At 60.2% G+C, this 115,343-nt stretch carries 96 protein-coding genes (2 of these 96 cut by a window edge); 31 read left to right on the top strand and 65 right to left on the bottom strand.

Features of this window, described 5'->3' with window-relative positions; all coding sequences use genetic code 11:
* From ASB65_RS24610 to ASB65_RS24575, 8 genes are all read right to left on the bottom strand, one after another.
* On the bottom strand, positions 1 to 840 hold the 5' portion of the coding sequence (locus tag ASB65_RS24610; protein ID WP_060725654.1) for a hypothetical protein. The gene continues 156 nt to the left of window position 1, outside the view; 840 of the gene's 996 nt are visible here — the first part of the coding sequence; it begins with the start codon at positions 838 to 840; its stop codon lies beyond the left edge, outside the window.
* Positions 841 to 999: 159 nt separating this feature from the next.
* Entirely contained in the window at positions 1,000 to 1,869 is an 870-nt protein-coding gene (locus ASB65_RS24605) for a sugar phosphate isomerase/epimerase family protein (protein ID WP_060725653.1), read from the bottom strand.
* A 65-nt stretch (positions 1,870 to 1,934) separates the two neighbouring features.
* Positions 1,935 to 2,600 carry a nucleoside triphosphate hydrolase gene (locus tag ASB65_RS24600; RefSeq protein ID WP_060725652.1) on the bottom strand — a complete coding sequence of 222 codons (666 nt, stop codon included), beginning with the start codon at positions 2,598 to 2,600 and terminating at the stop codon, positions 1,935 to 1,937.
* Positions 2,601 to 2,626: 26 nt separating this feature from the next.
* Positions 2,627 to 3,475, bottom strand: coding sequence for a sugar phosphate isomerase/epimerase family protein (locus ASB65_RS24595; protein ID WP_060725651.1), 849 nt, complete (start codon positions 3,473 to 3,475; stop codon positions 2,627 to 2,629).
* 1 nt (position 3,476) lies between these two features.
* Positions 3,477 to 4,472 (bottom strand): ABC transporter permease, encoded by a 996-nt coding sequence (locus tag ASB65_RS24590; protein ID WP_060725650.1) that lies wholly within the window; start codon positions 4,470 to 4,472, stop codon positions 3,477 to 3,479.
* Complete coding sequence (locus ASB65_RS24585) at positions 4,469 to 5,485, bottom strand: ABC transporter permease (RefSeq protein WP_060725649.1); 1,017 nt, start codon at positions 5,483 to 5,485, stop codon at positions 4,469 to 4,471. Before ASB65_RS24585 ends, ASB65_RS24590 begins: the two co-directional genes overlap by 4 nt.
* The gene (locus ASB65_RS24580; protein WP_060725715.1) at positions 5,478 to 6,968 is read right to left on the bottom strand and encodes a sugar ABC transporter ATP-binding protein; all 1,491 of its coding nucleotides are present in this window, start codon (positions 6,966 to 6,968) and stop codon (positions 5,478 to 5,480) included. The genes ASB65_RS24585 and ASB65_RS24580 overlap by 8 nt, the downstream gene beginning before the upstream one ends.
* A gap of 114 nt (positions 6,969 to 7,082) precedes the next feature.
* Positions 7,083 to 8,060: a substrate-binding domain-containing protein gene (locus tag ASB65_RS24575; RefSeq protein WP_060725714.1), complete on the bottom strand. Its 978-nt coding sequence runs from the start codon at positions 8,058 to 8,060 to the stop codon at positions 7,083 to 7,085.
* Positions 8,061 to 8,297: 237 nt separating this feature from the next.
* Here ASB65_RS24575 and ASB65_RS24570 point away from each other — a divergent pair, with 237 nt between their 5' ends.
* The 5 genes from ASB65_RS24570 (at position 8,298) to ASB65_RS24550 (ending at position 14,971) form a co-directional block, all read left to right on the top strand.
* Positions 8,298 to 9,377, top strand: a complete 1,080-nt coding sequence (locus ASB65_RS24570; protein WP_060725648.1) for a LacI family DNA-binding transcriptional regulator — start codon at positions 8,298 to 8,300, stop codon at positions 9,375 to 9,377.
* Between the two features lie 81 nt (positions 9,378 to 9,458).
* On the top strand, positions 9,459 to 9,785 hold the full coding sequence (locus ASB65_RS24565) for a tetratricopeptide repeat protein (protein ID WP_060725647.1): 327 nt from the start codon (positions 9,459 to 9,461) through the stop codon (positions 9,783 to 9,785).
* Positions 9,786 to 9,939: 154 nt separating this feature from the next.
* Positions 9,940 to 11,823 carry a sigma-54-dependent Fis family transcriptional regulator gene (locus ASB65_RS24560; protein ID WP_060725646.1) on the top strand — a complete coding sequence of 628 codons (1,884 nt, stop codon included), beginning with the start codon at positions 9,940 to 9,942 and terminating at the stop codon, positions 11,821 to 11,823.
* 158 nt (positions 11,824 to 11,981) lie between these two features.
* Positions 11,982 to 13,055 carry a 2,3-butanediol dehydrogenase gene (locus tag ASB65_RS24555; RefSeq protein ID WP_060725645.1) on the top strand — a complete coding sequence of 358 codons (1,074 nt, stop codon included), beginning with the start codon at positions 11,982 to 11,984 and terminating at the stop codon, positions 13,053 to 13,055.
* A gap of 113 nt (positions 13,056 to 13,168) precedes the next feature.
* A complete protein-coding gene (locus ASB65_RS24550) occupies positions 13,169 to 14,971 on the top strand; it encodes an NAD(P)/FAD-dependent oxidoreductase (RefSeq protein WP_060725713.1) in 1,803 nt (600 codons plus the stop codon).
* A gap of 45 nt (positions 14,972 to 15,016) precedes the next feature.
* Here ASB65_RS24550 and catB read toward each other — a convergent pair whose 3' ends face one another.
* Both catB and ASB65_RS24540 read right to left on the bottom strand, forming a co-directional pair.
* Entirely contained in the window at positions 15,017 to 15,652 is a 636-nt protein-coding gene (catB, locus tag ASB65_RS24545; RefSeq protein WP_060725644.1) for a type B chloramphenicol O-acetyltransferase, read from the bottom strand.
* Positions 15,653 to 15,981: 329 nt separating this feature from the next.
* Positions 15,982 to 18,771 carry a bifunctional aconitate hydratase 2/2-methylisocitrate dehydratase gene (locus tag ASB65_RS24540; protein ID WP_060725643.1) on the bottom strand — a complete coding sequence of 930 codons (2,790 nt, stop codon included), beginning with the start codon at positions 18,769 to 18,771 and terminating at the stop codon, positions 15,982 to 15,984.
* A 362-nt stretch (positions 18,772 to 19,133) separates the two neighbouring features.
* On the opposite strand from ASB65_RS24540, the gene ASB65_RS24535 reads away from it, so the two are divergent.
* Genes ASB65_RS24535 through ASB65_RS24520 form a run of 4 tightly spaced genes read left to right on the top strand, consistent with a single transcriptional unit; the run spans position 19,134 to position 23,729 of the window.
* Positions 19,134 to 19,631, top strand: coding sequence for a spore coat U domain-containing protein (locus ASB65_RS24535; protein ID WP_060725642.1), 498 nt, complete (start codon positions 19,134 to 19,136; stop codon positions 19,629 to 19,631).
* Positions 19,632 to 19,652: 21 nt separating this feature from the next.
* Positions 19,653 to 20,372: a molecular chaperone gene (locus tag ASB65_RS24530; protein ID WP_060725641.1), complete on the top strand. Its 720-nt coding sequence runs from the start codon at positions 19,653 to 19,655 to the stop codon at positions 20,370 to 20,372.
* Positions 20,344 to 22,782: a fimbria/pilus outer membrane usher protein gene (locus ASB65_RS24525; protein WP_060725640.1), complete on the top strand. Its 2,439-nt coding sequence runs from the start codon at positions 20,344 to 20,346 to the stop codon at positions 22,780 to 22,782. The genes ASB65_RS24530 and ASB65_RS24525 overlap by 29 nt, the downstream gene beginning before the upstream one ends.
* Positions 22,779 to 23,729 carry a spore coat U domain-containing protein gene (locus ASB65_RS24520; RefSeq protein ID WP_060725639.1) on the top strand — a complete coding sequence of 317 codons (951 nt, stop codon included), beginning with the start codon at positions 22,779 to 22,781 and terminating at the stop codon, positions 23,727 to 23,729. The genes ASB65_RS24525 and ASB65_RS24520 overlap by 4 nt, the downstream gene beginning before the upstream one ends.
* On the opposite strand, the gene ASB65_RS24515 is transcribed toward ASB65_RS24520, so the two are convergent.
* The 5 genes from ASB65_RS24515 to ASB65_RS24495 all read right to left on the bottom strand — a co-directional run bounded on the left by ASB65_RS24515 (position 23,723) and on the right by ASB65_RS24495 (position 30,106).
* Complete coding sequence (locus ASB65_RS24515; RefSeq protein ID WP_060725638.1) at positions 23,723 to 25,330, bottom strand: ABC-F family ATP-binding cassette domain-containing protein; 1,608 nt, start codon at positions 25,328 to 25,330, stop codon at positions 23,723 to 23,725. The two genes, ASB65_RS24520 and ASB65_RS24515, sit on opposite strands and share 7 nt — an antisense overlap.
* A gap of 179 nt (positions 25,331 to 25,509) precedes the next feature.
* Positions 25,510 to 27,330 carry an ABC transporter ATP-binding protein gene (locus ASB65_RS24510; protein ID WP_060725637.1) on the bottom strand — a complete coding sequence of 607 codons (1,821 nt, stop codon included), beginning with the start codon at positions 27,328 to 27,330 and terminating at the stop codon, positions 25,510 to 25,512.
* A 461-nt stretch (positions 27,331 to 27,791) separates the two neighbouring features.
* A complete protein-coding gene (locus tag ASB65_RS24505; RefSeq protein WP_060725636.1) occupies positions 27,792 to 28,781 on the bottom strand; it encodes a Bug family tripartite tricarboxylate transporter substrate binding protein in 990 nt (329 codons plus the stop codon).
* A gap of 116 nt (positions 28,782 to 28,897) precedes the next feature.
* Positions 28,898 to 29,593, bottom strand: coding sequence for a superoxide dismutase (locus tag ASB65_RS24500; RefSeq protein ID WP_060725635.1), 696 nt, complete (start codon positions 29,591 to 29,593; stop codon positions 28,898 to 28,900).
* 192 nt (positions 29,594 to 29,785) lie between these two features.
* Positions 29,786 to 30,106 (bottom strand): GCG_CRPN prefix-to-repeats domain-containing protein, encoded by a 321-nt coding sequence (locus ASB65_RS24495; protein WP_060725634.1) that lies wholly within the window; start codon positions 30,104 to 30,106, stop codon positions 29,786 to 29,788.
* 182 nt (positions 30,107 to 30,288) lie between these two features.
* On the opposite strand from ASB65_RS24495, the gene ASB65_RS24490 reads away from it, so the two are divergent.
* Positions 30,289 to 30,492 carry a CsbD family protein gene (locus tag ASB65_RS24490; RefSeq protein WP_003521659.1) on the top strand — a complete coding sequence of 68 codons (204 nt, stop codon included), beginning with the start codon at positions 30,289 to 30,291 and terminating at the stop codon, positions 30,490 to 30,492.
* A 48-nt stretch (positions 30,493 to 30,540) separates the two neighbouring features.
* Here the strand turns inward: ASB65_RS24490 and ASB65_RS24485 are convergent, their stop codons facing one another.
* Positions 30,541 to 30,723, bottom strand: a complete 183-nt coding sequence (locus ASB65_RS24485) for a hypothetical protein (RefSeq protein WP_003505704.1) — start codon at positions 30,721 to 30,723, stop codon at positions 30,541 to 30,543.
* A 273-nt stretch (positions 30,724 to 30,996) separates the two neighbouring features.
* Between ASB65_RS24485 and ASB65_RS24480 the strand changes: the two genes are divergently transcribed.
* From ASB65_RS24480 to ASB65_RS24455, 6 genes are read left to right on the top strand one after another with little or no spacing between them, the layout of a single operon-like run.
* Positions 30,997 to 32,148, top strand: coding sequence for an extracellular solute-binding protein (locus ASB65_RS24480; protein WP_060725633.1), 1,152 nt, complete (start codon positions 30,997 to 30,999; stop codon positions 32,146 to 32,148).
* The gene (locus ASB65_RS24475) at positions 32,145 to 33,029 is read left to right on the top strand and encodes an ABC transporter permease (protein WP_080868645.1); all 885 of its coding nucleotides are present in this window, start codon (positions 32,145 to 32,147) and stop codon (positions 33,027 to 33,029) included. Before ASB65_RS24480 ends, ASB65_RS24475 begins: the two co-directional genes overlap by 4 nt.
* Position 33,030: 1 nt before the next feature.
* Complete coding sequence (locus ASB65_RS24470; RefSeq protein ID WP_060725632.1) at positions 33,031 to 33,855, top strand: ABC transporter permease; 825 nt, start codon at positions 33,031 to 33,033, stop codon at positions 33,853 to 33,855.
* A gap of 9 nt (positions 33,856 to 33,864) precedes the next feature.
* A complete protein-coding gene (locus ASB65_RS24465) occupies positions 33,865 to 34,899 on the top strand; it encodes an ABC transporter ATP-binding protein (protein ID WP_060725631.1) in 1,035 nt (344 codons plus the stop codon).
* A 1-nt stretch (position 34,900) separates the two neighbouring features.
* Positions 34,901 to 35,737, top strand: a complete 837-nt coding sequence (locus tag ASB65_RS24460) for a glycerophosphodiester phosphodiesterase (protein WP_060725630.1) — start codon at positions 34,901 to 34,903, stop codon at positions 35,735 to 35,737.
* On the top strand, positions 35,734 to 36,543 hold the full coding sequence (locus ASB65_RS24455) for an inositol monophosphatase family protein (protein ID WP_060725629.1): 810 nt from the start codon (positions 35,734 to 35,736) through the stop codon (positions 36,541 to 36,543). Before ASB65_RS24460 ends, ASB65_RS24455 begins: the two co-directional genes overlap by 4 nt.
* 40 nt (positions 36,544 to 36,583) lie before the next feature.
* Here the strand turns inward: ASB65_RS24455 and ASB65_RS24450 are convergent, their stop codons facing one another.
* From ASB65_RS24450 to ASB65_RS24395, 12 genes are all read right to left on the bottom strand, one after another.
* A complete protein-coding gene (locus ASB65_RS24450) occupies positions 36,584 to 38,395 on the bottom strand; it encodes an ABC transporter ATP-binding protein (protein ID WP_060725628.1) in 1,812 nt (603 codons plus the stop codon).
* A gap of 4 nt (positions 38,396 to 38,399) precedes the next feature.
* Positions 38,400 to 40,184 (bottom strand): gamma-glutamyltransferase family protein, encoded by a 1,785-nt coding sequence (locus ASB65_RS24445; protein WP_060725627.1) that lies wholly within the window; start codon positions 40,182 to 40,184, stop codon positions 38,400 to 38,402.
* Positions 40,185 to 40,205: 21 nt separating this feature from the next.
* Positions 40,206 to 41,078, bottom strand: coding sequence for an ABC transporter permease (locus ASB65_RS24440; protein ID WP_060725626.1), 873 nt, complete (start codon positions 41,076 to 41,078; stop codon positions 40,206 to 40,208).
* Between the two features lie 11 nt (positions 41,079 to 41,089).
* On the bottom strand, positions 41,090 to 42,037 hold the full coding sequence (locus ASB65_RS24435) for an ABC transporter permease (RefSeq protein ID WP_003505689.1): 948 nt from the start codon (positions 42,035 to 42,037) through the stop codon (positions 41,090 to 41,092).
* Between the two features lie 66 nt (positions 42,038 to 42,103).
* A complete protein-coding gene (locus ASB65_RS24430; RefSeq protein WP_003505688.1) occupies positions 42,104 to 43,612 on the bottom strand; it encodes an ABC transporter substrate-binding protein in 1,509 nt (502 codons plus the stop codon).
* Between the two features lie 78 nt (positions 43,613 to 43,690).
* Positions 43,691 to 44,491: a FadR/GntR family transcriptional regulator gene (locus tag ASB65_RS24425; RefSeq protein WP_060725625.1), complete on the bottom strand. Its 801-nt coding sequence runs from the start codon at positions 44,489 to 44,491 to the stop codon at positions 43,691 to 43,693.
* Between the two features lie 137 nt (positions 44,492 to 44,628).
* The gene (locus tag ASB65_RS24420; protein ID WP_060725624.1) at positions 44,629 to 45,495 is read right to left on the bottom strand and encodes a galactose mutarotase; all 867 of its coding nucleotides are present in this window, start codon (positions 45,493 to 45,495) and stop codon (positions 44,629 to 44,631) included.
* Positions 45,482 to 46,669: a galactarate dehydratase gene (locus tag ASB65_RS24415; RefSeq protein ID WP_003505685.1), complete on the bottom strand. Its 1,188-nt coding sequence runs from the start codon at positions 46,667 to 46,669 to the stop codon at positions 45,482 to 45,484. The genes ASB65_RS24420 and ASB65_RS24415 overlap by 14 nt, the downstream gene beginning before the upstream one ends.
* A 43-nt stretch (positions 46,670 to 46,712) precedes the next feature.
* The gene (locus ASB65_RS24410; RefSeq protein ID WP_060725623.1) at positions 46,713 to 48,437 is read right to left on the bottom strand and encodes an ABC transporter ATP-binding protein; all 1,725 of its coding nucleotides are present in this window, start codon (positions 48,435 to 48,437) and stop codon (positions 46,713 to 46,715) included.
* A gap of 7 nt (positions 48,438 to 48,444) precedes the next feature.
* Entirely contained in the window at positions 48,445 to 49,569 is a 1,125-nt protein-coding gene (locus tag ASB65_RS24405; protein WP_060725622.1) for an ABC transporter permease, read from the bottom strand.
* Positions 49,570 to 49,578: 9 nt separating this feature from the next.
* Positions 49,579 to 50,565, bottom strand: coding sequence for an ABC transporter permease (locus ASB65_RS24400; protein WP_003505682.1), 987 nt, complete (start codon positions 50,563 to 50,565; stop codon positions 49,579 to 49,581).
* Positions 50,566 to 50,686: 121 nt separating this feature from the next.
* Positions 50,687 to 52,636 carry an ABC transporter substrate-binding protein gene (locus ASB65_RS24395; RefSeq protein ID WP_060725621.1) on the bottom strand — a complete coding sequence of 650 codons (1,950 nt, stop codon included), beginning with the start codon at positions 52,634 to 52,636 and terminating at the stop codon, positions 50,687 to 50,689.
* Positions 52,637 to 52,936: 300 nt separating this feature from the next.
* Between ASB65_RS24395 and ASB65_RS24390 the strand changes: the two genes are divergently transcribed.
* Genes ASB65_RS24390 through ASB65_RS24380 form a run of 3 tightly spaced genes read left to right on the top strand, consistent with a single transcriptional unit; the run spans position 52,937 to position 55,518 of the window.
* The gene (locus ASB65_RS24390; RefSeq protein ID WP_060725620.1) at positions 52,937 to 53,656 is read left to right on the top strand and encodes a FadR/GntR family transcriptional regulator; all 720 of its coding nucleotides are present in this window, start codon (positions 52,937 to 52,939) and stop codon (positions 53,654 to 53,656) included.
* Positions 53,657 to 53,710: 54 nt separating this feature from the next.
* The gene (locus ASB65_RS24385) at positions 53,711 to 54,592 is read left to right on the top strand and encodes an SMP-30/gluconolactonase/LRE family protein (RefSeq protein ID WP_060725619.1); all 882 of its coding nucleotides are present in this window, start codon (positions 53,711 to 53,713) and stop codon (positions 54,590 to 54,592) included.
* A gap of 29 nt (positions 54,593 to 54,621) precedes the next feature.
* Positions 54,622 to 55,518: a dihydrodipicolinate synthase family protein gene (locus tag ASB65_RS24380; RefSeq protein ID WP_060725618.1), complete on the top strand. Its 897-nt coding sequence runs from the start codon at positions 54,622 to 54,624 to the stop codon at positions 55,516 to 55,518.
* A 110-nt stretch (positions 55,519 to 55,628) separates the two neighbouring features.
* Here the strand turns inward: ASB65_RS24380 and ASB65_RS24375 are convergent, their stop codons facing one another.
* The 12 genes from ASB65_RS24375 to ASB65_RS24320 form a co-directional block, all read right to left on the bottom strand.
* Entirely contained in the window at positions 55,629 to 57,281 is a 1,653-nt protein-coding gene (locus ASB65_RS24375; RefSeq protein ID WP_060725617.1) for an OFA family MFS transporter, read from the bottom strand.
* Positions 57,282 to 57,396: 115 nt separating this feature from the next.
* The gene (locus ASB65_RS24370) at positions 57,397 to 57,741 is read right to left on the bottom strand and encodes a formate dehydrogenase subunit delta (protein WP_060725616.1); all 345 of its coding nucleotides are present in this window, start codon (positions 57,739 to 57,741) and stop codon (positions 57,397 to 57,399) included.
* 72 nt (positions 57,742 to 57,813) lie between these two features.
* Entirely contained in the window at positions 57,814 to 60,696 is a 2,883-nt protein-coding gene (gene fdhF / locus ASB65_RS24365; RefSeq protein WP_060725615.1) for a formate dehydrogenase subunit alpha, read from the bottom strand.
* Between the two features lie 4 nt (positions 60,697 to 60,700).
* Positions 60,701 to 62,257 carry a formate dehydrogenase beta subunit gene (locus tag ASB65_RS24360; protein WP_060725614.1) on the bottom strand — a complete coding sequence of 519 codons (1,557 nt, stop codon included), beginning with the start codon at positions 62,255 to 62,257 and terminating at the stop codon, positions 60,701 to 60,703.
* A complete protein-coding gene (locus ASB65_RS24355; RefSeq protein ID WP_060725613.1) occupies positions 62,254 to 62,733 on the bottom strand; it encodes a formate dehydrogenase subunit gamma in 480 nt (159 codons plus the stop codon). The genes ASB65_RS24360 and ASB65_RS24355 overlap by 4 nt, the downstream gene beginning before the upstream one ends.
* Positions 62,734 to 62,850: 117 nt before the next feature.
* Positions 62,851 to 63,774: a LysR family transcriptional regulator gene (locus ASB65_RS24350; protein ID WP_060725612.1), complete on the bottom strand. Its 924-nt coding sequence runs from the start codon at positions 63,772 to 63,774 to the stop codon at positions 62,851 to 62,853.
* A gap of 306 nt (positions 63,775 to 64,080) precedes the next feature.
* Positions 64,081 to 66,255 carry a putative bifunctional diguanylate cyclase/phosphodiesterase gene (locus ASB65_RS24345; RefSeq protein ID WP_060725611.1) on the bottom strand — a complete coding sequence of 725 codons (2,175 nt, stop codon included), beginning with the start codon at positions 66,253 to 66,255 and terminating at the stop codon, positions 64,081 to 64,083.
* A 227-nt stretch (positions 66,256 to 66,482) separates the two neighbouring features.
* Positions 66,483 to 67,418 carry a 2-hydroxyacid dehydrogenase gene (locus tag ASB65_RS24340; protein WP_060725610.1) on the bottom strand — a complete coding sequence of 312 codons (936 nt, stop codon included), beginning with the start codon at positions 67,416 to 67,418 and terminating at the stop codon, positions 66,483 to 66,485.
* 23 nt (positions 67,419 to 67,441) lie between these two features.
* Positions 67,442 to 68,173, bottom strand: coding sequence for an amino acid ABC transporter ATP-binding protein (locus tag ASB65_RS24335; protein ID WP_003521699.1), 732 nt, complete (start codon positions 68,171 to 68,173; stop codon positions 67,442 to 67,444).
* Entirely contained in the window at positions 68,154 to 68,813 is a 660-nt protein-coding gene (locus ASB65_RS24330; protein WP_020009852.1) for an amino acid ABC transporter permease, read from the bottom strand. Before ASB65_RS24330 ends, ASB65_RS24335 begins: the two co-directional genes overlap by 20 nt.
* Positions 68,813 to 69,514, bottom strand: a complete 702-nt coding sequence (locus ASB65_RS24325) for an amino acid ABC transporter permease (protein ID WP_060725609.1) — start codon at positions 69,512 to 69,514, stop codon at positions 68,813 to 68,815. The genes ASB65_RS24330 and ASB65_RS24325 overlap by 1 nt, the downstream gene beginning before the upstream one ends.
* A gap of 66 nt (positions 69,515 to 69,580) precedes the next feature.
* A complete protein-coding gene (locus tag ASB65_RS24320) occupies positions 69,581 to 70,384 on the bottom strand; it encodes a transporter substrate-binding domain-containing protein (RefSeq protein WP_060725608.1) in 804 nt (267 codons plus the stop codon).
* A gap of 294 nt (positions 70,385 to 70,678) precedes the next feature.
* On the opposite strand from ASB65_RS24320, the gene ASB65_RS24315 reads away from it, so the two are divergent.
* Together ASB65_RS24315 and ASB65_RS24310 are read left to right on the top strand one after the other, a co-directional pair.
* Entirely contained in the window at positions 70,679 to 70,999 is a 321-nt protein-coding gene (locus ASB65_RS24315) for a hypothetical protein (RefSeq protein WP_003505663.1), read from the top strand.
* A 157-nt stretch (positions 71,000 to 71,156) separates the two neighbouring features.
* The gene (locus tag ASB65_RS24310; protein ID WP_060725607.1) at positions 71,157 to 72,179 is read left to right on the top strand and encodes a LacI family DNA-binding transcriptional regulator; all 1,023 of its coding nucleotides are present in this window, start codon (positions 71,157 to 71,159) and stop codon (positions 72,177 to 72,179) included.
* Between the two features lie 147 nt (positions 72,180 to 72,326).
* On the opposite strand, the gene ASB65_RS24305 is transcribed toward ASB65_RS24310, so the two are convergent.
* The 7 genes from ASB65_RS24305 to ASB65_RS24275 form a co-directional block, all read right to left on the bottom strand.
* On the bottom strand, positions 72,327 to 73,355 hold the full coding sequence (locus tag ASB65_RS24305) for a trans-3-hydroxy-L-proline dehydratase (protein ID WP_060725606.1): 1,029 nt from the start codon (positions 73,353 to 73,355) through the stop codon (positions 72,327 to 72,329).
* A gap of 97 nt (positions 73,356 to 73,452) precedes the next feature.
* On the bottom strand, positions 73,453 to 75,162 hold the full coding sequence (locus tag ASB65_RS24300; protein ID WP_060725605.1) for an aconitase X: 1,710 nt from the start codon (positions 75,160 to 75,162) through the stop codon (positions 73,453 to 73,455).
* Positions 75,163 to 75,174: 12 nt separating this feature from the next.
* Positions 75,175 to 76,416 carry an NAD(P)/FAD-dependent oxidoreductase gene (locus ASB65_RS24295; protein ID WP_060725604.1) on the bottom strand — a complete coding sequence of 414 codons (1,242 nt, stop codon included), beginning with the start codon at positions 76,414 to 76,416 and terminating at the stop codon, positions 75,175 to 75,177.
* The gene (locus tag ASB65_RS24290) at positions 76,416 to 77,138 is read right to left on the bottom strand and encodes an amino acid ABC transporter ATP-binding protein (protein WP_060725603.1); all 723 of its coding nucleotides are present in this window, start codon (positions 77,136 to 77,138) and stop codon (positions 76,416 to 76,418) included. The genes ASB65_RS24295 and ASB65_RS24290 overlap by 1 nt, the downstream gene beginning before the upstream one ends.
* Positions 77,131 to 77,784, bottom strand: coding sequence for an amino acid ABC transporter permease (locus tag ASB65_RS24285; RefSeq protein ID WP_003521707.1), 654 nt, complete (start codon positions 77,782 to 77,784; stop codon positions 77,131 to 77,133). The genes ASB65_RS24290 and ASB65_RS24285 overlap by 8 nt, the downstream gene beginning before the upstream one ends.
* Positions 77,785 to 77,796: 12 nt before the next feature.
* On the bottom strand, positions 77,797 to 78,462 hold the full coding sequence (locus ASB65_RS24280; RefSeq protein WP_060725602.1) for an amino acid ABC transporter permease: 666 nt from the start codon (positions 78,460 to 78,462) through the stop codon (positions 77,797 to 77,799).
* 72 nt (positions 78,463 to 78,534) lie between these two features.
* Entirely contained in the window at positions 78,535 to 79,341 is an 807-nt protein-coding gene (locus ASB65_RS24275; protein ID WP_060725601.1) for a transporter substrate-binding domain-containing protein, read from the bottom strand.
* A 445-nt stretch (positions 79,342 to 79,786) separates the two neighbouring features.
* Between ASB65_RS24275 and ASB65_RS24270 the strand changes: the two genes are divergently transcribed.
* Positions 79,787 to 80,824 carry an Ldh family oxidoreductase gene (locus ASB65_RS24270; protein ID WP_060725600.1) on the top strand — a complete coding sequence of 346 codons (1,038 nt, stop codon included), beginning with the start codon at positions 79,787 to 79,789 and terminating at the stop codon, positions 80,822 to 80,824.
* Positions 80,825 to 81,111: 287 nt separating this feature from the next.
* On the opposite strand, the gene ASB65_RS24265 is transcribed toward ASB65_RS24270, so the two are convergent.
* The 3 genes from ASB65_RS24265 to ftsZ form a co-directional block, all read right to left on the bottom strand.
* Positions 81,112 to 82,077, bottom strand: coding sequence for a dihydrodipicolinate synthase family protein (locus ASB65_RS24265; RefSeq protein WP_060725599.1), 966 nt, complete (start codon positions 82,075 to 82,077; stop codon positions 81,112 to 81,114).
* A gap of 109 nt (positions 82,078 to 82,186) precedes the next feature.
* Positions 82,187 to 82,885: a GntR family transcriptional regulator gene (locus ASB65_RS24260; RefSeq protein WP_003505651.1), complete on the bottom strand. Its 699-nt coding sequence runs from the start codon at positions 82,883 to 82,885 to the stop codon at positions 82,187 to 82,189.
* Positions 82,886 to 83,169: 284 nt separating this feature from the next.
* A complete protein-coding gene (gene ftsZ, locus ASB65_RS24255; protein ID WP_060725598.1) occupies positions 83,170 to 84,132 on the bottom strand; it encodes a cell division protein FtsZ in 963 nt (320 codons plus the stop codon).
* A 478-nt stretch (positions 84,133 to 84,610) separates the two neighbouring features.
* Between ftsZ and ASB65_RS24250 the strand changes: the two genes are divergently transcribed.
* Positions 84,611 to 85,054: a response regulator gene (locus ASB65_RS24250; protein ID WP_060725597.1), complete on the top strand. Its 444-nt coding sequence runs from the start codon at positions 84,611 to 84,613 to the stop codon at positions 85,052 to 85,054.
* Positions 85,055 to 85,558: 504 nt separating this feature from the next.
* Here ASB65_RS24250 and ASB65_RS27800 read toward each other — a convergent pair.
* The 11 genes from ASB65_RS27800 to ASB65_RS24195 form a co-directional block, all read right to left on the bottom strand.
* On the bottom strand, positions 85,559 to 85,705 hold the full coding sequence (locus ASB65_RS27800) for a DUF1127 domain-containing protein (RefSeq protein ID WP_003505647.1): 147 nt from the start codon (positions 85,703 to 85,705) through the stop codon (positions 85,559 to 85,561).
* Between the two features lie 217 nt (positions 85,706 to 85,922).
* Positions 85,923 to 86,525 (bottom strand): hypothetical protein, encoded by a 603-nt coding sequence (locus ASB65_RS24240; RefSeq protein WP_060725595.1) that lies wholly within the window; start codon positions 86,523 to 86,525, stop codon positions 85,923 to 85,925.
* A 137-nt stretch (positions 86,526 to 86,662) separates the two neighbouring features.
* Complete coding sequence (locus ASB65_RS24235) at positions 86,663 to 87,781, bottom strand: ABC transporter permease (RefSeq protein WP_060725594.1); 1,119 nt, start codon at positions 87,779 to 87,781, stop codon at positions 86,663 to 86,665.
* The gene (gene rbbA / locus ASB65_RS24230) at positions 87,778 to 90,546 is read right to left on the bottom strand and encodes a ribosome-associated ATPase/putative transporter RbbA (protein WP_081088469.1); all 2,769 of its coding nucleotides are present in this window, start codon (positions 90,544 to 90,546) and stop codon (positions 87,778 to 87,780) included. Before rbbA ends, ASB65_RS24235 begins: the two co-directional genes overlap by 4 nt.
* A gap of 11 nt (positions 90,547 to 90,557) precedes the next feature.
* Positions 90,558 to 91,622, bottom strand: coding sequence for an HlyD family secretion protein (locus ASB65_RS24225; RefSeq protein ID WP_060725592.1), 1,065 nt, complete (start codon positions 91,620 to 91,622; stop codon positions 90,558 to 90,560).
* A gap of 443 nt (positions 91,623 to 92,065) precedes the next feature.
* Positions 92,066 to 93,439 (bottom strand): alpha-glucosidase/alpha-galactosidase, encoded by a 1,374-nt coding sequence (locus ASB65_RS24220; RefSeq protein ID WP_060725591.1) that lies wholly within the window; start codon positions 93,437 to 93,439, stop codon positions 92,066 to 92,068.
* 21 nt (positions 93,440 to 93,460) lie between these two features.
* The gene (locus tag ASB65_RS24215) at positions 93,461 to 95,128 is read right to left on the bottom strand and encodes an ABC transporter ATP-binding protein (protein WP_060725590.1); all 1,668 of its coding nucleotides are present in this window, start codon (positions 95,126 to 95,128) and stop codon (positions 93,461 to 93,463) included.
* A 12-nt stretch (positions 95,129 to 95,140) separates the two neighbouring features.
* Positions 95,141 to 96,277 (bottom strand): ABC transporter permease, encoded by a 1,137-nt coding sequence (locus ASB65_RS24210; protein ID WP_060725589.1) that lies wholly within the window; start codon positions 96,275 to 96,277, stop codon positions 95,141 to 95,143.
* Position 96,278: 1 nt separating this feature from the next.
* A complete protein-coding gene (locus ASB65_RS24205; RefSeq protein WP_060725588.1) occupies positions 96,279 to 97,286 on the bottom strand; it encodes an ABC transporter permease in 1,008 nt (335 codons plus the stop codon).
* Between the two features lie 144 nt (positions 97,287 to 97,430).
* Positions 97,431 to 99,518, bottom strand: a complete 2,088-nt coding sequence (locus ASB65_RS24200) for an ABC transporter substrate-binding protein (protein ID WP_060725587.1) — start codon at positions 99,516 to 99,518, stop codon at positions 97,431 to 97,433.
* A gap of 108 nt (positions 99,519 to 99,626) precedes the next feature.
* Entirely contained in the window at positions 99,627 to 101,093 is a 1,467-nt protein-coding gene (locus tag ASB65_RS24195; RefSeq protein ID WP_060725586.1) for an alpha-glucosidase/alpha-galactosidase, read from the bottom strand.
* 198 nt (positions 101,094 to 101,291) lie between these two features.
* Here ASB65_RS24195 and ASB65_RS24190 point away from each other — a divergent pair, with 198 nt between their 5' ends.
* Entirely contained in the window at positions 101,292 to 102,179 is an 888-nt protein-coding gene (locus ASB65_RS24190; RefSeq protein ID WP_060725585.1) for an AraC family transcriptional regulator, read from the top strand.
* Positions 102,180 to 102,256: 77 nt separating this feature from the next.
* Positions 102,257 to 102,718, top strand: coding sequence for a hypothetical protein (locus tag ASB65_RS24185; RefSeq protein ID WP_060725584.1), 462 nt, complete (start codon positions 102,257 to 102,259; stop codon positions 102,716 to 102,718).
* Positions 102,719 to 102,734: 16 nt separating this feature from the next.
* On the opposite strand, the gene ASB65_RS24180 is transcribed toward ASB65_RS24185, so the two are convergent.
* From ASB65_RS24180 to ASB65_RS24170, 3 genes are read right to left on the bottom strand one after another with little or no spacing between them, the layout of a single operon-like run.
* Positions 102,735 to 103,646 (bottom strand): DMT family transporter, encoded by a 912-nt coding sequence (locus ASB65_RS24180; protein WP_060725583.1) that lies wholly within the window; start codon positions 103,644 to 103,646, stop codon positions 102,735 to 102,737.
* Positions 103,643 to 106,045 (bottom strand): PIG-L family deacetylase, encoded by a 2,403-nt coding sequence (locus ASB65_RS24175; RefSeq protein WP_060725582.1) that lies wholly within the window; start codon positions 106,043 to 106,045, stop codon positions 103,643 to 103,645. The genes ASB65_RS24180 and ASB65_RS24175 overlap by 4 nt, the downstream gene beginning before the upstream one ends.
* A 19-nt stretch (positions 106,046 to 106,064) precedes the next feature.
* Entirely contained in the window at positions 106,065 to 107,291 is a 1,227-nt protein-coding gene (locus ASB65_RS24170; protein WP_060725581.1) for an ROK family transcriptional regulator, read from the bottom strand.
* A 242-nt stretch (positions 107,292 to 107,533) separates the two neighbouring features.
* On the opposite strand from ASB65_RS24170, the gene ASB65_RS24165 reads away from it, so the two are divergent.
* From ASB65_RS24165 to ASB65_RS24140, 6 genes are read left to right on the top strand one after another with little or no spacing between them, the layout of a single operon-like run.
* Positions 107,534 to 108,799: an extracellular solute-binding protein gene (locus ASB65_RS24165; RefSeq protein ID WP_060725580.1), complete on the top strand. Its 1,266-nt coding sequence runs from the start codon at positions 107,534 to 107,536 to the stop codon at positions 108,797 to 108,799.
* A gap of 17 nt (positions 108,800 to 108,816) precedes the next feature.
* Positions 108,817 to 109,758 carry a carbohydrate ABC transporter permease gene (locus tag ASB65_RS24160; protein WP_060725579.1) on the top strand — a complete coding sequence of 314 codons (942 nt, stop codon included), beginning with the start codon at positions 108,817 to 108,819 and terminating at the stop codon, positions 109,756 to 109,758.
* Positions 109,755 to 110,597, top strand: a complete 843-nt coding sequence (locus ASB65_RS24155; protein ID WP_060725578.1) for a carbohydrate ABC transporter permease — start codon at positions 109,755 to 109,757, stop codon at positions 110,595 to 110,597. Before ASB65_RS24160 ends, ASB65_RS24155 begins: the two co-directional genes overlap by 4 nt.
* 4 nt (positions 110,598 to 110,601) lie before the next feature.
* Entirely contained in the window at positions 110,602 to 112,116 is a 1,515-nt protein-coding gene (gene argH, locus ASB65_RS24150; RefSeq protein WP_060725577.1) for an argininosuccinate lyase, read from the top strand.
* Positions 112,116 to 113,156, top strand: coding sequence for an ABC transporter ATP-binding protein (locus ASB65_RS24145; RefSeq protein WP_060725576.1), 1,041 nt, complete (start codon positions 112,116 to 112,118; stop codon positions 113,154 to 113,156). The genes argH and ASB65_RS24145 overlap by 1 nt, the downstream gene beginning before the upstream one ends.
* Positions 113,153 to 114,046, top strand: coding sequence for a carbohydrate kinase family protein (locus ASB65_RS24140; RefSeq protein WP_060725575.1), 894 nt, complete (start codon positions 113,153 to 113,155; stop codon positions 114,044 to 114,046). Before ASB65_RS24145 ends, ASB65_RS24140 begins: the two co-directional genes overlap by 4 nt.
* Before the next feature lie 15 nt (positions 114,047 to 114,061).
* On the opposite strand, the gene betC is transcribed toward ASB65_RS24140, so the two are convergent.
* Positions 114,062 to 115,343, bottom strand: the 3' portion of a protein-coding gene (gene betC, locus ASB65_RS24135; RefSeq protein WP_060725574.1) for a choline-sulfatase. Its footprint extends 233 nt past the window's final position; 1,282 of the gene's 1,515 nt are visible here — the last part of the coding sequence; its start codon lies off the right edge, out of view — the gene reads right to left on this strand; the stop codon is at positions 114,062 to 114,064.

Here is a 115,343-nt window from a genome sequence, read left to right as displayed (position 1 = left end):
TCCGGCGGCATGGTGAAGCGTTCCGAGCGTTGCATCTTTTGACAGGACACCTCTGCTGATTTCGTGGAGTTTTTGGTTGCCATCAAGGGCAAGCGTTACTTCCGAAAGATCGAAACTGTCGATGTGAACGGTCTGCTCCTGCGGCGTGTCGAGAACCCATCTGTCTGAATCGACAAAGCCGTCGGTGTAGACATTACCGGTGGAGGCACGCAGGGACGTGCCTTGCGGCAGGCTGATACCGTCGACAACATTGCCATCGGCGAGAATGCATTTGCTGAAGGCGGAAATGCCGCCATCGGGCAAGAGATCGAACTCAACCGGCTGCGTCGCGTCGCAGCGCCAGCCGCTCTGGGTGGTCACTCCATTGCCGGTTATGCGCATGTTGCCAGGGGTAAAGCCGATCGTTTCGTAATTCTCATTGGTCTTTATCGCGATATAACGGGCGATCTCGATGGCATCGATATCAGCGATCCGCACCGGATGCGGAAACACGGCCCGGTTGAAGGCCTGCCTGCTATCGGCAATGGCCAGTTCAAGTTTCGTACCCTTGGGCATATCGATCCCGCCAAGGCGCGCCGGCTCGGAGAGTTCCGGCCGATAGCTTGCCGCTCTTTCCCTGTCGTAAGCACTCATCTGCAGATAAAAATCACCGAACCGAAAGAACGTGAAAAGCGCAACGGCGGTCACCAGCCCGTAAGGCAGGATCATCGGGCGCTTCCAGCGGCCGCTCACGTATCGGACGAACAGCAACAACGTCCAGACGACCCACACAAGGGTCGTGACGAGAAAGAAGGCAAGGAGAAGCAGCGCTTCGACGGAGGGCAATGCGACAGGGATCATGCAAACCAATGGTCCTGGGCGGATCGTTTTGATCCTGAAGAGACATCAGTGCTTTAGCCCACAAGCGGCTGTCATTTCAACTCGGCGATGGCGGACGGACATAGCGGTGGTTGTCCGGGCGACGGATGGCGGCCGCCCGGTCAACGCGCTTATGGCGTATCAGCCGCCAAGGACGAAACGGGAGAATGCCAGGGCATTGCGGGCGTCCTCGTCCATTTTCGCGACATCGGCGCCGCCGCTGAGATCGCGCCACACCTTGATGTCAGAGCCGATCGTACCGCCGGTCTTGACAAAGGGCTCCATGACAACGGCACCGGTGTAATTGATATCGCGAAGGGCCAGGCCAATTTCGTGCCAGGGCATCCTGCCCTTGCCCGGTACGCGGCGATTGCTCTCACCGGTGTGGAAATGACCGAGAAGCGGGCCGGCCGTGCGGATGGCTTCGCCAAAACTGTCTTCCTCGATATTCATGTGGAAGGTATCCAGCATGACCTTCACATTGTTCTTGCCGACATCCTTGACGAAGGCGACGCCTTCGGCCGCCGTGTTGAGCACATGATTTTCAAAGCGGTTGAGGACTTCGATGCAAAGGTTGATGCCGAGATCATTGGCGACATCGGCAATGCCATTGATGCCCTCGACGCCGCGCGCATAATCACCTGCCTTGTCGACCGGCTGCGAATAGTCGATCGGCCAATAGGAATGCAACGCGCCGCCGATTGTGTGGATATCGAGCTTGGCGACATTGGCGAGCGTCTGCTCAAAAAATGCCTTGCCGGCTGCGCGCACGGCAGCATCCTCGGACGACAGGTTTTTGGTTTTCGACGGGCCGATGCCGGCGGTGAGGATGATGCCGTTATCCTTCGCGCTCTGCCTGATCACGGCGAGCTCGGCATCGCTATATTCATTGATGTGGTGGGCGGCGACTTCGATGATATCGAAACCGAGCTTGGCGACCTTCTCGATATAGGGGCCGAACTTGGCGCTCCATTCATGTTCCCAGTAAGAATAATAGATGCCGTGTTTCATGGGGATCTCTTTCGCTTTCTGTTTCGCTGAATTTGAATTTGGGCGGGACAGCGGTTCAGCCGGCTTCAGGAAGTCGGCTTGCTTCCCGGATTTCCGATATGAAGATCCGGCTCTGTGTTCGCGGAAATGATGAACCGGCCGTTCGGAAGGTCGTTCTCTTCAACCTTGCGATTGATCTCGTCTTCACCGAGGCCAAAACTGCGCCAACGCTCTCTCAGCCGTGCACGCAGGTCGTCCTCATCGACATCGACAAAGACAGTCAGGTCAAAAATCTGTTTGAGACGGTCCCAGGGCGACTGGCTGGCAAGGAGATAATTGCCCTCACAGACGATGACATCGACGGATTGCGGGATGAGACGGCCGCCTGCGCGGGCAATTTCAATCGCGCGATCAAAGACTGGGACAGCGACGACATCGTCCTCATTGGCCTTCAGGCGCTCAAGCATGTGGCGCAAGCCGTGAGCATCGAAGGTATCGATTGCGCCCTTGAAGGGACGGCGCTTCATCTCTTCCAGCACGGCATCGTCATAATGAAAGCCATCCATCGGAAAGAGCGCTGCAGACACGCTTTCGCCTGCGTTCAAGACGTCAACCACATGCTCGGCAATGGTGGACTTTCCCGATCCGGGCGCACCGGCGATCGCAATCATCACACGCCGCCCATTGGCGCCGGCAAGACGCTTGAGGGTCAGGCCCGCAATTTCACGGGCGTTATCGTCAATAGTGTTCAAGGTGCTCGCCTCGATAATGGGTACTGTCAGAAAATCCGGTACTGGTTCGCCTTGTCGCGCAGGAATGCCAGGCCCTTGTCGAGAACCTCGTCAGCGCTGGGCGCAACCGGCCGCCAGGTCGAAATCGCGCCCGCCATGTCCTTCGGCATCGCGACAAAACTTTCGAGCGTCAGCACGCCCTTGAAACCGATGGCGGCGAGTGCGGAAAACACTTCGTCCCAGGCAACGTTGCCAAACCCCGGCGTGCCGCGGTCGCTTTCCGACATATGCATGTATTTCAGGTGGTTGCGGGCGGTGATGATGCCGTTTGCGATACCCTTTTCCTCCATGTTCATGTGGAAGGTATCGAGATGGATAAAGATGTTATCGGCACCGATACGTTCGACCACCGCCACCGCCTGTTCGGCGGAATTGAGCAGATGGTTCTCGTAGCGGTTCACGGTCTCGATGCCGAATTGCAGGCCGAGCGTTTTCGCGTGGCCGGCAGCCCGCGAAAGCGCCCTTGTCAGGTTGTCATATTCACCCTGTGTCGGGGGAAATCCGGTTCGCTCATTGGTGCCGCCATAGGTGACCCCCGTCAGCGCTTCCGCACCTATTTCTGCAGCCTTGTCGAGCGCGGCGTTCAGATGGTCGATTGCCGCGTCGGGACGTACAGACGCCCAGGCGGGCTCCGGCAGCACGAGCGAACAGACGGCGCGCAGACGGTACTTCTCCAGCAAACCGCGCGTGAATTTTGCATCGACGGAGAGGATATCGATGAGCGGAATCTCGATGAAATCCTGACCGTAATCCGCCGCAGCGGCAATGGACCGTCTGGCGTTTTCGTGGTCCCATTTCAGAGACCACATCATTGCGTGAACACCGAAGCCTTTCACGTCATACCTTCTTTCTGAGAGATGCGAAGTAACTTGAAAACAGGCCGCGCGCCGCCATGACGACAATCATCAGTACACCCCAGAGCGCCGTTGCCAGATGCTGGTTGGCGCCGAGAAGATTGAGGCCCGACGACACGAGTTGGAGAACGATGAGCGCGACGAAAACCGGCAGCACCCGACCGAAACCGCCGAACGGATTGATGCCGCCGAGGAATGCCGCCAGCACCGTGATCAGCAGATAGGATTCCCCGTGGCCGACACGGACGGAATTGAAACGGGCAAGCATGATGATGCCGGCAACCGCACACATCAGACCCGAGAGCGTGTAAACGAGAACCTGAATCTTGCGCGTATTGAGGCCGGAATAACGCGCGGCCTCGATGTTCGAGCCGATCATCAACAGGCCGAAGCCAAGCTTGGTGCGCGTCAGCAGCACATGCCAGAGCCCGACGCAGACGATGAAGATCAGAAGCGGGATCGGCAGACCGAGAAGCGTGCCGTGGCCAAGCGGCGCCATATAGGCGGGAAAACCCGAGACATCCCCACCACGAGTGAGAAACTCACCCAGCCCACGCAGGAAGATCATCATGGACAACGTCACAAGGATCGGATGGGCGCGGGTGTAAGCGATCGCCGCCCCCGTCATGGCACCGGCAGCCCCGCCGGTGACAAGTGCGGCAAGGCAGGCCAGCAAAAATGCGCTCGGTGGCGCATCCACCCCGCCATGGGCCTGCAGCACCCAGGCCGCAGCAAGACCTGACAGATTGGCGGCGAAGGTGACGGAAAGATTGATACCGCCCGTCAGAAGCGGCAGCAGCATCGCCAGTGTCAGCAGGCCAAGCTCCGGAAGCTGGAAGGCGACCGAACCGAATGTCCCGAGCGAAAGAAAATTGTTCGCCAGCGTTCCAAAGATGAGCATGACCGCGATGAAGGCAATGACCGGCCCGGCCATATCGGCACCGAAGATCGCGTTGAATTTCCTGACAAGGCTGCTCATCGCTGGGCGCTCCCCTTCTGTGCGGATGTCCGTAAGGCGCTCGGCAGAAGCTTGTCGAACCGGGTGGAAGAGAGCGTGATGGCGATGAGAATGATGGCACCGACGATCATCTTGAAGGCAAAGGGAGATACCCCCATCAGGTTGAGGCCGTTCTGGGTGATCGACACCATCAGCACCCCGAGCACGCAGCCGATGACCGAACCCTTGCCGCCGCCGAGCCGCGCGCCGCCAAGCACGGTTGCGGCGAGAACATCCAGCTCGCGACCATAAAGCGCGTTCGGCACCACCTCCTGCGCATAATGCGCCTGCATGAGCCCGGCAATGCCCGCCATCAGGCCGAGCCAGCCGAAAGAAATGTAATGCATGGCGCCGATATTGATGCCGAAGCGGCGAGCGCCTTCCGGATTGTCGCCGAAGGCATAAAGTTTGCGCCCGACGGTGGTGCGCGAAATCATGAACCAGGTGGCGACACAGCAGAGGATCATGACGACAACGGGCAGCGTCAGCTCGACCCAGGAACTATCAGGCATCTCACGCTCGTAAAACACCACGCGCGTCGACAGCCACTCCGGCAGGTCGTAGATCGACACGCCCTTGGTGAAGAACATCAACAGCCCGAAGAAGATGTTGAAGGTGGAGATGGTCGCGACGATGGAAATGATGTTGAGCCGCCAGACGAGGAAGGCATTGACGAAGCCGAGACCGAGGCCAACGGCCCCGGCAATGATGAAACCCTCCGCCCAGTTGCCGCCGCCGAGCGCATTAAGCGCCAGCACCGTCACATATTGGACGACGGAGGCCGCGACCGCGAAGGAGATGTCGATACCACCAGAGATCAGCACCACGAGCAGGCCGACCGCGAAGATGATGTTGACCGCCGAGACATTCAGCACATCGAAGGCATTGGAGATGGTGAGGAACCGGTCGGTCGCGAAGGACAGTCCCGTGCAGAGCAGCACCATGACCACAAGCAGGGTGAATTCGGTCGTATGTCCAAGGATGAGCCTACGCATAGATGGCGGACTCCAGTTCGGTAAGCGACAGGCGTCGCGGATCATAGGTGGCGTGGAACCGGCCTTCGACCATGTGGATGACCCTGTCGGTGTTGAAATAGACTTCCGGCGGCTCGTCAGAGATCACGATGATCGAGAGACCTTCTGCGGCGAGCTTGCGGACGATTTCGAAGATGCCGGCGCGGGCGCCGACATCGACACCCACGGTCGGCGCGTCGAGGATGAGGATTTTCGGCCCGATCGCCAGCCACTTGGCAATCGCCACACGCTGCTGGTTGCCGCCTGAAAGCGTGCGGATCGGATCTTCCGGCAATCCGATCCTGACGCCGAGCGCCGAAATCCAGCGGGAAACGACATCCGCCTTTTTCGACGGAGAGATCAGGCCGCCGCTCAGCAAGCGGTCGAGAGAGGCCGTGACGAGATTATCGGCAATGGACTGCGGCTGGTTCAGACCAAGCGAGAGCCGGTCCTCGGAAAGATAGGCGACGCCCGCCCGGATCGCATCGCGGTTGGAATGGAAATCCACCTTCTTTCCATCGATGAGAATTTCACCCGATTGCGCCCGATGCATGCCGAACAGGGTCAAGGCCAGTTCCGTACGGCCGGCTCCCAAGAGACCGGTTATGCCGAGCGTTTCTCCCCGCCGCAGATCGAACGAAACATCTTCAAATTCGCCGGCCCGGCTCAGCCCGCGCACCGAGAGAACAACAGGTTTGTCGTCGTGATCGGCGGCGATGACGGCGCTGTCGAAATTGCGGCCGGTCATCAGTTCGGTAACCCGTGACTGGGTCATGCCTTCAACGGGAAAGACGCCGACAAGCGATCCATCCCGCAGAACGGTGATGCGGTCTGAAATCTCCAGCACTTCCGCAAGGCGATGCGAGACGAAGACGACCGCCACACCCGAGGCAGAGAGGTTGCGGACGATGTCGATCAGATAATCGGTTTCGGACTGCGTGAGCGACGCGGTCGGTTCATCCATGAAAACGAGCCGCGCTTTCCCGACCAGCGCGCGCGCAATCGCCACGATCTGGCGCTGGGCGATGGGCAGCTCCTTGAGCGGCTTGTCGAGATCGATCTCGACGCCGAGCCGGGCCAGCGCCTTTTCGGCAGCCTGTTCGATGGCGCGCTTGTCGACCAGCCCGTATTTTCCGTTTACCGCGTACTGAAAGCCGATATTTTCAGCCACAGTCATTTCATCAAACAGCGCCAGATCCTGCCAGATCACCTGAATGCCAAGCGATTGCGCAAGCGTCGGGGTCATCGCGGTTATCGGCTTGCCGTCGAAATAGAGTTCGGCATCGCTTTCGGGCGTGTAAACGCCTGTTATGACCTTGATCAACGTGCTCTTGCCACAGCCGTTTTCGCCGGCAAGGCAATGCACTTCACCCGGATTGACCTCGAAAGAAACACCCTTCAGCGCGCGGACGCCGCCGAAGGTAACTTTGACATTTTTGAGGGACAGGAGCGGTTCTGCGCTCATGATAACGTAAATCTCCTTCCGCCGCGAAAACACTACGTGGCGCTCGGCATGTTTTTCCAGATGAGGCGTCGCGCGCGTATCGCACCCGCGCGACGCCCTTGGCCTTGGGGAGGATCAGAGGCCCATGGAAACGAGCTTGTCGATGCTTTCCCTGTCGATCTTCAAAAGCTGGTCGACGACGATGGTGTTACCTTCAGGATTGATGGTGCCGAGACCTTCGATATTGTCGCCGGCCTTCGGTGTCTCGCCCTTGGCGATACGGTCGGCGAGCGTGATGAAGACTTCACCGGCCTGTTTCGGGTTCCACATGAAGCCACCCGTCAGCGCGCCTGACTTGATCAGCTTTGCGCCCTGCCCTGGCGAGAACGGGCCGATGACGAAGACCTTACCATCCTTGCGCCGCTCTTCGACGGCGCGTCCGGCACCGATCGGCCCCTGCGAACCGAAGGCGAGGAAGCCCTTGAGATCGGCATTGGCCGACATCAGGTCAAGCGCCGTCGAGCGGCTCTTGTCGAGGTCTTCAGCGACACCGTAACGATCGCCGACCAGCTTCATGTCGGGATAATTGGCCTTGATATAGGCGATGGCGGCATCAGCCCAGGCGTTATGGAGCGGAACCGTGAGCGAACCGACGAAAACGGCATAGGAGCCCTTGCCACCCATCTTTTCCGCCAGAAGCTTGCCATGCGCTTCACCGAAGCCCTTGGCGGAGGCGAGCTCGAAATCCCAGTCGGCGCCGAGCTGCTTGGGCGATTCATGGGTGATGACCTTGATGCCGGCGGCCTGGGCTTTTTTCAGCACCGGCTCCAGCACTTTTGCATCATTGGGCACCACGCCGATGACATCGACCTTCTGGGCGATCAGGTCTTCAATGGCGCGGACCTGCAGGGCCGGGTCGGCGCTGGTCGGGCCGACCATGAAACCATCAACGCCGAGCTTCTTGCTCTGTTCCTTGATACCGGCCTCCATGGCGTTGAACCACGGAATGCCACCGATCTTGACCACGACGCCAACCTTCGGCCCTTCGGCAAAGGCGGCGGATGAGAGCAGTGCGAGCGACAGACCGACCGCTGCAGCAATAATTTTCTTCATGATGTTCCTCCTCAAAAAATCGGCAAACGAAACCCGCCGCAGCCATTTTTCATCTGGCGCGTTCAAAATTTCTCATCTCGCTTATTCGAGACTCTCCCTTGCCACTCCCACAGCAACCATCTTGCACAATCGATATTGCTAAATTGCACAATCGATGGTGCAATAACCATATCATGAAGCTCCCTTCCGTCAAGGGGACGCCTGCTCTAATAATCGGAATCAGTTGGGGAGATCACAGTGACGGGCATAAGTTCCAAGAAAGCCACCATTTATGACTTGTCTATATTGTCGGGCGCATCAGCCTCGACGGTGAGCGCCGTGTTGAACGGATCATGGCGCAAGCGACGGATTTCCGAGGAGACTGCCGACAAGATTCTCTCGCTTGCCAAGGCGCATCGCTATACCACCAACCTGCAGGCCCGCGGTTTGAGGAGCTCGAAATCCGGTCTCGTCGGGCTTCTGGTGCCGGTTTATGACAACCGGTTCTTTTCCTCTATGGCGCAAACCTTCGAGGGGCAGGCGCGCAAACGCGGCCTGTCGCCCATGGTCGTCTCCGGCCGGCGCGATCCCGAGGAAGAACGTCGCACCGTGGAGACCCTGATCGCCTATTCGATCGATGCGCTCTTCATTGCCGGTGTGACCGATCCCGACGGCGTGCACCAGGTCTGCGCCCGCGCGGCGCTGCCGCATGTCAACATCGATCTTCCCGGCAAGTTTGCGTCCTCGGTCATTTCCGACAACAGGCGCGGCGCGGAAATACTGACATCGGCAATCCTTGCCCATGCGGCAAAAGGCGGGCCTCTCGGTCCTGATGACGTCATCCTGTTCGGTGGTCACGACGACCACGCCAGCCGCGCCCGTATCGACGGCTTCCACGCTGCAAAGGCCGCCTATTTCGGGGCTGAGGGCGGAGACGATATCGAGATTACCGGCTATTCGCCCCGCATGACGGAACTGGCTTTCGAAGGTTTCTTCGAGCGCAGGGGCCGCCTGCCCCGCTGTTTCTTCGTCAACTCATCGATAAATTTCGAAGGGCTGCTTCGTTTCATGGGGCGTCATGACGGTGAGACCTTCGGCGACATCGTGGTCGGCTGCTTCGACTACGACCCGTTCGCATCGTTCCTTCCTTTCCCTGTCTATATGATCAAGCCCGATATCGCGCAGATGCTCGAAAAGGGTTTCGAACTGCTGGAAGAGAACCGGAGCGAACCCGAGGTCATCATTATCGAACCGCAGCTCATTCCCCCGCGAACCGCTCTGGAAGGCCCGCTCGACGATATATGGGACCCGGTCGCATTACGCCGCATGGGCAGATGAACGCGCGAAATACCGCTTGACCTCAACTGCGCTTGAGGTCGTACCGATTGCATGGTGCTTCACCATTGCAACGGGATAACGATGATAGAAAAACTCATGAAGGTGCTGGAAGACGGACGGGACAGTCCGCTGCTGCGCTTTTCAATCGCGAGGACTCTGGCGGCCGCAGGGCAATTCGAAGATGCTGCACATCATCTGCAGGAGGCTATCCGGCAGGACCCAGACTATTCGGCGGTCTGGGCCGAACTCGGCGAATGCCGCGCACGGTTGGGAGATGACGATGGCGCCATTGCGGCGTGGGTGGAAGGCATGTCGGTGGCCCTCAGGCGTGGCGACATTCAGGCCAAAAGGCAGATGGAGGTCCGGCTGCGACGTTTACGGTCACGCGCCCTGAAGGGCGTCAGGTGATGAGACGGGCATCACGGGCGCAACTCGGCCGCGTCGCTGCCAGCGCAATCGAGCCCATGCGCTAAAAAATCGCCGGAAGGTTAGCCAGATTTCATAAAACCGGCTATGATCGCCGGAAAAATCACGGGAGGCGGCTGTCGAGGGCCGGTGATTTATGGGTTTTTCTGATCACATCAAGGAAATCGAGCACGTCGGACAGGGCAGGAATACCGGCCGCGATGCGGTGGTGCTTGAATCCTGGCGACGTTGTCTCGATACCTATCAGCTTGATCCGGCCAAGGCCCGCGAAGCCGTCATCGTTTCCGAAACATGCCTGCGCGAGCATCGCCAGCGGGCTGAAGACCTCGTCCACATCGCCCGTTCCGGCCTGGAAAGGCTGTATCGGCAGGTGGCCGAGCAGAATTACGTTCTTCTTCTGTCGGATCAGCAGGGGGTGACGGTCGAGTTTCTGGGCGACCCGTCATTCAACAACAATCTGCGCAAGGCCGGGCTTTACCTGGGCTCTGAATGGTCGGAACCGCGCGCAGGCACTTGCGCCGTCGGCGCCTGCATCGCCACCGGCGACGCGCTGACGATCCACCAGACCGATCATTTTGATGTGACACATACGCCGCTTTCCTGCACCGCCGCCCCGATCTACGATACCCAGGGCGCACTCACCGCCGTACTCGATATTTCACTCCTGAGTTCCCCCATCCTCAAGACGAGCCAGAACATGGCGCGCCATCTGGTTTCATCGACCGTGCGAAGGATCGAACTGGCAAATCTGATGGCCAGCAGCCGTCATGATCTCGTGCTGCGCTTTGCGGGCGCGCCCGAATTTCTGGATGTCGACCCCGAAGCGGCCCTGTCCGTCGATAGCTCCGGCCGGATAACGGGCATGACGCACGCCGCCGCCCGCCTTCTCGCCGCATCGCGCGGGCTTGACTGGCGCATGCCGGAGCGCCTCCTCGGAGAGCGGGTGGAGGAGTTTTTCGAGGCCGGCTTTGACGAGCTCGCCTCCCTCACCCGGTCAAGCCTGCCGCAGGAGAGGCGCATCGTCGTGAAGGACGGCACGGTGCTTTATGCGCACGCGATCGAACCGCAGCAGCGCCGGTCGACCGTGCCGGTTGCCCATCCAAAATCCCAGCCGGTCATGGAAGAGATCGGCGGCGATGGGCCGGCGGTTCGAAACCTCAGGCGCAAGGTGGAAAAACTGGCGCCTGCGAAACTGCCGATCCTGCTGCAGGGCCAGACCGGAACCGGCAAGGAACATCTCGCCCGCATCATTCATGACGCCAGCGGCGTTTCCGGCCGCTTCGTCGCCGTCAATTGCGCCGCCATTCCCGAACAGCTGATCGAGAGCGAATTGTTCGGTTATCTGCCGGGAGCCTTCACGGGTGCGCTGGCGAAAGGACGCAAGGGGCTCGTGGAAGAGGCACAGGGTGGAACGCTTTTCCTCGACGAGATCGGCGACATGCCGTTTGCGGCACAAAGCCGCCTTTTGCGGGTGCTGGCTGAAGGCGAGGTTCTGCCCGTCGGTGGCTCCACCCCACAGAAGGTGGATTTCAGGGTGATTTCCGCATCGCACCGCCCGTTGAGCGACATGGTACGGACAGGTGATTTCCGCGAAGATCTCTACTACCGCCTGAATGCGGCCGTGCTGACCTTGCCGGCGCTTTGCGAGCGCGACGACTTCCCCTGGCTCCTCGATAGGCTTCTGAAAAAACATGGGCTGCCGGCTCGTCCTCTGACGTTCTCCAACGCAGCCCGGATGTTGATCCTTGGCCATTCCTGGCCCGGTAATATCCGCGAGCTGGACAATGCGATAGCCTTCGCCGCCGCCCTTTGCGATGACGGGGTGATTACGGCGGAAGACCTTCCCGATCATCTGGTCTCCGCAACGTCAGCCCCCATGATCGACAGTCGCGGTGCCGATCTTGGCGCGCTTCTGGCGGCCTGCAACGGCAATGTGTCGGAGGCCGCGCGCCGGCTCGGCATTGATCGCACGACGATGCACCGGCGAATGCGACGCCTCGGCATCGGAAAACCTCACTAACAGGTGAGGCATATGCCACGGCTGTTGCGCCACAGCTGTGGCGTCATACAAAACCGGCATTCTGGTAAAACCCCGCAATTTCAGGCTTTCAGCACGGCAAACCGTGCTGGCACAGGCATTGCACCTTCTCCGGCATCAGGAGCCATCGAGGAGAAAACATGCGCGCGCTCAGATTTCATGCAGCCAGGGACCTGCGGATCGAAGACATTCCCGAGCCGAAACGGCCGGGGCCGGGACAGGTTCTCGTCCGCAACCGGTTCGTCGGCATCTGCGGCACCGATCTGCATGAATATAGTTACGGTCCGATCTTCATCCCCACCGAACCGCACCCTTTTACCGGCGCCCATGGCCCGCAAATTCTCGGTCACGAATTCGGCGGTGTCGTGGAGGCCATCGGCGAAGGCGTCACCTCGGTCGGCGTCGGTGATCGTGTCTCGATCCAGCCGCTCATCATGCCGCGATCCGGTGACTATTTCGCCGACCGTGGCCTCTTTCATCTCAGCACGCAGCTGGCGCTGGTCGGTCTCAGCTGGGAAGGCGGCGGCATGGCGCAGGCAGCACTCGTCAACGAATATAACGTCCAGAAGATTCCCGACGAGATGAGCGATGAAGAGGCCGCACTCGTGGAACCCTCGGCCGTTGCCGTTTATGCCTGCGATCGCGGTGGCGTCACCGCCGGCAACAGCGTTCTGGTCACGGGCGCCGGCCCGATCGGCATGCTCACGCTTCTGGCCGCGCGTGCGGCCGGCGCTGCCCAGCTCTTCGTGTCCGATCTCAATGATGCCCGCCTTGAGCTTGCCCGCAGCATCGTCCCCGACGTCATCACTATCAACCCGAAGCGCGACAATGTCGGTGATGTCGTGCGCGCGGCAACGGAAGGCAAGGTCGGCTGCGATGTCGCCATTGAATGCGTAGGCAATGAACATGCGCTCAAGGCTTGCGTCGATGCGGTGCGCAAACAGGGCGTCGTCGTACAGACCGGCCTGCATCCGCATGAAAACCCGATCGACTGGTTCCAGGTGACATTCCGCGACCTGGAGATCAAGGGCTCATGGGCCTATCCGACCCATTATTGGCCCCGCGTCATCCGGCTCATCGCCTCCGGCCTGCTGCCGGCGACGAAGATCGTTACCAAGCGGATCACGCTCGATACGGCCGTGTCTGAGGGCTTCGATGCCCTGCTCGATCCCGCCGGCACCCATCTGAAGATCCTGATCAATCTTTCGAAATAGGCTTTCCGCCTCCGCATGCCGGGAAGAGGAGCCCGGTATGCGGGAGCCGTTGGCTTTCGGGGCGGCGACTTCGCCGCTCCACCATCAGACTAAGCACCATGGAGGAGATGAATATGCTTGATGTCAGTCCCGCCACCAAAATCGACACGGTTCTCTCCAAGCTCGGCAATGCGCTGGAAAATGGAGACATAGACGCCGCCGTCAACCTGTTTCAGGCCGATTGTTACTGGCGCGACCTCGTGACCTTCACCTGGAACCTGAAGACACTGGAAGGCCATGAGCAGATCCGCGACATGCTGACGAGCCAGCTTTCCGCCATCAAACCCTCGGGCTTGGTGCAGGATGCGAAGGAGCAGGCTTCGGAAGGCGATGGCGTCACCGAAGGCTGGTTCGAGTTCGAGACCGGTGTCGCCCGCGGTTACGGCCACATCCGCCTGAAGGACGGGCTGATCTGGACCCTGCTCACCACCATGAGCGAACTGAAGGGCCATGAGGAACCGAAGGGTATCCGCCGACCGATGGGCGCGGAGCACGGCCACGACCGCAACCGCCGGACCTGGAAGGAAAAACGCGAGGCCGAAGCCGCCGAACTCGGCTATTCGGAGCAGCCCTATGTCGTCATCATCGGTGGCGGACAGGGCGGCATTGCACTTGGCGCGCGTCTTCGCCAGCTTGGTGTGCCGGCGATCATCATCGAAAAGAATGAGCGGCCCGGCGACAGCTGGCGCAAGCGCTACAAGTCGCTCTGCCTGCATGACCCCGTCTGGTACGATCACCTGCCCTACATTCCCTTCCCGGAAAACTGGCCCGTCTTCACGCCGAAGGACAAGGTGGGTGACTGGCTGGAAATGTACACCAAGGTCATGGAGCTGAATTATTGGGGCTCCACCACCTGTAAGTCGGCACAATATGACGAGGTGACGGGTGAGTGGACCGTGATTGTCGACCGCGCCGGCAAGGAGGTCGTACTGCGGCCGGAACAGCTGGTGCTGGCGACCGGCATGTCGGGCAAGGCGAATATCCCGAAATTCCCTGGACAGGATGTCTTCAAGGGCGAGCAGCAGCATTCCTCGCAGCATCCGGGTCCGGACGCCTATGCCGGCAGAAAGGTCGTGGTGATCGGCTCCAACAACTCGGCGCATGATATCTGCGCAGCGCTCTGGGAGGCCGGCGCCGACGTTACCATGCTGCAGCGGTCCTCCACCCATATCGTCAAATCCGACTCGCTGATGGATATCGGTCTCGGCGACCTCTATTCCGAGCGGGCGGTGGCAAACGGCATGACCACGCGCAAGGCCGATCTCATCTTCGCCTCCCTGCCCTACAGGATCATGCACGAGTTTCAGGTTCCGGTTTACGACCGCATTCGCGAACAGGACGCCGATTTTTATGCGGCACTGGAGAAAGCGGGCTTCATGCTCGATTTCGGTGACGACGAGTCCGGCCTCTTCATGAAATATCTGCGGCGCGGATCGGGTTATTACATCGATGTCGGGGCCTGCGACCTCGTGATCGACGGCTCGATCAAGCTCAAATCCGGTGTCGACGTCTCGCACCTGACGGAGAATGCCGTGGTGCTGAAGGATGACACGAAACTGCCTGCCGATCTGGTGGTCTATGCGACCGGCTATGGTTCGATGAATGGCTGGGCGGCCGATCTCATTTCACGTGAGGTGGCGGACAAGGTGGGCAAATGCTGGGGCCTCGGTTCCGACACCACCAAGGATCCCGGCCCATGGGAAGGCGAACAGCGCAACATGTGGAAGCCGACACAACAGCAGGCGCTGTGGTTCCACGGCGGCAACCTGCATCAATCGCGGCACTATTCGCAATATCTGTCGCTGCAGCTGAAGGCGAGACAGGCGGGCCTGAAAACACCCGTTTACGGCCTTCAGAAGCCACATCATCTGTCCTGACCCGGAGGGAGTTCCGGCCCGTCTCGATGAGGCGGGCCGGGCATTTTACGACTGGGACTTATCGGATTGCCAGAACCGGTAAAGCTCCGCGACATCGCCGCTGGTCATGAGCGGCATTGCCGCCTTCAGCTGCTCCGCCGGCCAATCCCACCATTTCATCTCGAGCAGCAGGGCGATGCTGTCATCATCGAACCGCTTGCGGATCGTCTTTGCGGGATTGCCGCCGACGATGGCATAGGGTTCGACATTCTTCGTCACCAGCGCCCGCGTTCCGATCACCGCGCCATCACCAACCGTGATGCCGGGCATGACGATCGCTTCCGAGCCTATCCAGACATCGTTGCCGATGACGGTATCGCCCGCCGGCAGATAACCATTCCCGGCATTCTCGAATTCCGGCACCTCGGGCATGAAGAAAAACGGGAAGGTGCTGATCCACTCGTTGCGATGGCCCTGATTGCCCGCCATGATGAAGGCGGCACCTGAACCGATCGAGCAGAAGCTTCCGATCACCAGCCTGTCCGCGCCTTCATCCGACAACAGATAACGGGCGCAATCCTCAAAGCTGTGGCCGTGATAATAACCGGAATAATAGCTGTATTTCCCGACCACGAGGTTCGGGTTCTTGACCTGCTTGTCAAGCGTGATGCCCCGGAACGGGCTTTCGAAGTAATTTTCCATTGGAGTAATCTCACTGCATATCTTCGCATTCGCTTGCCTCAAGGCAAGCAGACACCGGGCGCCAAGCCTGTCGGCTTTTCGCTCGATGCTCCTCACGCAACGGCGGGAGCTAGATGCAGGTGATACTCGAGGCTCTTATCATGCAGTCTGGTTACCGCAAAAATCGGCGAAGGCCAAGCCGTGACATGTTTGAAGCCTGCAATGGCCGAAATCCCGGCGGCACATAAAGCAACAGCGGGGATTTGTCCCCGCTGCTGTCGTTGGTTCGGCATTTTCACTGCATCGCCGGCGCGGGCGTCCTTGGCCCGCACACCGCAATGGTCTCGGCCTCAGTAGTGGACCGACTGGGAATCGATCGGCGTTACCTTCGGCGGGGCGAACTTCGTCAGGTCGATCCCTTCGACGGCAGAACGATACTCCTCGATGCTCGGCGTGCGGCCGAGGATGGCCGAGAGCACGACAACCGGAGTGGAGGCCAGCAGCGATTCACCCTTCTTTTCGGCGCTGTCTTCAACAACACGGCCCTGGAAGAGACGAGTGGACGTTGCCAGAACCGTATCGCCCTTTGCCGCCTTTTCCTGATTGCCCATGCAAAGGTTGCAGCCCGGACGCTCGAGATACAGGATGTTTTCGTATTCGGTGCGGTTGGACGTCTTCGGATTGACGTCATCGAACTCGAAGCCGGAATATTTCTGCAGGATTTCCCAATCCCCTTCCGCCTTCAGCTCATCAATGATGTTGTAGGTCGGCGCGGCGACGACGAGCGGCGCCTTGAACTCGACCTTGCCTTCGGTCTTTTCGATGTTCCGCAGCATCTGCGCGACGATCTTCACGTCACCCTTATGCACCATGCACGAGCCTACGAAGCCGAGATCGACTTTCTTGGCCGCACCGTAATAGGATACCGGGCGAATTGTGTCGTGCGTGTAGCGTCTGGAGACATCGTTGTTGTTGACGTCAGGGTCGGCGATCATCGGTTCGTTGATGACATCGAGATCCACGACGACTTCCGCGAAATATTTCGCGTTGGCGTCCGGTTTCAGAGCTGACTTTTCACCTGAACGGATTTCCGCAATGCGTTGATCTGCCTTGTCAATCAGGCCCTTCAGCGTCTGCGCGGCATTGTCCATGCCCTTGTCGATCATGATCTGGATGCGCGACTTGGCGATTTCCAGCGACTCGATCAGCGTCTCGTCTTCGGAAATGCAGATCGACGCCTTGGCCTTCATTTCGGCCGTCCAGTCGGTGAAGGTGAAGGCCTGGTCTGCCAGAAGCGTGCCAATGTGGACTTCGATGATACGGCCCTGGAAGACGTTGTCGCCGTGCTGCTGGAGCATCTGCGCCTGCGTGGCGTGCACCACGTCGCGGAAGTCCATATAGGGCTGCATCGTACCCTTGAAGGTGACCTTGACCGACTGCGGGACCGGCATGGTCGCCTCGCCCGTTGCCAGCGCCAGTGCGACGGTGCCGGAGTCAGCGCCGAAGGCGACGCCCTTGGACATGCGGGTGTGGCTGTCGCCGCCGATGATGATGGCCCAGTCGTCCACGGTGATGTCGTTCAGCACCTTGTGGATCACGTCCGTCATCGAATGATAGACGCCCTTCGGGTCGCGCGCGGTGATGACGCCGAAATTATGCATGAAGGACATGAGTTTCGGAATATTTGCCTGCGCCTTCTTGTCCCAGACGGAGGCGGTATGGCAGCCCGACTGATAGGCGCCATCCACCAGCGGCGAAATGACGGTGGCCGCCATCGCTTCCAGTTCCTGCGCGGTCATCAGACCAGTCGTATCCTGCGAGCCGACGATATTGACCTTGACGCGAACGTCGGAGCCGGCATGCAGCACCTTGCCGGGGGTTACACCGACGGCATTGCGGTTGAAAATCTTCTCGACGGCGGTCAGGCCCTGTCCTTCGATGGAGATTTCCTTGTTGGGCGCGAACACAGGTGTCGCATCGACGCCGAGCGTTTCAGCGGCGAATGTCTGGAGCTTCTTGCCGAAGACGATGGCGTAGGAGCTGCCGGCCTTCATGAACTCCATCTTCTGGGGGGTGAAGGAAGATGCGAGATCGACAAGCTCGGTGCCGTTTTCATCCCGCAGCTTGCGGTTCTTGGCGTCGATCTTGAGGACCGTGCCGGTTTCGACCGAATATTTCTGCTCGAGGATCGGATTACCGTCATTGTTGAGGATCGGCTTGCCGTCTTCGCCGAGCTTCTTCACCCAGTTCTTGAGGTTGATGCCGATCCCGCCAGTCACGTCGACAGTGGTGGCGAAAATCGGCGAAATGCCGTTGGTGCCGGCGACGATGGGGGCGTAGTTGACAAAGGGCACATAGGGGCTGGCCTGCTTGCCGGTCCACAGCGCCACGTTGTTGACGCCGGACATGCGCGACGAACCGACGCCCATCGTGCCCTTTTCGGCAATCATCATCACCCGCTTGTCCGGATGCTGCTGCTGCAGCGCGACGATTTCCGCCTGCGCTGCCGGCGAGATCATACACTGGCCGTGCAGCTGGCGGTCCGAGCGCGAATGCGCCTGGTTGCCGGGAGACAGAAGGTCGGTAGAAATATCGCCTTCGGCGGCGATGAAGGTGACGATCTTGATCTCGTCTTCAACGTCGGGAAGCTTGGTGAAGAATTCGGCCTTGGCGTAGCTTTCCAGCACGGCCTTGGCGATGGCACTGCCTGCCTTGTAGGCGTCGCGCAGGCGGAACATGTCGGCATCGTAAAGAAAGACCTGCGTCTTCAGCACTTCGCCGGCTTGGGCGGCAATCGCAGCGTTGTTACCGAGCGCGATATCGAGCAGCACCCTGATCGACGGGCCGCCCTTCATGTGCGACAGCAGTTCCAGCGCGAAGGAAGGTGTGATTTCCGGCACGATCGCTTCGCCGAGAATGATCTGCTTGAGGAAGTCAGCCTTAACGCCAGCGGCGCTCGTGGTGCCCGGCAGGGTGTTGTAGATGAAGAATTTCAGGGCATCGGCGCGGTGCTCGCTGCCGGCATCCTTGATCAGTTCGATAATCTCGGCCGTCAGTGCACCGTCGTCAATCGGCTTGGGCGCGAGACCCTGTGGTTCTCTGCTTTTGATTTCAGCCAGGTAATCCAAGTAAAGGTTCATCGCAATCCCAACGTCAAGATGTCTATGGAGCCGGTACAGAACGCCACTGAACGGTACTGTTAATCGGCCCGGGTTTCTATTGTTTCGAGTACGCCAACCGGGGCCGGCTGACAAGATGTCGCATTCCAGTAAAGAACTCGTAGACGGCATTTAGCGTCGATCCTGCGACAGGGATCACGTCGCGCCACTACACCTTTGATTGTGGCATGCCCTGCATTTCAGCCAGTAGTTTTTCAGATGATCGCATTAAGGATTTATTAACCAAATCAGTACGAGTATTAGATTATTCTAATTACCCGTTATTGGCGTAATTCCATGTTGCGCACCGAAAAATAAGCAGCGCAACAGCTTGGGGAGGCAGCATGAAGTTTGCAGCATCAGGCTATCTATTATCATTTGCGGCACTGGTTCTCGCACCGCCATCTGGTATCGCGCAGGTCGCCTCGACGAATTTCACGGTGCAGATCACCATTCAGGCGGCATGCCAGATCAATTCCGCCGGCAATCTCAATTTTGGCACCAATGGCGTAATCGGCAGCAATATCGATGCGACCAGCGATGTTATCGTGCAATGCACGGCAAGCACGCCCTTCAGCCTGGGCCTCAGCGCCGGCGCGGGCTCGGGGGCGACGGTCGCCAACCGTCTGATGACATCGCCCGCCGGCGCGACCATTTCCTACTCGCTTTATACGACTGCGGCACATAGCACGGTGTGGGGGAACACCGTGGGAACGGACCGGCAAACGGGAACGGGAACCGGGGCACCGCAGACCTTCACTGTCTATGGGCGCGTACCTGCCCAGACGACACCCGCGGTCGGCGTCTACACCGATACGGTGACGGCCACGCTCAACTACTGATCGCCATAGGGAGGATCGCGCATGCGTCTTTTTACCTTAGCGGCTGCGTTTTTTGCCGGTTTGAGTGTTTCACCGTCACAGGCTGCCTCGCTACGGGTCGCACCCGTTCTTCTGGATCTTAAAGCGCCCACGGCGGCCTCCAGCCTTCGCATCTGGAACGATGCGAAAACCCCGATCAACGTGCAGGTGCGTATATTCCGCTGGACCCAGCAGAACGGGCAGGACGTCTATACGGCGGCGCGGGCTGGCGCCGCCAGCCCGCCGATGACGCAGCTGAAGGGAGGCGCGGAAAACCTTATCCGCATCGTCCGGCTTTCCAAGGCGCCCCTGCGGGCCGAAGAGAGTTACCGCGTCATCGTCGATGAGTTGCCGCCGGCGGGAAGACCACAATCCGGCACGGTCAACCTTGTGGTGCGCCACTCCATCCCCGTTTTCTTCTCGCCCGCTTCCACAGGTGATGCGGAACCGACCTGGAAGATAACGCCGCAGGGCAATGGCTACAGGGTCTCGGTGTCCAATACGGGCGAGAGGCGGATAAGGATCGCCAACCTGATGCTTTCCGGCGGCAACGGTCAGGCGATTGCCCGGCAGCAGGGGCTGGTGGGGTATGTGCTTGGCAAATCCGCCGCAAGCTTTGTGGTTCCGGCAAAAGGCGGCAAAAAAGGCGGCGGCACGCTGAAGATTTCGGCAGACAGCGAAGGCGGCCCCGTCAATGCGACGGCGCGCGTCTCGGGCGGCTGACCTTGCCGTTTTGACGATTGCCGCTCTGACGGTCATTTCATCGGGCAGTTTCTCCGTGGCGCAGGATATACCCCCTGCGGCGCAACCAGCCTCTTTTGCCGCAAAAGAAGCGGGACAGTTTCAGCTCGAAGTCTACATCAACGATGTCTCGACAGAACTGATCGCCACATTTCGTCAAAACGACGCCGGATCGTTTCTCATCGAGCCGGAGCAGCTGAACAATATCGGGATATCTCCGGTTGAAAGCGCAGTCGGCGATGATGGCTGGATCGACATTTCCCGACTGCCAGACGTGGTGGCGCGTTACGATGAAGGCACCCAGTCCATGCATTTCACCCTGCCGATGGCGGCGCGGGCAAACAGGGTGATCGACGCCTCCGGCAAGAATGCGCCGCAAGAGGATGACGAAACGCAGGAAAAGGCCGCGAGCGATTTTGGAGGTGTGGTGAATTACACGATCTATGGTTCCTCCGGCGGCAACAAATGGTCTGACATCGCCGATTTCAACGGTGTCTCGGCTCTCCTGGAAAGCAGGGTCTTCGGTCCGCTCGGCGTGCTGTCCTCGTCACAGGTTCTGAGCACATCGCGCCTGTCGGAGTTCGACACCCAGCGCCTCGATACCACCTGGAGCTATTCGGACGAGGAAACACTGACGAGCTACCGGGCCGGCGATCTCATCACCGGCGGGCTGAGCTGGACACGCCCGACGCGGCTGGGCGGCCTGCAGATCCGCCGCAATTTCGACCTGCGGCCGGATATCGTTACCATGCCGATGCCGGAATTTGCCGGTTCGGCAGCCGTGCCCTCCACCGTCGATGTCTATGTCAACAATATCCGCCGCCTGTCGCAGGATGTTCCCGAAGGCCCCTTCTCCATCACCAATCTTCCCGTCATCAGCGGCGCGGGCAATGCGAGGCTGGTGGTGCGGGATGCGCTGGGCCGCGAAACCGTATCCGAAACGCCGTTTTATGCTTCACCGGACCTGCTCGCGAAAGGCCTCGTCGATTTCTCGGGGGAGCTCGGTTTTGCCCGGCGCAATTACGGAACCTCTTCTTTCGATTACGACGAAAAACTGCTCGGATCGGCGACGGTGCGTTACGGCCTGTCGGACCACCTGACGCTCGAGGGCCATGCGGAAGGCGGCGAGGATTTTTACAATATCGGCCTTGGCGGCGTCTTCACACTTGGGGCCCATGGGCTGGCGGCGCTTTCCGGCGCGTCGAGCCGTTTTGGCGAGGAAAGCGGCTACCAGCTCTCCGCAAGCGTCGAAGCCGAATTGCTCGGGTTAAAATTTCACGCCCGGTCGCAACGGGCATTCGGCGACTATCACGACATGGCGTCGGTCTCCGCCGACAGCTCGACACTCAGGACGATATCCGGTCTGCTGAGCGCGCGGCCACCGCGTGCCGTGGATCAGATTTCCGTTTCCACACAGCTTGCTTTCGATGAAACGAGCCTGAACTTTTCCTATACGCAGGTGGAAACCTTCGATGAGAGGAAATCCCGGCTGCTCGGCCTCTCCGCCATGCGGCCGTTCGGCGAGAACGGCAATATCTTCATCACCGCCTATAAGGATCTTGAGGACAGCCAATCCTACGGCGTCTTCGCGGGCCTGTCCTGGTCATTCGGCGGCGGCGTCTCCGGCTCAGCCGGCATGTCCTCGGATGCGGATGGATATTCGCTGACGGCCGAGGTCGGAAAATCCGAAGAGCAGGCCGAGGGAAGTTATGGCTGGCGCCTGCGCGGCTCGACAGGTGGCAATGATATCGCATCCGTTTCCGGCAGTTACCGCGGCAGCGCCGCACGCGTTTCGGCCGGCGTCGACCAATTCAACCGCACGACACAGGCCTATGCGCAGATCGAAGGATCGATAGCGCTCGCCGGCGGCGATGTCTTTGTCGGCAACCGCATCGATGATGCTTTCGCCGTGGTGGATGCGGGCGCACCCGGTGTCGATATCCTGCTGGAAAACCGGCCCATCGGCCAGACGAACCGCCGCGGCAAGATATTGCTTCCGAACCTGCGTTCCTATGACGTCAACAACATCACGCTCGACCCCAGCAATCTCCCGGTCGACGCCCGCATCGACCGCACGAAACAGACCGTGACACCAACGGAGCGGGCGGGAGCAGTGGTCAATTTCAAGGTGGAAACCGAGGGTCAGGTGGCGCTGGTGACGCTGAAAGACGAGAGCGGCCAATTCATCGAAACCGGATCAACAGGCAAAATCGACGGCAAGCGCGATTTCATCGTCGGTTATGACGGGCAGGCCTATCTCGACAATATCAGCGACACGCATCGCCTCCGCATCATGCAGCCGACGAAAGGCGAGTGCGAGGCGCAGATCACCGTCCCTTCTGCCGGCGAGACGCGCGCAACTCTCGAAACCCTATGCAGGAGCATCCAATGAAGGTCCTGACCCGCGCCGGCCTTGTCATCGCCGCGTTCCTCTCCGCTTCACCGGTTCTGGCGCAAAGCTGCACCTTTAGCATGTCGGATATGAATTTCGGCTTCGTCAATCTCGCAGGCGGCAGCGCCGCGGACACGACGGCAACATTGTCAGTCACCTGTTCCAACCCGTTGTCGCTGGCGCTTTCCATCCGCATCTGCCCCAACATCAATGCCGGAAGCGGCGGGCAGTCGGGCGGTATCCGCCGGATGCTTCAGGGCAGCAACATCCTCAATTACCAGCTTTACCAGAACGCGGCGCGCACGACTTCCTGGGGATCGGTCACGCAGCCGGCGCTCGGATCCCCTCCGCCGATCGATATGGCGCTACCGCTCCTGATCAACACCACAAGCCGCACGGTCTATGGCAGGGTCAACGCCGGCCAGGCCTCGGCGGCGCGCGGCCTTTATCTCTCCAGCTTTGCCGGCGCAGAGACCAGTTTCACCTATACAAGCTATACCCTGTTCGCACCGAGCTGCTCCTCCGTGAACCAGAACCCCACGCAGGTGCCGTTCAACGTAACGGCTGCGGTTGCTCCGACCTGCATCATTTCGGCCGAAAACATCAATTTCGGCAGCCACGGCGTGCTCAACACGGCAGTCGATGCGACAGGCGCAATCAATCTGACCTGCACCACCAGTCTGAACTACAGCGTGGCGCTCAATGGCGGGCTGAGCAACAGCCCCCCGGCCGCACGCCAGATGGTGCAGGCGGCCGGATCGATAACCTACGGTCTCTACCGCGACGTGAACCGCACGAATGTCTGGGGAAGTGCCGCCGGGCAGATAGCCACCGGCACCGGCACCGGCAGCCTGCAGACATTGACCGTCTACGGCCGCGTACCGGCGCAGAACACGCCGGCGCCGGGAAACTACTCTGATACGGTTGTTGTGACGGTGAACTACTGAGGGCCCGAACGCACCTCCGACTTTCCAAGTTCCAGCCGCCGATCGATGCCGATGCCGGCGAGGAACGCCTCATCATGGCTGACGACCAGCAAGGCGCCGTCATAGGCCCGAAGGCCAGCCTCCACGGCGGCGATGGAATCGATATCGAGATGGTTCGTCGGCTCATCAAGGATCAGCAATTGTGGAGGCTGCGGGCCTCCCAGAACACAGGCAAGACCTGCCCTGAGCATCTGCCCGCCCGAGAGTATTGCAACGATCTGCAGAGCGGCATCGGCACGAAACATGAAGCGCGCAAGCGCGGAGCGGCAGGCATTTTCCCCGGCCTGCGGGTTGAGTCTAAGGAAGTTGTCGCGGATGGACAGGTTCGCATCGAGCAGGCTGACCTGCTGGTCGAGAAACACGGACTTCACCCCGACATGCATCGTCCCTTCGAATGGCGGTAAATCCCCCGTGATCACCGAAAGCAGCGTCGTTTTTCCCGATCCGTTCGGACCGGTCACGGCAACGCGTTGCGGCCCGGTGATCTCGAAGGACAGGTCGCGAAGCACGGGTTGGTCGGCCCGATACCCCGCCGTCAGGTTCTGCAGGCTGAGCGCGGTTTTTGTCGCGTGCAGCCCGCTGGGCGGCAATGTGACACTGACGCCCTGCAGGATTTCGATCCGCTCACGCGCCGTCTTCAGGTCTTCCGTCGCCTCGGCCGTCAGGCGGCTGGCCAGATTGGCGTTGTCGCCGCTCGTCTTTTCAGCACGCCTTTTCATCGCGCCGACAAGGATGCGGGGCATGTCGCCCCTCGCCGCTTTTGCGGCACCCCTGCCGTCACGGCGGGCCTTGCGCTCCAGCGCCTCCTGTGACCGGCGCCTGACCTCGGACAGACGTTTTTCCGCCGTCGCGAAATCCTGTTCGGCAGCGGCCAGCTCCAGCGCTTTTTGTGCGCGGTAGTGGCTCCAGTTGCCGCCGTAACGGGTTGCCCCGAGCGTGGTCATTTCGACGATGGCATCGAGGGTTTCGAGAAGTTCCCGATCATGGCTGACGACGATCGCTCCCCCACGCCACGCCGCCAGAAAATCGGCGACGAAAATGCGCCCCTCCCGGTCGAGATTATTTGTGGGTTCGTCGAGGATCAGGAAATCGGGGGCGGCGTGGATTTGTGCCGCAAGTGCGGCCCGCGTGCGCTGCCCGCCGGACAGCGCCGAAAGCGGTGTGGAGGGTAAGGCGTCCAGCCCGACCTGCGCCAGCGCCTCGGCAATTTTGTCCTCCAGCATCCAGTCGATATCTTCAAGCTCTTCGAGAGTGGCCGTTCCCGCCTGCGCACGGGCAAGGACCTCAAGCGCATCGCGCGCGCCAAACAGGTCGGCGATGGTCTCGTCGGACGCCACCTGCACGCTCTGGCGCAGAAGATTGACGCTGCCCGAGATGGAAACCGTGCCCGCGGATGGCGACCGTTCCCCCGCAATCAGTTTCAGAAGCGTCGTCTTGCCGACGCCGTTGCGCCCGACAAGGCCGGTGCGTTCCGGTCCGAAACGAAGATTGATGTTGGAAAAGAGCGGATGACCGTCAGGTGTTGACCACGAGAGGTCCGAGAGAGTGATGGAATGCGGCATGGATATGGGTTCCCCTGATGACAAGGCGTTGCGGCTTTGTGATCGGGTTGAAATCCATGGTTCACCGTCCTGTTGGTGTTGCGCAGAACACGCCCTTACGCCAAAAAAGCGGCGTGTTCGTGGCGCGGGTTCAGTGTTCGGGAAGGGAACGCCGGGGGAAACCCCGGCGTTTCGTTTTTTCAGGCCACCAGGCCCTTGGTCAGCTCCAGCGCCTGTCGTTCGAACAGCCGGCGATAGATGCCGTCATGGAGGCGGATCAGCGCCGGGTGGTCTCCCTCTTCGACAATCTTGCCCTTGTCGAAGACCAGCAGCCGGTCCAGCGCCCTGACCGTGGAAAGCCGGTGCGCGATGACCAGCGTGGTGCGGCCGACCATCAGCCGTTCCATTGCCTGCTGGATCTGCACTTCGCTTTCACTGTCGAGACTGGAAGTCGCCTCGTCCAGTATCAGCACCGGCGCATCCGCGAGGAAAGCACGGGCAATGGCCACACGCTGACGCTCGCCGCCGGACAGCTTGACACCACGCTCGCCCACCATCGTCTCATAACCCTTGGGAAGGGACATGATGAAATCATGGGCGCTCGCCTGTTTCGCCGCCTGCTCGATCTGACGCCGCGTGGCGTCCGGCCGGCCATAGGCGATGTTTTCCGCCAGCGTGCGGTGGAACAGGATGGGCTCCTGCTGCACGATGGCGATCTGGCCGCGCAGGCTCGATTGCGTGATCCCGGCGATATTCTGGCCGTCGATGCGGATCGCGCCCGACTTGACGTCGTAAAGCCGCTGTATGAGCTTGACGAAGGTTGTCTTGCCCGAACCGGAATGGCCAACCAGGCCCACACGTTCACCCGCCTTGATGGTGACCGAAAAGTCATCGTAAAGCGGTGTGGTATGCGCGCCATACTGGAAGGTGACGTGATCGAAGACGATCTCGCCCTTTCCGATCTTGATCGGTCCGGCGTCCGGCCTGTCTTCGATGCCGAGCGGCATCTTGTCCAGCAGCACCAGCTCTTCCATGTCGTTGACGGCACGTTGCAGGTTGCGGATATCCTGCCCCACATCGCGCAGGTAACCCTGCAGCACGAAGAACATCGCCAGCACGAAGGTGATGTCGCCCGGTGTCGCCAGCCCCTGTCGCCACATGATGAGGCCGGTGCCGAGAATGCCGGCCTGCATGGAGACCATCATGAAGCTCTGGATCGTGCCGTTCAGCGTGCCGCGCTTCCATGTCCTGCGCGTGCGGTTGTCCCACTTCACCAGCACATGGCCCAGCCGCGTTTCTTCGCGGGTCTCGGCGCCGAAGGCCTTGACCACCGAATTGCAGCTGATGGCATCCGCCAGCGCGCCGCCAAGCCGGGTATCCCAGGCATTGGCGAGCCTTGCCGCCGGCGAGACATAACCCATCGAAAGCCCCACCGTGACGCCGACATAGATCAGAGAGCCGAGACCGACGATCAGGCCCATGACCGGCCAGTAGCTGCCGAGCACGATGGTCGCGCCTACCAGCATGACGATGGAAGGCAAAAGCGCGACGAGCAGCAGGTCATTAAGCGAATCCAGCGCCCACATGCCACGTGTGATCTTGCGCACCGTGGAACCGGCAAAGCTGTTGGCATGCCAGTCGGTGGAGAAACGCTGGACCTTGTGGAAGCCGTTATGGGTGACATCCGCCATGGTCTTCAGGGTGAGCCTGATGATGCCATTGAAGATGAACCAGCGCAGCACCACGCTCACCAGCCCAAGCGACACAACGATTACGAAGGCGCGCAACGCCCCATCGCCCCCATCGCCCCCATCGCCCCCATTGCCAGCGCCGTTACCGCCGGCAATGGCATCGACGATCTGGCCGGAAAAGACCGGCACCATCACTTCGGCCAGCGTGCTGGCAATCACCAGCACGATGATGAAACCCACCAGCGCCGGCCGATTGCGCCAATGGTTGAAAACAAAGCCGAGCACATTGCGATATGCATCAGCGCGGAAATCGAGCTTCTTGCGTGACATTTAAACCAGCCCGGCGCGACGGATTCGGCAACCGGTCCTCAAAATGGAAGTTGGATGGCACAGCCCGGGCGGGAGACAAAATGATCCCGTCAGATCAATCGGGCTATGAAGGAAAACAGAACCGCATGTCGGGCGCGCTCAGGGCGGGCCGCGAATGAATATGACCTAGTGGCGGGCCATTCCCTGCGGGAGGGATTTGATGAATACTGGTGTCATGCAACGCCTCCCTTTGTTCGATCTGACGCGGTATTGAGATTTGTAACTCAGCAGTTCGAGCTTGCCAAGCGGGTTTTTACAACCGGCTGGTGAGTGATGCGGAAACGCCACACCGGCTGGATGCGACGATATAAATCGTGGCCGATGCGACTGACGCGCCGGCCACGATTTTATCAGTTCGTTACTTCCGCCCGCAACCGGCAGGATGCACGGCGGAAAATCGGAATGGTATCTGCCGTTGCCGGTCAGTCCATCTGCACATTCGCGTCCTTGACCACAGGTCCCCACTTGGCGATCTCAGCCGCAACGTGGGTTTTCAGCTCATCCGGCGAAGAGGCGACGATCTTGGCGCTGAAATCCGCCATGCGTGCGGCAACCGCCGGATCGGCAAGCGCCTTCTTGGCGGCGGCGTTCAGCTTGTCGACCACCTCGGCCGACGTGCCGGCGGGCGCAAAGAGCGCATTCCAGGTATAGGTCTCATAACCGGGCACCGTCTCGGCGATGGTCGGCAGATCCGGGAAGGACGAGGCGCGTTCCTTGGTCGTGACGCCGAGCGCCCGCAACGTGCCGGATTTTATATGTCCGGATGAAGAGGGCAGATTGTCGAACATGATGGAAATCTGGTTGCCGAGCAGATCGTTGAGCGCCGGGCCCGCGCCCTTATAGGGAACATGCTGCATGCTGACACCGGCCATGCTCTTGAACAGCTCGCCGGAAAGATGCAGCGGGGTGCCGTTGCCGGAAGAAGCATAGGCATGTTTGTCCGGCTCGGCCTTCAGCAGGGCAATAAGCTCCGCGACACTGTTGACGTTGAGCTTCGGATTGACGACCAGCACATTCGGCACCACCACGAGCAGCGAGACCGGCGTGAAATCCTTTTCCGGATCATAAGGCTTGGTCTTGAGAATGAGCGGGTTGAGGGCGTGGGTGGCAACCGTGCCCATCAGGATCGTGTATCCGTCGGGTTCGGCGCGGGCCACGCGGTCCGCACCAAGGTTGCCACCGGCGCCGGCGACATTTTCAACGACGATCTGCTGGCCGAGTTCATCACCCATCTTCTGCGCGATAACACGCGCGACCACATCGGTAGAGCCGCCCGCCGCGAAAGGAACGACCAGAGTAATCGTTCGCTCGGGGAAGCCTTGCGCACTCGCAGTCGTTCCCAGCATGCCCAAAGAAACCGCCGCGGCGGCAAGTTTCAGCACTGTGCGCCGTTTTGAAGACCGGTAAATCATAAACCCTCCTGTAACATGGCCTCCTCGCCATGGGGCGCATAGTAGCTCAAATGCACCTCAGGGCAACCCGCCGGGGAGCGGACGCTCCCGGCGGGTTTCAGGGGAAAGAGGGTTCGTTACGCTTTCAGGCGCTCCTCTACGACCCGCCAGTTGACAAGCTTGTCGAGCACGGCGCGGATATGTTCGGCCTTGCGGTTCTCATAATCCACGTAATAGGCGTGCTCCCATATATCGATTCCGAGGTAGGCCGGGCGGCCGACAGCAACGGGGTTCTTGCCGTCCTCATATCCGATCAGCGCGAGCTTGTTGCCGTCGTCACGCGTCAGCCACACCCAGCCGGTGCCGAAGACCGTATCGGAGACATCGACCGCTCGTTTGATGAAACCGTCATAGTCACCGAAGGTCTCGTTTACCGAAGCGGCAAGATCACCCGTCGGCCGGTTCGGTCCGCCCGGGACGAATTGGTCCCAATAGGCGACATGGTTCCAGGCCTGCGCGGCATTGTTGAAGATTTTGACATCAGCCGCCTCTTTTGATTTGGCGGACCGCGTGACGATATCAACCAGTTCCATGTCGGCATAAGGCGTGCCGGCGGCGAGCGTATTCAGCTTGTCGTAATAGGCCTTGTGGTGTTTTCCATAATGCAGACCCACGGTCTTCGCCGAGATGACCGGCGCGAGATCGGCTTCGGCAAAGGGAAGCCTGGGCTGCGTCAGGGGCAGTGCGGCGCGCGCGACATGCGGGCGGGGAAAGATTGCAGCGGCAGCAGTTGCTGCGCCGGCGGTGAGAACGGTGCGTCTGTTGATGTCCATCATATCCTCCTTATGAACGGTGATATGGGACTAACCCCAAACTACGGCCCGGGTTTCCTCACGTTGAATGCAATTCTGTCGCAGGTCATGGAGATGAGAGGCGGCGGCGCTGTATTCACGCCCTGCCGGGGCGGGATGGACTGACCGCCCCATATGAGAAAGGCCCTCCCGGCTGGAGAGGGCCTTGCCCGATCAGTATCGATAGTAGTCTCGGCGGTCGCGATAGTCTCTGCGGTCGCGCCACTCACGCCATTCACGCCTCGCCTGACGCTCGCGCCACTCACGACGGGCTTCCCAGCGGTCGCGCCGGTCCCAGCCGCGCTCATAGCGGGGCGGGCCATTCGGACGGCAATAGCCGCGGGGTGACAGGGGAAAGCCGCGTCCGCAGGCATAATCCACCGTTTGAATGTGGGATGCCGAGGGTGCAGACGGTTGGCCGACTGGCATGGCATTGGCACCGGTGCCGAACAGGGCGCCGAAAATCAGTCCGGCGGTTAAAATCATCTTGCGCATCTTATTTCCCTCCTTGTGGGATGGGGGGATTTAGCGCCCTGCCGGGTGAACTGTGGCTGAATGAATCGTGATCTTTTCGTGGCAGCAGGCCACAGTTGCGCCGAACATTCCGGCCGCCGCGCGGAACCCTGCGGAGGCTCGGACATTTACCAGTGCAAGCCAAACAAAATGGGAGAGCACCGATGGATTGGAATCGCGTTGAAGGCAACTGGAAGCAGATGAAGGGCAAGATCAAGGAGCAGTGGGGTAAACTCACCGACGACGATCTTGACGTCATCAACGGCAAACGCGAGCAGCTCGAAGGCAAGATCCAGGAGCGCTACGGTTACGAAAAGGACCGCACCAGGAAAGATATCGACGACTGGTATGGACGCCAGACCTGGTAAGACGAGACCCCGCTTCGGCGGGGTTTTTCTTTGCGCGGGATTTCCCGGTCAGCTGGCCACGGCCAGAACAGCAGCGATGACGATCAGCAGCGGCCCCATCCATCTGAAATGACGAACAACCGGCGGCTGACTAGCCGTGTTTTTTGACAGCGGCAGATAACCAAAGCCGACACATGTCATCCACAGGCCGGCGCAAAACATGATGAATTCGTCAATATAGGCTGCGATCATCGCTCCCCTCCCTCCTAATTATCGCGGTCATCCTATCTGCCCGGAAACCGCTTTGGTAGAGCCCCCTGCGCCTTCGGATCACCCGTGGGCACAGAGGGCGGCAAGACCGGCCGGCATCAACCGTCACGAAAGCGTTATGGAAAGACATTAGAACCGCCGCCGGTCCGTTCAAAAAATGCACGGCTGTGCAACTGATGGCCAGAGCCTTTCCCGTCCATCTCTCAAGCCTCAGCGCTCAGAGTTCCACTCGCGCCGAAAACATCGGAGACATAGATGAAACGCCGCACCTTTATGATGTCCGCCGCAGGCGCCGCCGCCGGCCTCGCCCTTGCACCGCGCATGAGCTTCGCTGCTCCGGGCACGATCGACTGGTACACCAGTTCGGATACGAATATCCTCGATTTCTGGTCCAATACGATCAAGCCCGCTTTTGAAGCCGCCAATCCCGGCCTGAAGCTCAACCTCGTCGATGCCGGCGACAGCGCCGGCATCATGGCCATCGGCGAGCGCGCCATCGCCGCAAAGCAGACGGGCACCGATCCGCAGGCCGATTATTTCGAAACGGCCGATCCGCTGCTTCCCACCGGCGCCATCGATGCCGGCATCTACGTGAACATGGCGAAAGCCGGCCTGTCCAATTATTCGCGCGTCAACCCGCTTGCCATCCGCAGCGAATACAGCCTGCCCTATCGCGGCAGCCAGGTTCTGCTCGCCTATGACGCCAGCAACCTCAAGCCGGCGGATGCACCGAAGACCTGGGATGAACTCGTCAAGTGGATCAAGGCAAATCCCGGCCAGTTCGTTTATAACCGTCCCGACAAGGGCGGCTCCGGCGGCAACTTCGTCCGCCGCGCCATCCATCAGGCGAACGGTCTCGATCCCAAGGCCTTCACGGTTGACAATTACACCCAGGAAGCCGGTGACAAGGCTCTGGGCAAGGCATGGGCGCTGCTGAGTGATATCGCCCCGTCGCTCTATGACAAGGGCGCATACTCCTCCGGCAACACGCAGTCGCTGCAGCTTCTTTCCCAAGGCGTCGTCACCATGACCCCCGTCTGGTCCGATCAGGTGCTGAAGGCCATCGATCAGGGCGTTCTGCCGAAGGAAACCGGCCTCGTCCAGCTTCAGGATCTGGCGCTCTGCGGTGATTTCTCGCGCGCCGTGGTGCTTGCCAACGGCGCCAATCGTGATGCTGCCCTGAAGCTTGCCAATTTTGTGTTGTCCGAAGAAGTTCAGGGGGCGATCCTCAACGAGCTGGGCGGCTTCCCCGGCGTTTCCTGGGACCATGTGTCGGCCGACCTGCGCAAGCGTTTCGCCGACATCATTCCGCAGACCATTCCGACCTTCCCGGCCGGTAAATGGGAAACCGCCATCAATGATGGCTGGTATCGCAACGTCGCTCCCAACGTTAACCGCAAGTCGTGACCGAGTTCGCAGAGGGAGCGGTTCGCCCGCTCATTGACAATACAGCAGGCAGGAGGCCCATCGGCCTCCTGCTCGTCGCCATTCCCGTGTTCCTGATGATCTGGCTCGTCATCTGGCCTGCCATCAACGCCATCGGCCGCACCGTGTGGCGCACCGGAACCGATGGTGAAACGAGTTTCGACCTTTCAAGCTACGGCTTCTTCTTCTCAGACCGCTACAGCCTCGACAATCTTGCCGTGACATTGTGGACGACGATGGTCTGCGCCGTCCTCCTGCTGGTCATCTGCCTGCCGATCGCGCTTTACCTTCGCTTTTCGCAAGGTCGTCTTTCGGCTTATGTGCAGGCGCTTGCCATCTTTCCGATGTTCGTGCCCTCCATCATCCTCGCCTTCGCCTTCATCCGCGTTCTGGGCCCCAACGGCATGGTGGACATCTTGCTCAATGCGGTCGACCTGCCGAAAATCCGCACGCCCTATCTCACGCCCTGGGGGCCGGTCATCGGTCTTGTCTGGGACAATATTCCGCTGACGGTTCTCATCCTGCTCGCGGGCCTCGGCAGCGTCGCCAACCAGTCGGTGGAGGCGGCGCGGGATGTCGGCGCAAACGCGCTGCAGGTCTTCTGGCACATCATCCTGCCGCGCATTTCCAATTCCATTCTCGTGGCGCTTTCCTTTTCGGTGCTGGGCATTTTTTCTTCCTTCACCCTGCCCTATCTCCTGGGCCCGGCCTCTCCGGAAATGCTCGGCCCTTTCATGCAGCGCACGCTGCGCGAAGTGCAGGACCCCATCGGCGCCATGACCCAGGCCGTCATCGCTTTCGGTTTCTGCATCGCTTTCGGCCTGTTCTACGTGCGTTCGGTCGCGCGCAACCAGGGGAAATGACATGACGACGCTGACGCGGGCCCGCACCCGCTTGGACTGGCCCGGCATCTTTTTTGCAACCCTTCTCACTATCGCCATCGTCGGGCCTCTGTTTGTGGTGGGCACCTTGGCATTCACCGAGGTCTGGCGATTTCCCAACGTCATTCCCCAGCAGTTCGGTTTCCGTTTCTGGGGCCAGACGCTCGGCCGCGCCGACGTGTGGAACGCGCTGATGCTGAGCCTGCGGCTGACGACGGTGGTGACATTGCTTTCGGCGCTGATCTGCCTTCCCGCCGCCTATGCCTTTGCGCGCATGAGCTTTCCCGGTCGCAACCTGCTGTTCTTCTCCTTCCTGGCCGGCCACGCCTTCCCGAAATTCGGGCTTCTGGTAGCGATTGCCGCCATTTTCCTGCAGCTTAACCTCATCGGCACCTTCTGGGGCGTTGTTCTCATCCAGCTCGTCGGCACGCTGATGTTCATGATCTGGATTCCCGTGGCGGCCTTCCAGGCCGTCGACCGACGCATGGAAGAGGCGGCCCGTGATGTCGGCGCCAGTCCGCTCCGGGTCTTCTGGTCGATTACCCTGCCGCAGGCGGGACCGACCATCGCCGCCGCCGTTTTGCTCAGCTTCGTTGGCACTTTTTATGAGACCGAAGGCGCATGGCTCATCGGTGCGCCGGGCATCCGCACGATGCCGGTGCTGATGATCAGCTATATCAACAACCAGATGGTCATCCAGTACGGCGCGGTTCTGTCCGTCCTGCTCTGGGTGCCGTCCTTCATTGCCCTCATGTTCGCCCGCCGCGTCATCGGTGGCGGTGCATTCGCCCGCGGTTTCGGCGGTTAGGAAATCATCATGTCCGTACTTCACATCCGCGAGATCTCGAAAACCTATACCGGCGGCACCAAGGCAGTCGACAGTTTCTCGCTCGATGTCGCCGATGGCGAGCTCGTTTGCCTTCTCGGGCCTTCCGGTTCGGGCAAATCGACGCTGCTGCGCATGGTCGGCGGTTTCGAGCAGCCGACGGGCGGGCAGATTACCATCGATGGCGAAGATGTGACCCACCTGCCACCGGAGCGGCGGCCGACCGGCATGGTGTTCCAGAGCCACGCGCTCTGGAGCCACATGAACGTCTTCAAAAACCTCGCTTTCGGCCTCAAGCTGCGCCACATGCCGGCTGCCGTGATCAAAGAGAAAGTAGAGGCCGTGCTCGAGCTCGTCGGGCTTTCCGGTTATGGCGAGCGCGCCACCAGCCAGCTCTCCGGTGGCCAGCAGCAGCGCGTGGCGCTTGCCCGCTCGCTGGTTATCGAACCGAAAATCCTGCTGCTCGACGAACCCTTCGCCAGCCTCGATCAGCATCTGCGCGAGCGGTTGCGGGAGGAAGTGCGTGATATCCAGCAGCGTCTCGGCATCACCACGCTGTTCGTCACCCACGGGCAGGACGAGGCCCTTTCCATGGCCGACCGCATCGTCGTGATGGCAAATGGCAAGACCGAACAGATCGACCGGCCGAATATCATCTACCGCGAACCGCAGACCCCTTTCGTCGCCGGCTTCATCGGCACCATGAACCTGATAGAGGGCGCGGTCTCAGACGGAAACTTCATGCACGCGGATTTCACCCTTCCGCTTCCCGTCTCCGATGGTCCGGCCATTCTCGCCGTCCGCCCGGAAGCCATCGATCTGACGATTTCCGAAACGCCGGAAGCGCACGTACACCGGGTGACGGATTATGGCACCCACGGCCTTGTCGACCTTGATCTCGCCGATGGTACAAGGATCAAATCCATGGTCGCCCATCTGGATATGTTCCGGGCGGGACAGGGCGTACAAATTTCACCCCGTGCAGTCACGGCCTATCGCGACAACCGCCCAATCTATCGGAGCTGACATGAACCAGCCGATCCTTATCGAACGCGACGGCCACAGGACCTGGCTCAAATGGCATCGCGCCCGCCGAAACGCTAGCGATCCGGTCTTTACCGGCGAACGCATCATCGAGGCGATGCGCCTTGGTGCGAGCATCGAGGTCGATCTGGTCATTCATGCCGATCACGGCTGCGCCGTTTTGCATGACCGGACGCTGGAACGGGAAACCACCGGCACCGGCCGAGTGCGCGACACATCCGCCGCTGCGCTGCGTCAGCTTCACCTGCGCGACAATGGCGGCCAGCCAATCGCTTCGAAGGTGATGTTGCTCGAAGACCTCTGCGCCATGCTCGCCCACGAGACCGTGCATCCCGACGCCCTGTTGCAGCTCGATTTCAAGGAGGACCTGCAGGCGCTGACCCCGCAGGTGGTCGCCGGTTTCGGAGCAAGCGTTTCGCCCATAGCAAGCTCGGTGATCCTGTCCGGCGGCGATTTCGACGCCATCGCCATGCTGGTCGGCTCGGCGCCGGGACTTCGCACCGGATATGACCCCTGCCTTCGCGGCACGCTTGCTCAACTGAAGGCAAGCGGAAACTATCTGCGTTTCATCGAAGACGCTCTCGCCACCGCGCCCGATGCCGGGATGATCTATCTCGACTACGCGATCGTACTTGCTGCCGAGGATGCCGGTGTCGATATCATCGCCCCCATCCACGCCGCCGGCCGCAGGGTCGACGCCTGGACAATCAACAGCGTCACGCCGCAATCCATCGAACAGGTCGAGCGCCTCTTGCGGCTTAAGGTGGACCAGATCACCACCGATGATCCGGAAGGGCTCACCGAGGTTTTCAGCCGATGACAGTCAATTACAGCACCATCCTCGATCATATGGTCGCCACCGCCCGCGAAGCCGGCGCATTGACGCTCGAACATTTCAGGCGCTTCCGCGACATCGAGATCGGCGTCAAGGGACCGGGGGATTTCGTTTCCGATGCGGACCGGGATTCAGAGACACTGATCCGTGAGCGCCTGCTCGGACAATATCCTTGGGGACTGACCGGCGAGGAATTCGCGCCTGTCGAAGGGGCGGATCAGGATCATCGCTGGCTGGTCGATCCCATCGATGGCACCACCAATTTCCTCTTCGGCCAGCACTATACCATCACCATTGCGCTTCGCCGCGGCAATGAAACGATCTGCGGGCTGGTCTATAATCCCGTTTCCGACGAGATGTTCGCCACGATCAAGGGAGACGGCGCCTATCTCAATGGCCAGCGCCTGCGGGTCAATGCCAGCACCGATGTCGCGCTCATGTGCGTCGGCACCGGCCTGCCCACGCCCAATCTCCAGCTTTATCCCGGTGCCTATCAGCGCCTCGACGCCATTCGCGCGCCCATCGGCGCGGTTCGTGTTGTCGGCAGCGCCGCCAATTCCTGCGCTTATGTCGCCTGCGGAAGGCTCACGGGCTATTACGAGGAGACGGGATTCGTCGACACGGCAGCCGGCATTCTTCTTGTTCAGGAGGCCGGCGGCATTGTGACCGACTGGTGGGGTCGCGGACCGGAGTTCTATGAGAAGACCGGAACGCTGATCGTCGCCAATGCCGCGACCCATGCCTATCTCACGGAGCATCTGCGCGGCGTTTCGCCCAAAAACCCCTCATAACCGTTTCCTCTTCGAAACATTTCGGGCGGCCGTAATCGTCTCAGGCTACCTGCACCATGTGGCCGGGCGATACGGTCCTGTAGTTTCGCGTCGGTGTTTCATATCCCATTGCCCGTATCGGGCTCTTCAGCTCGTCATTGGATATGCCGCGCCTTATCCCGCGTCTTGCCGGGTCCGGCACCGGAACGGCCGCCATCAGCTTTTTCGTATAGGCATGTTGCGGATTGTCGAAGACGGCGGCGCGCGGCCCGATCTCGACGATCTCGCCGAGATACATCACCGCGACACGATGGCTGACGCGTTCCACCACCGCCATGTCGTGGCTGATGAACAGGAAGGCGAGGTTGAGGCTCTGCTGCAGGTCGAGCAGCAGGTTGCAGACCTGCGCCTTGATAGACACATCGAGCGCCGAGACGCTTTCATCGGCAACGATGACCTTCGGATCGAGGGCCAGTGCCCGGGCAATCGCGATGCGCTGGCGCTGACCACCCGAAAATTCGTGCGGGTAACGGTTGGCCATATCGGCGGACAGGCCGACCTTTTCGAGAAGATCGGCAGTCTTTTCCTTGGCCTGCTTGGCGCTGCCCAGCCTGTGCTTGATGAAGGGCTCGGAAATTGCCGTGCCCACCGTCATGCGCGGATTGAGCGACGAGAACGGGTCCTGAAAGATCATCTGCACCGATTTGCGCATGTTGCGCAGGCCGACGTTATCGAGGCGCATCACATCGTAACCGTCGAGCGACACATCGCCGGACGACGGCTCAACAAGACGCATGATCGAACGGCCGGTGGGGGATTTTCCGCAACCGGATTCACCCACCAGCGACAGCGTTTCTCCTTGAAACAGATCGAAGGAAACGTTCTCGACGGCGTGAACCGCACCCGTCTGGCGCGCCAGCAGGCCGGAGCGGATGGGAAAGCGCGTCACAAGGTTCTTGACCGACAGAACCGGCGTCTTGCCGCTTGCAACCGTCTCGGCCACCTCCTCCGGCTCGGTCGAAAGGCCGGTTTTCATGTCGAGAACCGGAAAACGCGTCGGCCATTGCCGGTTACGCATCGAACCAAGCTTCGGCACCGCCGAAAGCAGCGCCCGCGTATACGGATGTTTGCCGCGCCGGAATATGTCCTCCGTCGGCCCGGTCTCGACTTCATCGCCGCGATACATCACGATCGTGCGGTCAGCGATTTCGGCCACCACACCCATGTCATGGGTGATGAAGAGCACCGACATGCCCTCCTCTTCCTGCAGCAGCTTGATGAGATCGAGGATCTGGCCCTGAATGGTAACGTCGAGCGCTGTCGTCGGCTCGTCGGCGATCAGCAGTTTCGGCCGCGAGGCGAGCGCCATGGCAATCATCACACGCTGGCGCATGCCGCCCGAAAACTGATGCGGATATTCGTCAAAACGACCGGAGGCGTTGGGAATGCGGACCTTTTCCAGAAGCCGCACCGTCTCCGCCCGCGCCTCCTGCTTCGAAAGTCCCTTGTGGCGGATGAGGACTTCGGAAATCTGGCGGCCGATGGTGAAGATCGGATTGAGCGAGGTCATCGGCTCCTGAAAGATCATCGAGATATCGTTGCCGCGCACGCCACGCATCTCCTTTTCGGAAAGCACCAGCAGATTGCGCCCGTTGAGCAGGACTTCCCCTTCTATCCGGCTGGAGGCTGGGGCAAGCAGGCGCATCAGTGATAGCGACGTCACGGATTTACCGGAGCCGGATTCGCCGACAATCGCGACGGTTTCACCGGGCGCGACATCGAAGGACACATTGCGCACCACGCTTTTCCAGGCGCCATCGACGAGGAAGGAGGTGGTCAGGTTCCGGACGGAGAGGACAGGTTTTATCTCCATGGTCTTACCGCCCTACCGCATAGGCCTGCATCAGCCGCGGCGTTGCGGCGGCGCGCAAGAGGCCGTCCGCATCCCGCCGCGCGGCGGTGAGCCTCCCGACGGACCATGCATCGGCAACCGTGACACGGTGTCCGCGACGACGAAGCTCCTGTAAGGTCGCTTCACCCACGGTGCTTTCCACGGTGATTTCCCCCGGCGAGCTGGTGCGCGGATAAAACGAGCCCGGAAAATGCGCGGTGTGGAACAGCGGCATATCTATCGCGGCCTGCAGGTTCTTGCCGTGATGGGCATACCGCAGGAAGAAGGGTAGTTGCCACTGGTCCTGCTGGTCGCCGCCCGGCGTACCGAAGACCATGGCGGGGCGTCCCTGATGCAGCGCAAGCGAGGGCGTCAGCGTCGTGCGCGGGCGCTTGCCCGGCGCAAGTGAGGTCGGCAGTCCTTCTTTCAGCCAGAACATCTGGGCGCGGGAATTGAGCGCGAAACCGAGACCCGGCACGATGGGCGAGGATTGCAGCCAACCGCCCGAAGGCGTGGTGGAAACCATGTTGCCCCAGCGGTCGATGACGTCGATATGCACCGTGTCACCGCGCTTTTCCGTCAGATGCGACATGGTCGGCTCGTAGACGGTGCCGGTGCCGCTCATTTCGGCTAGCATCGCCATGGTGGCATCCACCTGCTTTTCGTAACCCGGCACGGTGCCCGGACGCAGCTCCAGCGACGCCTCGCTGCCGATCAGCGCGCGGCGTCCGGCATTGTAACCTTCGGAGAGAAGATATTCAGTCGGTATCTGGCCGAATTCAGGGTCGCCGTAATAGACCTCGCGATCGGCATAAGCGAGCTTCATGGCTTCGACGATGGTGTGGATAAAATCGGGACCGGACGGCTCCATGGCCGCAATATCGAAGCCCTTCAGCAGCGCAAGCGATTGCAAGAGAACCGGACCCTGCCCCCAGGCGGGCGTCTTGGCAATCGTCCAGTCTTGATAGTCGAACGTCTGCGGCGCTTCGACGGTCGCGCTCCAGTCCGCCATATCCTGCGCCGTCAGCACGCCCTTGTGCCTTGCGCCGCTGGCATCCATCACCTCTGCGGTCTTTACGTAACTGTCGATGGCTTCCGCCACGAAACCCCGATAGAACGCATCGCGCGCCGCCTCGATCTGGTTTTCGCGGCCGGAGCGCGCTTCGGCTTCAGTGACGATCCGCTGATAGGTGGCGGCGAGAACCGGGTTGCGGAAATTGGCGTGAGGCTCGGGTGCCGCGCCGCCCGGCAGCCATGTCTCATGGGATGTCGGCCATTCCTTCTCGAAGAAATCGGCCAGCCCCTTGATGGTGGCGGAGACACGCGGCAACGTCGGATGCCCGTGCTCGGCATAATAGATTGCGGGTTCCAGCACTTCGCGCACGCTCATCGTGCCATAGTCGCGCAGCATCAGCATCCAGCCGTCGAAGGCGCCGGGTATGACGGTTGCGAGCAGCCCGTCGCCGGGGATCAGCTTCAGGCCTTCCGAAGTGTAGTGTTCAATCGTGGCGCCACTCGGGGCCGGGCCCTGTGCGCCGATGACTTCCACCTTGTCCTTCTGCTTGGAATAAAACACCGCGGGCATATCTCCGCCCGGGCCGCACAAATGCGGCTCGACAATCTGCAGGACGAAACCGGTGGCCACGGCGGCATCAAAAGCATTGCCGCCCTTTTCGAGGATCGCCATGCCAACGGCCGATGCGATCCAGTGCGTCGAGGTGACAACGCCGAAGGTGCCAAGGATTTCAGGGCGTGTGGTGAATTCATTCATTCCGATATTCCTTGTAAAAAATCATGCTTCGCGCGGATCGAGCGCGTCGCGCAGGCCGTCGCCGAGAAGATTGAAACCGATGACGACGAGGAAGATGGCGATGCCGGGCCACATCGTCATCCACGGCGCCTGGCTCAGGAAATTCTTCGCGGTATTCAGCATCGAACCCCAGGATGGGGCCGGCGCCTGCTGGCCAAGGCCGAGGAAGGAAAGGCTCGCCTCCGCGATGATGGCGGTCGCCACCGTCAGCGTCGCCTGCACGATGATGGGGGCAAAGACATTCGGCAGGATGTAACGCGTCATGATGTCGATGTGGTTGAGGCCGATGGACCTCGCGCCCTCGACATAGTCCTCCATCTTGACTGCCAGCACCTGCCCGCGCGTCAACCGCACGAAGATCGGCATGGCGGAAAGGCCGATGGCGATCATCGCATTGGTAAGGCTCGGGCCGAGAAAGGCGGCGAGCGCGATTGCCATGATCAGGAAGGGCATGGCGAGCAGCGCTTCGGTGATGCGGGAGATGACCACGTCCACCCAGCCGCCGAAATAACCTGAAATCAGGCCAAAGGGCACGCCGATCACCACCGCGATCATCACCGAGACGACGCCGGCCATCAGCGAGGCGCGGGCGCCATAGATCATGCGGGAAAGGATGTCTCGGCCGAGATCGTCGGTGCCGAGCCAGTGGGCCGCCGACGGCGCCTTGCGGATGGCCGACCAGCTGGTCGCAACCGGGTCCGCGATCGGCAGGATCGGCGCGGCGATGGCAAGCACGGCAAAGAACAGCACGATAATCATGCCGACAAGCGCCGATTTGTTGCGCTTCATTTTTTTCCAGGCGCGGCTTTCCTGCCGTGTCGCCGGTACGGAGAGGTTTTGATCGAGAACGGTCATGATATCAGGCCTCAGATCGTCGCCCTGAGGCGGGGGTTAAGCAGGACATAGGCAATGTCGGCCAGCAGGTTCATGAGGATGAAACCGACGGCGGTGCATAAAACGATGCCCTGCACGACGGCATAGTCACGGGTGAAAACCGCATCGACCGTCATCTTGCCGAAGCCGGGAATGGTGAATATCTGCTCCGTCAGAACCGCACCGGCCAGCAACTCCCCGAAGAGCAGCGCCAGCAGTGTGATGACGGGAAGAAGCGCATTGCGGAAACTGTGCGACAGGATGATCTCGCGCGGCGAAAGTCCCTTGGCGCGGGCGGTGCGGATATAGTCCGAACTCAAGACCGCAACCATCGCAGACCTCGTGTGCCGCATCAGCGTTGCCGCAAGCGCATTGCCCAGCACGAAGGCGGGCATGATCATCGTTTCGATGGAACGGACAGGGTCCACGAAGATCGATTCATAACCGGATGCCGGCAACCAGCCGAGTTTTACCGAGACCAGCAGGATCAGCATGATGCCGAGCCAGAAATTCGGGATCGACAGGCCGGAAAGCGCAACGATATTGGCGGTGTAGTCGATCCAGGTATTCTTCTTGACGGCGGCCAGAATGCCGATGGGGATGCCGATGACCATGGCGAAGAACATCGCCATGACAGCCAGCTGAATGGTGACCGGCAGCTTCTGGCCGATCAGTTCCAGCACCGGCTGGTTGGACCGCAGCGAAATACCGAAATCGCCGGTCACCACGCCGCCCAGCCAGTTGATATATTGCAGCGGCACGGGATCGTTGAGGCGATATTTTTCCCGCAGGAATTCGATCGTCGCGGGATCGCGCTCCTCGCCCGCCATGGCGAGAACCGGATCGCCCGGCAGCAGTTTCTGCAGCGAGAAAACGAAGATGGAAATGATGAGAAGCGTCGGGATCGCGACCAGCAGTCGCTTGCCGATATAAACAGGCATGGCATTGCCCCCGTTTGTGTCCGGTCTGGGGGCCGCACGGCAAGCCGTGCGGCCTATGCGAAACGGTCAGTCCTTGGAAACGCCGAGAAGGCGGATCATACCGTCAGGCGACGGCGCCCAGCCCTTGACCTTGTTGGAAATGGCATAGGCATAGGGCTGGTGGCCGAGATAGATGATCGGCATGTCGTCGTTGAGGATGACGCTTGCGGCATCATATTTTTCCTTGCGGACCGCATCTTCGGTCGAGGCGCGGGCCTCGTTCAGCAGCTTGTCGACCTCGGGATTGCAATATTTCACATCGTTGATGCCGCCCTTGCAGGTGACGAACTGATGCAGGTTGCCATCGGGATCGATACGTCCCGACCAGTCTGAACGGCTGAGCTGGTAATTGCCGGCGGTCTGCTCGGACAGGAGTGTGGCAAATTCGGTTGCCTTCAGGGTGACGTTGAAGCCGGCCTCGGCCGCCATGGACTGGATGACCTGCATCATCTGCGTCTGCGTGGTGTTGTTGGCGTGCTGAAGCTCGACATCGAGCGTCTCGTAACCCGCCTCCTTCATCAGCTGCTTGGCCTTGTCGATATCGCGCGGCGGCACCGGCAGGTTCTGGTTGAACCAGGGGCTCGTCGGCGGGAAAGCCTGATTGCCGCCCTTTGACGTCCCTTCGAAGACGATCTGGCCGATCGCCTCGCGGTCGATCGCATAGGAGAATGCCTGGCGCAGGCGCTTGTCCTTGCCGAGCGGATTGTCCGCACGCGCGCCATTGTTCATGTTGACATACATGGCCATGTAACCCGGTCCGATGACATCGGCATAGGTCAGTTTGGGGTCGTTCCTGACGGATTCCGCATCGGAGGCCGAGATACGCTCGGCGATATCGAGGTCGCCTGCGCGAAGGTTCGCGAGCTTCACGGTGGTGTCGGGGATCGGCAGATAGACGATCTTATCAACGAGGATCTTGTCCTTGTCCCAATAATCCGCGAACTTCTCCAGCACGATGCGATCCTGCTGGATGCGCTCGACGAATTTGAACGGCCCGGCGCAGACCGGCTTGGAGCCGAAATTCGCACCCAGTTCCTTGGCCGCTTTCGGCGCGACGATCATGCCGGCGCGGTCGGAAAGCTGCGCGAGCAGGGTGACATCGGGCGTCTTCAGCGTGAACTTGACTTCGAGCGGCCCGGTGGCCTCAACCTTCTCGACCGATGAAAGCTCGCTCTTGCGGCGGGATTCCGGCAGCGTCATGTTGCGCTCGATGGTGGCCACGACGGCCGCCGCGTCCAGTGTTTCACCGTCGTGGAACTTGACACCATCGCGGATTTTCATCGTCAGCACCTTGCCGCCTTCGGACCAGGCCCATTCGGTGGCGAGCTGGGGCACGATCTTCATGTCCTGCGAGATATCCACCAGCTTGTCGCACATGGCGGTGTAGACGATGCGGCCGACGAAGGTGCGCGACTGTGCGGGATCGAGCACATCAGCATCGTCATTCAGGCCGATGCGCAACTCGGAGGATAACGCCGGCGTGGTCAGGAATGCGCTCGCCAACAGCGCAGCAGTCAATGTCTGGATTTTCTTCATGTTCGTTCCTCTGGTCTGGTTATTTTGACTTTTTGTCATTGGCCGCCCCTGACGGGGCGACAGTTTTCATCCGTGGCCTTAAGAAGCCTCGGTCAGCGAATTATCGGCGCCGGCCGTATTGCCCTCCCCGGATCCCTCCTCCAGAAAGCCGAGCGAGGTGGCACGGATCAGCCTTTCCTGATGCATGAGAAGATGCTGGCGCATCGCTTCACCGGCGCGCGCCGGATCGCGATCGGCGATGGCGTCGACAATGGCCATGTGCTGTTCGAAAGACGCCCTGACATTTGTTCCGCTGCGTCGGGCGAGCTCCCGTATCGACTGCCAGGCATCATCCTGGCGGACACGATTGATGACATCGAAAATCGAGAGAAACAGCTTGTTGCCGGCACTCTGGGCGATCTGGCGATGGAGCGAGCCATCCCACAATTCCTTGGCATCTGCATCCGTGCTCTGGCCGGTCTTTTCCACCAGCGCCCGCATGCGCTCCACCTCGGCGGGTTTGGCGCGCATGGCCGCTAGCTGCGCCAGCTGCGGCTCGATGCGCAGGCGCACCTCCATGATTTCCATGAAATCCGTACCGGCGACCAATTCCGTGACCTGGGCGGACCAATCATCAGGTTTTTCACCCACAAAGGTTCCGGCCCCCTGCCGCCGCCAGATGAGGCCTTCGGCTTCCAGAACCTCCAGCGCGCGGCGGATCGACCGACGGCCGACGTTAAAAGTCTCCGCAAAGGCCCGTTCCGTCGGCAGACGACCATCCCTGACGAGATGATTCGCCTGAATATATTCACGCAACCGCGCCAGCGCGTAGTTGGAATTGTCGTTAGGGCCTGCTGCCACACCGCACCATTTGCTTGAACCAATCCTGTATTGGTTCATTTGGTGAGAAATTTTCGCCGACGTCAAGCGCATTTTTGAGCGACAATTTCTGACGCTCAAAATATGGGCATGTGGCGTTTTTTTGACTGTGGAGATAGGACGCAGGGGCATGGCGTTCTCGCGCGCGCCCTGCCCCCTCAAGGCCCGACGGAAAGCCGGATGCGCCCCGATAGATGTTTGCCGGGTGCCACGATCCTGACGCCCAGCGCTTCCCGCTGCGCCTCCGGCAAGCCGAGCGCTCCGGCGGCCATGGAAACGGGCTCGAGGCAAAGATAGCTGTCCATGCGGTGGACAGCCAGATGACCGAAAAAGGGATCGGCCTCGATCAGCAGTGAAAACCCGTCAAACTGGACATGCGCATTAGACCAGCCGGTATAGTGCTCCGTGTATCCCGTCGCTGCGGGAATGACGGTCGTCTGGCGAAGTACGGCTGCCTGGCCGGTCGGCACATTCTGCGGGTCCAGCGGATATTCCAGCCTCGCATCCGTGCGCGCTTCGCAGCCAAATCCGGCAACCAGATAGGGATGCCAGCCCAGCGCCATCGGCGCGGGTACGTCCGCCAGATTGGTGATCGACAGGTCCACGGTGAGGCCGGCGTCTTCGAGCAGAAAAGACTGTTCAGCGCGAAAGGAAAACGGCCATTCCCCGTCAGCCTCATAGTGGAGTACCAGCCCCGCCCGATCCGAAGCCAGACCGGAAATCTTCCAGGCTCGCCGGTGCGCAGGCCCATGCATGGCATCAGGCGCAAGGGCCGGATGGGGAGAAAGCTCATGGCGGATGCCCGCATGAACGAACGAACTCCCATAGAGCCTATTGTGGTAAGGAAACAGCGGATAGGCGCCGGCGCGCGGCCAGTTGAACGGCTGGAAATCCTCCCCGGTTGCTGGCGCCAGAATATCACCGTAGTCCGCGTGGTGCAGATAGGTCATCCTGCCGCCCCATGCGGGACGCAGGCGGGCAGAGAGCCGCCCGCAGGCAATCGCGATCGTTTCAGGCAAAGGCATAGGAGCCGTCAGGCCGTTTCGGCACCCGTCTCTGCCAGTGAATGTAACCGTCTTCCTGCATGGCTTTTTCATCCATCTCCACCCCCCAGCCGGGACGATCCGGCCTCAGTTCCAGATATCCGTCCTTCGGCAGATAGGGGTCGACGACATAGCGGGTTTCATCCTCGCGTTTTTCAAGATCGGTGCCACCATAGACATAACATTGGCCTTTCGGCAGCCGGTATTCGAGAATACGGAAATTCTGCTGGGCGGCTGAGAAGTGCACATTGACGGCGGTGGCAAGCGGCCCCATCGGGTTATGCGGCGCAATGCTGACGAAATGGGCTTCCGCAAGCGTGGCGATGCGGCGCATTTCGGAAATGCCGCCGACGACGCAGATGTCAGGCTGAATGATGTCTGCGCCCTTTACTTGAAGAAGACGCAGGAACTCATTGCGATTATAGAGACTTTCTCCTGTTGCCAGCGTGCAGTTCAGCCCCTGTTTCAGGTCTCCCCACATCTCGATGTTTTCGGGACGCAAAGGCTCTTCGAAAAACAGCGGATCGTAAGGGGCAAGCGCATTGCCAAGCTGGCGGGCGGCGGCGGGTTCAAAAATCTTGGCATGGGCATCGAAGGCGATGTCGTAGTCAGACCGCACGGTCTCGCGAAGCGAGCGGAAATAGTCGGCCGAACTGCGCACCACCTCACCCCAGCGGTGGGCATGGATATCCACGCGCCACGGGCTGAGCTTGAAGGCCGTGAAGCCCCAGCCCTCGTTGAGGCGGTCGAACTCTTCCTTTGCCGCCGGCGCATCCGGTGCCGTGTAGACGCCGGCATAGACCTTGATGCGGTCGCGCACTTCGCCGCCAAGCAGCTTGTAAACCGGCACGCCCGCTGCCTTGGCGGCAAGGTCCCACAGGCAATGATCAAGCGCAGATATTGCTGACAGACCGAGCGCGCCGGGCGGAAAACGGTTCTGCTGGAGAAGGAGATTGTAGAGATATTCGACCCGCGTCGGGTCCTGTCCGGCGAGGAAGCCATAGAGGTAATCCAGCACCGGCGGCAAGGCGAGATCGGGGCCGTGATTGTAACATTCGCCCCAGCCGGTCAAACCGTCATCCGTATCGAGAGCGACGATGACGCGGGGGCGGTCCTTGTCGCGGGTGACGAATACCCGCATGCGATCGATTTTCATGCTTAGTCTTCCTCATGAATTGCAACGCGCAACGGGCGCAACACTATCGGGCGGCGATCCCGTTTTTGATCTTGGGCGGTTCGACGTAGCGGAACCTGCGGGTGCGGTCCCGGTCCCGCGGGTCCGGGCGCGGAATGGCGGAAAGAAGCGCCTGCGTATAGGGATGGTCGGGCGCGTTGCAGACCTTTTCGGCGTCTCCCACTTCGACAAGCTTGCCGCGATACATCACCCCGACACGGTCGCACATGTATCTGATAACGCCGATGTCATGGCTGATGAAGATATAGGCGAGACCAAGCTCGTCCTGCAGGCGCATCAGCAGATCCAGCACCTGGAACCGCACCGAAACATCAAGCGCTGACGTCGCCTCATCCGCAACGATGATGCGGGGTTTCAGCGTGATGGCGCGGGCAATCCCGATGCGCTGGCGCTGTCCGCCGGAAAAGGCGTGCGGGTAACGTTCGCGCCCGGCCGGATCGAGACCCACCTGCTCCATCAGGGCGCAGACGCGTTCATCCAGTTCCTTGCCCCTGGCAATGCCGTTGACCAGCAACGGCTCGCCGATGACCTGCGCCACCGTCATGCGCGGATTGAGCGAGCCGAAAGGGTCCTGGAAAACCATACGCAATTCACGCCGCGCGGCTTTCAGTTCGGCACCTTCGATTTTGGCCAAGTCGACCACCGTGCCATCCGCCCGGCGATAACGCATCTCGCCGCCGGTCGGATCGTAAAGACGCATGATGGAGCGGCCCATCGTTGTCTTGCCGGAGCCGCTTTCGCCGACGATGCCAAGCGTCTCGCCCGGCAGAAGCTTGATCGACACGCCATCCAGCGCCTTCATTTCACCGAAGTGCATGGAAAGGTCGTTCACTTCGAGCACCGGCGCAGCCGTGAGATCGAGCGGAGGCCGCGCAAGCCGGATTTCCGCCTTCTGCTCCAGCTTCAGCACGGAGCCGATCAGCATGCGGGTATAGGGGTCCTGCGGGCTGTGGAATATCTGCTCGACGGCGCCATATTCCTTGGCGACACCATGATGCATGACCAGCACGTCATCGGCGATCTGCGCCACCACGCCCATGTCATGGGTGATGAACAACACCGCCATGCCATGCGCCTTTTGCAGCCGCGATATCAGGTCGAGTATTTCGGCCTGTGTGGTGACGTCAAGCGCCGTCGTTGGTTCGTCGGCGATCAACAGTTGCGGTTTGCAGGCCAGCGCCATGGCGATCATCGCACGCTGGCGCATGCCACCCGAATATTGGAAAGCGTAACGATCCAGCGCCTTTTCGGGATTGGGAATTTCCACCTGCCGCAGCAGCTCGATGGCCTCGGCCCGCGCCTGTGCCTTGCTCATTTTCAGATGCAGACGCAGGACCTCGGTGATCTGATCACCCACCGTATGCACGGGTGAAAGCGACGACATCGGCTCCTGAAAAATCATCGCGATATCAGCGCCGCGCACCGAGCGGATGGCCCGGCTGCGCGGATCAAGCTTTGCCAGATCCAAAGAGGTGCCATCGGCGCGGTTGAGGATGATCGACCCGGACGCAATGCGGCCGGGGGTGTCGATGATCTGCAGGATCGAGCGGGCGGTGACGGATTTGCCGGAGCCGCTTTCGCCGACGACGCAGAGGGTCTTGCCGGGATCGATGGAAAAAGACAGATCGTTGACCGCCCGGAAGACGCCGTTTCGGACCGGAAATTCGGTTACGAGATTGCGGACTTCGAGCAGCGGCCTGGCGGGCTTCATGGAGAGAATGTCGCTCATCAGGACCTCACTTATTATAGGGATCGGCTGCATCGCGCAGGCCGTCACCGAGCAGATTGAGCGCCATGACGGCAATGACAACAGCGACGCCCGGCAGGAACAGCCACGGCGCGGTTGCAATCGAACGGATATTCTGCGCCTCGCGAAGCAGCACGCCCCAGGAAATCGTCGGCGGCTGGAGACCGAGACCGAGGAATGAGAGCGAGGTTTCCGCAAGGATCATCGCCGGAACCGCAAGCGTGACCGAGGCGATGATATGGCTCGAAAAACTCGGCAGCATATGGCGAAAGATGATGCGCCCTTCCGGCACGCCATCCAGCCGCGCCGCGGCCACGAATTCTTCGGTTCGGAGCGACAGGAACCGGCCGCGCACGACGCGGGCAAGCTGCGCCCAGCCGGTCAGGGACAGGATGATGGTGATCATCATGTATTGAAGCGTGGCAGGCCAGCCCTGCGGCAGGGCGGCGGCCAGCGCCAGCCAGATGGGAATGGTGGGCAGCGACAGCACGAAATCGATCACGCGCTGCATGACGAAATCGATGCGGCCGCCATAATAACCGGAGATACCGCCCAGGACGACGCCGAGCAGCAGCGAGAAAAACACGCCGACGAGACCGATCGACAGGGAAACCTGCGCACCCTGCACCACGCGGCTAAAGACATCGCGTCCGAGGCGGTCCGCGCCGAACAGGAAAAGCGGGCGCGTCTTGTCGGTGGAAGCCAGCAGGTGGATATTCGTGTTGAACAGGCCGAATACGGAATATTCGTAACCCCTGCCAAAAAGCTGGATCGGTATTTTCTTGGCCGTATCTTCCACGAACACGGCAGCCAGCGTTTCGGGGTTACGGGTCAGCTTCAGCGGATAATAATGCATCCCGAGCGAGAAACCCTCGGTCGTATCGACGAAATGGACGCGCTGCGGCGGATGGAAGGTGGCGCGGGCGTTCTGCAGCACCGGATCGTTGATGGCGAAGAAGCCGGGCACCAGCGCAACGATATACATGGCAATGGTGATGAACAGGGCGGCCATGGCCAGCTTGTGGCGCTTGAATGCCCACCAGATGAGCTGCCACTGCGAGGCGACGGCGGCGCGGTCCTGCCGGGCATTGGTGGTAATGGTGATATCGCTCATGGCGCCCTCCTATTCGAGACGGATGCGCGGATCGACCAGCGCAAGCAGGATGTCGCTGATAAGCGATCCGATCAGCGTCAGCGCGCAGATCAGAAGCACGAAAGCGCCGGCGAGATACATGTCCTGCGCCATCAGCGACTGCAGAAGCAGGGGTGCGGCCGTCGGCAGATTGAGCACGATGGCGACCACCACGGAGCCCGAAATAAGGTTTGGCAAAAGCCATGCGATGGTGGAAATGAACGGGTTGAGCGCAATTCTGAGCGGATATTTCGTCAGCAGCTTGAACTCGGACAAACCTTTCGCCCGCGCCGTGGTCACATAGGGTTTGGGCAATTCGTCCAGCATGTTGGCGCGCATGACGCGGATGAGGCTTGCGGTGGAAGACACGGCAAGAATGGCGACCGGCAGCCAGATATGAGCCATAAGGTCAACCATCTTGGCGATGCTCCAGGAGGCCGTTTCATATTCAGCTGAAAACAGCCCGCCGACATCGGCCCCGAACTCCACCGCAGCCACATACATCAGCACCAGCGCCAGCAGGAACGAGGGTATGGAAAGGCCGAAGAAGGAAAAGGCGGTGAAGAGATAATCGCCGATCGAATATTTGCGCACGGCGGAGAAGACGCCGATCGGAAGTGCGATGGCCCAGGTGGCGAGAAGGCTTGCGATGGCCAGAACCAGCGTCAGCGCCATACGCTCCCAGATAAGGCCCGAAACCGGCTGCTGCCATTCGAACGAGATGCCGAAATCGCCACGGCTGATGATGCCCCATATCCATTTCAGATATTGCACGATCATGGGATCGTCGAGGCCGAAACGTTCACGCAGCTGCGCCGCGGTATTGTGGTCGATGACCTCGTTGGAGGCAGCCAGTGTGGCGATATAGGTCGTCACATAGTCACCGGGCGGCAGCTGGATCAGGACAAAGGCAAGGAAACTGACGGCAAACAGGGACGGTATCATCCACAGCAGGCGTTTTACGATAAAAAGCAGCATGTCGCTCTCGCAATCACATTGTGCCATACGCACCGCCTTCCACTAAGGAAACGGTATGCGCGTGGTCGAAACAACCTGAGAGGCGTCGCCGCGTTACGGCAGCGACGCCCATGTGGTGGTATCAGCTTGTGAAGGTGAACTGTTGCGGCAGCGCCGGGCCGGGGTTGGGCCATGTCCAGCTGTCGGGTTCCGTTTCCGGCACATTGCGCAGATTATTGCGGATGATGCCGAAACCACCAACGGCAAGGCAGAGGCCGATCGTCTCGAACTCTTCCGCCGCGATATCGAAGATTTCCTTCATCTTCTCGCCGCGTTTGGCAAGGTCGGCCGTCGAGCGGGCCTCGTCAAACAGCTTGAAGCGCTTCTTCTGGCTTTCCGGCGGCTCTTCGCCCTTCTGGCCATTCGAGGTGTACCAGAGCGCCCACGGAATGGCGTAACGCGAACCCTGCGGGTGGAATGCGAAGAAATCGCGCGGATCAAGCATCGGGTCGAGACCGCCGGGGCCGGGCCAGACGGCAGCATCATGGGCGTTGTCATCGCCGCGTGTATAATAGAGCGCGCGTTCGATGGTGTTGACCTTGATGTCGACACCGATCTGCGCCCATTGCGCCTTCACCAGTTCCAGCGCATCGACCAGATCGGGATAGAGCGTCGGGATGACGTCGATCGAGAAGAAGACGGGCTGGCCATCAGGCCGCAACCGCGTGCCGTTGCCGTTCTTCTTGTCGTAACCGGCCTTGTCGAGAAGATCATTCGCCTTGTCGGCATCATATTCGGTGAACTGGCGCGCCAGCTTTTCATTATACCAGGGGTGTGTCGGGCGTGGTCCGGCCTGATACCCCTCGCTCTGGCTGAAATAGACGATGTCGATGATTTCCTGCCGGTTGAGCGCGATCGACAGCGCCTGACGGAAGGACTTGTCCGCGAACATCTTGCGCATTGCCGGGTCTTTATGGGTGATGTTCAGGTAGATCTGGCATTGCTGCGCGGCAGACGGCACCAGAGTGAGCAGGCGATAATCGCCTTTTTTCATGTTCTGAGACAGGGTCGGCTTGTTGGCGAGAACGCTGATATGGCGCTCCTGAATATCGATCTTGCCGGAAATGACGTTCAGCATCAGCGATTCGACATCCTGCGAAATGCCGAAATTGATTTCATCGATATAGGGCAGCTGGTTGCCTTCGGTATCGACCTGCCAGAAGTAAGGGTTGCGGGTCATGACCACCCGTGTCGCACCGCCGGAATAGGGTTCCTTCACCACCCACGGATCAAGGGTCGGCTTGTCGACATTCGACCAGCGGGACGGAATTTCGATATCGCCGCACTTCGCCCGGAACAGTTCCGTCCAGCTGGAGACACCCGCAGCCTTCACATCGGCATCGAGCGCCGTGTTGTATTTAGGCAGGAACTTGCTGCAATAATGCTTGGGAAACAGCGTCGGATGCTGGCCGAGCGGCGTGGCGAGGTTTTCGAGATAAAGCGCATTCGGCGCTGCGAATTTGAACTTTACCGTGAAATCATCGACTTTTTCGACATCGACCGCCTTGCCCGCAACGGAGAGCTGCGCCGGCGTGGCGCTGTAAAGCTCCTTGTTCTTGATGCAGTCCTCGATGGCGAACACCACGTCATCTGCGGTGAAGGGATGACCATCCGACCATTTTGCGCCCTCCAGCAAATGGAAGGTGAATTGCGAAGCATCGTCGTTGACTTCCCACTTCACCGCAAGGTTCGGCAGAACCTCGGTGAAGTCCATATTCCAGCGAACCAGCCCCTGATTGCCGACCATGCGCAGGATGCCGTTATGGTCCGACGAACCGCGCAGGCCACGGCGCAACGTGCCGCCATAGGAGCCGATTTTCTCGTGCGGTGTCACCACCATCGGATTTTTCGGCAGACGTTCGGCCAAGGGCGGCAATTTACCGTCCTTTACCAGCGCCTCCAGTTGCGGCGCCTGCTTGCCGGCAGCAGCCCGCGCCGAGGTCCCGATGACGGAAAGGGCGGCCACGCCGCCAAGCCCCGCCATAAAGGTTCGGCGCGTTACGCCCAGTGAAAATGCTTCGCCATCGCGCATCGACAATCCTCCCAAAAAATCACCGGCAGCGAAACGGTTCTCACCGTGCCGCAACAGCCCTCCCGGCCAGCCAGCATACCGATCCTCCATCGGCAGGGCAGACCATATGGGCGTTTTCAGATGATTACAAGTATTGACAGCTTTTTACATATTTTTTATTCGTAGATAGGTTTTCAGGATCAGGCTTGAAGAAAAAATCGGCACGACAGCCCCCTCGCTCACAAAAACCCCGGTATTTCTGTTGCGATTGAAATGCAGGAAACCCATTAACTTCAGCGATTTGCAACGGAAGGGCTGCTGATGGACAATCAAACCGCATCTGCTGCCGCTCGAGGCGAGACTCGGCTGAGCGACATCATCTATGAAAAAATCATCGGCATGATTTCGGACGGGCGGTTTCCCGTGAACGAACGGCTGCCATCGGAACAGAATCTGGCGTCGTTGTTCGGCGCATCCCGGCCGGTCGTGCGCGAAGCCCTGGAGCGGCTGCGGAACGATGGCCTCATCGTCTCCCAGAAAGGGTCAGGCTCCTATGTGCGCCAGCAGCCGGATTCGTCCGTGTTGCAACAGGTGCCTGGCGGCTCGCTTGCAGACGTGCAGCGGTTTTTCGAATTCCGGTCCGGTCTTGAATCTTCGGCGGCCGAACTTGCGGCACGCAACTGGCAGGCCGCCGACAAAACCCGCATCGAGCAGGCCATTGCGGCGCTGGAACAATGTCTGGAACGCAACGATCTCGGTGCGGAGGAAGACTTTGCCCTGCACGAAGCCATTGCGAAGGCGAGCCATAACCAGTTCCACATCACGGTGCGGATCTGGTTCAAGCCGCATTTCGCGATCGGCCAGTCGGTGACACGCAGCCTCAGCCTCAAGCGGACGCCGCAACATGTGCGCGAGGTGCAGAACGAGCATACGGCAATCGTGGAAGCGATCTTTGCGCGCCAGGAGCAGGCTGCGCATGACGCGATGAAAGACCACATCCTGAAGGCGCGCGCCCGCATGTTTCAGGGCGTCGGCGGCTAGAAGCGTTTCCGCAATTCGAAGGACGAGGCCCTATGGGGCAATGGAGAATAATCAGTGAGCCAGCCGCGCATCATAGAGCCGAAACTCCGCTCCCTTATCGATACGCCGTTGAAGGTTGGAGAATCACCGGCATGGGACGAGCGGACGGGCAATCTTTGGTTCGTCGATATTCTCGCCCCCGCCATTTTCTGCCTGCATCCGGGCGGAAAACTCGACAGATATGATATGCCCGCCCAGGTGGGATGTCTCGGTCTTTGCGACAATGGCCTGATCGTGGCGGGCCTGAAGACCGGCGTGCACCTTCTCGATCCCGTAAGCGGAAAACTTGAACTTCTGTGTGACCCGGACGAAGGGCGACCTGACAGCCGCCTCAACGACGGAAAGGTCGGCCCCGACGGCCATTTCTGGGTGGGGACCCGCGACGAGGCTGCGATACAGACAGGCAATGCGCGCCTCTATCGCGTCGCGCCGGATGGCGGCGTCGAACACATCATCGATGGCGACATGTTCACCTCAAACGGGCTCGCCTGGAGCCCGGATGGCAGACGCATGTATCATTCCGACAGCAGCGGGCTGATGTATCAGGCGTTCGATTTCGATGTCGCGACGGGCAGGCTCGGTCCGGCCGAACGTCTTCACGATTTCGCACCGGACGAAGGCAGGCCCGATGGCGCGGCGACCGATGGCGAAGGCTGTTACTGGAGCGCCGGCGTTCAGGCCGGACGTCTCAACCGTTTTTCACCGGATGGCGAACTGTTCGAGATCTACAGGCTGCCGTTCAAAGGGCCGACCATGCCGTGTTTCGGCGGTCCGGACCTCAAGACGATCTATCTCACAAGTCTCGTCACCGAGACGGACGGAATTGCCACGCCGGGCACGCTTGTTGCCTTTGATGCGCCTGTCGCGGGGGCAGCCGTACACAAGTTTTCCATCTGAAGACGCTTTCATCTTGAGGAAACCAGTTGATGACGACATTTGATTTTCGCCAGGCTCTGCACGGCATCTCCGGCGTTCCCGTAACAGCCTATGAGGCGGGCGGGGAAGTCGATATTGGTGTCACGACAGAGGTCTACGCCCGCGTTGCAAGGGCGGGCATCCACAACATCGTTGCAGCCGGCAATACCGGCGAATTCTACGCTCTCACACCGGCCGAGATTCTCAGGGTCTACGAAGCCGCGATAAAAGGTGTTGATGGCAAAGCTCCGGTCACGGCGGCGATTGGACGCTCGCAGCGCGAGGCTCTCGCCATGGCGCGCCAGGCAAGGGAGATGGGCGCATCCGCCGTCATGTCCCATCAACCGGTCGACCCCTTTGCGGCACCGCAATCCCAGATCGACTATTTTCTCGGCCTGGCTGACGGCAGCGAGCTGCCGCTGGTGGCCTATGTCCGTGCCGACGGTTTTTCGGTCGATGACATGGTGAGGCTTGCCAGCCATCCGAATGTTGCAGGCATCAAGTTCGCAACGACCGACATCATGCTTCTGTCGCGCGCGATTGCCGCTTCCGATCCGAAGGGCGCGCTCTATGTCTGCGGCCTCGCGGAAAGCTGGGCGCCCGCCTTTTCGGCTGTCGGCGCACGCGGCTTCACATCCGGCCTCGTCAACGTGGCTCCGCAATTCTCACTGCAGGTTCATGAAGCCCTGACGTCAGGCGATTTTTCGGCGGCACGGAAGGTCGTTGAAAAGATCGAACTCTTCGAGCGGCTGCGGACGCGCTATCGCAACGGCGCAAACGTGACGGTGGTGAAGGAAGCCATGGAAATCCTTGGCCTCAGGGTTGGCCCGGTTCGAGCGCCGGGACTTGCCCGTCTGGACGAACAGGATCGTAAGACGCTTGAAGGGCTGCTCGCCAGCTGGCGTTGACAGACCAGTTACCGGCAAGCCGCATTTTGTTTATGTAACATGCCGGCCATCGGCCGGCATGTTCGTTCCGGGTGGCGCACCGTTCCTGCGCCACCGAAGGTGATGAACGTTCAGCCGAACAGAGCCAGACTGCTCTTCACGGTCACCCACACGCCCCAGAGAAGCGGAATGCCGACCGCAATCCAGGCCAGTGCCGCCTTGGTGTCCAGCCCGCCGCGTCCGATGCCGAAGGAGCCCGTGGGGCCTGCATTGGCCGCCGCCGTCTTTGCCTGCAGCGCCGCGACCTCCGCGTCCGGCATGAACCCCTTGTCCGAAAGCGGCCGCACGAAAGCATTGGCCACAAGGCCGATCGCCAGCATGCCCGCCAGGATATACATGGTGCTGGTGTAGAGCGCCGGCCCAGGTGCAACGCCCGCCGCGATCTGCGCTTCGCGGATATAGTTGACAACGACCGGACCGGCAATGCCGGCAGTCGCCCAGGCCGTCAGCAGGCGGCCGTGGATTGCGCCGACGAACTGCGTGCCGAAGATATCGGCGAGAAAAGCGGGAATGGTCGCAAAACCACCGCCATACATGGACAGGATGATACCGAAGGCCAGAACGAACAGCGCCTTGTTACCCATCGTCGCCAGCGTCGGCGCCAGCGCATAAAGAATGATGCCGAGAATGAAGAAGCAGAAATAAGTGTTCTTGCGGCCGATCTTGTCGGACATCGACGCCCAGAAGAAACGGCCGCCGATGTTGAACAGCGAAAGCAGGCCGGTGAAACCGGCAGCAATTGCCGCAATCTGCGCCTTCTGCCCGGCATCAAGATCCGCAAAACCCACACCGGGCGGGCCGATCAGCGAACCGGCGAAGATTTCCTGCAGCATGGGCGAGGCCATGCCGATAACGCCGAGGCCCGCCGATACATTGAGGCACAGCACCGCCCAGATAAGCCAGAACTGCGGCGTCTTGTGCGCATCGCGCAGATGCACATGGCGATGGGTTATCATGGCGCTCTTGGCGGAAGGCGCCGTCCAGCCTTCCGGACGCCAGCCCGATGGCGGAATGCGGTAACCGAAGGCGCCCGCCATCATGAAGACGAAATAGATCAGGGCCATCACGACGAAGGTCTGCCAGACGCCGACCGAAACATCCGTCTTGAAGCTGTTCATCAGAAGATTGGCGAGCGGCGCGCCGATCATCGCCCCACCGCCGAAGCCCATGATGGCCATGCCAGTCGCCATGCCGCGACGGTCCGGGAACCATTTGATTAGCGTCGATACCGGCGAAATATAGCCAAGGCCGAGCCCGACGCCGCCGATGACACCAGCGCCCAGCCACATCAGCCATAGCTGATGGGTCATGACGCCGACAGCCGCCACCAGAATGCCACCGCACCAGCAGCAGGCGGAAACGAAGCCGGCCTTGCGCGGCCCCACTCTTTCCAGCCAGCCGCCCCAAATGGCCGCCGAGCAGCCGAGAAGCACGAAGAACAGCGTATAGATCCAGCCGAGGTCGGCCACGCGCCAGTTGCACTCGGTGGTGAACAGCGCGCCCAGAAGGGTAAGGCTGGAACAGCTGGGGTCCGTCGCCGGCAGCGCCTTCGACAGCGGCAGCCAGAACACGCTGAAGCCATAGGCCATGCCGATGCATAGATGAATGGCAAGGGCCGCCGGGGGGCCCAGCCAGCGATTGAAACCAGGTCTTGCGTTTATTCGTTCGCGGTCCAAAACCCCGGCCGGCCCCGCCTCTCCCGCCGTTGCATCTGCTACTGCCATTGACATTACCTCCCTCGTGAATGTCTGGACATCTCAAGTTCACCCCGCCAGGCGAACATCGATATCACCGGACGTCCTCCTGTCCGGCGAAAAGTCTGATTTCCGGTCGTGCCGCTCACGCCCCCGTGTTTTCAGGTATGCTTGGTTCCGAAAGGGACTCGCCCGCAATTGGTCCTTTCCCGCCCGGCGCGCCCTTCGCATCATAGCCGAGACCAACCGCATCGGCTGCCGGATCACCGGGCCGCTTGATCTCCTTCGACGCCGCAAGCACAAGCGGCAGAAAATCACCGGCCCCGGCATCCACCATCTCGAAGAACCGGCGCCGCATGCGCGGCTCCCAGAACTTGTTGATGTGCGTGGCAACACCGTCGATGCGAATATCTTCCGGCTGCGACAGAAAGAATGTCGCGATCTGGTTCGCCATTCTCACCAGTTTTTCATCGGTGTGGTTGAGCAACATGACCTATTCCCCCGCGCCGACCGTCAGCCGACGCCTCTGTGTGTGACAAGGCCGGGCGCACCCGGCCCCTCCTTATTCCGCCGCTTCGAGCTTGCCGGCGATGCGCCGTGCACGGCGGCCAAGCGCATCATATTCCTCCTGCCATTCCGTCGGCCCGTTGGAGGGCGACACCTGCACGGCGGTCACCTTGTATTCGGGACAGTTGGTCGCCCAGTCGGAGAAGTCGGTGGTGATGACGTTTGCCTGTGTGCCGGGGTGGTGGAAGGTCGTATAGACCACACCCGGCGCCACACGGTCGGTGATCAGCGCTCTCAGCGTCGTGTCTCCAGACCGGCTGACGAGCTTGATCCAGTCGCCATCCTTCACGCCGCGCTGTTCGGCATCATGCGGATGGATTTCGAGACGATCCTCCTCATGCCAGACGACGTTTTCGGTGCGCCGTGTCTGCGCGCCGACATTGTATTGCGACAGGATGCGGCCGGTGGTGAGGAGCAGCGGGAAACGCGGCCCCGTGCGTTCGTCCGTCGCCACGTATTCCGTGCGGATGAATTTGCCCTTGCCGCGCACGAAACCGTCCACATGCATGATCGGCGAACCCTCGGGGAATTTCTCGTTGCAGGGCCACTGCACCGAGCCTTTCTCTTCCAGATAAGCGTAGGAAACACTGGCGAAGCTCGGCGTCGTCGCGGCGATCTCATCCATGATCTCGGACGGATGGGCGTAATTCCACGCAAGACCCATGGCCTGCGCCAGCTTCTGCGTTACTTCCCAGTCGGCATAACCGTTCTTCGGCGACATGACCTTGCGCACGCGGTTGATGCGGCGCTCGGCATTGGTGAAGGTGCCGTCCTTTTCAAGGAAGGTGGAACCCGGCAGGAAGACATGGGCATAATTCGCCGTCTCGTTCAGGAAGAGATCGTGCACCACGACACATTCCATGGCTGCGAGACCGGCGGACACATGTTTCGTATCCGGGTCGGATTGCAGAATGTCCTCGCCCTGAATGTAGATGCCCTTGAAGCTGCCATCCACGGCCGCATCGAGCATATTGGGGATACGCAACCCCGGCTCGTTGTTGAGCTTCACACCCCAGAGTTTTTCGAAGACGTCACGCGTCGCATCGTCGGAGATATGGCGGTAACCCGGAAGCTCGTGCGGGAAAGACCCCATGTCGCAGGAGCCCTGAACATTGTTCTGACCGCGCAGCGGATTAACCCCCACACCGGGGCGGCCGATATTGCCGGTCGCCATGGCGAGGTTGGCGATCGCCATGACAGTGGTTGATCCCTGGCTGTGTTCGGTAACACCGAGGCCATAATAAATAGCACCATTGCCGCCCTTGGCATAAAGACGGGCGGCGCCGCGCAACTCTTCCGCCGGCACGCCGGTGAAACTTTCGGTTTCTTCCGGGCTGTGCTGGGGTTCTGCAACAAAGGCGGCCCAGTCCTCGAATTCCGACCAGTCGCAGCGCTCGCGGATGAAGGCCTCGTTGAACAGCCCTTCCGTGACGATGACATGTGCAAGCGAGGTCAGCACCGCGACGTTGGTTCCGGGCTTCAGCGGCAGGTGGAAGGACGCCTCCACATGCGGCGTGCGGACGAGATCGATGCGGCGCGGATCGATGACGATCAGTTTCGCGCCCTGACGCAGCCGCTTCTTCAGCCGCGAGCCGAAAACCGGGTGGCCATCCGTCGGATTGGCGCCGATGACAAGCACCACATCGGACTGCTCGACGCTGTCGAAATTCTGCGTGCCGGCGGAGGTGCCGAAAGCCTGCCCGAGACCATAACCCGTCGGCGAATGGCAGACGCGGGCGCAGGTATCGACGTTGTTGTTACCAAAGCCGGCGCGGATGAGTTTCTGGACGAGGAAGGTTTCTTCATTCGTGCAGCGGGACGAGGTAATGCCGCCGATGGATTCCCGGCCATATTGCCCCTGAATGCACCGGAACTCCGAGGCAACGTGAGAGAAGGCCTCCTCCCACGTGACTTCCCGCCATGGATCGCTGATCTTTTCACGGATCATCGGGTTGAGAATGCGATCCCTGTGGGTGGCATAACCATAAGCAAAGCGACCCTTGACGCAGGAATGGCCGCGATTGGCCTGCCCGTCCTTCCACGGCACCATGCGGACCAGCTCTTCACCGCGCATTTCCGCCTTGAAGGAGCAGCCCACACCGCAATAGGCGCAGGTCGTGACCATCGAATGTTCCGGCTGGCCAATCGCGATCACCGATTTTTCGGTGAGCGTCGCCGTCGGACAAGCCTGCACGCAGGCGCCGCAGGAAACACAGTCGGAGTCGAGGAACGCTTCATGCGCGCCGGGCGACACCCGGCTCTCAAAGCCGCGCCCTTCGATCGTCAGTGCGAAGGTGCCCTGCACTTCCTCGCAGGCGCGCACGCAACGGGAACAGACGATGCATTTGGAAGGATCATAGGTGAAATAGGGATTGCTTTCGTCCTTCGGCATCCAGCGGGCATTGAGATCGCCATCACCGCCGCGGGCCTTGACGTGGTTGTCGCCTTCATAACCGTAACGCACATCGCGCAGGCCAACGGCACCCGCCATATCCTGCAGCTCGCAGTCGCCATTGGCGGCGCAGGTCAGACAGTCGAGCGGATGATCGGAGATATAAAGCTCCATCACACCCTTGCGGATCTGCTTCAGCCGCTCCGTCTGCGTGTGCACGACGAGACCGGCAGCGACCGGCGTGGTGCAGGAGGCGGGGGTGCCATTGCGGCCCTCCACCTCGATAAGACAGAGACGGCAGGAGCCGAAGGCATCCACCATATCGGTGGCGCAGAGCTTGGGAACAGCGATGCCCGCTTCGCGCGAGGCGCGCATGATCGACGTTCCGGCCGGGACGGTTACCTGACGTCCGTCGATGGTGAGCGTCACCATGTCAGTCGCGAGGGATTTGGGGGTTCCATAGTCGAATTCTGTCACAAGGGCCATGGTCTTACTCCGCCGCTTCAACACGTGGGATGGGGGCAAAATCAGCAGGGAAATGCCGGAGCGCACTCATGACGGGATAGGGCGTGAAGCCGCCGAGCGCGCAGAGTGAACCGAATTTCATGGTTTCGCAGAGGTCTTCGAGGAGTGCGGTGTTTTTCTCCCGCTCGATGCCGAGCGCGATCTTGTCCACCGTCTCGACGCCGCGCGTCGAGCCGATGCGGCAGGGCGTGCACTTGCCGCAGCTTTCGACGGCACAGAACTCAAGCGCAAACCGCGCCTGATGGAGCATGTCGGCCGTGTCATCGAAAACCACGATACCCGCATGGCCGATCAGGCCACCGGCAGCGGTAAAGGCCTCATAGTCGAAGGTCGTGTCGAATAAGGAAACCGGGAAATAGGCCCCGAGCGGACCACCCACCTGCACCGCCTTGACGGGGCGGCCGGTGATCGTGCCGCCGCCGATATCATTGACGAGCCGTCCGAGCGGCAGGCCGAAGGCGGTCTCGTAAAGCCCGCCATGTTTGATGTTTCCGGCAAGCTGGATCGGGATGGTGCCATGCGAACGGCCGATGCCAAAATCGCGATAAAACGCCGCGCCGCGATCCATGATGACTGGAATGGAGGCGAGCGAAATCACATTGTTGACGACGGTGGGCTTGCCGAACAGGCCCTGCAGGGCGGGCAGTGGCGGCTTGGCGCGCACCGTGCCGCGTTTGCCTTCAAGACTGTTCAGAAGCGAGGTTTCCTCGCCGCAGACATAGGCGCCCGCGCCCATGCGTACTTCCATATCGAAGGCGCGGCCGGAGCCGAGCACGGACGGGCCAAGAATGCCTTCGCGCCGGGCGATCTCGATCGCCTGTTCCATGACCTTGATAGCGTAAGGATATTCCGAACGCGTATAGATGAAGCCCTTCGTCGCGCCGACGGCAAGGCCGGCAATCGCCATGCCTTCGATCAGCACGAAGGGATCGCCTTCCATGATCATGCGGTCGGCGAAGGTGCCGCTATCGCCCTCGTCCGCATTGCAGACGATGTATTTCTGGTCCGCGACCGCATCCGCAACGGTCTTCCATTTGATACCCGTCGGGAAACCCGCGCCACCACGTCCGCGCAGGCCGCTCTCGGTCACCTGGGCAACAATGTCCAGCGGTGCCATGGCGACGGCTTTTTCAAGGCCTTTCATGCCCTGATAGGCGCGATAGTCCTCAAGCGACAGCGGATCGGTGACCCCACAACGCGCAAATGTGAGACGCGTCTGGCTTTTCAGGAAGGGGATATCCTTTGTCGGCCCGAGACAGAGACGATGCTCGCCGCCGGTGAGAAACCCTGCATCGAAGAGCGAAGTAACGTCGCTCGCTTTGACCGGCCCGTAGGCAATACGGCCATGCTCGGTGCGCACTTCCACCAGCACCTCAAGCCAGAGCATGCCGCGGGAACCGTTGCGGACAATATGCACATCGAGATTGCGGCTGGTCGCCTCGCGGCTGATCGCTTCGGCCACGCGGTTTGCGCCGACGGCCAGCGCGGCGGAATCGCCGGGAATAAAAACGGTGACACTCATCGGCGCGCCTCCGCCAGAATGTCGCCAAGACAGTCCTCGTCAAGGCGGGCATGGACTTCGCCGTCCAGCATCAGGGCGGGCGCCTGCGCACAGAGCCCGAGGCAGAAGACCGGTTCCAGCGTGACGGAGCCGTCAGCGGCGGTTTCGTGCCAGTCAAGGCCGAGCCGGGTCTTGATGGTGTCCGCAATAGGCTCGCCACCCATCGACTGGCAGGCCTCGGCGCGACAGAGCTTTAAGACATGTCGGCCGGAAGGATGATCGCGAAAATCGGGATAGAAGGTTATGACGCCATGGACTTCCGCGCGTGAGATGTTCAACGCGGATGCGATGATCTGTTTGGCGCTTTCCGGGATGTAGCCGAATTCTTCCTGCACAGCGTGCAGAATGGGCAGCAGCGGCCCCTCCAGGTGGAGATGTTCTTCAATCACGACGGAAACACGGGCCGCCTCATCTGCGGCAACCGCTCTGATATTCATAAGCCAGTCCTCCCAAACCGACGGGGGCAAGGAATGATGAGCGGGATATGGTGAAATCCCTTCGCAGCCCCTGCATCGTTTGGAAGAATGTCGAGATCGGCGGGATCAGGTCAATAATCAGTTTCCGTCAGTTGATAGGAAATTCCTATCAAACGCCTTTTCTGCAGCCCGCTGACGGGCCTCGTGAAGCAGCGCGGAAACAAGCGGCGTGTGTGGCTCGCGGTGTGTAGCAATCAGCCCCACGAGATGCTCCGCGTCCGGTTCGGTGATCGGAATGATTTTTATCTGTTTCGGGAAACCAAATGATTCCGCAAGGTTACGCGGCATTATTGAAGCCCATTGTCCGGTTCGTATATGAGAAAACAGTACGATCATGGAGTTGGATTCGAGCGTCGGCTTTGCCTCCACGCCTGCCTCGGCCATATGCTTGTTGATGATGCGACGGTTCTGCATATCCGAAGTCAATAGGCATAGCCTAAGACCGGAAACCTGCTTCCAGGTAACGCATTCCTGATCGGCGAGCGGCGTTCCGCCTGCCGTGATGAGGTGATATCGCTCCGAATAAAGCGGCACCGTGGTCACTCGGCCAAGTGGTTCGTTGTCGAGATAGCTGATTCCCGCATCGATCTCGAGGTTTTCGATCTGGCTCAACACCTGAAGCGAGGTGCGCGACGTGACTGAAAAGGTCACATCAGGATGACGCGCCTGGAAGGACTCCGTCAATCGCGGCACCATCGCAAGCGCCGTCGGAATGACGGCAAGCCGGATGTGGCCCGCCAGACCCTTGCGGGCTGCGCGCATTTCCTCACGCATGGTGCGCGTATCGCCAACGATGCGGCGCGCCCATTCGAGGACACGCTGGCCTTCCGGTGTCAGCCCCTGAAAACGCGCCGCGCGCACCACCAGAACGACACCCAGTTGGTCCTCCAGCTGCCGGATCGCGGCCGAGAGACTTGGTTGGGAAACGCCGCACTCCTCCGCGGCACGGCCGAAATGCTCTGTTCGTGCCAATGCAATGAAAAATTCCAGCTTGTCGATCATGCGTCCTCCCGCGTGACTCGCGACCATGCGGATGGTGCGAGCAGAAGAACACTAAAGCGAGGCGGGGAAGCCCGCAAATGGATGCGGATATTTTCCTGCAAACCGTGCGCTGACGACAAGACCGAATTCCCTCAAGCGGGGACAGCCATAACGTCAGTCTGCTTTGAACTGCGGTAATCCACCATCCAGCGAGCTGGACTCAACGATGGAAACCGTATTCCGGACGACGGGGCGGCAAAACGTCTGCCCGGCCTCTCCGGGAAAGCCACGTCTGGCCGATCTGAAACAATCGGCCGCCGGGGCAGCCTATTTGCTGTCTTCGGGCAAGCCGGTGGGGAATATCGTCTTCTTCGCCAGCATGTCTTCAATCACCTCTGCGGGCACCGGCCGGCTGAAATAATAACCCTGGCCATAGGGGCAACCGGCATCACGCAGAAATGTCGCCTGTTCGCCGGCTTCCACACCTTCGGCAATGACATCGATGCCCAGAGACCCGGCAAGCTGGATCATGATCGAGACGATGGCGCTGTCCTTGGTCTTTTCGGGCAGGTGGGTGAGAAACGAGCGGTCTATCTTCATGCAGGACAGCGGAAAGGTCTTCAGCATGCCAAGACAGGAATAACCGATCCCGAAATCATCCAACGCCAGGCTGACGCCCATCTGTTTGATGGCCCGCATGATCCGGACCGATGTTTCGACATCCTGAATGATGAGCGTCTCGGTGATTTCGATTTCCAGGAGCGATGGCGCAAGGCCGGTTTCCTTCAGCACCGACCTGATCTGCTGCACCAGCCCGCCCTGAAACTGCCGCGGCGAGATATTGACCGCCATCTTGACGGGCAAGAGGCCGGCGGCCGCCCATGCCTGCGCCTGACGACAGGCCTTCCTGAGAATGCTTTCTCCGAGTTCCACGATCAGCCCGGTTTCTTCCGCAAGCGCGATGAATTCCGCAGGGCCAAGCAAACCTTCCGTGGGGTGCTGCCAGCGCACCAGCGCCTCCACGCCGCTGATTGCGCCACTGACAAGATCGACCTGCGGCTGGAAGTGCAGCACGAACTCGTCTCTCTTGACGGCCTTGCGCAATTCCTCGATGCGGGTGAACTTCTTCCTCAGATCATCCGCCATATTGGGGGTGAAGGTGGCAATGCTGTCGCGCCCGTTATGTTTGGCTTCATACATGGCAAGATCGGCGGCCGCGACGATTTCCGCCGTGGTTTCCCCATGCTCCGGGAAAAAGGCCATGCCGATGCTGCATGTGACCTTGATATCGTAATTACCAATGCGCAATGGCTGCGAGACCGCGGCACGGATGCGCTGCAGCCGGGCTTCGACATCGTTCCTGCCTTCTTCAAGAATGACGACGAACTCATCCCCGCCTACCCGGAGAACGAGATCGTTTTTCCGGAGGCTTTTCGCAATGCGCTCGGCGGTTTTCGACAAAAGCGTATCGCCGATGCTGTGGCCGAGCGTATCGTTGATCTGCTTGAAATTGTCGAGATCGAGGAAGCCGATGCCGACCCGTCGGTGCGTCTTTGCCGCCGCGGCCAAAATTTCAGGCAATCTCGTATCGAGGAAACGACGGTTTGGCAGCCGGGTCAGCATGTCGTGATCAGCCAGAAAGGCGATATGTTCCGCCGCCCTTTTGCGGTCAATCGCCAGGCCCGCCATACGTGCCGCAGCGCCGATAAACTCCAGCAGCGCCGCCTCCGGCTTGCGGCTGGCCAGCATGCACCAGACGAAACCGTGCGCCTTGCCTTCGCTGGCGGGAATATCGAAACTGAAGGCAATGTGTTCTGCCGGATGGGTGAGGCACTCAGGATCACTGACGCTGGAAACAAGAGCGGCCAGCCCCTCCTCCTGCGCAAGTGCGGGCGAGGCATAAACGGAAGGCTCCCCAGCTGCCGCATCGAACACCCGCACGGCGCAGGCCAGTCCGGTTGCGAGATTTTCGATAGCCTTGACGAATTCTTCGAGAAAATCCTCGATACGCGCGGCGGCGACAATCATCTCAAGAATATACGCCTGCGCCTGAAGCAGTCTCTCCGAAGCCTTTTTCTGGGTTATATCCCGCGAGGCGCCGACCACGCCGATGATGTTGCCGGCCTTGTCCTTCAGCGGCACGCGCGACATCATGAGCCAGCGGTCGATATCACCGCGCATGGCGCGTTCCTCGTAACCGAGATCCGGTTCGCCGGTGCGCATGACCCGCGCCTCGGTATCGGGAATGCCGGCACGCCGCGCCGCTTCACCGTTAATATCGTAATCGGTGAGCCCGATCAGTTGCTCGACCGTGTCAAAGCCGTTTTCGGTGACGATGGCCCGATTGGCGAAAAGGAAGCGTCCTTCCAGATCCTTGGCATAGATAAAATCCGGTACGTGGTCGATCATCGCTTCCAGAAGCGCGTGCCGGTCGGAGGGATTGACATTCTCGCTCATGGCAGGAGTGGCAGATGGCGTGACACCGCGCTTTTTTCGCGACATCCGGTTCTGCTCGGCTGTCTTCGGGCCTTTGGAACGCACCTCTCCGCCTCATTACTTTGCAAGGAAGCAGAATAGTAGGATTATACGTGTTATATAAATATGAACGACGGGAGGAGATTGCCGGGAAACCCGCCCTTTGCAACTGGCTCCATAAAGCCGCGCCTGCCTGAATGAAAACGGCGCAGCAGAAGCTGCGCCGTCAGACCAAAGGGGCAATTCGTCGTCCGTCACACCACCGGTGTCGGCAGCTCTTTGCCGGCAAAATGCGCATCGAGATTGGCGAGAACAAGATCGGCCATGGCGCGTCGTGTCTGGTGCGTGCCGCTGCCGACATGCGGGGCGAGTGTGACGTTGTCAAAGGCGAAAAGCGCTTCCGGCACCCGCGGCTCATCCTCGAAGACATCCAGCGCCGCGCCACCGATCGCGCCCTTCGAAAGCGCTTCGACCAGCGCCTTCTCATCCACGAGCGAACCGCGCGCCACATTGACGAGCACGCCCTGCGGTCCAAGCGACTTCAGCACATCCGCATTGACGATATGGCGCGTTTCGGCGGTGGCGGCGGCGGCGATGATCAATACGTCGCAATTGGCGGCCAGCGCTTCGATGCTGTCATAATAGTCATAGGCAACATCGCGGCGGCTTCGCGCGGTGTAGGAAATGTGCGCATCAAAGCCTTCGAGCCGCTTCGCGATCGCCTGGCCGATACGGCCAAGGCCGAAAATGCCGTAACGGCGGCCGGCGACGCGCGTGGAAAGCCCCATATCGCCCTTCAGCCATTGCCCCGTGCGAACGTGCTGATCCGCCTGCGGCAGCTTGCGCGCCTGCGCCAGAACGAGGCCAAGCGCGAGGTCGGCAACATCGGCCGTCAGCACGTCAGGCGTATTGGAGACGCGGAAGCCACGCCGTTTCGCTTCTGCCAGATCGACCTTGTCGAAACCAACGCCGTTGATGGCGACGATTTCAAGATTGGGAAGCGCCGCGCCGATATCCGTCGGCAAGCCGATGTGGCCACCGGTGACGACGCCGCGGATCGCGCCGCCCTTTTCAGCAAGGAACGCCGCCTTGTCTGCGGCTTCGAACAGGCGATGCACGGTGAAGCGCTCGGCAAGTTCCTGTTCCAGTGCCGGGATCAGCGGGCACAGTTGCACGATTTCAGTGGTCATGGAGTTTCCTTTGCGCCGGTGAATTACTTCACATCGGCCTTGACGAATTGCCGGAGTTCCGGCGTTTGCGGATTGGCGAACAATTCAGAAGAACGGCCCTGCTCCCAGATCTTGCCTTTGTGCATGAAGATGGTTTCGGTCGCCACGCGGCGCGCAAAGGCCATTTCATGGGTGACGAGGATCATCGTCATGCCGTCTTTCGCGAGGTTTTCCATCACGGTCAGCACTTCCTCGGTCAGCTCGGGGTCGAGCGCCGAGGTCACCTCGTCGAACAGCATCACCTTCGGCCGCATGGCGAGCGAGCGGGCAATCGCCACACGCTGCTGCTGGCCGCCGGAAAGCTGGTCGGGATAGGAATCAAACTTCTCCGACAGGCCGACGAGCTGCAGGACCTCGCGGGCAATATCCTTCGTTTCGGATTTCGCCACATCCTTGACGATGCGAGGGGCCAGCATGATGTTTTCGCCGACGGTCAGATGCGGGAAGAGATTGTAGCTCTGGAACACGATGCCGACATCGGTGCGCAGCTTGCGCAGCGCCTTGGCATCTTCTCCGATAGCGTGACCTGCAATTTCAATACGACCGGAATTGATCTTCTCCAGCCCGTTCATGCAGCGCAGCAACGTGCTCTTGCCCGAGCCGGAGCGGCCGATGAGGGCGAAGACTTCACCACGGCCGACCGTCAGCGACACGCCTTTCAGGACTTCCAGAGCGCCAAAGCTCTTGTGAACGTTTTCAACGATTACTTCCGGCATGAAGCCTCCTTTCCAGCCAACGCGACAGCTGGGACAACGGGTAGCAGACGATGAAATAAAGCACGGCCACCGCGACGAAGACGCGGAACGGCTGGAACGTGGCATTGTTGATGAGCTGCCCCGCTCTCGCCAGTTCGACGAAACCGATGATCGATGCGATGGACGTATTCTTGACGACCTGAACGGCAAAACCGACGGTCGGCGGCAGGGAAATGCGGATCGCCTGCGGCAGGATGACGTAGCGATATTGCTGGGCGCGGGTGAGCGCCAGCGATTCCGATGCTTCCCACTGCTGCTTCGGCACCGCCTGGATGCAGCCGCGCCAGATTTCGGCGAGATAACCTGACGTATAGATTGTCATTGATGCGCCGGCGGCGATCAACGGCGGCAGTTCCAGTCCGGCAAGGCTGAGGCCGTAATAGGACAGGAACAGGATCATCAGCACCGGAATACCCTGGATCACCTGAATATAGGTGCCGGCGGCAATGCGCAGCGCCTTGAAATTCGAGGTGCGGGCCAGCGCCACGAAGAAACCGACGAGGCCGCCGCCGATGAGCGCAATGATCGTCAGAAGCACGGTCCATTGCAGGGCGGTCAGCAGGAAGCCGAACTCGTTCCAGCCAAAAGTTCGAAGAGTCATCACTGCACCTCCGGCATGGCGGTCATCGTCTTGCGGGCCACGCGGCGGCCGAACAGCCACATGCCGACAAGGGCAAGGATGAGCCGCAGGCTGAGCGCCAGCGCAAGATAGATGAGCGTGACGACGATATAGACCTCGAAGGAGCGATAGGTCTGCGATTCCACGAAGGCTGCGGCGGCCGCAAGCTCATGGGTGGAAATGGCCGAGCATATGCTCGATGCCAGCATCATCAGCACAAACTGGCTGCAAAGTGAGGGATAGACCTTGGCGATGGCAGGCACGATGATGACGTGACGGTAGATCTGGTATTTTGTGAAGCCCAGAGCCTCGCCCGCCTCGATCTGCGACTTGTGCACCGCCTCGATGCCGGCGCGGATGATTTCCGTCGAATAGGCAGCAAGATTGATCGTCATGCCGATCAGCGCTGCCGTATCCGCCCCGACGCGAAAGCCGAGACCGGGCAAACCGAAATAGACGATGAAAAGCTGCACCAGAAACGGCGTGTTGCGGATCACCTCCACATAACCGTCCACGATGATACGGACGATGCCGCCATTGATGGAGCGCAGCGAGGCTAGAAGAATTCCGAAAGCGCAGCCGAGCACGATGGAGAGGACCGACAGCTTGATCGTCAGCCATATGCCGTTCAGAATCTCGTTCTGATATTGGGCAAGCGCGCCGAATTGAAATGTATAGGACATGCGTCACTCCGTTGACATTTCCCGGCCCGCCGGAATGTTCCCCGGCGGGCACGTTGAAAGGCTCAATCAGAAGCTTGGCAATTGCGGCAGCGGACGGCCGGTCCACTTCACCGAGATACGGTCGAGATCGCCCGACATCTTCATGAGATAGATGGAGGTGTTCAGCCACTGGCGCAGCTCGAAATCCTCAATCTTGGTCGCCATGGAATTGCCCTGCTGGAAGAAGGTGAAACCGACCTGCAGACCGGCTTCCGGACGCTGCTTGATGATCGCTTCGCCAACCGTGGACGGCAGGGCCACAGCATCTACCTGACCGGCAAGCAGAGCCTGGGCGCTGGTGGAATCGTCTTCGTAGACGACGATTTCAAGACCTTCGACATTGGCCTTGCGCAGCGCGGTTTCCTGCGAGGAACCGCGATTGACCGAAACGCGCTTCCCTTTCAGGCTCTCCAGATTTTCGAACTTCTGGTCCTTGCCGGAAATGATGTCCATGTTGAACGCGCTGTAGGGCTGCGTGAACATGACGGTCTTGGCGCGTTCGCCGGTCGGCGCAAGCGTCGCGACAAGGAAATCGACCTTGCCGGTCTGAAGTGCCGGGATACGCGCCGGCGGTGTCAGCGGCACCAGTTCCACCGGCAGCGACAGGTAAGAGCCGATCAGATTGGCGACATCAACGTCATAACCGGAAGGATTGCCCTTCTCGTCCACCATGCCCATCGGCGGTGCACCGGTGAGAACGCCGATCTTGACCTTGCCACGCGCCGTGATCTCGCTGAGCGAGACGGCATGGGCGGACGTGGTGGCAGCAAGCGAAGCTGCGACAACACCGACTGCAACGGTCATGTTCTTCAAAAATCTGGATATGCTCATGGTTTCTCCTCCAACCCTATAGTGGCTGCCCAAAGTGGAACAGCGGCCTTGCGCAAACCGGAAAATGTTCTCGATAACATTTTAACGCGATTGACTAAAAACTCCTCCCAAGAAACCGCGAAAGCACAAAACCAGATGAATTCCCTATGAAATTCAACAATTTCGGCTGGTTATCGATTTTCCTCTGCTCGACACCGTTTCACGTTCTTGGCAGGACCAATAATGCATGTTATCGGTATCATTGCAAGTCCGATCTACAGAACTGTTTCGGTCGGCAATCATTCGGGAGGAAACATGTACACACGCTCGGCAATTTTCGAAGGCAGGATTCACCCCGGTCGGGAGGAGGAGTTTTTCCGCATCGTGGAGGAGAAATTGCTGCCGGTCTGGAAGCGTATGCCGAACGCGCAGGCCGTGCGGGTGATGCGCACGGAGCGCACCGACCCGGATGCGGCCTCGATCATTATGGTACAGGAAATCGACTATCCGTCGATGGAGGCGGTGGAGGAAGCACTGGTTTCTCCCGTCCGGCTGGAAGGCCGCGTGCTGACGGATGAGATGATGAGCATGTGCGACGGCCGCTTTTACCATCTGGTCTATAGCCGCGTCGCATAAATCCGGTGCACGCCGCACCGATTTGCAATCATGCGGCGTGCTTTCCCTTGATATCTTCGTGTATGTCTTGTCCTGAACCGGTTCGAATTTAGGGAGACATGCTTTGGTGGAGCGCACGCCCTTGGCCGCAGCGTTAGTCACGTCAAAAAAAGCTACCATGAGCGACGTCTCGAAACTCGCGGGCGTCTCCAAGATGACCGTCTCGCGGGTGCTGGCCGATCCTGCGCTGGTGTCTGAAGAGACACGCCAGAAGGTGATGAAGGCCATCGAGAAGCTCGGTTATGTGCCGGATCGAATCGCCGGATCGCTTTCCTCCCGCCGTACCAATTTCATCACCGCCATCCTGCCGACGCTCACCAACTCCAACTTCGCCGATAGCGCTCAAGGGCTCGCCAACGCACTTCGCGCCGCCGATTATCAATTGCTGATCGGTTATACGATGTATGATCTGCAGGAAGAGGAGCGCGTCATCCGCACCATGATGGAGCGCCGCCCCGATGCCATCGTGGTCGCCGGCACGGTGCATACCAAGATGGCGAGCGAAGTGCTGATGCGCGCCGGCATCCCGATCGTGGAAATCTGGGATGTTCCCGAACACCCGATCGACCACGCGGTCGGTTTTTCCAACTATGAAGTGGGAAGAACTGCCGCCAAACACCTGATATCGCTCGGATTTAAAAGAATAGGCGCACTCGGTTCCCGGGCCGATGGCGATGTGAAGGACTGGCGCGGCGAAAGCCGTCTTCTTGGCTTTGGTGCAGCGCTGCGTGAAGCCGGCATTGCCGACGACCTCATCATTCGCGAAGGCAGCGCCCCCGTCTCTTACGATCACGGGGCAAAAACACTCGGCTCGTTGCTGGTGAAGGAACCCGATATTGAGGCAATCTTTGCCGTCTCCGACATCTCCGCCGTCGGCGCGCTGATGGAATGTCACCGTCGTGGCATTCATGTGCCCGAACAGATTTCCATCCTCGGCTTTGGTGATTTCGACATCGGCAGGCAATGTTATCCGGCGATTTCCACGATCAGGGTCGACGCCCAGATGATCGGCCGCAAGGCCGGCGAATTACTGCTCTCGATATTGGAGGCAGAAAAGGACGCTGTCATTCCCGAGAGTGCGCGGGTGGATGTCGGGTTCGAGCTGATCGTGCGGGAGACGACGAAGCGGGCGGGCGGCTAATCCACTCCCTTCCCTCACTCCTGTGCTTGTCACAGGAATCCAGCCGACACACGTCTGCGCGGCGAAAGGGACTTTTCAGCCCAAGGACTTGGGCTGACTGGATCCCTGTGACAAGCACAGGGATGAGGGAAGCGCGGTGTATCGCGCTTACCGCGCGCCCCAGGTATCCGTCAGCCGATACCCCTCCGGCCATGGATCGGAGGGATCAAGCATGTGCTGATGGATGCCGGTAATCCAGCCGCGGCCGGAAATTTCCGGCAGGATGGCCGGACGGTCGCCAACCGTTGTCGTTCCGAGAATGCGTCCGGTGAAGGTGGAGCCGATCAGCGATACCGCCGTCAGCGTTTCGCCTTCCTTCATTTCGCCGCGCGCATGCAGCACCGCCATGCGGGCCGAAAGCGCCGTGCCGGTCGGCGAACGATCCACCTTGCCCGGCTGGATGGCGACGGCAGCACCAGCCCGCAGACCCTCCGCCGTGCGCTCCACCTTGCCCGCGAACAGGCAGAATGAAAAATGCCGCCAGTCCGGATTTTCGGGATGGTCGAAGCCCAAAGCCTTGTTGGCGGCATTGGTGATGCGCACGCCGAGGCGGGCAATGTCATGCGCCTCTTCCGGCTTCAGACTGAAACCCATAGCCTCGGCATCGACGATGACGAAACTGTCGCCGCCATAAGCCGTGTCAACCTTGAGCTTACCCAGGCCTTCGACTTCAAGTTCGGCATCGAGTTTCGCGGCGAAACTCGGCAGGTTCTGCACGAAAATACGCTCGGCCTTGCCGTTGCGGCATTCGGCGCGCACCTTTACCAGCCCGCCGGGAGCTTCCAGAAGCATATGGGTTTCCGGCTCCTGCATCGGCACGATGCCGCCATCCAGAAGCACGGTGGAGACGCAGATGGAGTTGGAGCCGGACATGGGCGGCGTGTCTTCCGGCTCCATGATGATGAAGGCGGCGTCCGCGTCAGGATGTTTCGGCGGCACCAGCAGGTTGACGTGGCGGAACACGCCGCCGCGCGGCTCGTTGAGCACAAAATTGCGCAGGGTCTTATCGCGAGCGATGAAACGGCTCTGTTCCCAGATCGTTTCACCCGGTGGCGGCTTTACGCCGCCGACGATCACATCCCCCACCTCGCCTTCCGCATGGGCGGAGATGACGTGAACGGTCTTGATACTGCGCATTGAATTCTCCTCAAGAGCATTTCCAGTAAAAGTGCGTAGCGGTTTTACGTCCGGAAAATGCGGAAAACGAAAGATCGAGCGCGCGTCTGAACGCGCTCTAGGAAAGCCAGGCGGGAAGACGGGAATCAGCTCGGCCGGTCAGCGCGCTTTCAACGCAATCGGCAAGGCTGCCGAAGCGCACCGCGCGGCCGCTGAGGCCGGGCCCGTAATGGGCGTATTTGCCGGAATTGGTCATCAGGGCGCGTGTCTTCGTTGGGAAGACCGGCTCGGAAATGGAGCACCAGCAGAGATCAGGCAGCACCTGCACGCCGCTGCCATGCAGGCTTTGCAGCGTGCCGTCCTGCCCGGCCGCATCGATGACCTGCTGACCGGCAGTGACGATGACGGCGACATCCGCATGGCGTCTGCGGCCGGCAAATTCAGCCGCAAGCGCGTGGCACTCCTCCAGCGAGGCATGCGGACTGCCGATGGCGACAAGCTGCACCTCTTCCGGTCCTTCGTTGAGAAGCGACCAGCCGGCGGCCATATCGGCAAGCGAGATGGTGACGGCGTCAGCCGTGTCAAACGGGGTCAACCCGGCTTCCGGCGTTACGCCCTCGATATGCAACATGGGTGCTGCGGAGGTAGTGCCAAAAGCAGCGCAGAGCGCCTTCAAATCATCCCGAGACGGCTTTGCAGAGCCGAGGCCGCGCAGCAGCGGAATACAATCCGGCGCAGCCTTACCGGCGAGATAACCGACAAGCGGCCAGAAGGCGTCGTTGATGCCCTCAGGCAAAGCCACATCGACAATGCGCTGCGGACGACGGTTTTCTTCGAGATAGACGCCCGAAAGCGGCGCCCTGCCCGTCAGCGCAATGCAGAGATCGAGAAAGTCAGGATGTTTGGCAGTGCGCGCGCCGAGCACCGTATTGGCGAAGATCACCGCGTTCGATTCCGCCCAGGCGATCGATTCGCCGGCACTCGGCGCGCTATCGAGCAGGTAAGGCGAACAGGTGAAAGTGGGCCGACAGCCCATGCGCACATAGGCATCCGCCAGTCTCGCGGCCGGATCGCCGAAATCATCAGGCACGCCCTGCGCCCGCCAGTGCGCCTTGTCCACCGAAATGGCGTTCATGGTCGTCGGCACCCGCACCCTGCCGCCCATATCAGCCATCTTTTCCGCGAAGGTGAGGTTGGCGGGGCTGGCATAGATGCAGCCGTCAATGTGACCCTGCGTGATATCGATGAGCGCAGACGCCCCCTGCTGGGCCGCCATGGCGACGATGATGCGCATGGCCTGACGCACGGCAATGCCATCCCGACCCTCGAGCATCGCCCGGTCCTCATCATTACGGTCGAGATGGGCAATCGCCGGCGGCGCGATGGCAAGCGACAGGCCATCGGCCTCGATGCTGTTTCCATCAATGCGGGCATGGGTGGCCCGGGAAAAGCGGGTGAAATTTTCGGCGTCGAGGCGGATGACCGGCAGCGCCCGGTCGAACATTTCCGCCGCCACAAGTGCGCCCAGCGTCAGCACATCTTCCGCTTCGCAGAAAACCAGTGCGGACGGCGCGCGGCCGGTGAGGATGAGATCGAGCAACACGCCCGACCCCGTGCACGAACCGCGGCTGGTCGGCATGAACAGCACGCCGCCGGTGAGACAGATGCCGTGCAGCGGGTGATGCACATCGATCACCCTGCCGGTGGCGGGATCGACACCACCCCAGAAACTCAACGCTTCTGTCGTGGCGATCACGGGGCCTTCGGCCGCACCGGCCAGGATGCTGCGGGCTTCAGGAACGGCTGTTGGCGAAACGGCAGAAGACATTGGAAATCTCCGTCAGAAACGTTGCGGCGAAAATGCCCTTGTATCGAGGGCGGGTTTTTGCCCCGTCAGAAGATCGGCGACGATGCGGGCCGTGCCCGCCGATTGCGTCAGCCCCAGATGCCCGTGGCCGAAAGCATAAACCACCCGCGCAGTGTGCCGTGCTTCGCCCATGGCCGGCAGGCTGTCCGGCCGGGGCGGCCGGAAACCCATCCACTGCTTGCCGCCCTCGGTTTTCAGGCCCGGCAGGAATGCTTTCGCCTTGGCCAGAAGCGCCTCGGAACGGGCGAAATTGGCCGGAAGCTCAAGCCCGCCCAGCTCGACCGCACCGCCGACGCGGATGCCGGAAGAAAGCCGCGTGACGACGAAACCATGGCCGCCGAAGGTCACCTGCGTGCGCAGATCGAAAGCCCCGGACGGCAATGTGGTATTATACCCCCGTTCCGTTTCCAGCGGAATTTTTTCCCCGAGTGAACGGGCGATGCGATGCGAAAAGGCGCCCGCCGCCAGCACCACTTTGGCGGCGTTGCGGGTACGACCGTCATGGCTCACCACCTCGACACCATCTTCAAGCGGCCTGAGCGACGCGATATCGAGGCGTTCGATGCGCCCGCCAATGGCGCGGAAATGTTCGGCCAGCGCCAGCGTGTAGAGCTTCGGGTCGGCGATGGAATACCATCCCGGCGTGAACGTGCCGCAGGTGAAACGCGACGCGATGCCGGGCTGTATCTCGGCCATCTGTTCGGCATTGAGATGCCGGAACTCGATACCGTGGCGCTCACGTGCCTTCCAGCCGGGAAGCGAACTTTCGAACTCCGCATCGCTTTCATAGACCTGGAGGTTGCCCTCCTTGCGCAGCATGGCTGTTGTCTCGGTCTTTTTCAGGAATGGCTCCAGCTCGACCTTCGACAGATCCATCAGCGCCGTCTGGGCGGCGGTGGAATGTTCCACCTTCGATGCCGCACAGGCCCGCCAGAACCGGAACATCCACGGCGCGATCTTCAGCGCATAGGAAGGCGGCACGCTGAGCGGACCAAGCGGATCAAGTAGCCATTTCGGTGCTTTCCAGAGAATGCCGGGCGATGCGAGCGGCAGAATATCGGTGAAGGCGAAAGCGCCGGCATTGCCGGCCGAGGCGCCCGCTGCCGGTCCTTCGCGGTCGATGACCGTGACCGAAAGACCGCGGCCCTGCGCCGCGATTGCCGCCGAGAGGCCGACGACGCCGGCCCCGATGACGATGACATCATGTGCAGGCATTACCGCACGCTCGCCAGGAACTTCTGGGTTTCAGCATGCTGCGGTGCGCCGAACAGCTGGTCCGGTGTGCCGATTTCCGCCATCACGCCCTGATGGAAGAAGGCGACGCGGTTCGAGACATCGCGGGCGAAGGCCATTTCGTGGGTGACGCAGATCATCGTCATGCCTTCATCCGCCAGCATCTTCAGCGTATCGAGCACCTCGCCCACCAGCATCGGGTCGAGCGCAGAGGTGACCTCGTCGAACAGCATATATTCCGGAGACATGGCAAGCGCGCGGGCAATCGCCATACGCTGCTGCTGGCCGCCGGACATGCGGTTCGGATAGACCTTCAGCTTTTCGGCAAGGCCGACATGGGTCAATTGCTTGACGGCGATTTCCTCAGCCTTCTCCTTGGAAATACCGAGCACTTTGCGCGGCGCCAGCATGACGTTTTCAAGCGCGGTCAGATGCGGAAAGGCGTTCCATTGCTGGAAGACGATGCCAACCTTGCGGCGCAGCTTGTTGAGGTCGGTCGACTTGGCGTGCACCTCGGTGCCGTCGATGACGATCTTGCCGCTGTCGATCGGCTCGAGGCCGTTGATGCAGGTGAGCAGCGTCGACTTGCCGGAACCGGAGCCGCCGATGATGGTGACGACCTCGCCCTTGTTGACGGTAAGGTTGATCCCTTTCAGAACCTCCAGCGGGCCGAAGGATTTGCGGACGTTTTCGATCTCAATCATTGGGGGACCACCGTCTTTCGAGATACCCGCCGAAACGGGCGATGGGGAAACTGATAAGGAAGTAAATGGCGCCGCAGATCATCAGGATGGTCAGCGGTTCCTGCAGGCGGGTGACGAGGATCTGCGAGGCACGCAGAAGCTCGATGAGGCCGAGCCACAGCACCAGCGCCGAATCCTTCATGACGCCGAGCGTCAGGCCGATCCAGGAGGGCAGCGACACGCGGGTGGCAAGCGGCAGCACGATGTAGCGCATGTCCTGCGACCACGTCATGCCGAGCGACCGGCAGGCGCGCCGCGTATTCGACGGCACCGCACCGATGCCGCCGCGCACGATCTCGGTGCAATAAGCCGCCGTATAAAGCGACAGCACCACGCAGGAGGTGGTGAATGGCGGCCAGCCGAGCTTGGCGATCGACTGGAAGGCATTGCCGAGCACCAGCTGGATGAGCAGCGGCACGGAACGGAAAATATCCAGGATGAAGGTCAGCGGCAGCGACCAATAGGGGCCGAACTGGAAGCGGATGACGCCGAAGATGATCCCCATGATAGTGCCTGCCGTGACGGCGACGGCGGTGACGGCAAGCGTCATGCCGGCACCCTTGGCCAGGAAGGCGAGATCACTCCAAGTGAGAGCGGTTTCAAACATGGCTCACCTCTCTCAATAACGGAACAGACGCGCAGCCAGCAATCGGGCGGCAAGCGTGACGATCTTGGCGATCACGTAATAGATGACCGCGGCGAGCGCGAAGAATTCGAAGGTGCGGAACGAACGGGCGTTCAAGGCCTGCGTGACACCGGCGAGATCCGTATTCATGCCGACGGTGACACCGAGCGAGGTCATGAGGATTGCCCAGACCATCTGGTTGGTGGCAGGCAGAAACGCAACGCGCAGCATCTGCGGCATGATGATCAGACGGAAGGTCTGCATCGACGTCATGCCGAGCGAACGGCCGGAACGGGTCTGCGTATCGGGAATGGCTTTCAGCGCGCCACGGAAATTCTCCGCGAGATAACCGGCATTGTTGAAGGCGATACCGACCAGAAGCGCCGTATAGGGGCTCAGATGAATGCCGAAATTGCCAAGGCCGAAATGGGCCATGTAAATCTGGAACAGCGCCGGCGTGTTGCGGGCGACTTCCACCCAGACGGAGGCGAAAGAGCCAAGGATGCGGTTGCCGGAGAGCCGGAACAGCGTCAGCGCGATGGCGAAGGTCAGACCGATCACCATCGACAGAATGGCGATCTGCAGCGTCACCACCGCACCGTCCAGAAGCTGCGGCAGAGCCTTCAGCGCCTGATTCCAGTGGAATGTATAGTTGAACATTAAGTGTCCCGCCTTTTCAGAAACGATCAACGGCGCGATCATTTCGACCGCGCCGTTTACGAAAAGTCCTGATCAGCGATAAACGCCGTTGACGGTGAGCGAAGGCACTTCGCCGCCAACCCATTTTTCGTAGAGTTCGGCGTAACGGCCGGTGCGAACCTGCTGGTTGATGAAGAGGTTCAGGTAGTTGATGAGGCCGTATTCATCGCGGTTGGTGAAGAGCGCGACATAGTCGATGTCGTAAGGCGCCTTGCCGACCACGGAGATGCCGGCGAACTTGCCGCCCTTCACGTTGGACTGGGCAACCGTCGAGGTGGAAACGGTGGCGTCGATCTGGCCCTGGCTGAGTGCGAGGAACACGTCTGCCTGCGTCTGGTACGGGCGGAATTCACCGGTGCCCCACTCCTTGACCGACTTTTCGAGCGCGATGGCTTCGAAGGTGCCGGCGGTTGCGCCAACGGTCTTGCCCTTCATGTCTTCGAAAGACTTGATGCCCGACTTGTCGTTGGCGGTAACGGCCATTTCGAAGGCGAAGTAAGGCACGGTCATGCCGACTGTCTTGGCACGCTCCAGCGTATCGGAGGTGGACGCAACGCCGACATCGACGCGGCCGGACATCAGCGCCGGAATACGCTCGGGGAACGGCGTTTCGACAATTTCAGCCGTGACGCCGAGCGCCTTGGCGAGATCGTTGCAATAATCGACGTCGAAACCAACAGGATTGTTGGCGTCATCACGCGCGCCCATCGGCGGGAAGTCGAGCACAACGGCGCAACGCAGCGTGCCGGACGAAATAATGTCGTCAAGCTTGTCGGCCTTGGCCGGGGTGATAGCGGAGGTGGCGGCCAGCAGGCCGGCGAAAATGACCGATTTTTTCATTCTTGATTTGCTCCCAGAATTGGTCTGCCCTTGAAGGCGCGGTCACTATTTCCCCAAGAAAGCGATAAATCAACATAAAAATACAATGAGTATACAAAAAGAATTTTGTGCGTGTGCGAACTGATGAGGTTCAATGGATTAGTTTCGAAAGCTGGCGCGAGGAGCCGACAAGGTGAGCGGAAACATCAAAGGCCCCTCATCCCTGTGCTTGTCACTGGGATCCAGCCAGCCCAAGTCTTTGGGCTGAATAGAGTCTTTGCGACGCGCAGACGCGCGTCTGCTGGATTCCTGTGACAAGCACAGGAATGAGGGCCTAAGGAATCTTTGAGTCCGATAAAGTGGATTTCCGCCCTGACACAGCCGCACCGAAAAGACACGTTGCATTACCCCCGCCATTGTATACTTTATGTATTCAAAATGTGCGAGCCGATATCGGAGGATTATGATGAGCGACACCACCACCTTGACTATCGACGAACTATTTCAACGGGTGGAGGCGATTTTTCGCAGGGCTGGCTTAAATGCCGTGCAGTCGGGAGCGCTGGCGCGCGTCATCACCGCCGGTGAGCGCGACGCCTGCAAGTCCCATGGCATTTACCGCATTGAAGGCGCATTGCGCACCGTTAAGGCCGGCAAGGTGAAGCCCGATGCCACACCCGATGTGGCCGAGGACGACAGTACGGCGATCGTGAAGGTCAATGCCAATGGCGGCTTCGCCAATCCTGCCTTCGAGCTTGGCCTGCCGGTGCTGGTGGAGCGGGCGAAACGTCTGGGCGTCGCCACACTCGTCATCAATGACTGCACCCATTTTTCGGCGCTCTGGCCCGAGGTGGAGGGACTGACCTCGAACGGGCTGGCCGGGCTGGTGATGTGCCCGAGCTATTCCACCGTCGCGCCGACGGGAGGAACCAAACCGCTGCTCGGCACCAACCCCTTCGCTTTCGGCTGGCCGCGCAAGGACACCTCGCCTTACGTCTTTGATTTCGCGACATCCGTTGCCGCCCGCGGCGAGATAGAACTGCACCGGCGCGCGGGAAAACCTTTACCCGAAGGCTGGGCGGTTGACGCAGACGGCAATCCGACGACGGACCCGGAGGCGGCCCTTGCCGGCGCCATGCTGCCCTTTGGCGGCCACAAGGGTTTTGCCATCGGCACCATGATCGAGCTTCTCGCCGGCATCATGATCGGCGACCTCACCAGTCCCGAAGTGCTGGACTATCTCGGCACCACCACGCTTGCGCCCTTCCATGGAGAACTGATCGTCGCCTTCTCCCCGGAAGCCTTTGCCAAGGGGCGGCCGGGAGACCCCTTTCAGCGCGCGGAAGTTCTGTTTGACGCCATCATCGGCCAGGGTGCCCGCCTGCCCTCCGGCCGCCGCTTTGCCGCCCGCGCCAAATCGGAAAATGAAGGTATTACGCTGATCGCTGCAGAAGTGGCCGGGCTCGACCGACTGCTGGAGAAGGGACTGGACGCGGTCTCCTGACCGCAAAGCGGGAACAAGAAGGCTCGTGAACGCGGGCCTTCTTGCAATGACAAAGTCACTCAGCGTCTTTTGCGACTGCACAGCATCCCCTGCCCCGTCACCCCGTACCTGATCTGGGGTCCAGTGCGATCAAGTCTTTGATCACGAAAGACTCATTCCTCACGGCGCAGACGCGCCGTGGCTGGATGCCGGGTCAAGTCCGGCATGACGGAGGGGAGACATCAAACCTCATGACATGCAAAAAAGGCCCGCATTTGCGGGCCTTTTGTTTTCACGCCAGCGGCTGCTTAGGCAGCCTTGCAGGCCTGCACGGCACCCGGAAGCTTGCTCCAGTCGGCATACCAGCTGTTGAACAGCTTGAACTGCGCTTCGACATAACCGCGCTGGCTGTCCGTCAGGGCATCGGTTTCGTTGAAGTGCAGCGTGTATTCCTTGTCGCCCTTCAGCACCATCATGTGCTTGAAATAGAGAACCAGATCCGGGCCTTCATCGAAGGACGAGAGAACGGCGAGCGCCTGTTCCAGTTCCAGCGCACGGGCGCGGGCATCCGCATCACCCTTGGCGGCGGCCTGCGACAGCTTGCAAAGGTGAATGACTTCCTTCGGCAGCACGTTGCCGATGCCGGTGATGGCGCCGGTTGCGCCGCAATTGACGAAGCCGTGGAAAACGGCGGTATCGACGCCGATCATAAGAGTGACGTCGTCATCACGGCTGGTGATGTTTTCAGCAGCGTAACGCATATCCGCCGGGCCGCCGAATTCCTTGAAGCCGACGAGGTTCTTGTGCTCGGCGCGCAGCGCGAAGAAGAGATCGGCGCGGGTGGCGAAGCCATAATAGGGGCTGTTGTAGATGACGGCCGGAATTTCCGGTGCAGCCGCGAGGATGGCCTTGAAGTGAGCCTTCTGGGCGGCGATGACCGAACCGCGCGACAGAACGCGCGGAATAACCATCAGACCCTTGGCACCAACCTTCTGGGCGTGGGCAGCATGGGCAACGGCAGACGCCGTGTTAACCGCGCCGGTGCCGACGATGACCGGAATGCCAGCCTTCACCAGGCGCTCCACGCCTTCCATGCGCTGCTCATCCGTCAGGAGCGGCCAGTCGCCCATGGAACCGCAATAAACCACGGCCGACATGCCATCGGCGATCAGTTCCTTGCCCTTGCGAACAAGCGCATCGAAATCAGGGGTGCGATCATCCTTGCAGGGGGTCATCAAGGCGGGAATCACGCCGGAAAAAATGCTGGCCGTCATTACTAGCTCCTAAGGGACATGTTTTTCGGGAATGGACGCACGTCCGCGCCACCCTTTCAACAAGGACATTACTATCTTGTATTTTATTTGTCGACAAGAAATCGACAAGCTACAGATTTATTTCCAGCCGCTCGTTTCGCACCAGCAGCTTCTGCACCTGCCGCACGATCTGTTCGGCATGCTCCCGCGCCAGCCTTTCGGAAAGAGCGATATCGCGAGCGGCAATTGCTGCAATCATCTCTTCATGATCGTCGACGAAGCGCTTGGGCAGACGATCATCATAGGACTGGTAATAAAGCCTGAGGATGCGCCGTCCCTCATCCAAAAGCCGCTTGAACAGGCTGGTGAAATAGGGGTTGCGCCCGGCTTCGGCGATGGAAAGGTGAAGGGCGGCATTGGTGGAAATCATCGCCAGCGCATCCTGCTCCTCGACCGCGATGGCGAATTCCGCGTTGTGGGCGCGGATTCCGGCCAGATCTTCCGGACGGTGATATTGCGCGGCAAGCTGGGTCGTTACCCGGTACATCAACACAAGCGCATCGAAATAGGTATGCATGTTGAGGAAATCGATATTCGACACCATGGTGGAGCGGTTCGGCAGCGTATCGATCAGCCCCTCGCCCGAAAGCCGCACCAGTGCCTCGCGGATGGGCGTGCGTGACATCTTGAACCGCTCGGCAAGCTGCACCTCATCAATGGGACTGCCCGGCGGCAGAACCAGATCGAGAATCTCGTCGCGCAGCAGATCATAGACCATCTTCACGCCGGAGCCGCGCTTGCGCTCGGCAGAAGCAATTATATCCGTCATCATCAAATCCCTCTTGTCGACATAAAGAGTACTATTATATTTTTTCGCAATCAACGCCGCGCAGCGCCGTCGCCTCTTCGAATGGCGGAATAATTGTTCAAAAACAACAAAAAGCCGTCGCGAAAATTGCCCGCGACGGCTTTTAATCGTTCGGTTTGTGGCGTGGGCGTTATTACCCCGCTTAAGGAAAGACGATTTCTCTAGGGAGCCAAGAATACGCGGCTTGTCCCTTCTCCCCGGCGGGGAGAAGAAACGCCCAGCAATGCCGCCCCTCAAACAAGACGTTAGTTGCGCAGGCCGGTGGCCACGACGGAAATCTTGAAGGCACCATCAAGCGTGGGGTCGAAGGAAGCGCCCATGACCACGTCGGTCTCTTCGCTCACAGCTTCGCGCACCAGCGTCATCGCCTCGTCGATTTCATAAAGCGTCAGATCGTTGCCGCCCGAGATGGATACCAGCGCGCCACGCGCCTCCTTCAGCGAGGGTTCGCCGAGCAGCGGATTGGCGATGGCTGCGGCCGCCGCTTCCGAGGCGCGTTTCGGACCCTTGGCCTGCGCCGTGCCCATCAGCGCCCGGCCGCCATTCTTCATGACATAGCGCACGTCGGCGAAATCGAGATTGACGAGGCCTTCGCGCAGGATGAGATCGGTGATGCAGCGCACGCCAAGCGACAGGACCTTGTCGGCCGTCTTCAGCGCATTTTCAAAGGTGGTACCGGCATCGGCAATGCGCAGCAGGTTCTGGTTGGGAATGACGATGACGGTATCGGCCGTGTTGAGCAGGTTGGCAAAGCCATATTCGGCAGCCCGCATGCGGCGCGCGCCCTCGAAGCTGAAGGGAAGCGTGACGACACCGACGGTGAGGATGTTCTTCGCCCGGCAGGCTTCAGCGATGACGGGAGCCGCACCCGTGCCGGTGCCGCCGCCCATGCCCGCGGTGATGAAGCACATGTCATAGCCGCTCAGGTGATCCATGATCTCGTCGAGGGAATCGATCGCCGCCTGACGGCCGACCTCGGGATCGGCGCCCGCGCCCAGACCGCCGGTCAGCTCGGAGCTCAACTGCACGAGCCGCGGCGCGTTGGTCTTCTTCAGCGCCTGTGCATCCGTATTGGCGGCGATGAAATCCACCCCGCTAATGCCCTCCGCAATCATGTTGTTGATCGCATTGCCGCCACCGCCACCGACGCCGACGACGGCGATATTGGGCGTGTTGCGGGCAATGGTGGCGCGCGGAGACTGGGTCATCGTCTTATTCTCTTTCTAAACTCATAGGGTCCCGCGCCGTTTTTTGACCGCGGCACGCGAATGATCGGCAAGGTCCCAGCGCTTCCTCCCCGAGCGGGAAAGAGGCTGTAACGCTTTGAATTTTCATGCAGCCTATCGCCCCATAATGGCGAAAGACCGGCGTTCCAGGGGGCGAAAGATGCTCCACGGCGACGTTCTCCGACCCCTTCCCCGGATGAAAACCGAACCGAATCAACTGCTTCGCTTCCTAGAGGTGATAGCCGAAAAGGCGCGCCGTTTACACTCCATTCACTATGTTTATCTCACTTTGGAACGAGTTACGCCGACAAGTGTTTGCTTGCCGACCGCGCTGGAGCGGTGGGAGATAAAACGGAACCGGCCCTTCCCGCTCCAGGCATAGTTGACGCATCGAAGGCCCGAAAACCGCGCTGCACTTTTCGGTCCGGTGCTCTGAAGCACACAGAATGGAGACAGGCATATGTTGGCGGACGTCTTGCAGAACGAACCGGGTTTCCACACGGAACAGCCGCGTGTGCTGATCGTGGAAGACGAATTCCTCATCGCCATGGATATAGAGGATTCCATTTTGCAGGCGGAAGAAGAGGCGGACGTCATCGGCATCGCCAACCGGCTGGAAGAGGCCGTGGCGCTTGGTAGCCGCGCCGATATCGCCTTCGTCGACGTCAATCTTGCCGATGGACAGACCGGCCCTGAAATCGGGCGGCGGCTTTCCGAAGACCATGGCGTGGTGGTGATCTTCATGACGGCGAACCCCGAAGTCGTCGTCAATCTCGGCATAGGAGCCGGCGTGATCGCCAAGCCCGTGCCGCAGGATGCCGTGGAGCAGTGCCTTGCTTACGCCCTTGCCAGACGCGCAGGCACCCATGCCGTAACGCCCATCGGCATGATGGCTTTCGACTGAGATAATCCTGAAAATAAAGGGAAGTTTCCGAAAACAAAAAAGCCTGCCGCGGGAGGAGGTGCGGCAGGCTTTTTTAAAAAAATGAACAGCGATATGGGAGGAGGAAAACCGCTGTCCCCGGGGCAACCCTTTGGGAGGAGGAGTAGGATCACCCGCATTACCGAAAGGATGTGGGAGGAGGTACATCCGTTTCGATGATTTGAAGATACCATTTTTCTGCGCGTTTGACAGGCACAAGGTTGCAGCACAGATATGCGTTTTGTGCATGGCAATATTCATCGTCGAAAATTCCTGGCGATTGGTTCGCTTCAGTCGTCCTCGGGCGTGGAATGACATCGCTTTGCACATACTCAACGTCATCCTCGGGCTTGACCCGAGGATCCTCACCCGTGGAAAGCAATGGATCCTCGGGTCAAGCCCGAGGATGACGGAGGAGAGGCTTCCAAAACAAAAACGCCCGCAAAGCGGGCGTTTGGGCATTCAATAGCGGCAATATCGTTATGATTACTTACCGACGGCGGCGCGGGCGACGCTGGTGATCTGGCTGCGATCGATACCGAGATCGTGCAGTTCACGGCTGCTCATACGGCCGAGTTCGTTGATGGTCTGACGATATTTGCGCCAATTGTTGAAGCTGCGTGCTACGTTCATGACATTACCCTTTCTGAGGTTTAGGTGACGTCAGTAACGTTTTCGTCCCGGCGTCCTTTGATGTCCTCTATATGCGCTTTTCGATGACGCATTAACAGGCAGAATAAGGCAATCCACCCATGCACTACATGCACGGGTTCCCCATGACGGTTTGCGGCGAAAAAGAAACGTGACTGAAATTCAGACAGTTCACCGGGCTTGGGACCGTCCCTGCCGCTCAGAACTTGTAGCGGACGCCGAATACGTTGGCGTTTGTGGCGCCTTTCATATTGCCCAATGTTTTGCCACCGCCGGAACGGTGGTGAAGACGCCAGAAGAATTCAGTCGAGGAATCCTCGCTGAAGGACACGTTGATTTCCGGCCCCAGATAAAACAGGACATTGGCATTGCCGTCGTCCTTGATTTCCTGTTCGCGCTCGCGGCCCCGCTGCGCATCCGTGACAAGGCTGAGGCCGGCGGTAAAGCTTGGCGTGATGAACAGCCGCTCTCCGAGCCTGATCTGCTCGTAACGCGCAACCGGACCCACCCAGACCTCACCCGTAAAGCCCTTGCCAAATCTGGCAGCGACGCCGATTTCGCCACCGAGTTTCACATTGCCGATACGGTAGGGATAAAACTGGTAGCCGCCGCCCAGAATGGCGTTGCGCTCATATTCCACCGGAAAGAGGGCTGCACTTTTCAGCATGTCTTCTTTCGTCAGGGCGCCGCCGAAACCGAATATCGCTTTGCTCGTCTCCGACGTCATATCTTCCGACGCGAGAGATGGTGTTGCTGCCAGTGCGATCATGCCAACCAGCGACAGACGTGCTGCAATATTCATTTTGCTACTCCTGAACAAAGCCCGCTTACCCAGCCGTCCTCATAGGCATATTCAGGGAAGGCGAACATACCGTTACCGAACACAATTAATTCAACTTGCGCGGAAATGGGCAAAACAAGCGTAATATCCGGTTGCTGTCAGCGCAGGAACCGCCTGAAACGGCGTAGTGCGAAAACGAAGAGCGCGGAGCCGATGGCCAGCAGCGCCAGCAGTTGCGGCCAGACCACATCCAGCCCCGCCCCTCTGAAAAGCACAGATTGCGCCAGAATGACAAAATGGGTGTTTGGCGCAAGAAGCATGATGTACTGGATGATATCAGGCATGCTTTCACGCGGCGTCATGGCGCCGGAGAGCACCTGCAGCGGCAGCAGGAACAGGATCAGCAACATGCCGAATTGCGGCATGGAACCGGCGACGGTCGCCAGGAATATGCCCATCGAGGTCATGGCGAAGAGCTGCAATGCCGTTCCGAGCAGGAAAAGCGAAAGCGAGCCTTCGATCGGAATGGCAAGCAGCCCCTTGACGACGACAAAGAGTGAAAACGCAGAAGCCACCAGCACGACAAGGCCCATGGACCAGACCTTGCTGAGCATGATTTCCAGCGGCGTGACCGGCATGACCAGCAGATGCTCGACCGTGCCATGCTCCCGCTCGCGAATGAGCGCCGCCCCCGTCAGCACGATCGACAGCATGGTGATGGCGGTGATGATGTTATTGATCGAGCCGAACCAGGACTTGTCCAGCTCCGGATTGAAGCGGGAGCGCAGGGTGAGGTCCACCGGCACCGAAGTCGCACCGCGATAACGGTTGACATATTCCTGAACTTCGCTGGTCACGATGCTCTGCACAGAACCGCCGCCGCTGAAGGCCTGGCTCATGCGGGTGGCGTCGATATTGAGCTGGATGGCCGGCTGCTGACCCGCCATCAGCCGACGCTGGAAATCCGGCGGGATGTTGAGCGCGAAGGTATCGAGGCCCGCATCCATGCGCTTGTCCATTTCCGCGATGGAAATCTGCTTCGGTGGCGCGAAATAAGGTGGATAAAACGCCGTGCTGATGCGACCGGAAAGCGGCGACTGATCCTCATCGACAATGGCGATGGCGGCATTGTTGAGCGTTTCCGGCAGCGCGCTGGAGCCGGTATAGATCTGCAGCGTGAAGGCATAAACGATGAGGAGCAGCAGCATGCCGTCACGCGCAAGGCCGCGCAGTTCCTTGATGCCGAGCTGGAAGATGTTGGACGAAAACAGCCTCATGACGCCTGTTTCCTCAAAAGTGCGGCACCGGCAATGAGCAGCAGCGGAATGGCTATGAGAAGCGGCAGGAACGAGCCGGAAAGCCCGGCGAAATCAAGCCCCTTCGAGAAGGTCCCACGCGAAATGGTCATGAAATAGGTCGCGGGATAGATGTTGCCGATAAAGGCGCCGGCACCCTGCAGCGATGAGACGGGATCAATCATGCCGGAATATTGCGTGGCCGGAATAAGCGTCAGCAGGGCCGTGCCGAAGATCGCCGCGATCTGGCTCTTCATGAAGGACGACATGAGAAGGCCAATGGAGGTGGCGATGATGACATAGAGCAACGCTGCCGCCGCATAGGTGAGATAACTTCCGGTGAAAGGCACCTGGAAGACGAAGACCGCAAATGCTGTCAGAAGCAGGAAGTTGAGCATGCCGAGGGCGACATAGGGAAGCTGTTTGCCAATCAGGAATTCCAGCCGCGTGGTTGGCGTCACATAAAGATTGACGATGGAGCCAAGCTCCTTTTCCCTGACGACGCTGAGGGCCGCCAGCATGGCGGGAATGAGCATGAGCAGCAGCGGAATGACCGCCGGCACCATGGCGACGAGGCTTTTGACATCAGGATTGTAACGATACCGCGTTTCGATGCTGAAGCTGTTTTGCGTGGCGGCGCTGCCGTAAATCTCGGCGGCCTTCCGCGCCAGCCATGTCTGGTGCATGCCCTGCACATAACCGCGCACGGTCTCTGCCCGCTGCGGCATGGCGCCGTCGATCCAGGCGCCCACCTCCACCGTCTTGCCGCGCAAGACATCGCGGCCGAAACCGGGGGGAATTTCAATGGCAAGGCTCAGTTCCCCGTCGCGCATCCGCCGGTCCATATCGGCATAGTCGCGGATAGGTTCCTTCTCGATGAAATAACGCGAGCCGGCGATATCGAGCACATAATCCCGGCTGATGGTGGAATCGTCACGGTCCAGCACCGCAAAGGTCAGGTCCTCGACATCGAGATTGATACCGTATCCGATGACAAACATCAGGATGACGCTGCCGAGCACCGCCAGCGTTCCGCGAATGGGATCACGCTGCAATTCCAGCGCCTCACGGCGGGGATAGCTGGACAAGCGCCTGAAATCGAAAAACCACTCGGGGACGGGGGGGGCATGTTGTGTCGTGGGCACCTCAGCTGCCGGAGCGGACGGTGCGACGGGTTCCACTTTTTTCACACCCGAGGCATCCTCGAGATAGGCGACGAAAGCCTCTTCAAGCGTTGCGGCATTTCGGCTCTTGGTGATCGCATCAGGCGTATCGCTGATCAGCACCTTGCCGGCATGCATCAGCGAAATACGGTCGCAGCGCTCCGCCTCGTTCATGAAATGGGTGGAGATGAAGATGGTGACATTGTCGTTGCGCGAGAGGTCGGCGAGGATTTGCCAGAACCCGTCGCGCGCCACCGGGTCGACGCCGGAGGTCGGCTCATCGAGGATGAGAATGTCAGGCGAATGGATCATCGCCACCGCCAGCGACAGCCTCTGGCGGATGCCGAGCGGCAGGTCGTCCGGCAGTGTCTCCATGACCGCGCCAAGATCGAAGCGCTCGGCCATTTCGGCGATACGCGGCTGAATGGTTTCTTCCGGCAGCTTGAACAGGCGCGCGTGAAGATCGAGGTTCTGCCGCACCGTCAGTTCTGAATAAAGCGAAAAGGCCTGGCTCATGTAACCGACGCGATGACGGATCGCCATGTCGCTGGCATCCACCTTGTGCCCGAAGAGCTTGGCCTCGCCTTCGCTGGCCGCCAGAAGCCCGGTCAGCATCTTCATGGTCGTGGATTTTCCGCAACCGTTCGAACCGAGAAAGCCGAAAATCTCGCCGCGCGGAATCTTGAAGCTGACATTGTCGACGGCGGTGAAATCGCCGAACCGCATGCTGAGATGCGACGCTTCGATGGCATAATCGCCCTCACCGGTCACCTTGCGCGGCGCGATATGGACTTCGTGGTATCCCTTGCGCTTTTCTTCGGGGAGAAGCGCGATGAAGGCTGCATCGAGATTAGGTGCTGACGTGCGCTCCAGAAGTTCGGCAGGCGAACCGGTGGCCAGTATTTTGCCGCCATCCATGGCAACCAGCCAGTCGAAACCGGCGGCCTCTTCCATATAGGCCGTTGCAACGATGACGCTCATGCCCGGACGCCCGGCCCGGATGGAATCGATCAATTCCCAGAACTGCCGGCGCGACAACGGGTCTACGCCTGTGGTCGGCTCATCGAGGATAAGCAGGTCCGGATCGTGGATCAGCGCGCAGCAGAGCCCCAGCTTCTGTTTCATGCCGCCGGAAAGCTTCATCGCGGGGCGATCGGCAAATGGTTCGAGGCCGGTACTCTTCAGCAATTCAGCGATGCGCGCCTGCCGCTCCCTGCTGCCCTGTCCGAACAGCCTGCCGAAAAAGTCGATATTTTCGAAGACGGACAGGGTGGGATAAAGGTTCTTGCCAAGACCCTGCGGCATATAGGCGATGCGCGGGCAGGTATCCTCACGGTGGCGCGGATCGGACATGTCGCCGCCCAGAACCACTACCTTGCCCTTCTGGATGGCCCGCGCGCCGGAGACGAGCGACAACAGGCTCGATTTGCCGACACCGTCAGGCCCTATAAGCCCTATCATCCGCCCTGCGGGAATCTCGACCGATATATCGGCCAGCGCAATGGTACTTCCGAAGGTCAGCCGCACATCGGTCAATCGCGCGACCGGTGCGTTCCTGTCATTCGTTGCGGGAGAGGCGACCATGGTGGCCACCGTCACTTGACGAGATTGCGTTCGAGGTTTTCCGGCCAGGCGGCCTGCGGATCAAGCCGGACATAGGCCATGCCGGGCAGTCCGGTTTTGACATACTGGATATATTTCTGCAGCAGCTCTTGCGGGATTTGCGCGCGCACCCGGAATGTCAGCTTCTGGCGTTCCTCTTCGGTTTCAACCGTTTTCGGCGTGAACTGAGCGACATCGGCGACGAAGGAAACTTTCGCCGGAATGGTATATTGCGGGGCGGCATCCAGTATCAGGCGCACATCGGAGCCCATGGACGTGCGGCCAGCCTCGGCCGTCGGCAGGAAGAACGTCATGTAAACGTCTCCGAGATCGACGAGGTTCAGAACCCGTCCACCGGCGGAAAGCACCTCTCCGGGCTGGGCGATACGATATTGCACGCGGCCGTCGCGGGGCGATTTCAGCGTCGCATCGGCTATGTCAGTCTCAATGCTTTCAATATCGGCCTGCGCGGCATCGACCGCCGCCTCGGCATCAACGATCTGCGCTTTGGCGGCATTGATTGCGGCGTCGGAGGCAGCAAGCGAGGCCTGCGCGGAGGCGAGCGTGGCGCGGGCGGATTGCTCGGCGGCTTCACTGTCGTCGACGATCTGTTGCGAGACGGCGTTGCCCGTCAGCAGCTGCTTCGAGCGCGCATAGGTCTTGGAGGCGGAATCAAGCTGGGCCTTGCGCTGTTCCACTATCGCCAGCGCCGAGGTCTTTTCCGCCTCCCGCTGGGCGACAAGGCTGTTGGCCGTATCGATTGCTATTTTCGCACGGCGGAACTGTGCTTCGGCCTGACGCTTCCGCGCTTCCAACTGGGCGGTGTCCATCTGTGCCAGCACCTGCCCGGCCTTCACGAAATCGCCTTCGCGCACCAAGATGTCCTGAAGGCGGCCGGCGGTCTTGGTGGAAATATCGATCTCGACCGCCTCGATCCGGCCGTTGCTGGACGCGAACCCGGAAGGCAGCCCCTCCCCCTTTAGCTTCGACCAGGCAAAGTAAGCGGCAATGGCAACAACCAGAACCACCAGACCAATGAGCAAGCCTTTTTTAGACATCCGTCTTCCCCATGAACCCTTCAGGTTTCAACCGTAATACGTAAAAACCGAAGAAGCCAGCCACCATCGCGTTTAGAATCTGTGCCCGGTATTTCTCCTGTTTAAGGGAATGGACCGGGTCATGGGCTGTTTAGGTGTCGTGGTGTTTTGTGGCCTTGACACAAGTCAAATGCCTTGAGGGTTTGCAAACCGTAGAGGTTGCAAAGCCCTGTGAAACCGCCTCGTTTGGCAAAGCCGCATCATCCGCACCCCGTCACCCCGGACTTGATCCGGGGTCTAGCGCGATCAAGTCCTTGATCGCAGGAGAATCCTCTCACGGCGCAGACGCGCCGTAACTGGATGCCGGATCAAGTCCGGCATGACGGAGGAGAGGGTCTGTACTTAAATAGCCAAAGGCCGCAGGGTGAAGCCCGCGGCCTCGTATTTGTCGTAGCGACCGCGCCTCACACCGCCCGCACCCGCTTCACCTCCGCCTGCGTCCATTCCGGCAGCCAGTCTCGATGGGCGAGCAGCAGATCGTCCACCAGCGACCAGATCTGGTCGAGGTCAAGTTCGGCTGCCGTATGCGGATCCATCATCGCGGCATGGAAGATGTGTTCGCGGTTTTCGCTCATCAGCGCCCGAACCGTCAGCTCCTGGACATTGATGTTGGTGCGCATCAGCGCTGTCAGTTGCGGCGGCAATTCGCCGATGAAGGTCGGCTGTATGCCGTTATGGTCAACAAGGCAGGGCACTTCAGCCGCGCAATCTGATGGCAGCGAGGTGATGCAGCCATTGTTGCGCTGGTTGCCGTAGATGACCGAGGGTTCGCCGGTCCAGACCGAGTTGATGATGGAGGAGGCATATTCCTTCGACTGTTTGACCTCGATCTTCTCGGCCGAGCGATAGGCGGCCGCCTGACCCTTCCAGCGCTCGATCTGTTCGATGCAGCGCTTGGGATATTCATCAAGCGGGATGCCGAATTTCTCGATCAGGTCTTCGCGCCCTTCCTTGATGAAATAGGGCGTATATTCGGCAAAATGCTCGGAACTTTCGGTGACGAAATAACCGAGCCGCGTCAGCATCTCGTAACGCACCTTGTTGGGGCAGCGCGGGTTCCAGCCGGGTTTTGGCGCGCGGCCTTCGCGATAGGCGCGCACGAGATCGGGATAAAGGCTCCTGTAGCTGCCATCCGGCTGGCGATGTTCGAATTCGAGGAAGAACGCCATGTGATTGATGCCCGCCGAACGGTAACGGATTTCCTCGTAAGGGATATCGAGATCATGGGCGAGTTCCATGGCCGTGCCCTGAACCGAATGGCAAAGGCCCACCTGCCGGATCGTCGGATATTTCTCGGCAATCGCCCAGGTGTTGATCGCCATGGGGTTCACATATTGCAGCATGATCGCATTCGGGCAGACGGCCAGCATGTCCTCGCAGATCTTCCACAGATGCGGCACGGTGCGAAGACCGCGCATGATGCCGCCGACGCCGAGCGTATCGGCAATGGTCTGGCGCAGGCCATATTTGCGCGGCACCTCGAAATCGGTGACCGTGCAGGGCTCGTAACCGCCGATCTGGAAGGCGACGACGACGAAATCCGCGCCGGCAAGCGCCTTTTTCTGGTCGGTATAGGTCTCGGCCTTCGCCTTTGCCCCCAGCGTCGAAATCAGCTTGTTGACGACGACGGCGCTTTCTTCCAGCCTTTCACGGTTGATATCCATGAGTGCGATGGTGGCGCCCGAAAGGGCCGGACGCTGCAGCACGTCGCCGACGATGTTCTTCATGAACACCGTGGAGCCTGCGCCGATAAATGTGATCCTGGGATCTCTTGCCATGTCTACCTCCGGCATTGGAATTCAAGCGATTTCGAAGGCGGCCCGTACAAGCCGCTGAGTATATTCTGTTTTTGGGTTTGTCAGCACATCCTCGACAGGCCCTTGCTCGACTATCTGCCCGCGCTGCATGACGATGACGCGGTGGCAGAGCGCGCGGACCACTTTCAGGTCGTGGGAGATGAACAGGTAGCTCAGGCCCCGCTCATCCTGCAGCTTGCGCAGCAGATCGATGATCTGCGCCTGCACGGAAAGATCGAGCGCCGAGGTCGGCTCATCGAGCAGGATGAATTCCGGCTCCAGCGCCACGGCGCGCGCAATGGCGATGCGCTGGCGCTGGCCACCGGAGAATTCATGCGGGAAACGTGAGAGGATGTTACCGGGCATGCCGGCCGCCTCCAGCGCATCACGCACCCGATCCAGCCTTTCTGCCTTGGTCCGGCCAAGGCCGTTGATGATCAGCCCTTCCTCGATGATCTGGCCGATTGTCATGCGCGGATTGAGTGATGCGAAGGGGTCCTGAAACACGATCTGCATGCGCGAACGCAGGGGCCGCATTTCAGCGCGGGAGCGGCCATCCACCCTCTCCCCGTCAAAGATCACCTCGCCGCCCACCGGCTCGTTCAGCCGCAGCAGCGATTGCCCGAAGGTCGTCTTGCCGGAACCGGATTCACCGACGAGCCCTAAAGTCTCGTGCCTGTTGAGGGTGAGCCCGAGACTGTCGACGGCGATCAGTTCCTTCAATTCGGGTTTGAACAGCCCGCCATAACGCATCATGAAGGAGACGCGCACGCCGCTTGCCGTGAGCAGCACGCCGGAATTCTCCGGCAGCGGCTTTGCCGTTCCCTGTGGTTCGGAAGCGAGCAGCTTCTTCGTATATGGATGTTGCGGTGCTGCAAACAGCTGTTCGGTGGTGTTATGTTCGCGCATCTCGCCATGCTGCATGACGTAAACGTAATCGGAAAACTGCTTCACGATCGTCAGGTCATGGGTGATGAGGACCACGGCCATGCCGCGTTTCTTCTGCAGGTCGCGGATGAGATTGAGGATTTGCGCCTGCACCGTCACATCGAGCGCGGTGGTGGGTTCGTCGGCAATCAGCACATCAGGATCGTTGGAGAGCGCCATGGCGATCATCACACGCTGTCGCTGGCCGCCGGAAAGCTGGTGCGGATATTGTTTCAGCCGTGCTTCCGGCTCCGGTATCTGCACCTGCCGCAGAAGATCGAGCGCCCTCGCCTCGGCTTCCTTGCGGCTGAGTTTCGAGTGCACCCGGATCGCCTCGACGATCTGGCTGCCGATCGTATAGATCGGGTTCAATGAACTCATCGGCTCTTGAAAGATCATCGAAATCCGGTTGCCACGCAGCGCCCGGCGCTGGCGTGACGAGAATTTCAGGATGTCCTCGCCGTTGAAGCGCACGACTGCCGATTTCGAAATCGTTGCCCGCTTCGTCAGAAGGCCCATGACGGTGCGAGCCGTGACGGATTTCCCCGAACCGGACTCGCCGACGATGGCAATCGTCTCGCCGCGATAGAGCTGGAAGGAAATATCTTTCACCGCCTCCACCGTTCCGTGCTCCACCTTGAAGGTCACGGCAATGTTGCGGGCATCGATGATGGCATTGTCCTTGCGATCATCGGCATCGAGGCGGATGGCGGGGGCGTAGGCGTTGTTCTGGCTAGCTACCATGTCATGCTCCTCTCAATAGGGATCGACGGCATCGCGCAGGCCATCGCCCAGCGCGTTGAAGGCGAAGACTGTGACCAGCACGAAACCGACCGGCGCGAGGATCCATGGATAGGAACCGATGACGGAATAGGTCGCGGTATCCTGCAGCATCAGCCCCCAGGAGATGAGCGGCGGTTTCACCGCAAAACCGAGGAAACCGAGGAAGGATTCCAAGAGCACGACGCTTGGAATATGCAGGGTGACGGCGACGATCACGTGGCTCATCACATTCGGCAGAATGTGCTGGAAAATGATGCGCCGGTCGGTGGCCCCGACGGCAATCGCCGCCCGGACATAATCAATACGCGCCAGCGCCAGCGTCTTGCCGCGCACCTCGCGTGACATCTGCGCCCAGCCGAGCGCCGACATGACGCCAACCACGAAGACGAGGAAAACGGTGGTCGGCGCGGTGACGGGAATGAGCGATGTCAGCGCGAGATAAAGCGGCAATTGCGGAAAGGCGAGCACCACCTCCACGAAACGCTGCACCCAGGCATCCAGCGGCCCGCCGAAATACCCTGATATCAAGCCGACACTGGTACCGATGACGGTGACGATGGCGACGACGCTAAGCGCAATCGCGAGCGAGATGCGCGAACCGTATATGGCGCGCGACAGCACATCGCGCCCGAACTTGTCGGTTCCGAGAAAATGCACCGGCTGGCCGTCGGTCGAGCCGAAGAAGTGACGGCTCATCGGGATGAGGCCCAAAAGCCTGTATTCCGCGCCTTTGACGAGGAAGCCGAGATAGACGGGATTGTCGTAGTCCGGCCCGACGATAGGCTGGAACGTCACCGGATCGAGTTCTTCGGTCTCGGCAGTCGCATAAACCCGGGGGAAAGGGCTGATATTGCCGTCCTTGTCAGAAAAACGCACCACCTGCGGCGGCGAGAAGCTGGCATTGGTTTCCAGCGGGTTCATCGGCGCGAAGAAATCGGCGAAAATTGCGATCAGGATCAAGAGCACGACCAGCACCAGCCCCAGCATGCCGGTGAAGGACCGCCTCAGACGCCGCCATACCAGGGCGAAATAGGACTCGTTGCCCTGCGTGCCGCGTTCAGGCTTGGGTGTGGCGGTGGTTTCGGTCTTCATGTTGTCAACGGCCACCATCTCAAGCCCTCCCGAATTCGCGAACGCGCGGGTCGAACATGGCGAGCAGCATGTCGGCGATGATGTTGCCGACGATCAGCGTGGCGGCCAGCACCATCATGAAGGTCGCGGTGACATAGACATCACCCACCGCCATGGAGCCGACAATGGCCGGACCGACGGTCGGCAATGCGAAGATGATGGCGGTCTCGATTTCGCCGCTCAGCATATAGGGCAGCACAACGCCCTGATACATGACGAGCGGGTGCACCGCATTCGGCACGGCATGGCGCATGATGACCGCGCCTTCCGAAAGACCCTTTGCGCGCGCCGTTTCCACATATTGCGCATTCAGCGTATCGAGCAGATTGCCGCGCATCACCCGCATGTTGTAGGCGAGGCCGCCGAAGACGGCGATGGCGACCACCGGCCAGACATGGCTGACCAGATCAACGAACTTGCCCCACGACCACGGCGCGCCGCCATATTGCGGCGAGAAGAAGCTGCCGATCTCAGACACATCGAAATGAAACACCATGAGATAAACAAGGATCAGCGCCATCAGGAAACGCGGTATCGTCATGCCGAGAAAGGCGATGGTGGAGAGCAGGTTGTCGACCCAGGAATATTGCCGCGTAGCGGCCCAGATTCCGAAGGCGATGCCGAGAACAGATGCGAAGATGTGGCAGACCAGCGCCAGCGCGATGGTGCGCGGCAGGCGTTCGCCAACCACATCGGCGACCGGCTTGTTGTAATAGAAACTGTAACCGAAATCGCCGCGGGTGATGATGCCGCCGATCCAGTTGAAATATTGAATGACGAGCGGCTTATCGAGGCCGTGTTCGATACGATAGGCCTGCGCCTGCGCTTCCGCCTGTTCGAAGGAAGCCCCGCCCTGGTTCATCAGCTGCGAGCGGATGTAGTCTGCATAATCGCCGGGCGGCGCCTGAATGATGGCGAATGTCACCACGCTCAGGATCAGCAGCACCGGAATAGCGGAGCCTATGCGTATCGTCAGGAATCTCAGCATCGAACGGTCTTCCTCCGTTTGGATGGGCCGTGTGTCTCCGGCCGCGCTTCACGCGCGACCGGTACCGGGTGTTCTCCGGGAGGAGTACTTCAAGGTATTCGCATTTCCGGACGGAAACCGGGGTCCGGTTTTTCTGGAAATGCTTTAGTTGATCGGGCCGCCCTCACCCGGCTTGCCGGGAAGCTGCTGCGGGAAGAGTTCGTATTTGCCCTGCTTGTCGGCTGCGACCCACAGGCGTTCACGGATGATGGAATCTTCGGCCCAGTTGAACATGAAGATCGGCGTACCCTGCGGCACGTTGGAGAACCGCTTGTTGACGATGAGCGCACCGGGATATTCGGTGAGGCCAATCGTATAGAGGTTCTGCGTATAGACCTTCTGATATTGCTTCATCAGTTCCGCCCGCTCGGCATTGTCCTGCGAGGAAATGAACTTGCGGACCAGATCGGCCATCTCTTTCTCGAACGGCATCAGGTCAAGTTCCTTGCCCTCGGGCGAGCGGTGGTTCCAGCTTGTGCGCGGGCCGACCGGCGCCAGCTGCTCGGTGTTCTGCACCACCGAGGAAAGCTCGGTGGAGTTGCGGCGAACCAGCCAGTCGAACTGCCCGCCATAATGGGCGGCATCGCGCTGGTTGGAATCGAGGCTGTTGATGACGACGCGCAGGCCGAGTTTCGCCATCTGGCCAACGAGGCCTTCCGCAAGGCTCTTGTCCGTCGCGTAGCCGTTATTGACGAGAAGGGTAATCTCGACATTGCGGCCGCCGAGCGTTTCCTTGGGGAAATTCAGGAACCCATCGCCATCGGTGTCCTTCAGGCCGATTGTGGCGAGCGAGGCCTTGGCGGCTTCGAGGTTGAAGGGGTAATAGACCGTGGAGGCGCGATCATAAAAGCTGGTGCCAGACGAAACGCCGCCCGGATAGATCGCCGTGAAAGGCCCCTTCACAAGCGAGTCGCCGATCGCCTTTCGATCGAGAGCGGAAGTGACCGCCTGGCGAAATACCTCATTGCGGTTCAGCTCACGAATGGCCTGTCCGCGCTCATCCGGATTGCCCCAGCCATTGGCGGAAAAGTTCATCTGCAGATTATAGCCGATGAGGCGCGGCCCAAAGGCAAGGCGGGCCGGCGCATTGGGATCTGCGGCGCGTTTCAGCGAGGCGACGAAATTCTCCGGCTGTTCGAGGTTTGAGAAATCGCCCGAGCCCGCAACGGCCTGCACATCGCGGTCGGCCCAGGTGGAAAGTTTGTAGTGGACCTCATTGAGATAGGGCAGCTGCTGGCCCTTTTCATCCACCTTCCAGTAATAGGGATTGCGCCGCAGAACGATGAGATCATCGGGCCGGTAGGACACGGGCACCCATGCGCCCATGACCGGCATGTTCATATACTCAGGCGGGAAAGCGTTCTTGAACTGGTTATAGGTGTTCTTGGAATATTTCGGATGCTGGGGCTTCAAGATATGCGACGGACCGGGGCAGAAGCTCGGATAGGCCATGGTGTAGAGATATTGCTTGGGAAAAGCGGCCTTGAAGGTCCATTCGACGGTGTAATCATCGACCTTTTTCAGCGTCGTTCCTTCACCAAAGGCCTCCGGCGAGGCGCCGCCGCCAAGCGGTGAAACATTGGGATCGATGACGGCATCTTCCCAATAGAATATCACATCATCGGCGTTGAAGGGTTCGCCGTCCGACCATTTGGCCCCCTTGACGAGATGCATCGTCAGCTTGTGACCATCTTCGGACCATTCCCAGCTTTTCGCCAGATTGGGCAGCGGTTCGGTATCCTTGGCATCCACCTGGAAAAGCGGCGCGGTACGCGTCAGGCATTCGGAAAGGGCGATATCGATGCCGCCCCAGCCCTGGCTCTGGCCGGCAATATAGTTCCAGCCCTCCGGCCGGCCGCCGACCACATGACGCATGGTATCGCCATAAACGCCCATACCGTCAGGCATGTTGCCGGTCTTGTAGACGAGTGGTTCTTCCGGCAGGCGTTCCTTCAGCGGCGGCAGCTTGCCGGTCTTTTCGAATTTCTCAGTGACCCAGTCCGGCTCGCTGTAATCAGGCAGCGCCTTGAATTCGAGGATCGAGTCGCGCGCCACGTAATTGATCTTGCCTTCGGCCGGAAATTGCGGCGGCTCGGGCGGCGTGGCGGTCTCGAAGGCATTCGCATTGAGTGCGATCATCGAAACACTGATCCCCAGTGCCGAGATGATACCGATCTTGCGTTGAAGTAACATCGTCATTCCTCCCAAATGGCAGCTCTTCGAGCGCCCACCCTCTGTGATCATTCTGGCCGTGGCGGCGAACTCCCTTTCGCCGCCCGACCTGTTCCCATGTCTTTTCCTTCAAACAGCCTTTTTCAGCGCCGATTTCTCGGCCCGCAATTCCTCGATGGAACGCACGTTGCGGCGTGCGGCACCGGCCCAGTCGCGGGTCTTGACGGTTGATTTCGCCAGCCGATCCTTCGCCGCCGGAACGGCATCGGCATATTGCGGCAGCCAGCGCGCCTGCGCGACAACCATCTCGTCCACCATCTGCCAGACCTCCTCCGGCGTGGCGACGGCGCCCACCAGCGGGTCATGCAGCACGGCGAGCTTCAGCAGATCGATATCGCCGCTCACCGCCGCATGGACAGACATGCGCTGCACATTGATGGAGGCCATGCAGGTGGCAGCACAGGCTTCCGGCAGGGTCACACCCGACACCCTGTTAATGCCGAAACGATCGACAAAACCGGGCGATTCGATGATGGCATCCGCCGGCAGATTGCTGATGACGCCATTGTTCTTGACGTTGAAATGGCCGCGATAGACCCGCCCCGTCTCCAGCGCTTCCAGAATATGGCTCGCATGTTCGTTGGAGCGCTTGGCCGGATCGATCGGCTTGGCGGCGGAAGCGAGGAACTGCGGAAACTCCGTGTCGACCCCGTTGCGCGTCCCGGGGGAGTGACGCAGATAACCGCCGGTTTCGCCGTGGATCCAGTCGGACATGTCAATCCAGCGGGCGATTTCATCCGGGCGCTTGCGATACCACGGCAGATATTCGGAGAGATGGCCGTTGCTTTCGGTCGAATAGACACCGAAACGCTTCAGCACGTCGATGCGCAGCTTCTCCTGCTGCGAAAAGACCGGATGCGCTTCGAAGGCCGCGACCAGCTCATCCTTGCCGATCTTGCGGCCGTTGAGCCTCAGATCGATGAACCATGTCTGGTGGTTGATGCCCGAGCAGATGTAATCGAGTTCGGAGGGGGATTTCGCGCCGAGGATTTCGGCGATCTGTTCCGCGCCATGCTGCACGCCGTGGCAGAGACCGACCGTATCCACCTTGCCATATTCGATGGCCGCCCAGGTATTCATGGCCATGGGGTTGGCATAGTTCAGGAATTTTGCGCCGGGTGCCGCGACTTCGCGAATATCCTTGCAGAAATCCAGAATGACCGGAATGTTGCGCTGGCCATAAAGAATGCCGCCGGCGCAGATCGTATCGCCCACACACTGGTCGATACCGTATTTCAGCGGAATGCGAATGTCGTCAGCATAGGCTTCGAGCCCACCGACCCGCACGCAGCTGATGATGTATTTCGCGCCCTCCAGCGCCCGACGGCGGTCCGTATGCGCGGTCACCTTTACCGGAAAACCATTGGCCTCAACCACCTTGTCGAGGATCGCCCTGATCATATCCAGATTGTGCTGGCTGATATCCGTCAGCGCGACTTCGATGTCGCGAAACTCCGGCACGCACAGGAGATCGGTGAACAGTTTTTTCGTGAAACCGACGCTGCCTGCGCCAATAATAGCGATTTTGAAACTCATGACGCCACCTCTGTTGCAAATCGAACGGGTGAAACGGGCCGAAGGATCATGAAATGGCGCTGCAGAAAAATACCCGTAAGAAATCCCGGAAAACCGGCCTTCATCCCAATTTTTCAGCAACAATATCCCGCTGGCTGTCTCCTCGGATCGGGATTATGCGTATAAAGTTCGATAGAACCAGAGAAGGATTATGCTTTCATGGGTAATTTTGTGCTGCAGGATTTGATCGATCAGGGGCCATGCATGCGAACCGTCTCGCTGCCGCGCGGCCGCCAGACGCTGCACACCATGCCGACCAGCAGCGGTTATGAAATCCGCAGCAGTGGCAATTACGACTGGGACGGGCGCAAGCGTGGCCAGACGCCTTTCACCGTGCTGCAATATTGCATCGCCGGACAGGGCAATCTCCGTTACGAGAACCGCCACTATGTGGTGAGGCCGGGCGAAACCCTGCTGCTGCTCATTCCCCACAATCACCGCTACTGGCTGGAAGAAGGCAAGGAATGGGAATTCTTCTGGATTTCCATGAATGGCGAGGAAGCGTTGCGCATTCACCGCAATATCCTCTCCGTCACCGGGCCGATCTTCAAACTCAAGCCCGAGACGGTGGATCACCTCGCCGAATGCTGCTCACGTCTCGTCAATGGCGCGGAAACACCAGGTGCCGCCTCAGCCGTCGCTTATGAGGCGGCGATGACGCTTTATGATGATGTCTTCGGTTCGCACCCTTCCTTTGGTGGCGAGTATCGCACGATGCAGCAGGTGCTGAGCTACATAGACAGCCATCTCGGTGAACGGCTTTCGGTCAGCGACCTTGCTGATGTGGCGGGTTTGAGCCGTGCGCATTTCTCCCGCATCTTCACGGCCAGCGAAGGCCTGTCACCAGCGGAATTTGTGCTGCAACGACGCCTGCGCCGCGCAGCCAAGCTTCTCACTTCGGCTGCGAACATTCCCATCAAGGAGGTGTCCGTGCTTTGCGGCTTCGAGGATCCGAATTATTTCTCCAAGGTCTTCCGCAGGCTCTACGGCACCAACCCGAGCGAATTCCGCACCACCGGGATGTATGCCAGCGTTCGGCAGAGCTGACAGAAAATGCGACTTGGTTTTGACATGTTTCAGGCGATTAAGGATAGGCGTTGCGCCCTTTTTGGAGACTGATCGAGGTGAACAGTAAAATCCGGACGATCCTCGTCTTTCCGATCAGGGCAATCATAATCTTCGCCCTTGTTCTCGACGGCATTTTCCGTCCGCTCTACCGACCGGTCATCAAAGCGATATCTGGCCTGACATTTATAAAGCGGCTGGAGAACCGGATCGAGCGACTGCCGCGTCTTGCCATTCTCCTCTGTCTTGCCGTTCCGTTTGCGATTGCCGAACCGATGAAGATCGTCGGCCTCGTCCTCATCGCCCACGGCGCCTTCAAGTCGGGGCTGGTTCTGACGATCCTTGCCCACCTTTCCACCTTCCTGATTGTCGAGCGCATCTATCATGCGGGCCGGGAAAAGCTTCTCACCTATGGCTGGCTCGCATGGATCATGCGCTATGTGCGTTTCGCACGTTCGTTTTACGACCGCTTCAAACTTGCGGCGCTGAATTGGATCCGGCTCCGGGTCCTTGCGCAATAGAGATAGAGCGCAACCGTCAGCCTTTGCGGCGCAGCCTTTTCAGCAGATATTCCGCAAGGGCAGTCGATTGCAGCGACACAAGAATAATGACGATGCCGAACACCACGCGGGTTTCAGGCACTTCATCGAACAGAAAATATCCGACAGCGATCACAAACAGGATCGACAGATAGCTGACCGGCGCAAGGACACTGGCATCCGCGACACGATAGGCTCGCAGGAAGCAATATTGCCCCATCTGCGCCAGCAATCCGATGCCGAGCAGCGGAACCCAGTCAAATGACACAACCGGCTTCCATGTCCATATTGCCGGAACGGCGGTGATGACGGCGAGGCCCACCGTGTAGAACACCATCATGACCGTGGTGTTCTCCTGCCGCAGCGCCCGGGTCTGAATCACCGCAAACGCCCCGAACACCACCGATACCAGAACAACAATCACGCCCGCGCCAAACTCCGTGCCGCCCGGCCCGATGACAACCAGAACGCCGACAAATGCAAGACAGGCCCCAGCCCAGCGAAAACGGCTCACACTTTCGCCAAGAAAGGCAACTGCCATCGCCATCGTTACCAATGGCCGGGAGAAACCGACGGCATTGACGGTCGCAAGCGGCAAAAGGGTGATGGCGATGAAATTGCTGGTGAGTGCAATGGCGTTGCAGCAAATGCGGAAAATGTTGCGCCAGGGATATTTGACGCGCACCATTTCTCCCCTGTGTCGCCAGATGAGCGGCAGGATGAACATCAGACCGATCATCGCCCTGATAAAGACCAGCTGGAAGGCGGGATAGGTAACTCCCTGCGCCTTGACGAGCGCGGTCATTCCGCCCGCGACAAGGGTCATGTCCAGCAACAACCAGCCAATGCCCGCGCGCGTATCCGTTTCGCGCGGGTTTTCCTGTTCTTCGCTCTGGGCGTCGCCATTCACGCCGGCTGCACAAGATTGGCCATGAGGCGGAAGGCCCCGGGCACGAGCTTGTCCATCTGGTGGTGCAGCACAAGGCTGGTATGGGTATGCCGGCCCTTGCCGATGACACCCGAAACCAGCGCGCCCTTGAGCGGCTGCTCATCGACATCGTGCATGGCGAGCAAGGGCTCGTAGACATCATCCCAGCGCGCGGCGAAATAGAGCCCACGTTCCTTGTCCCAGCCCGCCCAGTCAGCGGCATCAATCCTGTTGGGGCCTGCAAGCAGCGGATGTTCGGGTGCCAGCACCGTCACCTCCGCCTGCGAATCGGTTACACGCCAGCGCAAGGAAGGCTTGCCGATCTCGAGCCGTCTCACAGGCGTCGTCTCCGGGTTCCATCCATCGGTCGGCCGGTGATAGAGCGTAACGAGATGGCCGCCATCCTCGACGAAACGGTGAAGCCTTTCCGTTGCGGCGGCCAGATCCTTGCGGATGCCGAAGGCAAAGATGCCGATAACGATCGTCGTGAAGGACGACAGGTCACCGCCCAGCGCCTGGGCATCGAGTTCGCTGACATCGAGGCCCATGCGCGACAGCCAAAGACCCACCCTGTCGGCACCGCCACCGACATAACCGACGCGAGCGCCCTCGGGCAGCTTGAGGTCCAGCGACAGGATTTTCAAAACGGACGGCGCCAGAAACCTTGCCCTGCCGATATGCGGATAGGCGATGGGCGTGATCTGGAAAGCGGGTTGGGAACCGACAAGCGCTTCGATCTGGGCAAGGCCTGCCTTGGCCTCGCCAGTGCGTTCCGCAATCCAGTCACCACCGCTCTTGCGCAGGTCCCAGCCGCCCGTATTCCTGAACGACAGCGGCGCATCGGCACCCTTTATGTGCGCCTGAAAGACATGGGTGTCCTGCCCCTGTCCAAACGGAACCAGAAGGGCATCAGGCGCGATCGTCAGCGACTGCGCGGGCGTTACGAAAAACGGCTCCTCCAGATCGAAAGCCGCCGAAACCTTTCTGCCTTCAACCGTTGCGGAAAGCAGCACAGAGGCATGGCCATTGCCGCCCAATGCTTTCCATTCGGGCTGATAAAGTCCCGAAACAGCAGAATCCTTATCGGCAGCAAGCGAAAAGACCAGCGTCTCGCCACGCGACTGAATGGATGACGACACACCTGATGGCAGGACCGGCGTGACCTCGACATCAAGTTCAGCCGCCTTGTCTGAAAGCTCCACGGAAAGAACCGATGTTCCGCCCGGAACGATCTCCGCCGGCTCGGCATAGGCCCGCTCGAAAACATCGAGCGCCGTCAGGATAGCGGCGTCGACCTGCGCCCGCTTGCGCCCGATCCGATGGCCGTGCAGCTCCTTGAAATCCGCAGCTGCGGCCTCGTCAACCTTCTGCAAAAGCGCCGCCGCCGCAAGAAGCAACGCCGTGATCCGCTCCCTGTCGGGAAAGGCCGAGATTGCTTCGCTTATCGCCTGTTCCGCCTTGACCAGCGCCTGTGCCAATTCCGCATCCAGCCCGGGGAAAGCCGCAAGGTCCGACAGGGAAGACGGCAGGCTGTCGAGGATCGAGTGCTCTTCGCCCGCCGCTTCACTGGCGAGTTCCAGATGCAGCGGCCAGACCTCCTGCGCCCGCTTCGGCCAATGCCCCATTCCCTGCGACGCATGATAATAACGCGACCATTCGCCGATGCGGTCATATTGCGCACCGGTGGCCGCCTCCTTGCCCGGAGCATTGACTATCAGCGTAGTCTCCGGCGGCGGCACTTCGTCATCATAGGTGTCGCCACCGCCAGACCATGCGGGGAGGTAATATTTGGCCACCTGCCACGGTTTCAGCCCCTCGGCTAAATGCTCGGGATAGGCCGCAGGATCCGCCGCCAGCGCGATCGCGCTTTTCGCCGCCCGCGTCATGGCCCGGTGGTGCCCGTGCTGTCCCGGCACATCGAGAAATGTCGGAATGACGATATCCGGCCGCTCCTTGCGGTAGGCGCGAACCAGCCGCTCGACAATGCGCTGCTGCCCCCAGCGGTTAAAGGTCTGGTCGCCATCCTTGGAAAAACCGAAGTCGTGAATAATATCCGCCGGGCCATGGCCGAGCCAGCTGATATCAGCATCGATGACGCGCGCAGCCTCCTCCAGCTCCCGCGACCGGATGACGCCAAGCGCGCCCAGCCGTTCCGGCCCCAGCGCATTCTGCCCGCCCTCACCGCGTGTGGAGCAGGCGATGATGATCCGCATGCCCAGCTCCATGCGGAAATAGGCAAGCAACCCGTTCTGCTCGTCATCCGGATGCGCGCCGGTATGCATGACGGTCACGGTGGATTTCAGTGCGCTCAGCTTGCGATGCAGGCGAATGAGCCACGGATCGGCCATCTGCCGTTCGATGCGCTCCCGGGGGTTAAGCATGGGCGGTCTCCTCCAATATTCAGCCGGGTGCCTGCGCTGCGGCTCCCGGGGATGTCTCGAGTTTCGGTGTGACGATGTCGAACAGCGGCAAGGCGGCGGCCCCGAGCGCCGCAGTCAATTGCCCGGACTTGCCGTGGATGACCCGCGGCAGCTCCCGTTGCCGCCGGCTTGCAACCGACGTCGGCAAAGGCCCCATCCGCGCAATGATCTCGCTGATGATGATCTCAGGCAGCGCGCCGCCGAGAATGACCGTCTGGGGATCAAGAATATTCTCGAGCATCGCAACCATGGGCGCGAGATGGACGGCGGCCTCCTCTATCCATTCCATCACCACCGGATTGCCAGCCCTGAACAGGGCTTCCAGATCGTCAAGTTCCGTATCAGCGACACCGGCGCAGACAAGCTTTTCCTTCAGCACATAGACTGAGGCATAGGCTTCCAGGCACCCTCTCTGCCCGCAGGAGGGGCAAGGCCTTCCCTTTGGCGAAACGGTCACATGGCCGATTTCGCCGGCATTTCCGAAGGCACCGCGATAGGGCGCGCCATCCTGAATGATGCCGAGGCCAATACCGACGCCGAAATAGATCATGCAGAAATTCGGGATAGCCAGTCCCGCGCCGAACAGGCGTTCCCCGACCGCTGCCGCAGTCGCATCGTTTTCGACCACGACAGACTGGCCGCAGGCTTCGCCCAGCATCTGCCGGGCATCGATGCCGCCCCAGCCGGAAAGCGTCGTCGGTCCCACGGAGGTCATGCCGTCGATCTCAAAGGGACCGGGCATGACGACCCCGGTGCCAAGCAGCCTGCAGCCGAGATTATTCGCAACAGCGGCATGCTCGGCGGCAAAGGTCTTGAATATGGCGTCCGGTGTCGTGTCCTTGAGGGGGGTAACACGATGGGTGCGCAACACGCCGGCAAGATCGAGGCCAACGGTGACCATATGGTCGGCGGCGATTTCCACACCGATCGTCGCACCACCATCCGGGTTGACGGCGAACTGGACCGGCGGCTGGCCCCTGCCCGTGCGACGACGGCCGAGTTCCTTCAGCAATTCCTCGCCCATCAGTTCATCAACGATATTGGCGACCGCCTGCGGCGTCAGATGCGTGATCTTGGCAATCTGGGCGCGACCGAGCGATCCGTGCCGCCGGATAATGTCTAGAACGACTCGCCGGTTATGTTCGCGGCTCCGCTCAGGATTTTTTCCGATTGCTACGGGATAATCGTCCACCGTGTGCACCGTCATCTCTTCAACTTCCCGTCTCTTAGAAAATTCATAGCGTCGAATTGACGATAAGCGCAATATAATAATTCAAGTAAATTATCTTATTGACAAACGCGCGCCTTCAGAGAACCGTAGAGGGCGACCGGGGGTCAGGCTTGTTTGGGGCGGAAGAGGAAACTCCGCAGCCGGCAAATCGATGAGCGCGCGCGAAAGCGCGGATAAAGGGAACGATCGCTCCGCATCCGGAAGACCGGACGGAGGAAATGGAGGCTTACATGCGCAGGGCAACTCTGTTCGCCGGCTTGGTTGCCGGTTTCAGCACATTTGCATTCAACGCCGCGCAGGCGGTTGAAATCGAATATTGGCAATATGTCTTCGACACACGCGTGAAAGCCATGGACGAGCTGATCGCGGAGTTTCAGAAGGCCAATCCTGACATCACCGTCAAGCAGGTGACCTTTCCTTACGCCGACTACCAGACCCGCGTGATTGCCGCCAACATGTCCGGCAAGGGGCCTGACGTGATGCAGCTGTTTTACGGCTGGCTGGACAAGTTCGCAGCCGGCGGCATCTTGCAGCCGCTGCCGGCAGACGCGTTCCCGCATGACAAGATCGAAAGCGAATTCTTCCCCATCATCAGCGCCATGAAGCGCGGCGACGACTACTACGGCCTGCCGACAGCGGTTCGTTCGCTCGCCCTGTTCTACAACAAGAAGCTCTTCACCGAAGCCGGCCTCGATCCAGCCAATCCGCCGAAGACGCTCGATGAGTTCGTCGCTGCCGCGGAAAAAATCGCCAAGCACGACGCCGCCGGAAACCTCACCGTTGCCGGGTCCACACTCGACATGGGCGGCCAGGACCACCAGTGGTGGCGTGAAGTCCTCATTCGCCAATATGGCGGTGAGCCCTATACCGATAATGACCAGAAGGTCGCCTATAATAGCGAGCCGGGCAGTCAGGCGCTGAAATTCTACACCAGCCTACAGCTTGAAAAGAAGATAGGCCAAGTGGGTTTCATGGATGAGGGCCAGGCGGCCTTCCGCGCCGGTAAGGCCGGCATGACCATCGATGGCACCTTCCGGCTGGGCTCGTTCCGCACCATCAAGGATTTCGAGTGGGGCGTGACCGAACTTCCCACCAATGACAAGAATATCCGCTCCAACTATGCCAGCTACTTCGCCAATGGCATCAGCGCCAAGACCACGGGTGAAGAGCTTGAGGCCTCCAAGAAGTTCCTCGCCTATATCTCTTCCCCGGAAGCCATGGCGATCTGGCTGAAGACGGTGGGCGAGTTGCCGGCACGGCGCTCGGCGGCGCTGACCGAAGAAAACCTGAAGGACCCGATCTACGCGCCGTTCCTGAAGGGTCTGGAATATGCCCACACGACGCTGTTCATGGATGAGGCGGCCCAGCGGCAGAACGCCATCGACATGACCAACCGTGTCCTGCTCGAGGGCCAGTCGGTCGAGGATTCCATCAAGCAGGCCGCCGAGGCCGAGCAGGAAATCATCGACGCGGCGAAACCCTGAAAACCGCAGGTCCAACCATGACAGCGATAGATCAACAGGGGGCGGCATCCGGCCGCCCCGGCGGCTCCTTCGGGGATCGCCTTTCCATGCGCACGAAACGGCTTTTGTGGATCTGGAGCTTTCTGGCGATCCCGATCCTCTTCTACAGCGTCATCCGTTTTTACCCGACGCTACAGGCCTTCTATCTGTCCTTCACCAACTGGGACCTTCTGCGGCCAGCGAAGTTCATCGGCATCGCCAATTATGTGAAGCTGTTCAAGGACCCGCAATTCTGGAAGGTATTCAAGAATACCTTCACCTATCTCATCGTCGGCACGCCGATCAGTCTGGTGCTGGCTTTTGTCATCGCCTTTTATCTTGACCGGGTCCGCATCCTGCACGGTTTCATCCGCGCGCTTTATTTCCTGCCCTATCTGACGACCGCAGCGGCCATGGCCTGGGTCTGGCGCTGGTTCTACCAGCCGCCGCCGATCGGCATCATCAACGATGTGCTTGGCATGATCGGCATTCCGCAGCAGCCCTTCATCCGCTCCACCGATCAGGCGCTTTATTCGGTCATGGTGACAGCCATCTGGGCGGGGCTCGGTTTCCAGATCATCATCTTCATGGCGGGCCTGCGCGCCATTCCGACGACATTCTACGAAGCCGCCCGCATCGACGGGCTCGGCGAATGGGCGATCCTTCGAAAGATCACGCTGCCGCTCCTGAAACCAACCACCGTTTTCCTCGTGGTCTTTTCCTCGATCGGCTTCCTGCGCATCTTCGACCAGGTCTACAACATGACCACCAATGATCCGGGCGGACCGCTCGGCTCAACCAAGCCGCTGGTGCTGATGATCTACCAGACCGCGTTCAATTCCTATGCCATGGGCTATGCCGCAGCACAGACGGTCGTCCTGTTCACCATTCTTCTTGTCGTATCGCTGGTCCAGCTCTGGGTCCTGAGGGAAAAGAAATGAGCGAAGCGTCGCCACTCTCCCACGCCCGCATCCGCCCCGGCCGCATCGTCACCTGGACGCTGCTGTTCATCGGCGGCCTTATCATGATCTCACCGCTGCTTTTCATGTTCTCGACCTCGTTCAAGACGGCGGATCAGGTCTATGACCTCAGGCTCATCCCGGCTGCGCCGACGCTTGCGAACTACGTCACCGTGATGGCCGACGGCCGTTTCCTGCGATGGTTCTTCAACTCGATGCTGGTTGCGGTCATCGTCACCGTTTCCAACTGCTTTTTTGACAGTCTGGTCGGCTACACGCTGGCGAAATTCGAGTTCCGCGGCCGCTATTTCATCTTCCTCGCCATCCTGTCGACGCTGATGATTCCGACGGAAATGCTTGTCATTCCATGGTATCTGATGTCCAGCCAGCTGGGCTGGCTCGACAGCTACTGGGGCATCATGTTCCCGGGAATGATGACGGCATTCGGCACCTTCCTGATGAAGCAGTTCTTCGAGACGGTTCCGAACGACTTCATCGAGGCCGCACGCGTCGATGGGCTCAACGAGTTCCAGATCTGGTGGAAAGTCGCCCTGCCGCTCGTCACGCCGGCGCTCTCCGCTCTCGCGATCTTCACCTTCCTCGGCAACTGGACAGCCTTTTTCTGGCCGCTGATCGTCACGACAAGCAAGGAGCTCTATACGCTGCCGGTCGGGCTTTCGAGCTTTGCGGTGGAACAGCAGATCCAGTGGGAAATGATCATGACGGGCGCAGCCATTGCGACCATCCCCACCCTTATCGTCTTCATCGTCCTGCAACGCTACATCGTTCGCGGTGTGATGCTGGCGGGTCTGAAAGGATAATATCATGGCCGATATCAACCCGCGCCTGTCCGATACCAGCAAGTTTCCCGATCCGGTCTACAAGGAAACAGTGCTGCGCCCGCTTTTCGATGGCGCCAAGAACCACCATGTCGACGGGTTTCGCCGCATCGACCGTGCGCATCTCGTCATGCTGCGCGAAACCGGAATTCTCGACGCCGAAACGGCGGCGAAAATCGCCGGCGCGCTCGAAGACATAGACAGAACCATCGAGCCATCGGAGCTTGTCTATACCGGCGAGGTCGAGGATTTCTTCTTCCTGATCGAAAAGGAACTGAAAGCCCGTATCGGCGTCGATGTCGCCGGCCGCCTGCATACGGCCCGCTCGCGCAACGATATCGATCACACCCTGTTCAAGATCGGCCTCAAGGAAAAGATCGACACGCTCACCGCCAAGGCGCGGGTTCTGCTGAAAGCGCTGATCGATGCCGCCGAGCGCAATCAATCCACACTGATCGTGGCCTATACGCATGGACAGCCGGCGCAGCCCACCACCTTCGGCCATTATCTCTCCGCCGCCAGCGAAGTCCTCATTCGGGATATCGACCGCTTCGCGGAAGCTCGCCGAATCGTCGATCTCTCACCCATGGGCGCCGCCGCCATCACCACCTCCGGCTTTCCCATTGATCGCGCCCGCGTCGCCGAGCTTCTCGGTTTTGCCGCGCCGCTGCGCAATTCCTATTCCTGCATCGCCGCCGTCGACTATACGACGGCGACCTATGGCGCGATCGAACTGATGTTCCTGCATCTCGGCAGGCTCATTCAGGACTTCCAGTTCTGGACGAGCTTCGAAGTCGGGCAAATCTATGTACCGAATTCGCTGGTACAGATTTCCTCGATCATGCCGCAGAAACGCAACCCGGTTCCAATCGAACATCTGCGCCACCTCGCCAGCCAGACATTCGGCCGGGCACGAACCATGCTCGACGTGATGCACAATACGCCCTTCACCGACATGAATGACAGCGAGGGCGAAACGCAGGGCATGGGTTACGAGGCCTTCGCCTCGGCCGGCCGGGTTCTCGATCTCCTCGCCAGCCTTGTCGGCCAGATCAGCATCGATCCGGAAAGGGTCGACCAGAATATTCGCCGTTCCTGCATCACCATCACGGAACTGGCGGATTCGCTTGTCCGCATCGAGGACCTGTCATTCCGCCAGGCCCATGAGATCGCCGCAACCGTCGCCAAAAGCGTTGTCGCGCTGAAGGGCGATCTACCGAATGACGGCTACCAGCCGTTCCTCAACGCGTTCGAGGAGCTGGCGGGGCGCAAAGCCGGCATCAGCGAAGAGAAGTTCAGGCAGATCGTCTCGCCGGAGCACTTTGTCGCGGTGCGCAGCCGCTTCGGCGGCCCCGCCCCCGAACCGATGCGCGAGGCGATTGCCGCCTATCGCGGCAAGCTTGGTGTATTCGAGGCGGAAGCGCAACGATCCGCCGATCACGAAGCGGCGAAGGCCGCCGAGCTTGCAGAGAAATTTACTGCCCTGACGGGAGCGAGATAATGGCGACAATCGAACTCAATCAACTCGTGAAGCGCTACGGCAAGGTGGAGGCGGTCAAAGGTATCGACCTTGCCATTGAAGACGGCGAATTCGTCGTTTTTGTCGGCCCGTCCGGCTGCGGAAAATCGACGACACTGCGCATGATCGCAGGGCTCGAAGAAATTTCCGACGGCACGCTGAAGATCGGCGGGGACGTCGTCAACGAGAAGGAACCGAAACAGCGCAACATCGCCATGGTCTTCCAGAACTATGCGATCTACCCGCATATGACGGTTCGCCAGAATATTGGCTTCGGGCTTTATACCGCAAAGCTCGACAAGGCGGAAAAGAACCGGCGTATCGAAGAGGCCGGGAAGGTGCTGGGGCTTGAGGCGTTGCTCGACCGTCGGCCAGCGGCTTTGTCCGGCGGCCAGCGGCAGCGCGTCGCCATCGGCCGTGCCATGGTGCGCGATCCCGCTGCCTTTCTTTTCGCCGAGCCGCTCTCCAATCTCGACGCCCAGCTGAGATCGCAGATGCGCATTGAAATCAAGCGCTTGCACCAACGTCTTAAAACGACAACCGTCTACGTTACCCACGATCAGGTGGAAGCCATGACCATGGCGGACCGGATCGTCGTCATGAAGGACGGCCATATCCTGCAGGTTGGCACGCCGACTGAACTCTACGAAACACCCGTCGATGTGTTTACCGCGCGCTTCATCGGCAGCCCCTCGATGAACCTCCTGCGAGGGACCAAAACAACCAACAGCGTTACGCCCTCCGCCACGGGCGAGTTTTTGATCGGTGTGCGGCCGCACGACCTGCTGGTGGGCGAGAGCGAAGCGCCGCAAGGCACGTTCAAGCTTGAAGGAACGGTAACCGCGGTCGAGCCTCTTGGCCCGGAAACACTGGTTCATCTGGACACCGACGCCACCTCGGTGATCGCAACCTCGAGAGGCAAATCCATTCCCGCAGTCGGCAGCCGGCTACAATGCCGGGCGGAAACAGGCGCGCTCTATCTTTTCGATGCGAAGACGGAAAAGCTTCTGGGCCGCGCATGATGACAACAGAAAAATCAGCCGTCATCAGCATTGGCCGCATCTATTGCGACCTCATTTTCACCGGGCTTGACGAATTGCCGGTGCTCGGCCGGGAGCTGTTTGCACGCGACATGGAAATCGCCGCCGGCGGCGGGGCTTTCATCGCCGCCGCACATCTCGCCCATATCGGCCGTCCCGCTGCGCTGCTGGCAAGGCTCGGCACCGACCCCTTCTCGCGCGATATCGGTGAGAAAATGCAAAAGAGCGGTGTCGACCTGCGATTTCTGGAGCATTCGGCGGATGCGGGGCCGCAGGTCACGGTGGCAACGGTGGTTGGCCACGACCGTGCATTTTTGACACGCCGCGCCGGCGCCGCCCGGCCTTCGACACTGGATGCCGCCCTTGCGTGGGACAAGGCACGGCATCTGCACATCGCCGAATTCGCTACTTTGCACGAAATCCCCGATCTCGTCGCGCGCGCCAAGGCGAGCGGATTGTCCGTCTCGCTCGACCCGAGCTGGGACGCCTCGCTGATCTACGACAAGGGTCTGCTCAGGGCCTGTGCCGGTGTCGACGTTTTTTTGCCCAATCTTGAAGAGGCCGAAGCAATCACCGGGCATTCGGAACCGGAAACGGCTATCCGGAGATTGGCGGAGGCTTTCCCGATCGTCGCCCTCAAAGGCGGCGCGGAGGGTGCATGGGTATCATCTGCAGCCGGGATTCAGCATAAAGCCGCCCAAAAGGTCCCGGTGGTCGATACGACCGGCGCAGGCGATGCCTTTAATGCCGGTTTTCTTGATACATGGCTTCAGGGTCAGGACGAACAGCAATGCCTCGAAGCCGGCATCGCAGCGGGCAGTCTTGCCGTGCAGGCGGCAGGCGGCGCACCGAAGGTGACCGCCGCCGCGTGAGACGCCCTGCCCGCATCACTCCCCGCGCGGAAAACGCTGGTTCTCTTCCAGCACGTTAAGGTCCATGTGGTTGCGCATGTAGCGTTCGGAGGCCTTTTGCAGTGGCTGGTAATCCCACGGGTAATAAGCGCCATTGCGCAACGCCTTGTAGACCACCCAGCGCCGCGCCTGACTTTCCCGCACGGCAGCATCGAAAACAGGCAATTGCCAGCGCCGGTTGATTTCGCTGGCAAGCGATGAAAGCACGGCACTGAAAGCGGGATCGCCGGCAAGGTTCGCGCGCTCCTCGGGATCAGCCTCGATATCATAGAGGAGCGGCGGATCGGTTTCGCAGACCGAGAGCTTGTAGCGGCCGTCCCTGATGGCGACGAGCGGCGCGATCGAGCCTTCGGCGGCATATTCCATCGGCACCGGGCCGCGCTCTCCAGTTCCCGCAGCCAGCGCCGACAGGTCTTCGCCATCGGTCCAGCGTTTGAGCGAGGTGATATCGAGGCCCGCAAGCCCGCAGAGCGTCGGCGTGACATCGAGCGTCGAGACGGGCGTGTCGATCAGGGCCGGCTGCCAGCCGGGTGCGGCGATCATCAGCGGCACGCGGGCGGAGCCCTCAAAGAAACACATCTTGAACCAAAGCCCACGCTCGCCCAGCATGTCGCCATGGTCGGACAGGAAGAGGATGATGGTGTCCTCCTCCATCCGTGTCGCTTTCAGCACGTCGAGAATCTCACCGACCTTCTCGTCGATATAGGAGATATTGGCGAAATAACCGCGCCGTGCGCGGCGTATCTGCTTTGGCGAAATATCGAAAGCCTCATGATCGCAGGCTTCCAGCAACCGTTTCGAATGCGGATCCTGCTCCTCGAAGGCAATCGCCGATGTCTGCGGATCAAGCGCCGGGCAATCCTCGTAGAGATCCCAGAATTTGCGCCGCGCCACATAGGGATCGTGCGGATGGGTGAAGCTGACGGTCAGGCACCAGGGGCGGTCATCGAGCCGGCGCGACAGATCGTAGAGCTTGCGGGTGGCGTGATAGGCCACCTCGTCATCATATTCCATCTGATTGGTGATTTCAGCGATACCCGCACCGGTGACCGAGCCGAGATTGTGATACCACCAGTCGATCCGTTCGCCGGGCTTGGTATAATCAGGCGTCCAGCCGAAATCCGCCGGATAGATATCCGTCGTCAGACGCTCTTCGAAGCCATGTAATTGGTCCGGTCCGACGAAATGCATCTTGCCTGAAAGGCCGGTGTAATAACCGGCCGCCCGCAGATGGTGCGCATAGGTCGGAATGTCGGAA

The organism is Agrobacterium tumefaciens str. B6 (assembly GCF_001541315.1).
In the GTDB taxonomy this organism is placed as follows: Bacteria; Pseudomonadota; Alphaproteobacteria; order Rhizobiales; family Rhizobiaceae; genus Agrobacterium; species Agrobacterium radiobacter.
The sequence above is the reverse complement of the archived record's forward strand: the minus strand, read 5'-3'. Positions and strand labels throughout refer to the sequence as shown.

Bases quoted from the DNA above. Each gene is read 5' to 3' on its own strand.
- ASB65_RS24605 (WP_060725653.1), bottom strand. From the start codon at position 1,869: ATGAAACACGGCATCTATTATTCTTACTGGGAACATGAATGGAGCGCC.
- ASB65_RS24590 (WP_060725650.1), bottom strand. From the start codon at position 4,472: ATGAGCAGCCTTGTCAGGAAATTCAACGCGATCTTCGGTGCCGATATG.
- ASB65_RS24585 (WP_060725649.1), bottom strand. From the start codon at position 5,485: ATGCGTAGGCTCATCCTTGGACATACGACCGAATTCACCCTGCTTGTG.
- ASB65_RS24580 (WP_060725715.1), bottom strand. From the start codon at position 6,968: ATGAGCGCAGAACCGCTCCTGTCCCTCAAAAATGTCAAAGTTACCTTC.
- ASB65_RS24575 (WP_060725714.1), bottom strand. From the start codon at position 8,060: ATGAAGAAAATTATTGCTGCAGCGGTCGGTCTGTCGCTCGCACTGCTC.
- ASB65_RS24565 (WP_060725647.1), top strand. From the start codon at position 9,459: ATGATAGAAAAACTCATGAAGGTGCTGGAAGACGGACGGGACAGTCCG.
- ASB65_RS24560 (WP_060725646.1), top strand. From the start codon at position 9,940: ATGGGTTTTTCTGATCACATCAAGGAAATCGAGCACGTCGGACAGGGC.
- ASB65_RS24555 (WP_060725645.1), top strand. From the start codon at position 11,982: ATGCGCGCGCTCAGATTTCATGCAGCCAGGGACCTGCGGATCGAAGAC.
- ASB65_RS24550 (WP_060725713.1), top strand. From the start codon at position 13,169: ATGCTTGATGTCAGTCCCGCCACCAAAATCGACACGGTTCTCTCCAAG.
- catB (WP_060725644.1), bottom strand. From the start codon at position 15,652: ATGGAAAATTACTTCGAAAGCCCGTTCCGGGGCATCACGCTTGACAAG.
- ASB65_RS24540 (WP_060725643.1), bottom strand. From the start codon at position 18,771: ATGAACCTTTACTTGGATTACCTGGCTGAAATCAAAAGCAGAGAACCA.
- ASB65_RS24535 (WP_060725642.1), top strand. From the start codon at position 19,134: ATGAAGTTTGCAGCATCAGGCTATCTATTATCATTTGCGGCACTGGTT.
- ASB65_RS24530 (WP_060725641.1), top strand. From the start codon at position 19,653: ATGCGTCTTTTTACCTTAGCGGCTGCGTTTTTTGCCGGTTTGAGTGTT.
- ASB65_RS24525 (WP_060725640.1), top strand. From the start codon at position 20,344: ATGCGACGGCGCGCGTCTCGGGCGGCTGACCTTGCCGTTTTGACGATT.
- ASB65_RS24520 (WP_060725639.1), top strand. From the start codon at position 22,779: ATGAAGGTCCTGACCCGCGCCGGCCTTGTCATCGCCGCGTTCCTCTCC.
- ASB65_RS24515 (WP_060725638.1), bottom strand. From the start codon at position 25,330: ATGCCGCATTCCATCACTCTCTCGGACCTCTCGTGGTCAACACCTGAC.
- ASB65_RS24510 (WP_060725637.1), bottom strand. From the start codon at position 27,330: ATGTCACGCAAGAAGCTCGATTTCCGCGCTGATGCATATCGCAATGTG.
- ASB65_RS24505 (WP_060725636.1), bottom strand. From the start codon at position 28,781: ATGATTTACCGGTCTTCAAAACGGCGCACAGTGCTGAAACTTGCCGCC.
- ASB65_RS24500 (WP_060725635.1), bottom strand. From the start codon at position 29,593: ATGGACATCAACAGACGCACCGTTCTCACCGCCGGCGCAGCAACTGCT.
- ASB65_RS24495 (WP_060725634.1), bottom strand. From the start codon at position 30,106: ATGCGCAAGATGATTTTAACCGCCGGACTGATTTTCGGCGCCCTGTTC.
- ASB65_RS24490 (WP_003521659.1), top strand. From the start codon at position 30,289: ATGGATTGGAATCGCGTTGAAGGCAACTGGAAGCAGATGAAGGGCAAG.
- ASB65_RS24485 (WP_003505704.1), bottom strand. From the start codon at position 30,723: ATGATCGCAGCCTATATTGACGAATTCATCATGTTTTGCGCCGGCCTG.
- ASB65_RS24480 (WP_060725633.1), top strand. From the start codon at position 30,997: ATGAAACGCCGCACCTTTATGATGTCCGCCGCAGGCGCCGCCGCCGGC.
- ASB65_RS24470 (WP_060725632.1), top strand. From the start codon at position 33,031: ATGACGACGCTGACGCGGGCCCGCACCCGCTTGGACTGGCCCGGCATC.
- ASB65_RS24465 (WP_060725631.1), top strand. From the start codon at position 33,865: ATGTCCGTACTTCACATCCGCGAGATCTCGAAAACCTATACCGGCGGC.
- ASB65_RS24460 (WP_060725630.1), top strand. From the start codon at position 34,901: ATGAACCAGCCGATCCTTATCGAACGCGACGGCCACAGGACCTGGCTC.
- ASB65_RS24455 (WP_060725629.1), top strand. From the start codon at position 35,734: ATGACAGTCAATTACAGCACCATCCTCGATCATATGGTCGCCACCGCC.
- ASB65_RS24450 (WP_060725628.1), bottom strand. From the start codon at position 38,395: ATGGAGATAAAACCTGTCCTCTCCGTCCGGAACCTGACCACCTCCTTC.
- ASB65_RS24445 (WP_060725627.1), bottom strand. From the start codon at position 40,184: ATGAATGAATTCACCACACGCCCTGAAATCCTTGGCACCTTCGGCGTT.
- ASB65_RS24440 (WP_060725626.1), bottom strand. From the start codon at position 41,078: ATGACCGTTCTCGATCAAAACCTCTCCGTACCGGCGACACGGCAGGAA.
- ASB65_RS24435 (WP_003505689.1), bottom strand. From the start codon at position 42,037: ATGCCTGTTTATATCGGCAAGCGACTGCTGGTCGCGATCCCGACGCTT.
- ASB65_RS24430 (WP_003505688.1), bottom strand. From the start codon at position 43,612: ATGAAGAAAATCCAGACATTGACTGCTGCGCTGTTGGCGAGCGCATTC.
- ASB65_RS24425 (WP_060725625.1), bottom strand. From the start codon at position 44,491: ATGAACCAATACAGGATTGGTTCAAGCAAATGGTGCGGTGTGGCAGCA.
- ASB65_RS24420 (WP_060725624.1), bottom strand. From the start codon at position 45,495: ATGCCTTTGCCTGAAACGATCGCGATTGCCTGCGGGCGGCTCTCTGCC.
- ASB65_RS24415 (WP_003505685.1), bottom strand. From the start codon at position 46,669: ATGAAAATCGATCGCATGCGGGTATTCGTCACCCGCGACAAGGACCGC.
- ASB65_RS24410 (WP_060725623.1), bottom strand. From the start codon at position 48,437: ATGAGCGACATTCTCTCCATGAAGCCCGCCAGGCCGCTGCTCGAAGTC.
- ASB65_RS24405 (WP_060725622.1), bottom strand. From the start codon at position 49,569: ATGAGCGATATCACCATTACCACCAATGCCCGGCAGGACCGCGCCGCC.
- ASB65_RS24400 (WP_003505682.1), bottom strand. From the start codon at position 50,565: ATGCTGCTTTTTATCGTAAAACGCCTGCTGTGGATGATACCGTCCCTG.
- ASB65_RS24395 (WP_060725621.1), bottom strand. From the start codon at position 52,636: ATGCGCGATGGCGAAGCATTTTCACTGGGCGTAACGCGCCGAACCTTT.
- ASB65_RS24390 (WP_060725620.1), top strand. From the start codon at position 52,937: ATGGACAATCAAACCGCATCTGCTGCCGCTCGAGGCGAGACTCGGCTG.
- ASB65_RS24380 (WP_060725618.1), top strand. From the start codon at position 54,622: ATGACGACATTTGATTTTCGCCAGGCTCTGCACGGCATCTCCGGCGTT.
- ASB65_RS24375 (WP_060725617.1), bottom strand. From the start codon at position 57,281: ATGGCAGTAGCAGATGCAACGGCGGGAGAGGCGGGGCCGGCCGGGGTT.
- ASB65_RS24370 (WP_060725616.1), bottom strand. From the start codon at position 57,741: ATGTTGCTCAACCACACCGATGAAAAACTGGTGAGAATGGCGAACCAG.
- fdhF (WP_060725615.1), bottom strand. From the start codon at position 60,696: ATGGCCCTTGTGACAGAATTCGACTATGGAACCCCCAAATCCCTCGCG.
- ASB65_RS24360 (WP_060725614.1), bottom strand. From the start codon at position 62,257: ATGAGTGTCACCGTTTTTATTCCCGGCGATTCCGCCGCGCTGGCCGTC.
- ASB65_RS24355 (WP_060725613.1), bottom strand. From the start codon at position 62,733: ATGAATATCAGAGCGGTTGCCGCAGATGAGGCGGCCCGTGTTTCCGTC.
- ASB65_RS24350 (WP_060725612.1), bottom strand. From the start codon at position 63,774: ATGATCGACAAGCTGGAATTTTTCATTGCATTGGCACGAACAGAGCAT.
- ASB65_RS24345 (WP_060725611.1), bottom strand. From the start codon at position 66,255: ATGTCGCGAAAAAAGCGCGGTGTCACGCCATCTGCCACTCCTGCCATG.
- ASB65_RS24340 (WP_060725610.1), bottom strand. From the start codon at position 67,418: ATGACCACTGAAATCGTGCAACTGTGCCCGCTGATCCCGGCACTGGAA.
- ASB65_RS24335 (WP_003521699.1), bottom strand. From the start codon at position 68,173: ATGCCGGAAGTAATCGTTGAAAACGTTCACAAGAGCTTTGGCGCTCTG.
- ASB65_RS24330 (WP_020009852.1), bottom strand. From the start codon at position 68,813: ATGACTCTTCGAACTTTTGGCTGGAACGAGTTCGGCTTCCTGCTGACC.
- ASB65_RS24325 (WP_060725609.1), bottom strand. From the start codon at position 69,514: ATGTCCTATACATTTCAATTCGGCGCGCTTGCCCAATATCAGAACGAG.
- ASB65_RS24320 (WP_060725608.1), bottom strand. From the start codon at position 70,384: ATGAGCATATCCAGATTTTTGAAGAACATGACCGTTGCAGTCGGTGTT.
- ASB65_RS24315 (WP_003505663.1), top strand. From the start codon at position 70,679: ATGTACACACGCTCGGCAATTTTCGAAGGCAGGATTCACCCCGGTCGG.
- ASB65_RS24310 (WP_060725607.1), top strand. From the start codon at position 71,157: ATGAGCGACGTCTCGAAACTCGCGGGCGTCTCCAAGATGACCGTCTCG.
- ASB65_RS24305 (WP_060725606.1), bottom strand. From the start codon at position 73,355: ATGCGCAGTATCAAGACCGTTCACGTCATCTCCGCCCATGCGGAAGGC.
- ASB65_RS24300 (WP_060725605.1), bottom strand. From the start codon at position 75,162: ATGTCTTCTGCCGTTTCGCCAACAGCCGTTCCTGAAGCCCGCAGCATC.
- ASB65_RS24295 (WP_060725604.1), bottom strand. From the start codon at position 76,416: ATGCCTGCACATGATGTCATCGTCATCGGGGCCGGCGTCGTCGGCCTC.
- ASB65_RS24290 (WP_060725603.1), bottom strand. From the start codon at position 77,138: ATGATTGAGATCGAAAACGTCCGCAAATCCTTCGGCCCGCTGGAGGTT.
- ASB65_RS24285 (WP_003521707.1), bottom strand. From the start codon at position 77,784: ATGTTTGAAACCGCTCTCACTTGGAGTGATCTCGCCTTCCTGGCCAAG.
- ASB65_RS24280 (WP_060725602.1), bottom strand. From the start codon at position 78,462: ATGTTCAACTATACATTCCACTGGAATCAGGCGCTGAAGGCTCTGCCG.
- ASB65_RS24275 (WP_060725601.1), bottom strand. From the start codon at position 79,341: ATGAAAAAATCGGTCATTTTCGCCGGCCTGCTGGCCGCCACCTCCGCT.
- ASB65_RS24270 (WP_060725600.1), top strand. From the start codon at position 79,787: ATGAGCGACACCACCACCTTGACTATCGACGAACTATTTCAACGGGTG.
- ASB65_RS24265 (WP_060725599.1), bottom strand. From the start codon at position 82,077: ATGACGGCCAGCATTTTTTCCGGCGTGATTCCCGCCTTGATGACCCCC.
- ASB65_RS24260 (WP_003505651.1), bottom strand. From the start codon at position 82,885: ATGACGGATATAATTGCTTCTGCCGAGCGCAAGCGCGGCTCCGGCGTG.
- ftsZ (WP_060725598.1), bottom strand. From the start codon at position 84,132: ATGACCCAGTCTCCGCGCGCCACCATTGCCCGCAACACGCCCAATATC.
- ASB65_RS24250 (WP_060725597.1), top strand. From the start codon at position 84,611: ATGTTGGCGGACGTCTTGCAGAACGAACCGGGTTTCCACACGGAACAG.
- ASB65_RS27800 (WP_003505647.1), bottom strand. From the start codon at position 85,705: ATGAACGTAGCACGCAGCTTCAACAATTGGCGCAAATATCGTCAGACC.
- ASB65_RS24240 (WP_060725595.1), bottom strand. From the start codon at position 86,525: ATGAATATTGCAGCACGTCTGTCGCTGGTTGGCATGATCGCACTGGCA.
- ASB65_RS24235 (WP_060725594.1), bottom strand. From the start codon at position 87,781: ATGAGGCTGTTTTCGTCCAACATCTTCCAGCTCGGCATCAAGGAACTG.
- rbbA (WP_081088469.1), bottom strand. From the start codon at position 90,546: ATGGTCGCCTCTCCCGCAACGAATGACAGGAACGCACCGGTCGCGCGA.
- ASB65_RS24225 (WP_060725592.1), bottom strand. From the start codon at position 91,622: ATGTCTAAAAAAGGCTTGCTCATTGGTCTGGTGGTTCTGGTTGTTGCC.
- ASB65_RS24220 (WP_060725591.1), bottom strand. From the start codon at position 93,439: ATGGCAAGAGATCCCAGGATCACATTTATCGGCGCAGGCTCCACGGTG.
- ASB65_RS24215 (WP_060725590.1), bottom strand. From the start codon at position 95,128: ATGGTAGCTAGCCAGAACAACGCCTACGCCCCCGCCATCCGCCTCGAT.
- ASB65_RS24210 (WP_060725589.1), bottom strand. From the start codon at position 96,277: ATGGTGGCCGTTGACAACATGAAGACCGAAACCACCGCCACACCCAAG.
- ASB65_RS24205 (WP_060725588.1), bottom strand. From the start codon at position 97,286: ATGCTGAGATTCCTGACGATACGCATAGGCTCCGCTATTCCGGTGCTG.
- ASB65_RS24200 (WP_060725587.1), bottom strand. From the start codon at position 99,518: ATGTTACTTCAACGCAAGATCGGTATCATCTCGGCACTGGGGATCAGT.
- ASB65_RS24195 (WP_060725586.1), bottom strand. From the start codon at position 101,093: ATGAGTTTCAAAATCGCTATTATTGGCGCAGGCAGCGTCGGTTTCACG.
- ASB65_RS24190 (WP_060725585.1), top strand. From the start codon at position 101,292: ATGGGTAATTTTGTGCTGCAGGATTTGATCGATCAGGGGCCATGCATG.
- ASB65_RS24175 (WP_060725582.1), bottom strand. From the start codon at position 106,045: ATGCTTAACCCCCGGGAGCGCATCGAACGGCAGATGGCCGATCCGTGG.
- ASB65_RS24170 (WP_060725581.1), bottom strand. From the start codon at position 107,291: ATGACGGTGCACACGGTGGACGATTATCCCGTAGCAATCGGAAAAAAT.
- ASB65_RS24165 (WP_060725580.1), top strand. From the start codon at position 107,534: ATGGAGGCTTACATGCGCAGGGCAACTCTGTTCGCCGGCTTGGTTGCC.
- ASB65_RS24160 (WP_060725579.1), top strand. From the start codon at position 108,817: ATGACAGCGATAGATCAACAGGGGGCGGCATCCGGCCGCCCCGGCGGC.
- ASB65_RS24155 (WP_060725578.1), top strand. From the start codon at position 109,755: ATGAGCGAAGCGTCGCCACTCTCCCACGCCCGCATCCGCCCCGGCCGC.
- argH (WP_060725577.1), top strand. From the start codon at position 110,602: ATGGCCGATATCAACCCGCGCCTGTCCGATACCAGCAAGTTTCCCGAT.
- ASB65_RS24145 (WP_060725576.1), top strand. From the start codon at position 112,116: ATGGCGACAATCGAACTCAATCAACTCGTGAAGCGCTACGGCAAGGTG.
- ASB65_RS24140 (WP_060725575.1), top strand. From the start codon at position 113,153: ATGATGACAACAGAAAAATCAGCCGTCATCAGCATTGGCCGCATCTAT.